This is a genomic window from Pantoea endophytica, assembly GCF_002858935.1.
Taxonomy (GTDB): Bacteria; Pseudomonadota; Gammaproteobacteria; order Enterobacterales; family Enterobacteriaceae; genus Pantoea; species Pantoea leporis.
On sequence record NZ_PJRT01000028.1, the window covers coordinates 1 to 115,343 of the forward strand.

A 115,343-nucleotide genomic window follows, 5' to 3' on the forward strand; every position below is an offset into this window, starting at 1 on the left:
TGTGTAAGCGCAGCGATGCGTTGAGCTAACCGGTACTAATGACCCGTGAGGCTTAACCTTACAACGCCAGAGGCGTTTTGGTCTGAGAGACCGGATATTTTCAGCTTGTTTACGGATTAAAGAATCAGCGGAAGCGAATGTCATTCGTTTTTGCACAAAGAATTTGCCTGGCGGCTTTAGCGCGGTGGTCCCACCTGACCCCATGCCGAACTCAGAAGTGAAACGCCGTAGCGCCGATGGTAGTGTGGGGCCTCCCCATGCGAGAGTAGGGAACTGCCAGGCATCAAATAGTGAAGAAGCCCCGGACGAAAGTCCGGGGCTTTTTTACATCTGCATATAGCGAATTAAAGTCGGCAGATGGCTGAATTTGCATGAAAATCAGTAATAAATTGCACTAAAAACTTCGCGGCAATCACATTTTGCAATCCAGGAACAGAGACAATTCCCGCAACCAGTTAATAGATGCTTTACTCAATCCTTTGGCGCTAATTATTCGCAAGGAAAAGAGGTAAGCATGACTGATTCACAACAACAAAAAGTGGCTCTAACTGCAACGGCAGCTGACAGTAAAAAGCGCATCTGGTCGATTGTCGGCGCATCGTCTGGCAATTTAGTCGAATGGTTCGATTTCTACGTCTACTCCTTCTTCTCACTCTATTTTGCCCATGTATTCTTTCCAAGCGGTGATACCACCACCCAGTTGCTGCAAACAGCAGGCGTCTTCGCAGCTGGTTTTCTGATGCGCCCGATCGGCGGATGGTTATTTGGCTATATTGCCGATCGTCACGGTCGCAAAGCCTCAATGCTGATCTCAGTGTGCATGATGTGTCTGGGATCATTAGTGATCGCCTGTCTACCGGGCTACGGAGAAATTGGCCTGGCCGCGCCTGTCATTCTTCTGCTGGCACGTATGTTTCAGGGATTATCGGTTGGTGGGGAATACGGTACCAGCGCCACTTATATGAGCGAAGTAGCACTGGAAGGACGAAAAGGATTTTATGCCTCTTTCCAATATGTGACGCTCATCGGCGGCCAACTGTTAGCGGTGCTTACCGTTGTAGTCTTACAGCAAATTCTCAGCGATGAAGAACTTCGCAGCTGGGGCTGGCGTATTCCGTTCTTCCTCGGGGCGGCGCTCGCTGTGGTGGCATTGTGGTTGCGTCGTTCTCTCAACGAAACTTCAGAGAAAAAACACCGAGAACATCGTGACGCCGGCAGCATTACGGGATTACTGCGCAATCACACCCGTGCATTTCTGATGGTGCTGGGCTTTACCGCAGGCGGTTCGCTAAGCTTCTATACCTTCACCACCTACATGCAAAAATATCTGGTAAATACTGCCGGGATGGATGCGCGCAGTGCCAGTGGATTAATGACCGGTTGCTTATTGGTATTCATGTTGATTCAGCCGATAGTTGGCGCGCTGTCAGACAAGATTGGTCGTCGTGCCTCAATGATGATTTTTGGTGCCGGGGCAGCTATCTGTACGGTTCCGATTCTGCTGCTGCTGCAAAATGTGCAAAGCAGTTGGCTGGCATTTGCCTTGATCATGCTGGCGCTAATCATCACCAGTTTCTACACCGCTATCAGTGGCATTTTGAAAGCAGAGATGTTCCCGCCGGAAGTCCGCGCGCTGGGCGTTGGGCTTTCCTATGCGGTGGCGAATGCTATTTTTGGTGGTTCGGCAGAGTACGTAGCCTTACTGCTGAAAAGAGAAGGTATTGAAACCAGCTTCTTCTGGTATGTTTCGGCAATGGGCGCTTTAGCATTCCTGGTATCGCTGATGCTGCATCGCAAAGGGAAGGGGATTGCGCTGTAGTTACTGACTGAGATTCCACAGTGCGATACCGCTGGCGGCGCCGGCGACATCCCAGCTAAGATCTTTCCAACTCCAGCCGCTCCCCGCTGAGCGGCTGTCATATAACTCTTTCCCCACACCGAAACTCAACGAAAACAGAAAGCCGAAACGCAAATTCTGCCCGCGGCTGTGATTTTGATGCTGAGAAATCTCACTACCTGCGGCTGCCAGCACAGCAGAAGAGAAGTAGTGTTGCGCTTTGTCTTTGCCGGTCCAGTTATCCTGGGCGACATGCGCACATCCACTACACAGCAAAACCACGCAGAGGATAGGCGCACGCATCGGCTAAAGCAGACGGCTAATCAAGCGATCGATGCGAATACGGCGCAGGCGACGAATCAGCTTGCGCACCTTTGCCGGATAATCGGAGATACTTTCCAGCTCGCGATAATGCTGCACCACGGAAGTATGCTCACGAATCAGCGCCAGCTCTTTTTCACGCTGCTCGGCCAATTGATTGAGAGGATCGTGAATCAGCACCGCATTTTCCAGATCCAGTCGCCACGCGCGTGGATTGAGGTTATTACCGGTGATCATCATCCATTCGTCATCCACCCAAATGCCTTTCAGGTGATAACTGTTTTCGCCATCTTTCCACAAGCGTACCGTCAGCTGACCATTATTGACGTAATACTGCAAACGGCTCAGGAAGCGACGCAGGTTAATCTCATATAGATAAGGCAGCGCCCCGATAATCTTGAACGGCTGTTCTGGCGGGATGTAGAAGTCATTGGCCGTTTTGTCGCCAATGATGATTTCAACTTCTTTACCCTGACGCAGTAAATGAATCAGGTTACGCACCAGAATGGCCGGCAGGTTAAAATAGGGCGTACACAGCGTCAGCTTGCGCTCAGCGCAGGGCATCAAATGGAAAATGGTTTTGTTCAGCAGGCTACGTTTGCCCAAGCCAACCAACGGCGTGACGGCAAGGCAATCATTATCTGCATTGCCGGTAAACTGATAGTTAAAGCTGCGCAGCTCCTGACGGAACTGACGTGTTTCATTTTTGATTTCCGGGCTGGAAGGGCGCTCAGTTTTATCGAGGCGGTTAACCGCATCGGAATCCTTGAGATTTTCGCAGATCCACGCATACATGGTATCGGTAAGCTGTGGATTGCGGATCAGCTGATAACGGTCATAACGGTATTTATCATGCTGATGCAAATAGACATCGTTCAGGCTCGCGCCGCTGTAGAGCAGCGTATCATCAATGATAAACCCTTTCAGATGCAGCACACCGAGCGCTTCGCGGGTGTTAACCGGAATGCCGTAAACTGGAATAGCGATATCCGGGTGCTGAGTCGCCATTTCGCAATACCAGTCAGCGTTGGTCACGCCGCGAGCAGCGCCAATACGACCACGCTGCGCACGATGCCAGTCAACCAGAATACAGACATCCAGCTCCGGACGTGCCTGACGCGCTGCGTACAGCGCCTGCATTATTCCGCGACCGCCGTCATCATTCTCCAGATACAGCGCGGTGATACAGATACGCTTTTCTGCTGCGGCAATTTTCGTCAGCAGGGTTTCGCGAAACTCGGCAGGCGAGTAAAGCGTCGTCAGATCCGAAACGGATTGTGACAGTTTAGGCAGCTGTGCGAGGTGTTGTTGGTGTTTATTACGTTTAAATTTAGACAACATCACAGTGCACTTCTTCTCTGTTCATTGCATGGCCTTTTGCCATCAAATCATGATCCTAACGGTAAATAATACCATCAACCGGCCTGTAGAGGAGGAATTTTACCTTTCTGTACAGGTTAGCTGATGACATCACCGAGCGGCAAATTCAGGCTGACAATGCCATCATCCAGTTGAATATTCACGCGAAAATTGAGCTTTCGCGCCAGCGTGATCATGCCGCTATTGTTTGGCATGGTGATACCGTTCAATTGTTGCAGGCCATGATCGCGCGTATAGCGAATCATCTTCTCCAGTAAGCGCCTGCCCATGCCCAAGCCTTTCAGGTCAGACCGCACCAGCACGGAGAATTCAGCATCGATATTATCGGCATCGGAGATCGCACGTGTTACGCCAATGATCTCGTCGACGCCGTTGTGCTGCCGTATAGCGACAATCGCCATTTCGCGGTCGTAATCAATTTGCGTCATATTCGCCAAATCTTCATGGGTGAATTCATTGATTTCACTGAAGTAACGATAGTAGAGATCTTCTTTCGTTACCTGGGCGATAAAGGCGCGCAGCTGCGGTTCATCTTCCGGCAGGATCGGGCGGAACAGGCAATATTGCCCATTTTTCAGCTGCACCTGCTCTTCAAGATGATGCGGGTAAGGACGAATCGCCAGCCGTGTTTCGTTATCACCATTGAAAGGCGCCAGCTGCAGCGTGACATCCAGCAGCGTGAATTCGTCAGCTGATGCCAGCAGCGGATGAATATCCAGGCGCTGAATCTCCGGACAATCGACCACCAGGTTTGAAACCTGCACTAACAGCTGGCTAAGCCCGGTGATATCCAGTGGTCGCAACGCACTACGGCTGCGAACTTTGCCGCTTTTCATCGCCTGAATCACCAGATAGCGCGCCAGCGTCATATTCAGCGGCGGCAAAGCCACGGCGGCTTGCTTGTCGGGCTGCCACTCCACGCCGCCTTCGCCCAGCAGGATGATAGGACCAAACAGCGGATCCTGTTCGACCACCACACGCAACTCCTGCGCTCCGGCGCGATTCGCCATACTCTGCACCAGCAAACCATCAATATGCGCCTGTGGATGGGTTTCACGCACGCGATCAAAAATGGCTTCAGCCGCTTGTTCCACCTCTGCGGCGCTGCGCAGATACAGCATTACGCCTTGTACCTCCGACTTATGCGGAATATCCGGCGAACGCAGCTTGAGCGCGACCGGATAGCCAATCTGATCGGCGATGCTGGCAGCCGCGGCGCTGTCGCTGGCAATCCAGGTGGGCAGCGTCGCCAGGCCATAAGCTTGCAACACCGGCTGCACTTCGTGGGTGTCCAGCGTAGTGATGCCTTTATCCAGCGCTTGCTGAATCAGCTGATGCGCCTGCGCGCTGTTCTGCGTCAAACCAATCGGCAGCGCGGGCGTCTCACGCAGTTGCTTCTGGTTGCGGCGATATTCCACCTGATGCATGAAAGCGGTAACGGTACCTTCCGGTGTGCGCCAGGTGGGAATGCCAGCCTGAGTAAACGCGCGTCGTGCACTCTGCGAAGAGTATTCGCCGCACCAGTTCGTCAGCAAAGTAACCTGCTTGCCACGCGGATGTTTGGCAACCGCAGCGATAATCTGCTCGGCGGTCTCGCTCGAAGGTGAAACGGCGCTTGGCGCATGAATGATCATCAGTGCATCAAGTTCATGGCTATCCAGCAGCCGTTCAATGCAGGCGACATAGCGCGCTGGTGTCGCGTCATCTTTCAAATCCAGCGGATTGCCGCGGCCAACGCCTTCTGGCAGCAGTGTGGCCAGCGCCTGCAAGGTTTCGTCACTTAGCGTCGCCAGCTTACCGTTGCGCGCATACAGTTCATCCAGGGCCAGCGCCGCCGGGGCCGCGCCGTTGCTGATGATCATCAGTCGATCGCCGCGTAATGGACGCATATGGCTCAGCGACTCAACCGCCGTAAACAGTTCATGCGTATCCTGTACGCGCAGTAAACCGGCGCGCTGAATCGCCGCATCCCAGGCAGCGTCCAGTCCGCTGTGAGTACCGATCATCGCCTGCGCCTGATGGCTGCGACCACTTTTTATCACCAGAATCGGTTTATTACGCGAGGCGCTGCGCGAAGCGGAAACAAAGCGACGCGCATCGCTGAGGTGTTCGAGGTAGAGCAGAATGGCGCTGGTTTTACCGTCGCGCGCGAGGAAATCCAGCAGATCATCAACGTCGATATCCAGGCTATCACCCAAGGCGATAAACCATGAGAAACCGAGGTTACGCTGCTGCGCCCAATCGAGAATGGTGTTAGAGACCGCAGCAGATTGCGAAATAAAAGCAATGCGACCTTTAGCAATCGGCACTGGCGAAAAGCTGGCATTCAACCCTTGCCACGGCGCCAGCAAACCTAAGCTGTTCGGCCCAAGCAGGCGAATTTGCCATTGACTGGCGCAGGCTTTCAGCTCTTCCAACTGGCTGGATGGCGCCGAGAGAATAATACAGGCCTTACAACCTTTTTCGCCCAGTTGTTGCAGCAGTTCGAGATTACGTTTGGCGTGGGTACAGATGATGGCGAGATCGGGCGCGAAGGGCAGGCTGGCGATATCCGGCCAGGCCAGCACGCCGCTCACCGCTTTATACTTCGGCGTCACCGGCAATACCGGGCCGCTAAATCCACCGGCCAGCAGGTTACGCATCATAAAGTAGCCGGCGCGCCCCGGTGTAATTGACGCACCGATTACCGCGATTGATTTAGGTCGTAACAGCGCTTCCAGTCCGCGTTGGCTCATCATCCGCTCCTGCTATCAAGATTGGCATGATTGTAAACGCTTTTTAGCGCGCGTGCCGATTCACCGATCGCATGCTGAGAGCCAGCTTCAGATTCCGCTACTCAATGCTTCTTCCACAGCATGAATCGGATGATGCGGTTTCCCCGCCAGATAAGCATGACGGAAACGGGTGAAATAGTGCTGCAATTCTGCGGCGGCGGCGAGATCCCCGGCCTGTTCCAGCAGCGCGGCAGCGACTTCGGCGGTGCAGTGCTGGCCTTCGCCGTGGGCCTCGCGCAGCGTGTAGCGCGAGGGCGCAGACACGTTGAGCGACATCACCGGCAACGCATCCAGCCACGGACTTTTGCGGAACATCTTGCGCGCTTCCGTCCAGGTGCCGTCGAGCATAATAAACAGCGGCGGTTTGCCGGTGAGCGGCGGGCTGGTGAGCACTTCGCGATCGGCATCTGCGTAAGACGCCGGGAAAACCACCAGCGGCTGATAATGCGCGTTCTTCACCACCGCCAGCAGCGCGGCATCCGGCTCGGTGCGTGACCAGCCAAACGCCTCGGTGTCCGGCAGCACATCGGCAATTAACCTTCCGGTATTGCTCGGCTTCATCGGCTCGGTATCGAACATCACCAGACAGAAGCGACTGCGCGCTTGCTGAGGCTGGATGGTGGCGCACAGACAGTTTTTCTGCGGCAGCAGGCAGCGTTGGCAACGAATGACACGATTACCGCGCGCAAGAAACGGGCGCGTGGCGCGCGCTAAACGTTGCGCACGTAAGCGCAGAACGGCATTTTCAAACATAAATTCGCAGGCAGGAGAAAAAACGCCAGTGTAATGGAATTAGCCGGGAAAGGTAATAAGGAAGGCCAGCACGCGGCTGGCCATCAGCGGTTTACAGCGATTCGTCGAGCCACTCGTTGAAGGGCGCTTTCGGCATTGCGCCGTTCAGCATGTCGACCATCTCGCCGTTCTTGAACAGCATAATCGTAGGAATGCTGCGAATGCGGAAACGCGCGCTAAGCGCGGGTTCGGCTTCGGTATTCACTTTCACGAAGCGCACCTTGCCGCGCCGCTCGTCGGCGACATCTTTAAACACCGGTGCGAAGTTAACGCACGGGCCACACCACGGCGCCCAGAAGTCGATCACCACCGGCAGATCGTCTTGCAGATACTTATCCAGCGTGGCCGCGGTCGCGTTGGCGACTTCACCGTTGAATAGCTCGCCGCCGCAACGACCACATTTTGCTCCATCAGCCATGCGCGACTCGGGCACGCGGTTGGTTGCCTGACAGGAGGCACAAACTGTATTCATATTTACCTCAACCCGGACCTGTAAATCTGATGATTGCCGGACATTATGAAAAGGTTGAGTGCTATGCTCAATCTGGATTGCCCAATAGGTTCAATAGTTGATAGCTAAGCACCGACACATCAGGTAATCTTCGCGCTCTCAATGCTGGAGGAACAGATGAACGACGAATTTAAAGGCAAAAGCGGCAAGGTAAAAGTGATGTACGTACGTGATGAGGAGAGTGGTCAAAAGCCGAATCCCCGTACCGGCAAAGGCGGCCGTCCTGCTGCGCGCCAGGAAGATAATCGTCGTTCTGGTCCTCGCAGCGGTGCACGTAATAATGAAGAAGGTGGCCGTGGCGGCGCACGCAGCCCGGCACCGCGCGGTGCGAGTAATACCGAACGCGGTCGCAGCTTTGGTCGTGGTGACGATAACCGCAGCTTCGGTGATTCGCCGTGGCGCACCGTTTCTCGTCCGCCGGTCGCGGATGATAGTCAACTGGATGATGCCGCGAACAAGCCGGTCATCGATCCCGAGCAGATTCGCCGTCAGCGTCAGGAAGAGACGCGCGTCTACGGTGAAAATGCCTGTCAGGCGCTGTTCCTGAGCCGTCCGGAAAGCATCGTGCGCGCCTGGTTTATTCAGAGCGTAACACCGCGTTTCCGTGAAACCCTGCGCTGGCTGGCGGCCAACCGCAAAGCCTATCATGTGGTTGAAGATGCTGAGCTGACCAAAGCTTCAGGTACTGAACACCACGGTGGCGTGTGCTTCATCATCAAAAAACGTATGGGCATGCCGGTTACCGAGTGGCTGACCAAGGCCCCCACCAAAGATTGCGTGCTGGCGCTGGAAGATGTCAGCAACCCGCACAACCTTGGCGGCATTATGCGTAGCTGCGCGCACTTCGGTGTGAAAGGTTTGCTGGTGAATGATGCTTCGCTGCTGGAGTCAGGTGCGGCAGTACGTACCGCCGAAGGTGGCGCTGAACACGTACAGGCAATCAGCGGCGAAAGCTTTGCCGATGGCCTGGAAGCGTTCCGTAAAGCGGGTTACACCATCGTTACCACCTCAAGCCACGAAGGCACACCGCTGGCGAAAGCTGAGCTGCCTGCCAAAATGGTGCTGGTGTTGGGTCAGGAGAGCGAAGGTCTGTCAGACAGCGCTTTCCAGCAGGGCGATCTCAGCCTGTCGATTGGTGGCACCGGCAACGTTGAAAGCCTCAACGTGTCAGTGGCGACCGGTATTCTGCTCGCCGAATGGTGGCGTCAGAACGCATAAAAAAACGGGCCGCAAGGCCCGTTTTTGTTTGTCTCGCTTAGTGAGCACCACCGCCGCCACTGCCCGCACCAAATGGTGGACGCGCAAACCACACCAGCACCAGCAAGATCAAGAACACGCCCGCCGATGCCCAGAAGATCTCATTCGCCGAAATAATCAGACCCTGATTGGTAATTTGCTGCGCGATATATGCCGAGGCCTGCTGCTGGGTCATGCCCATGCTTTGCAACTGGTCATACATCTGCTGTGAATTGACGTTGTACGGATTCACCGACTCCGACAGATAGCTATGATGCATCGATTCACGGTTACTCCACATGGTGGTAGTAATTGAGGTACCGATGGAACCCGCCAGCGTACGCACGAAGTTCGACAGGCTTGATGCCGCCGCCATACGTTCTGGCGGTAAGCCTGACAGCGTAATGGTGGTGAGCGGCATAAAGAAGCACGCCACCGCAAAGCCCTGAATAAACTGCGGCCACGCTGATGCACCAAAATCCATCCCCGGCTCAAATGTGTAGGCGCGCCAGTAAAAACAGACGGCATACATGATGAAGCTGAAGGTCACCAGCTTACGCATATCCAGCTTGTGGGCGAAGCGGCCAATGATCGGCGACAGGATCACCGGCAGAATCCCCACCGGTGCCGACGCCAATCCGGCCCAGGTGGCGGTGTAGCCATATACCTCCTGTAACAGCTGCGGCAGCAACACTATCGAGCCGAAGTAAAGCATATAGGCCAGGCTAATCGACAAACAGCCGATGGTGAAGTTGCGCATCTTGAACAACGACAAATCGACTATCGGATGGTCGTCGGTGAGCTCCCACACCAGCAACACCAGCAGCGCCACCACGGCGACCACCATCAGCACAATGATCTCGGTTGAGCTAAACCAGTCGAGCTCTTTTCCGCGATCCAGCATCACCTGCAGCGAGCCAATGCCCACCACCAGCAGTACCAACCCCACCATATCGATCCGGCGGATTTCGGTTTTGGTTTCACGTCCACGCAGCGTTTGCAGCGTCAGTAACACCACCACCAAACCAATCGGTACGTTGATGAAGAAGATCCAGCCCCAGTGATAGTTATCGCTGATCCAGCCGCCGAGAATTGGACCGCAGATCGGTGCCACAATCACCGTCATCGCCCACAGCGAAAGCGCCACGCTGCGTTTCGCTGGCGGATAGTTGTTCAGCAGCAAACTCTGCGACAGCGGAATCAGCGGACCGGCAACCACGCCCTGAATGACGCGGAAGAAGATCAGCATCTCCAGGCTTTCGGACATGCCGCAAGCCCAGGACGCCAGCACAAACAGGATGGTCGACCAGGTAAACAGCTTCACTTCACCGATGCGCTTGGCCAGCCAACCGGTAATCGGAATTGAGATGGCGTTCGCCACCCCGAAAGAGGTAATCACCCAGGTGCCCTGCGAGTTCGAGGCACCGAGGTTACCGGCGATGGTCGGAATCGCCACGTTAGCGATGGTGGAGTCGAGTACCTGCATGAACGTCGCCAGCGACAGGGCGATGGTCATCAGGACTAACGGCGCACCTTCAAGCGGTTTTTGTGCCATAACAGCCTCCCGCGGCGTTAGTCAGCGTTGGCACGAACGATGTCAGTAATCAGCTGGTTAACCGGCGCGAGGTCGATTGCCAACGCATTACTTTCATACGCGGCTTGCGAACGCACGGTGCTGGCCAGCGTGGCACCCTCTTTGTTTTGGGTATCCACTTTCACCAGCGTGGAGAGGCCGATACGCAGCGGATGTTCCGCCACTTGTTTCGGATCCAGCTCGATACGCACCGGCAGACGCTGGACCACTTTGATCCAGTTACCGGTGGCGTTCTGCGCAGGCAGCAGCGAGAAGGCGCTGCCGGTACCCATATCCAGACCCACCACTTTGCCGTGATACTCGACGTCATCGCCGTAGATATCACTGATCACCGTGGCTGATTGGCCGATACGTACACCTGCAAGCTGGGTCTCTTTGAAGTTTGCATCGATCCACAGATTAGTGGACGGCACCACCGCCAACAGCGGGGTGGTGGTGGAGATTTGCGAGCCAACCTGTACGCTGCGACGTGAAATGAAGCCATCAATCGGGCTACGTATTTCAGTACGCTGCAGCGCCAGCCAGGCATCGCGCAGCTCAGCCGCACTCTGCTGCACCGCAGGCTGTTTTTCCAGCGAGGTATTCAGAATCATCGCCTGGTTAGCGTTGTATTGCTGCACTGCCACATCCAGCTGCGCTTTGGCTGTCGCCACGGCATCACGCGAGTGTTGCAGCTCTTCGCGGCCAATCAGATTAGACGCGCCCAGCGGCTCGCGGCGTTTCAGGTCAGCTTCGGCCTGTTCCAGCGCAGTTTGCTGCAGTTTGATGGTAGCTTGATACTGCTTGCCATTGATCATCAGCTGGTGGGTTTGACGCACGCTGGTGGCCAACGCGGTCTGCGCTTTTTCAAACGCCTGCTCGGCATCGGTTTTATCCAGCGACACCAGGACGTCGCCTTTCTTCACCACGTCGGTGTTATCAAACCACACTTTGTTTACGCTGCCAGAAACCTGCGCCATCACCTGCACCTGGTTGCCCGCCACGTACGCATCATCGGTTTCCTGGAAGTGACGCAGCACCAAATACCAGTAAGCCAGATACGAAACACCAATAATTACAAACACGATAGCCAGCAGGATCAGCACACCTTTGCGCTTCTTCTTTTTATTCGCTGGCTGTTGCGGGCTTTGAGCTTCCGCTGTCGCACTCATGTCGTTCTCCACGTTTTCCATTTAGTCGGGATGTGCCGATCCTTCAACACGGTTGCCCGAGTCAAAAAAGCCAGCACTTAAGCGCTGGCCGGACAAAAGGGGATTAAAATAGCGATTTCGGAAGGTGATTGTGTCGCACTTCTTGCTATTAGCGCGACAGGGAAGCGATAACCTGATCTTCGTCCATTTTATCGAGACGGTTAAGTAACTTACGGGTAATCGATTCCAGCTGATCCTGCTCGTTAGTAGAGAGCGAAGACCACAGGTATTGCAGGCTCTGATGCTGCGGTGGCAGCAGCTGGCGCAGGAATTCATTGCCTTTTTCGGTCAAATGCAGATGCAGGCAGCGACGGTCGTTCTCGCTTTCACGACGTTCGATCCAGCCGCGCTTCTCCAGCTCATCAGCGATACGCGTGGCATTGGTGCGTGAAGAGCCGAGGGCAGAACTCAGTTCTGAAGGCTGAATGCTCTGATTTTCCTGTGCATCAAGGGTAATCAGCGCCATGAATAAGGTCTCGTTAATTCCCTGCGCCTTCAACATTTTGTTGCGATTATCCAGCAGTTTACCCTGCATGTGCATGCACAAGCGGGTCAGAATGATCTCCTGCAGCGGAAAATCTTTATGGCGGTTAGCACGGATGTTAAGCATCTGTTCAATGGGAGTAAACGAACTTTCCATTTTAAAAAAACCTCTTAGTTGCAACTGGTATAGTAATGATGGTGACAGATTAAGCGTAGTCACAATTTCCGCAGGTGATTGTTAGCACGATCACATAGTCAACATCTGACATTCCAGGTTGTTCCTTAACCCTGGGCATTTTGCCCTGACATCCCACCTGAACATACAGGCAGCCGATGCCATCAATTCATCTCGGGAAACCTTTTTACAGATAAATAATTTCGCGAGAAAAAATAACTCTGGTGAATAACTGCGCTGCTAACCATAACAAACCCAATCATTAATGAATAGTATTGCTCAGCGGTTTAGAACCATCTTTACGATTTCTAAACACTTTTCGCGCGCCGCTTGTCTACGTAAATCAAGGTGTTGATTAACATGCTCTTAACAACGCCCGCGCGAATGCGACACCAGCCAAAGTGATGGAATTTGATCGCTAAACGGGAAGCAGTCATTGCGTGCGGATAAGAGAGATAATCATTTGTAGGTAATAGTAACCGAAAAAATTATTTCAATGGTGTGTTAATTAACAGGACGTACCAGTGCGCTATAGCGCACGCTTCGCTTATCTGGGGAAAGGAAAAGGGGAGAGGCAGCCATTTACCGTAGCGGCGCAATTTATTGCGCTGAGTTCCTGAAGTGGAATTATTCCATGAAAAACGGCGCGATAAATCGCGCCGCTACAATACTAACGCTAATGTAAATGCGTTACTTCGCTGCCGCCAGTGCGTCCTGAATCCACTTATCGAATTCCGCCTGGTGACCTTTGATCCAGCCATCAACGTGGCCATTGATATCGGCTTCAGAAGCATGGCCCGCATGCATCGCCGCATTCTCGGCGTTGATGTCGCCAATCGGCAGCTTCATCTCAGCAAAAAGCTTTGCCGCGGCCGGATTTTTCTCGGTCCAGGCTTTGTTGGCGACGATATGCATGGTGTTCACCGGGAAACCGTAGTTAGCCCCGTTCGCCAGCTTGGTATCGACTTTGCTCTGCTCGCCCGGCAGTGAAGAGAACGGCACCTGCAGCCATACCACATCTTTACCCGGCTTCAGCACGTCGCTGACCCAATACGGCGTCCAGGTGTAATAGAACACCGGTTTGCCCTGTTTAAAGCGCGTGATGGTATCGGCGATCATCGCCGAGTAGTTGCCCTGATTGTGCTCCACGGTGTTGCTCAGCTTGTAGGCATCAATCTGGTGATTAATCACCGCTTCACAGCCCCAGCCTGGCGTACAGCCGGTCAAATCCGCTTTGCCATCACCATTGGTATCAAACAGTTTGGCGATCTTGGGATCTTTCAGCTGTTCAATATTGGTGATGTGATACTGCTCGGCGGTTTTCTTATCGATCAGGTAACCCTGAGCCGCGCCACCGACGTAAGTGCCCTGGCGATAAAACTTCGCATCGCCGCCCGCGGCTTTATACATATCGTCGTGCAGCGGTTGCCAGTTGGTGGCAATAAAGGTGGCATCACCGGCTGCGATGGTGGTGTACGCCACGTTGTAATCAATCTCGCTTGGCTTCTCAACGGTATAGCCGAGTTTCTCCAGCGCGCGGCTTACCAGCAGCGTCTGGAAGGTCTCTTCAGAGATGGTACTCTGCGTCGGTTTAACGGTGATGCCTTTACCGGGCAGGTCGGCGGCGGACACGTGCGTCGCGGCGAACGTCGTCAGGACGGCGGCGATGAGAGCTGTCTTGCGCATAGTCATTCCTTATTTTACGTGTTACGTCGAAGACGGGCGGCCGCAGCGGACCGCCCATTGAAATCAGGCTTTTTTACTGAAAGGGCGCATCAGCAGACCGAGCGGGCCAGTGCTGTACCAGTGACGGCTGCCACGGCTGCGGCTGTCGCGGCCCATCGACTGCGTCAAGCGATCGAGGATAATGGCGAGGATCACGATGCCCACGCCGCCGACGGTGGCGAGGCCCATATCCAGGCGACCAATGCCGCGCAGCACCATCTGACCGAGACCGCCAACCGCGATCATCGAGGCGATCACCACCATCGACAGCGCCAGCATCAGCGTCTGGTTTACGCCAGCCATGATGGTCGGCATCGCCAGCGGCAGCTGCACTTTGAACAGCATCTGACGCGGGCTGGCACCGAAGGATTCACTCGCTTCAATCAGGTCGGCTGGTACCTGCTTAATCCCAAGAATGGTGAGGCGCACAATCGGCGGCAGCGCAAAGATAATGGTCACCACTACGCCCGGCACGTTGCCGATACCAAACAGCATGACGATCGGCACCAGATAGACGAAGGCCGGCGTGGTCTGCATTGCATCCAGCAGCGGACGAATAATGCGCGCGGCACGTTCACTGCGCGCCAGCCAGATGCCGAGCGGCAAGCCGATGATGATGCAGAACAGCAGGGCGGTTAGCACCAGCGCCAGCGTCACCATCGCCTGCGACCAGGCACCAATCGCGCCAATGGCAATCAGCGAGACCAGCGTAGCAATCCCCATCGCCGGGCTGGCGATCTGCCAGGCGATCAGTGCGAACACCACAATCGCTACCGGCGCGGGCATGCCGAGCAGTAACTGCTGGAACGCGCTGAGGATGTAATCCACCGGCACGCGAATGCCCTGAAACACCGGACGGAAATGGCTGACCACCCAATCGATGCCTTCAGTCACCCAGCTATCAAGCGGAATCCAGGTTTTATGGAACGGGTCCATGAGGTTGAAATGTTCCGGCGCGGGAGCGGGTGCGCTGCTCAGCCAGTCGCTGCTGCTGGCAGCATTGCTGGCGGCATCGTGGCCACCGCTGCTGGCGGCGGAGGGATCGCCCCATGCATCGGCGCTGCCGGAGCTGCTATCTGCAGGCGCGGCACCGCCGCTCGCCCAGGGATCGCTGCTGCTGGCGGCGGGGCTGGTATCAGTGGTGGCAGGTTGCTGGGTGGTTTGGCTGGCGCTTTCCCACGGATTCGCTGTTTGTTCGCTCATGATTAGGCTCCTTCACGGTCTAAAGCACGCAACAGCATGCTTTTCGAAATGATACCGACGTACTGATTCTCTTCGCTGACTACCGGCACGGCGCAGGGCGCTTGTGCCACATGCGACAGCAGATCGTTCAGGGAGGTATCGGCAGGAACCGCTAAGGGCGTGTCGAGCAGCGCGCTATCCAGCCCTTCACCGGCCGCCAGCGCGGCTTTCAATGAATCGGTGGACACCACGCCAACAAACTTCTGTTTCTCCAGCACGTAGCCATATTCGCGATCTTCATCCTGCAGCAGCTTGATGGCGGATCGCGGACCAAAACCGGCGGCTTTGCGGATCAGTGAACCCGCACTGCGACGCGCAATATCTTTGGCGCTAAACACGTGACTAATATCGACGCCGCGGAAGAAGGTGCGCACATAATCATTGGCAGGATTATTGAGGATTTCATCCGGCGTGCCGACCTGTACCACTTCGCCGCCCTGCATAATGGCAATGCGGTCGCCAATACGCATCGCTTCATCGAGGTCGTGAGAAATAAATACAATGGTACGCTGATGTTTGGCCTGCAGTTTTACCAGTTCATCCTGCATTTCGGTACGAATCAACGGATCAAGTGCTGAGAAAGCTTCATCCATTAATAAAATATCAGGATTAATCGCCAATGCGCGGGCTAATCCAACGCGTTGACGCATACCGCCAGAAAGTTCATCGGGATAAGAGTGGGCGTAATTATCCAGGCCAACCTGACGCAATGCTTCCAGCGCTTTTTCCTGACGTTCGGCTAAAGGAATGCCGGCTAATTCCATGCCAAAGGCGGCATTATTTAGCACAGTCATGTGTGGCATCAGCGCGAAGGATTGAAATACCATACTGATCTTATTTCTGCGGACTTCACGCAGTTCTGATTCCGATATTTTGGCAATATCGACACCGTCTATGATTACCTGGCCGCGAGTGGGCTCGATCAGACGATTGAGAAGGCGAACCATGGTGGACTTACCTGAACCTGAAAGCCCCATGATGACGAAGATCTCGCCTTCTTCAATGGCCAGACTGGCATTTTTGACGCCAACAGAGAGGCCGGTTTTTGCCAGAATACTCTCTTTGCTTTCGCCTTTATCGATCAGCTTAAATGCCTTTTCGGGATTATCCCCAAATACCTTATATAAATTCTTTACTTCGAGTTTAATTGCCATGCAGTAATTAATTTCCCGGTTAAATGTTTAACTATTTCTTGTTGTGGTCCTGATTAAAATTAAGCGCCCTATACCCTAACATAGTGAAATTATCTGACAACCCTGAATGGCGATATTCGGCGGTGCGCGTAGCGGTCAATCGCTAAAATCGCCAGTGCTCACAAGGGATGCGCGTGGATTAATTTTTTGCATTTGAGAAGTGAATTTATGTGCGTTTCAGTCCGTTTCTGGTGCAGAGTGGCCGAAAATCAATCCAAAAAGAAGAAATATAATTGAAATAAATGGGTGAGAAGAGCGGAAATAAGATTGGTTTAAAAAATAATTATCACTGAATTAATACGCTAAATAATTCGCGTCACAGCAAGGCGACAAGCCCGCTCGACCCAGCAGCATAGTGAACTATGTGACTGGGAAGAGTGGGCGCAGTCAACGCTGCTGTGCCAAAAGTAGGTGCCTCCAGGCAACGCGAAGTATGACGCGTATTAAAAATTCCAATCTTCGTCTTCGGTTTCTACGGCTTTCCCCATTACATAAGAGGAGCCTGAACCTGAGAAGAAGTCGTGGTTTTCATCGGCGTTGGGCGACAGCGCGGACAAAATCGCCGGGTTCACGGTGGTCAGTTCGGCCGGGAACAGCGCTTCGTAGCCGAGGTTCATTAGCGCTTTATTGGCGTTGTAGTGCAGGAAGGTTTTCACCTCTTCCGCCCAACCGACTTCACCGTACAAGGCTTCGGTATACACCACTTCGTTTTCGTACAGCGCCAGCAGCAAATCAATCGCGAACTGCTGCAGCTCTTCGCGGCGGCCAGCATCGACGTTTTCCAGCGCCTTTTGGTACTTATAGCCGATGTAGTAACCGTGTACCGCTTCGTCGCGAATGATCAGGCGAATCAGATCTGCGGTGTTGGTCAGCTTGCCACGGCTCGACCAATACATCGGCAGCCAGAAACCGGAGTAGAACAGGAACGATTCAAGGAACACGCTGGCGATTTTCTTCTTGAGCGGATCCTCGGCGCGATAGTGCTCCAGCACAATCTTCGCCTTGTTCTGCAACGCTTCATTCTCTTCACTCCAGCGGTACGCCGCATCGACATCTGCGGTGTTACACAGCGTGGAGAAAATCGAACTGTACGAACGCGCATGCACTGCTTCCATAAAGGAGACGTTCGACAGCACAGCTTCCTCGTGTGGCGTAATCGCATCTTCCATCAGGCCAGGCGCACCAATCACGTTCTGGATGGTGTCGAGCAGCGTCAATCCGGTAAACACCCGAATAGTCAGCTGCTGTTGCTGGTGGTCCAGCGACTGCCACGCTGGCAAATCGTTGGAGAGCGGCACTTTTTCCGGCAGCCAGAAATTACTGGTCAGTCGGTTCCACACTTCGAGGTCTTTTTCGTCCTGGATGCGGTTCCAGTTAATGGCTTGAATTTGTTTTAGTTGCATAGTTTTCATCACAGTGAGCAGGAGACGCAGCCCTGCACCTCGGTGCCTTGAAGCGCCATCTGGCGCAGACGGATGTAATAGAGCGTTTTGATGCCTTTTTTCCACGCGTAGATCTGCGCTTTGTTAATATCGCGCGTGGTGACGTCGTCGCGGAAGAACAGCGTCAGCGACAGGCCTTGATCGACGTGCTGCGTGGCTTCGGCGTAGGTATCAATAATCGCTTCCGGCCCAATGGAGTACGCATCCTGATAGAGGTCGAGATTGTCGTTGGTCATAAACGGCGCCGGATAGTAAACGCGGCCGGTTTTGCCCTCTTTACGGATCTCAATGCGCGACACAATCGGGTGAATGCTGGAGGTCGCATGGTTGATGTACGAGATCGAACCGGTGGGCGGAATCGCCTGCAGGTTCTGGTTGTACAGCCCATGTTGCATCACTGCTGCACGCAGCGCTTGCCAGTCGGCCTGCGTTGGCAGAGTCAGTCCGGCATCGGCGAACAGTTTTGCCACGCGCGCGGTGCGCGGCAGCCAGCGCTGTTCGACATATTTATCGAAGTAACTGCCGCTGGCGTATTTCGACTCGGCGAAACCGTCGAAACTCTTCTGATGCTCCTGCGCCAGCAGATTCGAGGTGCGCACGGCGTGATAGGTGACGCAATAGAAGTAAAGATTGGTGAAATCCAGCGCCTCTTCTGAACCGTACGCCATGCCTTCGCGCGCCAGATAACCATGCAGGTTCATCTGACCGAGGCCAATCGCGTGCGAGCGGCGATTGCCTTCCGCCACCGAAGGCACCGAATTGATCTCACTCATCTCGGAAACGGCGGTCAGTGCACGCACGGCGGTTTCCACGGTTTGCGCCAGATTGCGCGAATCCATGGCATGCGCAATGTTGAGAGAGCCGAGGTTGCAGGAGATATCTTTGCCGACGCGACGATAGCTAAGATCGTCATTGAATTCGCTGGCGCTGTTAACCTGCAAAATCTCGGAACAGAGATTACTCATGTTGATGCGCCCGGCAATCGGGTTGCTGCGGTTCACGCTGTCTTCAAACATGATGTACGGGTAGCCCGATTCAAACTGAATCTCCGCCAGCGTCTGGAAGAAATCGCGCGGCTTGATGTAGGTTTTGGTGATGCGATCGTCCGCCAGCATCTCGTCGTAATGCTCGCTGATGCTGATATCACCAAAGGCTTTGCCGTAGATGCGCTCGACATCGTACGGCGAGAACAGCGCCATATCGCGATTCTCTTTCGCCAGCTGGAAGGTGATATCCGGGATCACCACGCCGAGCGACAGCGTTTTGATGCGGATCTTCTCGTCGGCGTTTTCACGTTTGGTATCGAGAAAGCGGAAAATATCCGGGTGATGCGCATTCAGCCACACCGCACCTGCGCCCTGACGTGCACCCAGCTGGTTAGCGTAGGAGAACGCATCTTCCAGCATCTTCATCACCGGAATTACGCCGGACGACTGGTTCTCAATACGCTTAATCGGCGCGCCCGATTCACGCAGGTTAGAGAGCAGGAACGCTACGCCGCCGCCGCGTTTCGACAGTTGCAGCGCCGAGTTCACCGCGCGACCAATCGATTCCATGTTGTCTTCGATGCGCAGCAGGAAGCAGGAGACCAGCTCGCCGCGCTGCTGCTTACCGCAGTTAAGGAAGGTTGGTGTAGCGGGTTGGAAGCGACCGCTCAACATTTCCGCCAACAGCTCGCGCGCTAAGGTTTCATTGCCGCGTGCCAGCGTCAGCGCCACCATGCAGGCGCGCTGTTCGAAGGTTTCCAGATAGCGTTTGCCGTCGAAGGTTTTCAACGTGTAGCTGGTGTAAAACTTCCACGCCCCGAGGAAGGTGTGAAAGGCGAAACCTGCCGCATCAGCTTCATCGTGCAGCTGACACAGGAAATCGAAAGCGTACTGATTCAGCACCTCGGCTTCGTAGTAGCCTTCGGCCACCAGATAGCGCAGGCGCTCGCCTGCCGAGGCAAACTGCACGGTATTGGGTTGTACATGCTGCAGGAAGAACTGGCGCGTCGCTTCGTGATCTTTACTGAACTGGATGCGGCCATCGGCGTCATACAGGTTCAGCATCGCGTTAAGCGCGTGGTAATCAGTCAGCGAGCTGTTTAGGGTGTCTGTCGTTGCCAAAATTGGGTCACTCCCGCTTTTACATTAGCGATATCGTCGGGGGTTCCCATCAGCTCAAAGCGGTAGAGATAGGGAACCTGACATTTCTGCGCAATGATGTCGCCCGCCAGGCAATAGCCTTCACCGAAGTTGCGGTTACCGGCAGCGATCACCCCGCGAATCCCGCGTCGGTTGGCATCATCATTGAGGAATTGAATCACTTGTCTCGGCACCGCACCGCGCGAACTGCCGCCGCCGTAGCTCGGCACCACTAAAATGTAGGGCTGTTCGATATGCAGGCGCTGCTTGCCGTCAACCGGAATGCGGCGGGCAGGCAGCCCAAGACGCGTGATGAATCGGTGCGTGTTTTCCGACTGGCTAGAGAAATAGACCAGTGGAAACATGGCTTATCCCCCGACGGCCGCGAGCTGGCTCAGGCTGGCAATTTTGTCGGGACGGAAGCCACTCCAGTGATCGTCTTGCGTCATCACCACTGGCACCTGGCGATAGCCGAGAGATTTGAGGTTGTCGATGGCTTCAGGTTGGGTATCAAGGTTGATCAGCTGATAGTCGATACCTTTGCGGTCCATGGCATTTTTTGTCGCATTGCACTGGACACAGTTGTCTTTGGTGTAAATAATAATGCGCATGATTCGTATTTCCCTTTGATTGCGGTCAGATTGCGAGATACGAAGCAAATTCCTGTTTGCATCGAACTTCGTCCTTGACGACATTTGGTAGTTAGTTGATGGGTTGAATACTAGATGTAGTGGGTAAAAGGGTCAAGCCCACCAGATATAGGGCTTTGTGATTATGATCTTCGGATATTCGCTAAGGCCAGAGATCATGCGCCTTCCAGGCCGGAAAAATTTTTTGTAAAGGGAATGGAGTGGGAAGGTTGGTTGGATTTTGTGCGATTTGACCCTCATCCCAGCCTTCTCCCGCAAGCGGGAGAAGGAGCCGATCCAGCATAGGTGTTACAGTTGAACGCCACCTAAACATTCCCTCTCCCGCCTGCGGGAGAGGGTTAGGGAGAGGGAAAGCGCGCACTATCTCGCGCCCACAAAAAAGCCCCGCATCAGCGAGGCTCATTGCATCAACGAACACATGCTTATCGGCGTGAAGACACCAGCAACGCGCCAAGCACTAAGCCTATCGCCGCACCGACGCCCACGCCGTGCCACGGCTTGTCGTGGACATAGGCGTCAACCTGCGTACCCGCATCACGTGCCGCTTGCGATACGCGACTCTGTCCGCCGCTCAGTTTGGCACGCGTCTGCTTTAACAGCGCCTGCGCCTGGCTACGGGCATTATCGACTTCGTCTTTAGCTTCACTGCCATAAGATTTAAGTAACGCCTCTAGCGAATCGGCTAGTTCGTTTACATCCTGATTGATATCAATGTCATCGTTTTTTGCGCTTCGATTAAACATTTTTTAGCTCCCTTTGATTTAAAACGTAATACTTAGTGTAGACGAAGCGTGATTAAACGCAGGGATGTGCCAGGCTTTAGGGAAAATTCCGAATGCCCATGCCATCCTGCTGCTGTAAGGTTGCGGGGCTGTGAGAAGAGAGGAGCAAGCATGTATTTACGACCAGATGAGGTAGCGCGCGTACTTGAGAAAGTGGGCTTCGAAATGGATACCCAAACGCCAAAAATTTACGGTTATCGTCGCGGCGAAAACTATGTGTACGTCAATCGCGAAGCGCGTATGGGACGGACCGCCTTAATCATTCACCCGACGCTGAAAGAGAAAAGCCAGAGCTTTGCTGAACCGGCTTCAGAGATGAAAACCTGCGATCACTACACGCAATTCCCACTCTATTTAATGGGCGATTCGCAGGAGCATTACGGCATTCCGCACGGCTTCAGCTCGCGCGTTGCGCTTGAGCGTTATCTGCAAGGCGTATTTGGCGCCTGAACTTGCGCCCCGTTTCACGCGGGGCCGCAAACCCTGACTCAATCCTCTCCTTCTGCCCCGTTGCAAATCCGCACGCTGACGCGTATAACCTTGTGTCCATATAGATGTTCAGACGTCCATACGGATAAATATCATGCAAACTCAGGATACGCCTCCTCAGGAAAACTTTAAGCGCACCATGAAAGTGCGGCATCTGGTGATGCTGTCGCTGGGCGGTGTGATCGGAACCGGGCTGTTCTTCAATACCGGCTACATCATCTCAACCACCGGTGCAGCCGGCACTTTGCTGGCCTATCTGATTGGTGCGCTGGTGGTGTGGCTGGTGATGGTCTGTCTTGGCGAACTGGCCGTGGCGATGCCGGAAACCGGCGCGTTCCACGTCTATGCCGCGCGCTATCTCAGTCCGGCCACCGGTTATACCGTCGCCTGGCTTTACTGGCTCACCTGGACGGTGGCGCTGGGTTCCAGCCTGACCGCCGCCGGGTTCTGTATGCAGTATTGGTTCCCAAGCGTGCCGGTGTGGACGTGGTGTCTGGTGTTCTGCATCGCTATTTATCTGCTGAATATCGTCTCAACGCGCTTCTTTGCCGAAGGTGAATTCTGGTTCTCCATCATTAAAGTGATCACCATCATCGCCTTTATCATTCTCGGTGCGGGCGCGATCTTTGGTTTTATCCCGATGAAAGACGGCAGTGCTGCGCCGGGATTACACAATCTCACCGCTTCCGGCTGGCTGCCGCACGGCACGCTGCCGATTCTGATGACCATGGTAGCGGTCAACTTCGCTTTCTCGGGCACGGAATTGATCGGCATCGCCGCCGGTGAAACCGAGCAGCCACAAAAAGCGCTGCCGCTGGCGATCCGCACCACCGTCGCACGGTTGATCATCTTCTTTATCGGCACGGTATTTGTGCTGGCGGCGCTGATCCCGATGGATCAGGCCGGGATCGTCAAAAGCCCGTTTGTGCTGGTGTTTGAAAAGATCGGCATCCCGTACGCGGCGGATATTTTCAACTTCGTGATCCTCACCGCCATTCTCTCCGCCGCCAACTCCGGCCTGTATGCTTCTGGCCGCATGTTGTGGTCGCTGGCTAATGAGAAGACGCTGCCGCGCTGTTTTGCGCGCGTCAACCGTCGTGGCATTCCGGTGCTGGCGCTGACCGTGAGCATGATTGGCGGCTTGCTGGCGCTGTTCTCCAGTGTGATTGCGCCGGACACAGTGTTTGTGGCGCTGTCGGCGATTTCCGGTTTTGCCGTGGTGGCGGTGTGGCTCAGCATCTGCGCCTCGCACTATGTGTTCCGTCGTCGCCATCTGCAGGCGGGCGGCAGCTTACAACAGCTGGCGTATCGCGCGCCGCTCTATCCGCTGACGCCGATTCTGGGCTTCCTGTTATGCCTGCTGGCGTGCGTCGGACTGGCATTCGATCCATCGCAGCGTATTGCGCTGTGGTGCGGCATTCCGTTTGTGCTGTTCTGCTATGCCGCATACCATGTCACGCAACGACGCAAGTCATCCCTTAAGGCTGAGGAGGCCAACGATGTCGCGTAATCCTATCGCGCAGGCTCTAACCCAAACTGACACGTTGATTCTGGATGGCGCGCTGGCGACCGAGCTGGAGGCGCGCGGCTGCAATCTGGCCGATGCGCTGTGGTCGGCCAAAGTGCTGATGGAAAATCCTGAGCTGATTTATCAGGTGCATCACGACTACTTTGCTGCCGGCGCGCATGTGGCGATCACCGCCAGCTACCAAGCCACGCCGCAGGGTTTTGCCGCGCGCGGCTTAGATGAAGCGCAGGCGCTGGCACTGATCACCCAGAGCGTACAGCTGGCGCAGCGCGCGCGTGATGACTATCGCGCATCTTCCGCCAGCACCGCGCCCTTGCTGGTGGCCGGTTCGGTCGGGCCGTATGGCGCTTTTCTGGCCAATGGTGCGGAGTATCGCGGTGATTACGCGCTGCCGGAAGAGGAGATGAAAGCGTTCCACCGTCCGCGCGTGAAGGCGTTGCTGGAAGCGGGTGTCGATCTGCTGGCCTGTGAAACGTTGCCGTCCTTTACCGAAGCGCAGGCGCTGGTGAGTTTACTGGCTGAATTCCCTGCCAGCAACGCGTGGTTCTCCTTTACCTTGCGCGATGCCGAACACATCAGCGACGGCACGCCGTTGAGTAAAGTGGCTGAGCTGGTGCATGCGGCACCGCAGGTGGTGGCGGTTGGCATCAACTGCGTGGCGCTGGAGAGCGTAACGCCCGCTCTGCGCCGCTTCCAGGCGCTGTGTGATAAGCCGCTGCTGGTCTATCCGAACTCCGGCGAGCAGTACGATGCCAGCAGCAAAACCTGGCACTCCGCGCCGTCGGGCTGCACGCTGCATGACAAATTCGCTGAATGGCAGCAGGCGGGCGCACGTCTGATTGGCGGCTGCTGCCGTACCACGCCGCAGGATATCGCGGCGATTGCTGCTTGTTGTCAACCGCAATAAAGCGCAGAAAATCATCAGTGATAGCGCGATTAAGCACAGAAGGGCAGTTTACACTGTCCTATCTGATGCTGAAGCGGACCTGCTATGAACCTGCGACCTCTTTTTCCTGCCTGTGCGCTGCTGCTGAGCGGCTGCGCCACCATTGTCGGCACTGAAACGCAACCGGTGAAAATCGACTCCCTGCCGCAAGGCGCGCGTTTCACCGTGCAGGATGAGACCGGACGCGCGGTGGCGCAGGGCTATACCCCGCAAACCGTCGAGCTGGCGAAATCGACCGGGAATTATTTTGGTAAGAAGCACTATCAGGTGATGCTGGAGAGTCCGGGCTATGTGCCGCTAACCTTGCCGATCGAGGCCAATGCCAATCTGTGGTATTTGCTCGGCAATATTCCGCTGTTGGGCTTCCCCGGCTGGCTGCTGGTCGATCCCTTCTACGGCGGCATGTACGATCTCAAACCAGAACATCCGCAGCCGAAGCTGAACGTCGTCGGCGCGCGGGGTTGAGAAGTGTTGGTCGCCGGCAATGGCGACCATACGTTTACTGCGCGGTAGGCTTCACCATCGCATTGGCGCTTTTATGCTGCGCCAGATGTTGCTGCTGGAAAATGCACATGCGGATGGTGTTGCGGTATTCGCCGTTAATGAAAAATTCGTGCTTCAGTACGCCTTCCACCTCAAAACCCAGCTTGGTGTAGATATGCACTGCCTTTTTATTCTCTTCATCGACAATCAGATAGAGTTTGTAGAGATTTAGCACCGAAAAGCCGTAATCCATCGCCAGCTTTGCCGCTTTGGTGGCTAAGCCTTTGCCCTGATGGGAAGGATCGATAATGATCTGAAACTCAGCGCGGCGATGCACGTGATTAATCTCGACCAACTCCACCAACCCGGCTTTGTGTCCATCATGCTCCACCACAAAGCGGCGCTCGGTCTGGTCATGGATATGTTTGTCATACAGATCCGAAAGCTCGACAAACGCTTCGTACGGTTCTTCAAACCAGTAACGCATCACGCTGGCGTTGTTATCTAATTGGTGCACAAAGCGTAAATCTTCCCGCTCCAGCGGACGTAACTTAACCGTCATACGGTGTTCCTTGTTGTTGAATGTTGCTCCACGATGCGGCCCTGCGCCATACGCGCCGCGCGATCGCACATGTGATCGATCACATCCGGATCGTGGCTGACCAGCACCATGGTTAAACCATCTTTTTGCTTTAGATCGTTGAGCAGGTTGAGGATCTCAGCCTGCACCGACATGTCCAGCGCCGAGGTCGGCTCATCCAGCAGCAGGATCTTGGGTTCCAGCAGCAGGGCGCGCACAATCGCTACGCGCTGACGCTGACCGCCTGAAAGCTGATGCGGATAGCGATCCGCCAGCGCCGGATCGAGCCCGACACGGCGGAACCCGGCATTAATGCGGTCGTCGATGTTATCACGTTTGAGCATTTTCAGCGGTTCCGCCAGCGTGCGACGCAGGCGATGGCGCGGATGCAGCGAAGCGTAGGGATCCTGAAACACCATCTGCACATCGCGGCGCAGCTGGCCGGTAAACGCTTTGCCGGGCTGCACGGCGGTGCCCGCCAGCGACATGCTGCCGCTCCAGTGCGGATTCAATCCCGCCAGCACCCACAGCAGCGACGACTTGCCGCAGCCGGACGGACCAACCAGACCAAAACACTCACCGGCCGCGACCTGCAGCGACACATCGTGCACCACGGTGCGCAGCTCGTAACCTTGCTTGTGCGAAACGCTGAGGTTCGCTAACTCAATCATAATTCTTCTCCAGCGCGGCACGATCCAGCACCGGCAAACGCTCGCCGTGCGTGGCTTTACTCGGGCGACAGGCCCACAAGGTGCTGGTGTAAGGATGGCTGGCGTTGGAGAGTTCGGACGCCGGCAAGGTATCCAGCACGCGGCCCTGATACATCACCATCACACGTTCGCAGTGCTCGGAAACCTGTTGCAGATCGTGGCTGATCAGCAGCAAACCCATGTTGCGCTGCTCAACCAGACGACGAATTAGCGCCAGCACCTGATCGCGCATCGCGTGATCGAGTGCCGACGTAGGTTCATCGGCGATCAGCAGTTCAGGATCGGTGATCAGGGCGATCGCCAGCATCACGCGTTGCCCCATGCCGCCAGAAAGTTGATGCGGATAGCGTTTCATCAGCTGACGCGGATCGGGCAAGCCCACCGCATCCAGCATCTCGCACACTTTCTCTTTGCGTTCGGCGCGGCTCAATTTGTGGTGCAGCACCAGCGGTTCTTCCACCTGCCAGCCAATGGTGCGCGTGGGATTGAGCGCATATTTCGGATCCTGCATCACCATCGCCACTTTGCTGCCGCGCAGTTGAATCCAGTCACGCTCGCGCAGGCTCAGCGCATCGGTGCCGACAATCTGCAAACGGTCGGCCTGCAAGTGCAGCGAAGGTGACAGTAAGCCCATCAGCGTGCGCGCGGTGAGTGATTTACCGGAACCGGATTCACCCACCAGCGCCACGCGCTCGCGGCCAATTTGAAAGCCGATGTTATCGACCAGCAGCGCATCATCGCTGCGAATCGTCAGGCCTTGTACATCAATTAACAGATCATTTGGCATGACGAGTATCCAGTCGGTCACGCAGGCCATCGCCTGTCAGGTTAAACGCCAGGCTGGCGAACAGAATCGCGCCGCCGGGTGCGGCGGCAACCCACCATTGGTCGAAGATCACTTTACTGCCTTCTGCCACCATCGAACCCCATTCGGCGGTAGGCGGTTGCACGCCCATGCCAAGGAAGCCGAGGCCCGCCGCTGAAAGAATGATTCCGCCGAGGCTCAGCGCGGCACGCACCACCGCCGTTGGCATACACAGCGGCAGAATGTGGCCAAACATCAGGCGTAAACCGGTGATGCCCTGCATGCGCGCGGCGGCGAGATAATCACTGCGGCGCAGCGCCAGCGTTTCCGCGCGCGCCTGACGGGCAAATGGCGGCCAGCTGGTGAGCGCCAGCGCCAGTGCGCCATTCATCAAGCCGGGGCCGAGCATGGCGACCAGCGCCAGCGCGATCACCAGATTCGGCAGCGACAGGAAGATATCGGTTATGCGCATCAACACGCGCTCGGTCCAGCCGCCCACGTAACCGGCGGTGATGCCGACCAGCAGGCCAACCGGAATGGTCAGCACCAGAATCAGTGACACCAACAGCAGCGTTGGGCGCGCGCCATAAATTACGCGTGACAGCAGATCGCGGCCAAAGCCATCGGTGCCAAACCAGTGCAGCGCCGACGGCGCCTGCAAACGCTGGGAGATGATCTGCGCATTGGGATCGAAAGGCGCCAGCAATGGCGCGAACAACGCCATCGCCACCACAATCAGCACCAACGTCAGGCCGATGGAAAGCGAGGTCACGCGCGCGCGGCGGCGGCGCGGACGCAGCGTTTCCAGTTCAGAGAGTTGTTGAGTCATCGGGTTCTCGGATCGGTTAACCAGGTCAGGGCATCGGCCAGCGCGTTGAGCAGAATAAAGCAGCTGCCAATTAGCAAGGTCGAGCCGAGAATCGCCGGTACATCGGAGGAAAACAGCGCGTTAGTCATGTAGCGACCAACGCCCGGCCAGGCAAATACCGTTTCGGTCAGTACCGAACCTTCCAGCAGCGTGGCGTAGGAGAGGGCGATAACGGTAATCAGCGTGCCCAGCACGTTGGGGAAAATATGACGCAGTAAAATGCGGCCACGGCTGGCACCTTTCGCACGCGCCAGCACCACATACTCTTTACTGCTCTCTTCCAGCAGCGCCGCGCGCAGCAGGCGCGTAATGCCCGCCATCGCCAGCAGGCCGAGAATCACCACCGGCAGCCACAAGTGGGCAATCGCATTGTGGAACATCTCGGGATCGCCGGACATCCAGCTATCAATCAGCACAAAGCCGGTTTTTGGCTCCAGCGTGTAGATCCAGATGTCATCAAGCTGGCCCGGTCCGGCGGACCAGTGCAGCACGGCATAAAACAGCAGCAAACCCAGCAAGCCGAGCCAGAACACCGGCACCGAGTAGCCGAGCAGCGAAACAAAACGCGCCACGTTATCGATGATGCTGCCCGGCTTCCACGCCGCCAGCAGCGCTAAGGTAATGCCGAACACCGCGGCAAAAATCATCGCGCAGGTGGCCAGCTCAATGGTGGCCGGGAAGGTGCGCATCAGATCGGCGCTGACCGGTTGATTGGTCAGATGCGATAAGCCGAGATCGCCGCGCGCCAAATGGCTGATATAGCGCCAGAACTGCACCAGCACCGGCTGATCAAGACCGAGATCGTGTCGCACCTGCGCGTAGGTGGCTTCGCTGGCGTGATCGCCTGCGATCTGTTGCACCGGATCGACTGGCGAAAGGTGCGACAGCATAAAAGTGAACGCTAACAAACCGACCAACGTCACCAGCAGCGAGAGCAGGCTGGTGACGATGTGGCTAACGCGTTGCCAAAGTGGCCGGGCGAACCCGGCCTGTGAAGCTGACACTGCCATTACTTAGAAACCTGCGAGTAATACACCATGTCCGGGTTGATGCCCTGCACATAGCCTTGCAGATTGTCGCGCAGCGCAATCAGGTTTTTCGCCTGCAAGCCAATCACGTACGGCGAGTTCTTCAGCACTTCACGCTGCATCGCCTGATAGAGTTCGACGCGCTTGTTGTTATCGCTCTCGGCGGTGGCGGCCAACGTTTGCTTGTTCAGCTCCGGGATGTGCCAGTCAGAACGGTAAGCCACGGTTTTGCTGCCATCTTCCGGGTTGTAAGCGAAGGACGCGGCGTTGGTGTTGGGATCGAAATAGTCTGCGCCCCAGGCGTTCAGGGTGGCTTCATATTTGTGCGCCTTCACGCGGGTCGAGACTTCAGAGCTCAGGCCAGGTTGCACTTCCACCTTCACGCCGCCTTTGGCAAAGCTACCCTGCAGCGCCTGCGCGATATCGAGGTAAGGCGGCTGGTTGCTGGTGGAAAGCGTGAAGCTGACGTTGGTCAGACCGGCTTTCTTCAGAATCGCTTTGGCTTTTTCAGGATCGTAAGTGTATGGCGTGTCGTTGATTGCGCCGAGGAAGCCTTTCGGCAGGAAGGTTTGATGCACGTCGAACTGGCCTTTCAGCAGGTCGTTAGCGATACCTTTATAGTCGAATAGGTATCGAGCTGCTTCCCACAGCGCCGGGTTCTTCAGCACCGGGTTTTCACCGATGTTGAACTGAATGTAGTAGAGCGACGCCATCGGAATCGCTTCAGTCTTCACGCCCGCTTTGCCTTTCAACGAGGCGATTTGATCCGCACCGAGGTTACGCGCGATATCCACATCGCCCTGTTCCAGCAGCAGACGACGCGCAGCCGGTTCCGGAACGTTTTTGATCAGGATATTTTTCAGCTTCGGAGCACCCGCTGGCGAAGTTGGATTCGCGCTCAGCAGAATCGCTTCGTGCAGCACCACTTTACGAATCTGATACGGGCCGCTACCGGCAGAGTGAGTACCGAGCCACGCGTGGCCGAAGTCACCGTTCTTCGCGTTGGCCTGCGCGGTTTTCTCATCAACAATCGAAGAGACTGGCGCGGAGAGCAGGCTGAGCACATACGCCGGGCTGACGTTGGCGCTCCAGCTGATCTGTACGTGGTTGTCATCAACCTTTTTCAGGAAGGTATCGACGTTGTCTTTATTCCAGCCAAGTTGGGTAAGAATAAAGGAGGGATCGAGGTTGAGTTTCACCACGCGACCCAGCGAGAAGATCACATCCTCCGGACGCAGCGGATTGCCGCTGGCGAACTGAGCGCCTTTGCGCAGTTCAAACGTCAGGCTGCGATTATCGCTGCCCGCTTGCCAGGACGTGGCCAGCGTTGGCTGCAAATCGGTTGGATTGGTGGGATCGGACTGAACCAGGCGCTGATAAATGTTAGTGAACGCTTGCACCGTGGTGAGTTCGAAGCCCTGCGCAGGGTCGAAGCTGTCGGCATCATCGGTAGACTGGGCAATCACCAGCGTATCTTTCGGCGTCGCTGCCTGAACCGAGAAGGCGGCTACCAGCGATAACGCCAGCAGTGATGGAATAATTTTTTTCATGTTGTTTCCTTGCCTAAAAAAAGTAACGCGAGTTTACGAGAGCGCAGCAGTGAAGAATAGTCAATTTCAGGCTATGCATATGCATTAATGATCTAAGACGCATGGTTCAGTTATAAGGGAAAACCGCACAATCCGTAGCGGCGCAATTCATTGCGCAATATGTGGACGGGCTTTGGGTGCAGGATCGTTAACGCAAAATCGCGCGATTAATCGTGCCGCTACGGAATGTGCATGTGAGGTAATATCAACTCAACTGCAACGGAATATAAATGATGGGTGACTAACCGATAATTAACTTTACTTCGTTACTTGCCAGAATATAATGGCCGCAATTTCAAAGCAGGAGAGTTCAGTTGGACAGTCACCCTTTTAGTTGGCATCACAAGGCAAGCTGACGCGCGAACTTTTTTGTCGCTGCTTGCCAACACGGCGGGCAGCAATCCTCTCTTTTCTGATGATTGTTCCCTTTAAACGACATTGTAACGGGCCAAAGCCCGTAGGGATATCATCATGCACATGATTTTTAACACACTTTTCCCTCCGCCTCGATACGCGCGCTGAACTTCAGCGTGCTGATTTGCGCTGCACTTTAGACGGCTTTTCGCTGTTCGATTGCGTGGTGTTTACCTTCTTCTTTATTTATTACTCGTTATTTTGCGAGCGACTCTTTTCGTCTTTAATTTCCGGGAGGTGATATGGAAATTCCCGACAGGTTATTTTTAATTTAACAAACTCATTGCCGTTAATTTAATTTGTGTGCCTCGCACGCAGGGATTTTTATTGCCGTAATAAAGAGGAATGTCACTATGACTGACATGAAACTCAACCAGGACAAAAAAGCCTGGAACACCACGCGCCAGCCGCGTCAAAAAACACCGCGTTACCTGATTGAAGATGAAGCCGGTTTTACTGCCGACGAAACGCTGGTGCGTCTGCGCAGCGATGCGCTTGGCCTGAGTGAACGTGAAGCCGAGGCGCGCCTGAATGTATATGGCCGCAATCAGGTCGAACACGACAAAGCGCCACCGGCGTTGTTGCAGTTGCTGCAGGCATTCAACAATCCGTTTATCTATGTCCTGATGGCGCTGGCGCTGGTGAGCTTTTTCACTGATTTCTGGCTGCCGCTGCGCAACGGCGAGGAGACCGATCTGACCGGTGTCATCATCATTGTGACGATGGTAACGCTCAGCGGTTTGCTGCGCTTCTGGCAGGAGTTCCGTACCAATAAAGCGGCGCAGGCGCTGAAATCGATGGTGCGCACCACCGCCACGGTGCTGCGTCGTGAGTCAGCGCAGCAAGCGCCGCTCAAACAGGAAGTCGATATCGCCACGCTGGTGCCGGGTGACATCATCTATCTGTCGGCGGGGGATTTGGTGCCAGCCGATGTGCGGCTGCTGGATTCACGCGATCTGTTTATCAGCCAGGCGATTTTGACCGGCGAATCGTTACCGGTTGAGAAGTATGACGTCACCGGCCACGTCACCAGCAAAAGCAGCGGTGCCAGCGAACAGGGCACATCGCTGCTGGAACTGGGCAGCGTCTGCCTGATGGGCACCAACGTGTCCAGCGGCAGCGCCAAAGCGGTGGTAGTGGCAACCGGCAGCGAAACTTACTTCGGTAGCCTGGCGAAATCGATTGTGGGTAATCGCTCACAAACCGCCTTTGACCGCGGCGTCAACAGCGTGAGCTGGCTGCTGATCCGCTTCATGTTGGTGATGGTACCGGTGGTGTTGCTGATTAATGGCCTAACCAAAGGCGACTGGCTGGATGCTTCACTGTTTGCGCTGGCGGTAGCGGTAGGTTTAACGCCGGAAATGTTGCCGATGATCGTCAGCTCCAACCTGGCGAAAGGCGCCATCGCCATGTCGCGGCGTAAAGTGATCGTCAAACGTCTGAATGCGATTCAAAACCTCGGCGCGATGGATATTCTCTGCACCGACAAAACCGGCACGCTGACGCAGGACAACATCATTCTGGAGCATCATCTGGATTGTGCTGGCGTGGAGAACTCACGCGTGCTGATGCTGAGCTGGCTCAACAGCCACTATCAAAGCGGCACGCTGAATCTGATGGATCGCGCCATTTTGCAGTACGGCAAAAACCGCGTCAGCGAAGCGGTAAGCGATACCTATATCAAAGTGGATGAGCTGCCGTTCGATTTCATTCGCCGTCGTGTCTCGGTGGTGGTGCGCGATCGTCGTCTCAATCAACAGATGCTGATCTGCAAAGGCGCGGTGGAAGAGATGCTGAGCATCGCGACTGCCGAGCGTGAAGGCAAACTGGTGCAGCCGCTGAACGAAACGCGTCGTGCAGAACTGCTGGCGCTGGCACATCAATACAATGAGCAGGGTTTTCGCGTGCTGCTGGTGGCGAGCCGCGTGCTGGCGGATCCAGGTTTACAGCAGCCGCTGAGCGTGGCGGATGAGCAAGGCTTAACGGTAGAAGGACTGCTCACCTTCCTCGATCCACCGAAAGAGAGCGCCGCCAAAGCCATCGGCGCGCTGCGCGACAATGGCGTTAGCGTCAAAGTGCTGACCGGTGATAATCCGGTAGTGACCGCGCGCATTTGCCAGCAGGTTGGCATCGACAGCGGCGCGATCGTCACCGGCGACCAAATTGCCCTAATGAGCGACGAGCAGTTGGCAGACGCCGCCGCACAGAGCGCGGTATTCGCTAAACTCACGCCGTTGCAGAAATCACGCATCCTGCGCGCGCTACAGCAACAGGGCCACACCGTTGGCTTCCTCGGCGACGGGATTAATGATGCGCCGGCGCTGCGTGATGCTGATGTCGGGATTTCCGTCGATAGCGCGGCGGACATCGCTAAAGAGTCTTCCGATATCATCCTGCTGGAAAAAGATTTGATGGTGCTGGAAGAGGGCGTAATGAAGGGACGCGAAACCTTCGGCAACATCATTAAGTACCTGAACATGACCGCCAGCTCGAACTTCGGCAACGTGTTCTCGGTGTTGGTGGCGAGCGCCTTTATTCCGTTCCTGCCGATGCTGGCGATTCATCTGCTGATTCAGAACCTGATGTACGATCTGTCTCAGCTGGCACTGCCGTGGGACAAAATGGACCGCGAGTTCCTGCGTAAGCCGCGTAAATGGGACGCGCGTAATATCAAACGCTTTATGCTGTGGATTGGGCCAACGTCGTCGATTTTCGATATCACCACCTTTGCGCTGATGTGGTACGTGTTCGCGGCGAATACGCCAGAAATGCAGTCGCTGTTCCAGTCCGGCTGGTTTATTGAAGGCTTGCTGTCGCAAACGCTGGTGGTGCACATGCTGCGCACGCAAAAGATTCCGTTTATCCAGAGCCGTGCGGCGCTGCCGGTGCTGCTGACCACTGCGTGTGTGATGATCGCCGGCATTCTGCTGCCGTTCTCACCGCTGGGCGCGATGGTGGGATTGGTGCCGTTGCCATGGGCTTACTTCCCATGGCTGGTGGCAACGCTGCTCGGGTATTGCGTGGTCGCGCAGGGCATGAAAATGCTCTACATCAAGCGCTTTGGTCAGTGGTTTTAAACACATGGAGGTGAAATGCGTAACCGCAACCTCAATAAGGTGGTGTTTCACCTGATAATGATGATGGTTGTCATGGTGGTGTTAACGCTGGTGTTTCGTTAATGAAAAAAGGGCAGGATTTCCTGCCCTTTTCTTTACTCTTCATCGGGCTGGTAATACTGCACGCCGATCTCAATGCGCTCGCGGCCGCTAGCTACGCGATGGCGATTGCTGTCGCGCAGCGAATAGATGCAGCCGCAATACTCCTGCTGATAGAAACGTTCGCGCTTGCTGATCTCAATCATGCGTGACGAGCCGCCACCTTTCCGCCAGTTGAACTCCCAATAAAGCATATCGGGATAGTGCGCCGCCGCGCGCACGCCGCAATCGTTAATCTGCTGCATATTCTTCCAGCGCGAAATACCGAGTGAACTGGTGATCACCGGGAAACCGTTTTCATGTGCATACAGCGCGGTGCGTTCAAAGCGCATGTCGAAACACATGGTGCAGCGCACGCCACGTTCCGGTTCCCACTCCATGCCACGTGCCCGCTCAAACCAATTGTCTTTATCGTAATCGGCATCAACAAAGGGCACGCCAAACTGCTCGGCAAAGCGAATATTCTCCTCTTTACGCAGCTCGTACTCTTTCAGCGGATGAATGTTTGGGTTGTAGAAGAAGATGGTGTAATCGATGCCGGAAGCCAGCATCGCTTCCATCACTTCGCCCGAGCAGGGCGCACAGCAGGAGTGCAACAGGACTTTGTTATGACCGTTGGGTAAGGGCAGCGGCTGGCGGGTAAAGGTGTCAGACATGAGCATTATTGGTTAATGGAGTGTTGGGTAAAGTCTAAGGGGATAGCGTTAAAGATGCAAAGTTGATGAAAACAGGCAATAAAAAAGGCCGCAAACGCGGCCTCTGGAGTGAGCGACGAACGTTATTCAGTCACTTTCTTTTTCAGATCGCTGGCACCTTCTTTGGTTTTATTCCAGCCTTTCTGCGTGCCTTCTTTGGTGGCATCCCAACCTTTCTCAGAACCTTCTTTGGTTTTATTCCAGGCTTTCTGCGTACCTTCGCTGGCTTTGCTGGTCAGGTTATCGCTTTTACCTTCTGCCGCATGCTTCGCTTTCAGCTGCTGCTCTTTACCTTCGTTCTGCGCCTGATGCAGTTTTTCTTTAGCGGTGTTCGCACCGGCCTGCGCGTTAGCGACAGTTTCATCAGTTGCATGTGTGGTCGCGGCAAAAGCCGAAGATGCCATCAGAACGGCTGACAGTGCAATAATGGTCTTTTTCATAATTCCCTCTTTCATGAAATATGTCGTCTCAGGTAATCATCCTGGCACAGGCCGGGATGGAAAGATTTAAGAATAAACCAGGAATGAAAAAGGTCTAGTTTCGCTGGCAAAATCACCAGTAGATAGCATTTTAGGTTGTTGCAGGAAGGGATAAGAGCCACCTGAGCTGTGGCTCTGCAATATTAATCTGCTATCTGCCTGGCGCAGCATAGCAGTGGCGCAACGTGCAACGGTTGCGTACCGAGGTTGGCAATCAGGGATTGAACGTTACGCTGGTAACGTTGTGGAATCCGGGTGGCAATAAACACGCGATAGCCGAGGCGTTTATCGCCAGCCTGCCTGAGCTGTGGAGCCGCCTCTACTCTTCGTCGCGCTCTTTAGCGGCGCGCTGACGATCATAGAACTCATCTTCGGCGGCGATAATCTCATCCATCAATGAGTTCATATCCACTTCATGCACCTCTTCTACGAAGAGACCGGTGAGCGGCGTTTCTGGCGTCAGCTTTCCATCTTCATATAATTGCCAGATCTCTTTCGCATAGCGCGTTTGCAAAATCTGCGGAGCATATTGCCCGTAATAGGCGGTGATGTTGTTCACATCGCGCTCAAACATCGATTCAGCGTGGTTGTTTGCCGCGGCATCAACCGCTTGTGGCAAGTCGATAATCACCGGTCCGTTGGCATCCTGCAGCACGTTGAATTCCGACAGATCACCATGAACAATGCCGGCGCACAGCATGCGCACGATATTGCGGATCATGGTATCGAAATCCTTCAGGGCGTTCTCTTCGGTCAGGAACACATCGCTCAGGCGTGGCGCAACCAGACCTTCTGCGTCTGTGACCAGCTCCATCAACAAAACGCCGTCGATGCAAATGTAGGGCTGCGGGACGCGTACGCCAGCATTCGCCAGGCGGAATAACGCATCAACTTCCGCGCTTTGCCAGGTCTCTTCTTGCTGCTTGCGCCCGAATTTCGACCCTTTTTGCATCGCACGTGAATTACGGCTGTTGCGCACTTTGCGCCCTTCCTGATAATGCACGGCCTGCTTGAAACTTCGTTGTGTGGCGTCCTTGTACACTTTCGCACACTGGATTTTGCCGCCCGTTAACACGGTATAAACGTCAGCTTCTTTGCCGCTTCTTAGTCTTTGTAGTACTTCATCTACCAGGCCATCATCGACGAGAGGCTGGAGTCGGTTTGGGATTTTCATGCGAGTCGCCTTGAAAGAGTCCAGATACAAAAAAGCCCGTAAGGCTTGCGCCATACGGGCTCTTAGGACTTCATCGAATGACTCTGGTGATCATCGATGGAGAATTTTGGTGGAGCTGGCGGGAGTTGAACCCGCGTCCGAAATTACTACACCGTCGGCACTACATGCTTAGTCAGTCTTTACATTCGCCGGCCAGCTGCGGACAGACACGCCACTGACAAACTAGCCTGATTAGATTTAGTGCTTCAACCCCAGGCAAGGCATCCACACGATCTCTTTTGGGTTTGACCTCTCTTGATCCCCGTCTTAAGAGCGGAAGCTAGGGAGAGAGGGCTTCAAAGCAGGTTATTAAGCTGCTAAAGCGTAGTTTTCGTCGTTTGCGACTATTTTTTTGCGGCTTTTTACGAGGCAAACCGCCCCTCGGCATGCTCCTAAGGCTTCACAATCCCGTCGAGTCCAGAATCAGCCCCAAGAAATTTCAATACTACAGACAAGCGACGCCAAAATCCAGCGCTTAACGCTTTGAATTCTTCATAATGCGCGCTTTGTCCATCTTCCATTCGCGCTCTTTCACGTCGTCACGCTTGTCGTGCTCTTTCTTACCGCGCGCCACACCGATTTTCAGTTTGGCCCAGGCATTTTTCCAGTACATCGACAGCGCAACCACGGTAAAACCTTCGCGGTTGACGCGACCGTACAGCGAATCGAGTTCACGTTGTTTCAGCAGCAGCTTGCGGCTTCGCGTGGGATCACACACCACATGCGTTGAAGCAACCGCTAGCGGCTGGAAAGTAGAGCCGAACAGGTAAGCTTCACCATCGCGCAAAAGAATGTAGCTATCGCTGATGTTAGCCTTACCGGCACGGAGTGATTTGACTTCCCATCCTTGCAACGACATACCCGCCTCGAACTCTTCTTCAATGAAGTATTCATGACGTGCGCGTTTATTGAGGGCAATAGTGGCTGAACCGGGTTTGTTAACTTTTTTCTTTGTCATAGTGCGGCGTAGTCTACATCACTCAGTCTATGGGCGCATCCCCTGTCCTGCAGGGCGGTAAAAAACACTCCATTTTAGCACAGCAAGCAAAGCCGTGAATTTTTGTTTGGTGACTGAAAATGGTATTATTCAATGGTTTTGTGATGAACAGGAACCATTATGGCCCAGATTAGTCGTTCAGCGCTGGTCCCTTATAGCGCTGAACAGATGTACCGTCTTGTGAATGACGTGGATGCTTATCCTCAGTTTCTGCCGGGCTGCACCGGCAGTCGGGTGCTGGATAACAGCGGAGATCAAATGACCGCGGCCGTTGATGTCTCGAAAGCGGGCATCAGTAAAACTTTCACTACGCGCAACACGCTGATCAGCAACCAAAGCATATTGATGCAGTTGGTTGATGGCCCGTTTCGTAAATTGACCGGCGGCTGGCATTTCACTTCATTAGGTGATGATGCCTGCAAGGTTGAGTTGAACCTCGATTTTGAGTTCACCAATATGCTGGTAGAAATGGCGTTCGGCCGCATCTTTAAAGAGCTGGCAAATAGCATGGTGCAGGCGTTCAGTCAGCGCGCAAAAGAGGTTTATCGTGCCTGATATCAGCGTTGAAGTGGTTTACGCACTGCCAGACAAGCAGTATATGCGTGCCGTAACGCTTGAAAAAGGCGCAACCGTTGAGCAAGCGATCAAGGCTTCGGGGTTGCTGTCACTGCGTAAAGATATTGACCTGAACTCGAATAAGGTTGGGATTTATAGCCGCCCGGTAAAATTGGGTGATGCCGTCCAGGATGGTGATCGCATTGAGATCTATCGTCCGCTGATTGCCGACCCGAAAGAGTTACGGCGTCAACGCGCAGAGCGGTCAGCTGAGAAGAAATAGTCGGAATGTAAAAACGAAAAAAGGCGCTTAAGCGCCTTTTTTATTGCCGTTCACTTAGCCTTCTTTGCCTGAGAGCTTCGGCTTATTGTCGATGTTAGTCAGCGTTCCGTTGCTGTCAAAGGTCAGCGTCAGCGTTTGCTGTTTCACACCTTCATGGCCTGGTTCCTGGCGGAACACGTAATACCAAACGTTGCTGCCAAACGGATCGCGCATCATCGGCGTACCGAGCGTGTAGGCAACCTGCTGCTGCGTCATGCCATTGTGGATCTTCGACACATCGTTGGCGACCAGGTAATTCCCCTGATTGATATCCGGACGATACACAACGCGCTCAAGGGTGGAACATCCAGCGGTCATCATCAACATTACTACTGCCGCGGCAGTCAGCGTTTTACAGCGCATCTATACATTCCTTTTCTGGGGCCAAACGCCTTTCAGCAGGCTATTTTTTTGCCATCAAATTCTGAACTCTGCCTGCGGCAGGCTTTATTACTCAGACGACATAACTGCCGATGATAATAAACCTTTTCGCTATTTGAAACCTCTACAGAGCAAGCATATGACCACCAGCCGGGAAAAAAGTGCGGTATCAGGCGGCTAAAAGTTCTTTAGCGTTGGCCAGCGTGTTGCGCGTCACCTCGCTGCCGCCCAGCAAACGCGCTAACTCTTGCAGACGCGCGCGTTTATCCAGCGGCTGCATATGCGTTTCTGTCATCGCACCATCGGTCTCTTTGCTGACGTAAAAGTGCTGATGACCGCAGCCGGCAACCTGCGGCAGGTGCGTGACACACATAACCTGTGTTGACTCGCCCAACTGACGCAGCATTTGGCCGACAACAGCGGCGGTTGGGCCGCTGATGCCAACATCTACTTCATCGAAGATCATTGCCGGTGTTTCCATTTTCTGTGCGGTAATCACCTGAATCGCCAGAGCGATACGCGACAGCTCACCGCCGGAAGCCACTTTGCCCAGCGGCTGGAGCGGCTGGCCTGGGTTCGTCGTAACGCGGAAATCAATGCGCGTTGCGCCATCTGCGGTGAGTTGATCGGCATTGAACTCCAGCACAATGGCAAACTGGCCGTGCGGCATTGCCAGCGTGCGCATGCTTTGCGTAATCAGCTGGCTCAATTCTTGAGCGGAATGCTCACGCAGTTGATGCAGATTTTCAGCGCTGACTAACGCGGCTTTGTGGTGAGCGACAACTTCAGACTGCAAAGTTTCCTGATCGCTCTCTTGCTGCGAAAGCAGTTCCGCTTCATCCAGCAACTGCTGATAAAGCACCGGCAAGGTTTCAGGTGCGACATGGTGCTTACGTGCCAATGCAATCTGCCGTGACAGACGTTGCTCCAGCTCATGCAGGCGATTGGGATCGAGATCCAGACGTTCGCAGTAGTGACGCAGTTCATCGCTGGCTTCACTGAGTTGAATCGCGGCTTCCTCCAGCAGATTGAACACGCCGCTGACTTTATTATCCAGCGTCACCAGTTCGCCCAGCATGTGACGAGCGCTATAAAGAAGGCTCTGCAGGTTGGTGTCATCCCCATCGGCGAGAATTTGCAGCGCTTGCTGGCTAGTGGACAGCAACTGGCCGCTGTTCGCCAGGCGTTTATACTCTTCATCAATCTGTTCAAATTCGCCCAGCTGCGGGGCAAATTCATTGAGTTCTTTCAACTGATACTGCAGTAGCTCGCGACGGGATTCACGCTCTTGCGAAAGCTGCTGATGCTGTGCCAGCGCGCGGCAACTCTGATGCCAGCGCTGATAGTGATGGCGCATTTCAGACAGCAAATCATCGTGGGCTGCATACGCATCCAGCAGATGTTTTTGGTGATCGGATTTGAGCAGCAACTGGTGAGCATGCTGGCCGTGAATCTGAATCAGCAACTGGCCCAGTTCACGCAACTGCGACAGCGGCACCGATGTGCCGTTGATAAAGCCACGCGAACGACCATCCGCGCTAATCACACGCCGCAGCAGACACTCATTGCCTTCATCCAGCTGATTCTCCACCAGCCAGCGTTGTGCGGAAGGCGAAGCTTTGAGCTGGAAGCGGGCGCAGATATCAGCGCGGCTGGCACCCTGACGCACCATATCTGCTTCAGCGCGACCGCCCAGACACAGGCCCAGCGCATCGATGGCGATAGATTTACCTGCGCCGGTTTCACCCGTGATTGCCGTCATACCACGATGAAAGTCGATCTCCAGTTCACGAACGATAGCAAAGTTACTGATGGTCAGTTGTGCCAGCATAGAATCACCTGTATGTAAAAACAGATATGGTTTTACATACAGTATATCCTGGTTTTTTATACAGTAAAGTAGTCAGCGCTGATTTTCAGAACAATTTTTTTGACCAGCCCAACTTTGAACTTAAAGTATTAAAATAGTTGTAATTTTTAGGATGGATAAGATTGAGATGATTGGCGCTACGGCGGATCAGGACATCTTCACCTTCCTGAATTGGCAAGGCAATCTGGCTGTCGCAACTGATCTCGAGATCGCTGCGCAGGGAAGAAAAACGCAGGCGGATGGTGCTGCTGCTGTTGATTACCAGCGGACGCGCAGAAAGCGTGTGCGGGAACATGGGCACCAGCGTAATCGCATCCAGCGACGGCGTCAGAATAGGGCCGCCCGCCGAAAGCGAATAGGCGGTGGAGCCGGTCGGTGTGGAGATAATCAAACCATCGGAACGCTGTGAAAAGGCAAACACCTCATCAATATAGACTTCGAATTCAATCATATGCGCAACTTTACCGGGATGCAGCACCACTTCATTAATGGCGCTACCAATGCGCGGCGAGCACGCTTCTTTGCACACCTGCGCCTCCAGCAAGAAGCGGCTCTCGACGAAGTAATCGCCCTGCAGCACATCGTCCAGCTGCTGTTGCGCATTGTCCGGATCGAGATCGGTGAGAAAACCGAGGTTGCCACGGTTGATGCCAATCACTTTGATGTCATAGCGCGCCAGCACACGGGCAGCACCAAGCATGTTGCCATCGCCACCAACCACCACAGCTAAATCAGCGCGTTGACCAATATCCGCAAGGCTGCCGGTTTGGGCATTTTTCAAATCCAGTTCGCGCGCAATCTGCTGCTCGACAATCACCTCATAACCCTTTGCCGTTAGCCAGCGCCAGAGCATTTCATGGGTGGTTAACGCAGTAGGATGGCGCGGATGGCCGACAATCCCGATGCAGTTAAAGTGTTTGTTCATTTAGCGCGAGTTCCTTATAAGCCAAAACGGCCAGGCAATGTGATGGGTTTACTTGAAACCGTCAAACTGATCCCCATAATAAGCCAACCAGCGAGATGAATGTGCAAAACGCGGAGAAATTCATGAGTAGTAAAGAACAGAACACCCCAAACGAGCAAGTCTCAGACGAAATTCAACAGGATCAGCAGCACGTGGACGCAGAGACAACCGCTGAGGTGGATCCGCGTGATGAGCGTATCGCGCAACTGGAAGCCGAGTTAGCCGTGTCGCAAACCGGCGTGCGTGATGCACAGCTGCGTGCGCAGGCGGAGATCGAAAATATTCGTCGCCGTACTGAAATGGACGTGGAAAAGGCGCATAAATTTGCGCTGGAGAAATTTGCCAACGAACTGCTGCCCGTGATTGATAGCCTGGAGCGCGCGCTGGAAGTGGCAGACAAAGAGAACGCTGAACTGGCTTCGATGATCGAAGGTATCGAGCTGACGCTGAAGTCGCTGCTGGGTGCGGTGCGTAAGTTTGGCGTGGAAGTGGTGGGCGAAACCAATGTGCCATTCAATCCAGAGATCCATCAGGCGATGTCGATGATGGAATCAGAAGATATGGCGCCAAATCACGTGCTGATGGTGATGCAGCGCGGTTACACCCTCAATGGTCGCCTGCTGCGTCCGGCGATGGTGGCAGTGACCAAAGCCAAAGGCTAATCTGTCGCTGTAATAACAACGGCCGCTTAATGCGGCCGTTTGTTTATTAAGGCAACACCGGCATCCAGTCAATCGGTGACTGGCCCGATTGACTGAGCAGCGCGTTTGCCTGCGAGAAGTGTTTACTGCCAAAAAAGCCACGATGCGCGGAGAGCGGAGAAGGGTGCGGCGCTTTCAATACATGATGACGCTGCGTATCAATGATGCTGCCTTTCTTCTGCGCATGCGAACCCCACAGCAAGAAAATTACCCCTTCGCGATGCTGATTGATGGCGCTGATGACGTTATCGGTAAAGGTTTCCCAGCCAAAGCGCGCGTGCGAATGCGCCTTACTGGCTTCCACCGTTAACACGGTGTTCAACAGCAACACGCCTTGTGTTGCCCAGCTTTCAAGAAAACCGTGCGTAGGACGCACAAAGCCGGGCATATCCTCCTCAAGCTCTTTATACATATTCAGTAATGACGGCGGGATCGCCACGCCGGGCAGCACAGAGAATGCCAGACCATGCGCCTGATTCGGGCCGTGGTAGGGATCCTGCCCCAAAATCACCACTTTGATATCGCCCAGTTCGGTCAGCCGAAAGGCATTAAACACATCCTTCTGCGGCGGATACACCGTTACGCCGGCAGCGCGTTCATTGGCCACCGCTTTCAGCGTTTCCACGAAGTAAGGTTTCTCTTTCTCTTCAGCCAGCACGTCGTGCCAGGTCAGCTTCTCAGCCATCGTTGACTCCCTGCAAAATAGTGCGCCTAGCTTAACGTGTCGGACTCAACAGCAGAAGGGTAAAAATAATTTGAATATTTACGTAAAATTTTAATTAGCGAAGTTGTTATGAATCAATTTGTTAGGTTTTCAGCGTGTAATCGTGACTGGACGAAATTGATACAGGTCAAAACGGCGCTTTTCCTGCAGTGATATACCACAGCATTCCAAAACCTTATGAACCTCGCTGCCCAGTTGCGACAGCGTAAAGCCCTGGAGACCTACTATGATCACCGGTATTCAAATTACTCAGGCAAATAATCCACAGCTGTTGAACTCATTCTGGCTGCTGGACGATGATAAAGCCGAAGCGCGCTGCCTGTGCGCCAAAGGGGATTTCGCAGAAGATCAGGTTGTTGCTATCAGCGATCTCGGCGAAATCGCTTACCGTGAAATTCCACTTGAGCAGAAACCGCAGGTGCGCATCGAAGGTGGTCAGCACCTGAACGTTAACGTGCTGCGCCGCGAAACGCTGGAAGATGCCGTCAATCATCCGGAAAAATATCCGCAGTTGACCATTCGCGTATCTGGCTATGCCGTGCGCTTTAACGCGCTGACGCCAGAGCAGCAGCGTGACGTGATTACACGTACATTCACCGAAAGCCTGTAATTGCAGCACTGACGAAAAGACACACAGCAATACAAGCCGCGCCAATGTTGATTGGCGCGGCTTTTTTTATCTGGCGAGTTTAAAAGAACGGTTCTTCAGGGCGGATGATAGCGAAAGCGCGTTTTCGCTACGCTTAAAACAAAAAAATCGCCTCAAAAGAGGCGATTAATTACAGCGAGTGCTGTTTTATTCCGCACCAGACTTTGGTGCATCGCTACCGCTTGGTTTGCGGCGTTTACCCACATTTTTGGTATCGCGATGACGTTGCTTGACGCGCGGTTTCTCTTGTTCTTTCTCTTTACGCTCTTGACGCTTCGCAAGTGCTTTTTTCGACGGTTTTCCCGTCACTTTAGCACTTGGCGCACGGCTTTCTGGACGCAGCTCATCAATCACACGCGCTTTTAACGGCTCGTTGATGTAACGGGTGATTTTGCCCAGCAGCACGTGATCGTGCGCTTCAACCAGCGAGATCGCGGTACCTTTACGGCCCGCACGCGCGGTGCGGCCGATGCGGTGCAGATAGGTATCTGCGGTGCGCGGCAAATCGTAGTTAATCACGTGCGAGATATCGTCGATGTCGATACCGCGCGCAGCAACGTCGGTGGCAATCATCACCTTCACGCGGCCATCATTCATACGCTTGATGGCTTCGTTACGGTTGACCTGCACCATTTCGCCTTCGAGATAGCTGGTGCGGATGCCGGCTTCATGAAGCCAGGTAACCAGCTCATGCAGGCGCTCACGTTTGCGCACAAATACAATGACGCGCGTGGCATCTGGCTGTTTCAACAGGTGAATCAGCAGCTTATTCTTATGCTCTAAATTATCGGCGCGGTAATACCATTGCTGGATTTTTTTGCGTTCGCTTTTGCTTGGGTCGGCCTCAATAAACACAGGCTCGTTGAGCAAACGCTCGGCGAAGTCTTTGATGTGATCACCTTCCAGCGTCGCCGAGAACAGCAGCGTCTGTTTGCGCCAGCGGGTTTCTGCGGCGATGGTCTCGATGTCCTGCGCAAAGCCCATATCGAGCATGCGGTCAGCTTCATCGAGAATCAGCGTTTCTACGGCGCGGCAGTCAAAGTTCTCTTCTTTGATGTACTGCAGCAAACGGCCGGTGGTCGCGACGACAATGTCCTGGTTTTCACTGAACACTTCGGCATGGTTCATATACGCCACGCCCCCGGTGATGGTGGCGATATCCAGATGCGTGTGTTTAGCCAGCTCGCGCGCGTGATCGGCAACCTGCATCGCCAGTTCGCGCGTTGGGGTGATGATCAGAATGCGTGGTGGGCCTGATTTCTTGCGCGGGAAATCGAGCAAATGCTGTAAAGCGGGCAGCAAAAACGCTGCAGTTTTCCCCGTCCCGGTTGGAGCCGAACCCAGAACGTCACGGCCTTCCAGCGCGGCAGGAATGGTCTCGGCCTGAATAACAGTAGGGCGAGTGAAGCCTTTTTCCTGCAAAGCTTGTAGCAGGCTTTCGTCGAGTTCGAGTTCGGAGAATGTGGTTACGGTCATGGTCTACCTCAGTTTGGGGCGCTGATTATAGACAGAACGAATATAATCTTCATCTGTTTGTGTAGGTATTACCGGCGCAGGTGAATTCCCATCGCCACCACGTTACACTTCCGGCAGTAAAAAATTCAATGGTAGTGAAGTATGTCTCAGGACCAGCCGCACGCGCGGCCGACGTTAAGAAAAGACGGTTTTACCTTTAAGCAATTTTTCGTGGCGCACGATCGCTGTGCGATGAAAGTCGGCACCGATGGCGTGTTAATCGGGGCCTGGGCGCCAGTAGCCGGCGCGCGTCGCATCCTCGATATTGGCTGCGGCAGTGGCTTGATTGCGCTGATGCTGGCGCAACGTACGCCCAATTCGGTAGAGATTGATGCCGTCGAACTGGAAGCCAGCGCAGCGCAGCAGGCGCAGGAAAATATGCAGGCTTCGCCGTGGGCGGATCGCATCCACGTCCACCATCAGGATATTGTCACCTGGAGCGAACAGTGTGAAAAACGCTTTTCGCTCATCGTCAGTAATCCGCCTTTTTTTGCGCCCGGTATGGCAACCGGCAGTGTCGCGCGCGATACCGCACGCAGCACCGCCACGCTCGACCATCTGACGCTGCTGCGTTGTGCCGCCCAGTTGATTGAAGAAGAAGGGCTATTTTGCGTGGTGCTGCCGGCTGAAGCTGGCGAAGCATTGATTTCACTGGCGCTGGCGGATGGCTGGCATTTGCGTTATCGCTACGATGTCGCCGCCTATGCGCAGCGCCCGCCGAATCGCGTGGTGTTAGGTTTTTCTCCCTCCGCCGGCGAAACCTTGCTGGAACGTCTCGCCATTCGTGATGAAGATAAAAGCTATTCAGCCGACTGGCTCAGCCTGGTGAAAGACTTTTACCTGTTCCGCTAGCTTCGGGCTGCAGGATGGTCGGTAACGCTTCATCCAGCAGATCGGGATTGTCGAGGGTAAAGTGTAACCCTCGGCTCTCCTTGCGCTCCAGCGCACAGCGCACCATCAGTTCGGCGACCTGCACCAGATTGCGCAGCTCAAGAAGATTGTTAGAGAGGCGGAAGTGCGCGTAGTACTCGTCAATCTCCTGTTGCAGCAAATTAATGCGCCGCAGTGCGCGCTCCAGACGCTTGGTAGTACGCACAATTCCCATGTAATCCCACATGAATAATCGCAGTTCATGCCAGTTATGCTGGATTACTACGCGCTCATCGGCATCATCAACGCGGCTTTCATCCCACGCGGGCAGATGTTCTACCGCCGCGATGTCCGGCAAGCGGGCGATCATATCTTCAGCAGCAGACCAACCGTAAACCAGGCACTCGAGCAGGGAGTTGGACGCCATGCGGTTTGCGCCATGTAAGCCGGTGTAACTCACTTCGCCAATCGCATACAGTCCGTCAACATCTGTACGGCCTTGCTGATCGACCATCACGCCGCCGCAAGTGTAATGCGCGGCTGGCACAATCGGAATCGGCTGTTTAGTAAGATCGAGGCCAAAGGTCAGCAATTTTTCGTAAATCATCGGGAAGTGCGCGCGCACAAAGCTTTCCGGCTGGTGGCTAATGTCGAGATACATGCAATCGACGCCCAGCCGTTTCATCTCATGGTCAATGGCGCGCGCCACAATATCGCGCGGTGCCAGCTCGGCACGCTCATCAAAGTCAGGCATAAAGCGAGTGCCGTCAGGACGCAACAGCCAGGCACCTTCACCGCGCAGCGCTTCAGTCAGCAGGAAGTTTTGCGCTTGTGGGTGGAATAAACAGGTGGGATGGAATTGATTAAATTCGAGGTTCGCTACGCGGCAACCGGCGCGCCACGCCATGGCAATGCCATCGCCAGAGGCCACGTCCGGATTGGTGGTGTACTGATAGACTTTTGCTGCGCCGCCGGTGGCTAACACCACGGCGCGCGCGCGGCAGGTTTCCACCTGTTCACGTTTACGGTTCCAGATCCACGCGCCAACTACGCGGCGCTTGCCGGGCAGGCCAAGCTTATCGGAAAGGATCAAATCCACCGCATTGGTGCGTTCAATAATTCGGATGTTAGGATGGCTCAGCGCCTGGCTTACCAGCGTGGTTTCCACCGCGCGGCCAGTGGCATCGGCGCTATGCAGAATGCGGCGATGGCTGTGCCCACCTTCGCGCGTGAGGTGGTAACGCGCTTCACCCTCAGCCTGCGGCTCTTTATCGAAGGCAACGCCGTTATCAATCAGCCACTGCACGCAGTGACGCGCGTTGCTGGCGATAAAGCTCACCGTATCGCGGTCGCACAAGCCGGCACCCGCAACCAGCGTGTCTTCAACGTGTGATTCGATGCTGTCCGTTTCATCAAACACCGCCGCAATCCCGCCCTGCGCATACAGCGTTGAGCCCTCATTCACCTGCGCTTTACTCAGCACGGTAACCTGATAATGCGGCGCTAAGCGCAGCGCTAACGATAAACCTGCCGCACCGCTGCCGACGATGAGGACATCACACTGATATTCCGGGAGAGAAGTCATGATGTTTAATTTACTAAACAAAAGGTGGCTTGAGCATAAGCCGTGATGGGGGTGCTGTGAAGTATTTTGAACCAACTGCGCGGAAAAATTATTCAGCGGGTAGAGATAGTAGCGTGAATTCAGTGAGTTAACTCTGAAATTGAGCACAATGTGTTTTTTATATCAAACACTCTGAAAATTCAGGGAATAAAGGTGAAAATGACGGCGTCATAAGGTACTCTGCCAGCGATTATCGGTGCCGCAAAAGACACCACCAGCGTGGCAAGTCGCTACACTGAAAGACAATCAACAACAATGATGTCGTGGTTCCGATACGGAAAATTCTGGTCGTAGTGAACTTCGGGCCAAAGGGCCACTCTAAGCGCATGCTTGCTCAGAACAATGAGATGTGCTGGCAGTTCACTTACGCATAAAAAAGTTTTGGGGAGATATTACCTCGGATGAGCGAGCAGTTAACGGATCAGGTTCTCGTTGAGCGGGTTCAGAAGGGAGATCAAAAGTCCTTTAATTTACTGGTGATTCGATACCAGCATAAAGTGGCGAGCCTGGTTTCACGCTATGTTCCGTCAGGCGATGTGCCTGATGTGGTTCAGGAATCTTTTATTAAAGCGTATCGCGCACTGGAATCGTTCCGTGGCGACAGCGCCTTTTATACATGGCTGTACCGCATCGCGGTAAACACAGCGAAAAATTATCTGGTTGCTCAGGGGCGACGTCCGCCATCCAGTGATGTGGATGCTATCGATGCGGAAAATTTCGAAAGTGCGGGTGCACTGAAAGAAATTTCGAACCCTGAGAACTTAATGTTGTCTGAAGAACTGAAACAAATCGTCTTTCGTACCATTGAGGCGCTTCCCGAAGATCTTCGTATGGCCATTACCCTCAGGGAATTGGATGGTCTGAGTTACGAAGAAATTGCCGTCATCATGGATTGCCCGGTCGGTACCGTACGTTCGCGTATCTTCCGTGCACGAGAGGCTATTGATAATAAAGTTCAACCGCTTATCCAACGTCAGTGATAACGGCTACTGGAAGGGTACCAAGGCATGCAGAAAGAAAAACTTTCCGCTTTAATGGATGGTGAAACTTTAGATAACGAGCTGTTGGCATCGTTGTCGAAGGATGCGGATCTTCAGCACAGCTGGGAAAGCTACCATCTCATTCGCGACACCTTACGCGGTGATATCGGAGAAGTGCTGCATTTTGATATCTCCGCACGTGTGGCGGCGGCCATCGAAAACGAGCCGGCACGCAAAGTCACTTCGCTGATCCCTGAAGCGCAGCCTGAACCGTCACGCTACGAGAAGATGCCGTTTTGGCGTCGTGGTGGCAGCTGGGCGGCACAGCTGACGCAAGTTGGTGTGGCTGCGTGCGTCTCACTGGCGGTGATTGTCGGTGTTCAGCACTACAACAGCTCTCCAACCGGCAGCGCGACTGAAGCGTCTGATTCACCGGCATTCAATACCTTGCCGATGATGGGTAAAGCGTCGCCGGTCAGCTTAGGCGTGCCTTCTGAAGCCTTCGACACCAACAGCTCTAATCAGCAGGTGCAGGAACAGCGTCGTCGCGTGAATGCCATGCTGCAGGATTATGAACTGCAACGTCGTCTGCATGCCGATCAGGTTCAGTTTGAGAAAAACGATCCGCAACAGGCTCAGGCTAATGTTCCTGGAAATCAGTCGTTAGGAACTCAGCAGCAGTAATGAAGCAGCTTTGGTGTGCCGTTAGCCTGCTGGCAGGCAGCCTGTTTTGCTCATCTATCGCCTCGGCGCAGACCTCTGCGTCCGGGGCGTTGTTGGAACAGATGGAGCAGGCAAGCCAGAACCTCAACTACGAATTTGCCTACATCAATGTCTCGCGTCTCGGCATTGAATCTCTGCGTTATCGTCACGCGGTTATCGACAATCGTATCTTCGCCCAACTGTTGCAGATGGACGGACCGCGCCGTGAAGTGATTCAGCGCGGAAACGACATCAGCTATTTCGAGCCGGGATTAGATCCCTTCTCGCTGCCGGGCAATCACATCATCGATGCGTTACCTGGTTTGATGTTCGCCGACTTCTCCCGTTTGGGTGAGGCCTACGATTTCATTCCGGTGGGCCGTTCGCGCATGGCCGATCAGATGTGCGAAGTGGTGCGCATCGTGTCACGCGATGGCACACGCTACAGCTATGTCGTGTGGCTGGATGTGGACACTAAATTGCCGCTGCGTATCGATCTGCTTGATCGGGACGGTGAAACGCTGGAACAGTTCCGCGTCATCAGCTTTGCCGTCGATGAAGGCGTACGCAATCTGATGCAAGGGCTGGAGAAGGCCAACTTGCCGCCATCGCTGTCGTTACCGGCCGGTGACAAAGTGGAACTCAGCTGGCAGCCAAGCTGGCTTCCGGCGGGCATGAAACTGATCTCACAAAGTCGCCGCGATATCCCGTCGATGAACAAAACTGTCGAATCGCGCCTGTACAGCGATGGCCTGTTTAGCTTTGCCATTAATGTTACGCCAGCAGATAAAAGCAGCAGCGTGCAGGCATTGCGCACTGGACGTCGCACGGTGCAGACAGAAGTGCGCAATAATAACGAAATCACGGTGGTGGGCGAGTTACCGCCAGCCACTGCCAAACGTATTGCGGACAGCATAGATTCGGGTTCACCAAAATGATGAAAGAATGGGCCACCGTGGTGGCGTGGAAAGAAGGCATTGCCACTCTGCACACGGAAGCGAAAACGTCTTGTAACAGCTGCTCGGCGCGTAAAGGCTGCGGCAGCCATGCGCTTAATCAGCTGGGGCCGAAAAATGCCCACGTGATGACTATCGCCAGCGCGGAGCCGTTGCAACCCGGCCAGCGCATTGAGTTAGGCATCCGCGAAAGCAGCCTGCTGGGCTCTGCCTTGCTGGTTTACATGACGCCGCTGTTTGGCCTGTTTTTAGTGGCTGGCATCTTCCAGATGCTGTTCGCCAGCGATCTGGCTGCGGCCTGTGGCGCGCTGTTGGGCGGCATTGGCGGCTTTATCGTGGCGAAAGGGGTATCCAAACTCTTCGGCGATCGCGAGGCTTTCCAGCCGGTGATTCTCAGCGTTGCGTTACCGCCTGATGCGTTGCGCGTGGAAAGCGAAGCTTGATCCCCGTCCAGGCCGCGTTTGATGCGGCCTTTCCCAATCAGCTTAACCGCTGAAATCTGTTGCGATTCCCCACAGTTCCATTCTTTAACGCGCGGCGTTAACAGTGTAATATGCGTCGTCATTAATGAGGCCGACAGGGTTCCGGGTTAAGCTCACTTTCCTGAATGTGTTCGTGCTCAAGTTTCCCACTGATTTTCTACGTGAAGATATTCATATAAATGAAGCACATACGAAATTTCTCCATCATCGCTCACATTGACCACGGCAAATCAACGCTCTCTGACCGTTTGATTCAAATTTGTGGTGGCCTGAGCGATCGTGAGATGGCGGCGCAGGTTCTGGATTCCATGGATCTGGAACGCGAGCGCGGCATTACCATTAAAGCGCAGAGCGTGACGCTCGATTACAAAGCGCAGGACGGTGAAACTTACCAGCTCAATTTTATCGATACTCCCGGTCACGTTGACTTCTCCTATGAAGTTTCCCGCTCGCTGGCGGCGTGTGAAGGAGCATTGCTGGTGGTCGATGCAGGGCAGGGCGTTGAAGCTCAGACGCTGGCAAACTGCTACACCGCAATGGAAATGGATCTGGAAGTGGTACCGGTGCTGAACAAAATCGACCTGCCTGCCGCCGATCCAGAACGTGTAGCGGAAGAGATTGAAGATATCGTCGGCATTGACGCCACCGATGCGGTGCGTTGCTCGGCGAAAACCGGCGTGGGCGTACCCGACGTGCTGGAACGGCTGGTGCGTGACATCCCGCCGCCAGAAGGCGATCCGGAAGGCCCGCTGCAGGCGCTGATCATCGATTCCTGGTTCGATAACTACCTTGGCGTGGTATCGCTGATTCGTATTAAGAACGGCACGCTGCGTAAAGGTGACAAAGTTAAAGTCATGAGCTCCGGTCAAAGCTACAACGCTGACCGTCTCGGCATCTTCACGCCGAAGCGTGTTGATCGCAACGAGCTGAACTGCGGTGAAGTAGGCTGGCTGGTGTGTGCGATTAAAGACATCCTCGGCGCACCGGTGGGCGATACGCTAACCCTGCAGCGCAATCCGGCGGAGAAAGTGTTGCCTGGCTTCAAGAAAGTGAAGCCACAGGTTTACGCCGGTCTGTTCCCAATCAGTTCTGACGACTATGAAGCGTTCCGTGATGCGCTGGGCAAATTGAGCCTGAACGATGCGTCACTGTTCTACGAGCCAGAGAGCTCAACGGCGCTGGGCTTCGGTTTCCGCATAGGCTTCCTTGGTCTGCTGCACATGGAGATCATTCAGGAACGTCTGGAGCGTGAATACGATCTGGATCTGATCACCACTGCACCAACCGTAGTGTATGAAGTGGAAACCACCGACGGTGAAACTATCTATGTTGATAGCCCGTCGAAGCTGCCACCGCTGAATAATATTGCCGAGCTGCGCGAGCCTATTGCTGAGTGTCACATGCTGCTGCCGCAGGAGTTCCTCGGCAACGTCATTACGCTGTGTATCGAAAAACGTGGCGTGCAAACCAACATGGTTTACCACGGCAAGCAGGTTGCGCTGACGTATGAGATTCCGATGGCGGAAGTGGTTCTTGACTTCTTCGACCGTCTGAAATCAACCTCGCGCGGTTATGCTTCGCTGGATTACAACTTCAAACGTTTCCAGACCTCTGACATGGTGCGTGTCGACGTGATGATTAACTCAGAACGTGTTGATGCGCTGGCGCTGATTACTCACCGTGATAACTCACAATATCGTGGCCGCGACCTGGTGGAGAAGATGAAAGATCTGATCCCACGTCAGCAGTTCGATATTGCGATTCAGGCGGCAATCGGCAACCACATTATCGCTCGCTCAACGGTAAAACAGCTGCGTAAAAACGTCCTGGCGAAATGCTATGGCGGTGACGTGAGCCGTAAGAAGAAACTGTTGCAGAAGCAGAAAGACGGTAAGAAGCGAATGAAGCAGGTCGGCAACGTTGAGCTGCCGCAGGAAGCATTCCTTGCCATTCTGCATGTCGGTAAAGACAGCAAATAAGGATTTTTAATGGCTAACATGTTCGCCCTGGTTTTAGTGATCGCAACGCTGATCACTGGCGTTATCTGGTGTATCGATCGCTTTAAATGGGCACCGGCGCGTCGTGCGAAGCAGGCTGCCGCGCAAGCGCAGGCCGGCAACGCACTCGACAGTAAAACGCTGGCGAAAGTAGCCGCGCAGCCGGGTTGGGTTGAAACCACCGCATCGGTGTTCCCGGTGCTGGCGGTGGTGTTGATCGTGCGTTCGTTTATTTTCGAGCCGTTCCAGATTCCCTCGGGCTCAATGATGCCAACGCTGCTGATTGGCGACTTCATCCTCGTGGAGAAGTTTGCTTACGGTATTAAAGATCCGATTACCCAAACCACACTGATACCAACTGGCCATCCGCAGCGCGGTGATGTCGCGGTATTCAAATACCCGAAAGATCCCAGCGTGGACTACATCAAGCGCGTGATTGGCTTGCCGGGCGATAAAGTGGTGTTTGATCCTTACAGCAAAACCCTGACCATCAATCCGGGTTGCAGCAGCGGCAGTTGCGACACGGCGCTGCCAGTGACTTACACTAACGTTGAGCCAAGTAACTTCATTCAAACCTTCAGCGGCTTTGATGGCAATGAAACCGGCAACGGCTTCTTCCAGGCGCCGCAGGGCGAAACCATGAAGGGCGGCCTGCGTCTCGGCACCCGCAAAGAGACATTGGGCAACGTAACGCACGATATCTTGCTGGTAAACGAAGCGCAAAGTCAGGCAAGCATGTATTATCAGCAGCCGGGCCAACCGCAATCGACCTGGATTGTGCCGCAAGGGCAATATTTCATGATGGGTGATAACCGCGATAACAGCGCCGACAGCCGCTACTGGGGCTTCGTGCCCGAGAAGAATCTGGTCGGCAAAGCGGTGGCCATCTGGATGAGCTTCGAGAAACAAGAAGGACAGTGGCCGACCGGCGTGCGCTTTAGCCGCATTGGTGGGATTCACTAATTAGCTTCAAAAAAGGTTGGCCTCTCTTTCGGGAGGCCAGTGCACACGAAACAGACCAGGTTGGAACCTCAGCCCTGTTTCGTATGCAGTGATAGGCGCACAGAACAACTGGAATAGCATGAACCCCATCGTCATTAACAAGCTGCAGCGAAAACTGGGCTACACTTTTACTCATCCGGATTTATTGCAGCAGGCACTGACGCATCGTAGCGCCAGTAGCAAACACAATGAACGTCTTGAATTTCTTGGCGATTCTATTCTCAGCTACGTGATTGCCAATGCGCTCTATCACCGCTTCCCGCGTGTGGATGAAGGCGACATGAGCCGTATGCGTGCCACGCTGGTGCGCGGCAATACGCTGGCAGAGATGGCGCGAGAGTTCGACCTTGGCGAATGTTTACGCCTCGGTCCGGGCGAGCTGAAAAGCGGCGGTTTCCGTCGTGAATCGATCCTCGCGGATACCGTTGAAGCCTTAATTGGCGGCATCTTCCTCGATAGCAGCATTCAAACCGTCGAAAAGTTAATTCTCGACTGGTATCACTCACGACTGGAACAGATCAGTCCGGGCGATAAGCAAAAAGATCCGAAAACGCGCCTGCAGGAGTATTTGCAGGGACGTCATCTGCCGCTGCCGTCGTATTTGGTGGTGCAGGTGCGTGGCGAAGCCCACGATCAGGAATTCACCATTCACTGTCAGGTGAGTGGCATGGCAGAACCGGTGGTGGGCATTGGCTCCAGCCGCCGTAAAGCCGAGCAAGCAGCCGCCGAACAGGCGTTAATTAAGCTTGGCCTCGAATAAATAGTCACATTGCAGCGTCGAAAGCGGCGCTGCCCAAGTCAGGACTCGAATGAGCGAACTCGAAACATACAGCGGCTTTGTCGCGATTGTAGGCCGACCAAACGTCGGTAAATCCACTTTGCTGAACCAGTTGCTGGGGCAGAAAGTGTCGATCACGTCACGCAAGCCGCAAACCACGCGTCACCGTATTATGGGCATCCACACCGAAGGCGCTTATCAGGCGATCTACGTGGATACGCCAGGGCTGCACATGGAAGAGAAACGGGCGATCAACCGCCTGATGAACCGTGCCGCCAGCAGCTCCATTGGTGACGTTGAGCTGGTGATCTTTGTGGTTGAAGGCACGCGCTGGACACCAGACGACGAGATGGTGCTCAACAAGCTGCGTGATAACAAAGTTCCGGTGGTATTGGCGATCAATAAAGTCGACAACATCCAGGATAAGAGCATTCTGTTACCGCATCTGCAGTTCCTTAGCCAGCAGATGAACTTCCTTGAAATCGTCCCTATCTCAGCGGAAAGCGGCAAAAATGTCGACGCGATTGCGGCGATTGCGCGCAAATGCCTGCCAAAATCTGAGCATCATTTCCCGGAAGATTATGTCACCGACCGCTCGCAGCGCTTTATGGCGTCTGAGATCATCCGTGAAAAGTTAATGCGCTTCCTGGGTGCTGAACTGCCTTACTCCGTTACCGTCGAAATTGAGCAGTTTGTTTCGAACGATCGCGGCGGCTACGACATCAATGGCCTGATCCTTGTTGAGCGCGAAGGCCAGAAGAAAATGGTCATCGGTAATAAAGGCGCCAAGATCAAAACCATCGGCATTGAATCGCGTAAAGACATGGAAGAGATGTTTGAAGCGAAAGTGCATCTCGAACTGTGGGTTAAAGTGAAATCGGGCTGGGCGGACGATGAACGTGCGCTGCGCAGCTTAGGTTACTCTGACGAAGGTTAAGTAATGGAAGGCTGGCAACGCGCCTTTGTGCTGCATAGTCGCCCTTACAGCGAAACCAGCCTACTCCTCGATCTGTTCAGCGAAAGCGAAGGGCGCGTCCGCGTCCTTGCCAAAGGCGCCCGCTCGCGCCGCTCCCAACTAAAAGGTGCACTGCAACCCTTTACGCCACTGCTGGTGCGCTGGGGTGGACGCGGTGATGTCAAAACGCTGCGCAATGCCGAAGCCGTTTCGCTGGCATTGCCGCTCAGCGGCATTACGCTCTATTGCGGGCTCTACGTCAACGAGCTGCTGTCGCGCGTGCTGGAGCAGCAAATTCCCTTCTCTGATATGTTCTTTGATTACCTGAATTGCATCCAAACGCTGGCGGCAGGCAACGGCTCGCCTGAACCGGCGCTGCGCCGCTTTGAGCTGGCGCTGCTCGGGCATCTCGGTTACGGCGTGGATTTTCTGCACTGTGCCGGCAGCGGCGAAGAGGTGGCTGATGGCATGACCTACAGCTACCGGGAAGAGAAGGGTTTTATCGCCAGTTTGGTGGTCAATCAACGCAGCTTTACCGGCCGCCAGCTGCGTGCGTTGTGGGAGCGCGAATTCCCCGATGCCGATACTCTGCGCGCCGCCAAACGCTTTACGCGTATGGCGCTCAAACCCTATCTTGGCGGCAAGCCGCTGAAGAGTCAGGAACTTTTTCGCCAGTTTGTGCCAAAAAAGAAACCCGATGTGGCAAACGACTAGCGCTGGTCGTACCGCCTGATATATTCAGCGCGGTACACTGCAAACACACTGAACACATTTAAGGATTGTCATGGCTGAGTTGCTGTTAGGCGTCAACATTGACCACATTGCCACCGTACGTAACGCACGTGGTACAAACTATCCCGATCCGGTGCAGGCCGCGTTTGTTGCTGAGCAGGCCGGCGCTGACGGCATTACCGTGCATCTGCGTGAGGATCGCCGTCACATCACCGATCGTGATGTACGCATTTTGCGTGACACCATCCAGACGCGCATGAATCTGGAGATGGCGGTAACGGACGAGATGATCGACATTGCCTGTGAAATCAAGCCGCACTTCGTTTGTCTGGTGCCGGAAAAGCGTCAGGAAGTGACCACCGAAGGCGGGCTGGATGTGGCGGGTCAGCAGGACAAAATTAATGCTGCGGTGCGCCTGTTAAGCGACGCCGGCATTCTGGTGTCACTGTTTATCGATGCCGATCACCGCCAGATTGAAGCGGCGGTTGCCAGCGGCGCGCCTTATATCGAAATTCACACCGGTGCCTATGCCGAAGCGCCCGAAGGTCTCGCGCGCCAGGCTGAGCTGTCGCGCATCCGCAAAGCCGCGACTTTCGCCGCCAGCCTCGGCCTGAAAGTCAATGCCGGCCACGGTTTGACTTACCACAATGTGCAGCCGATTGCTGAATTGCCGGAAATGCACGAGCTGAATATTGGCCATGCGATTATTGGTCGCGCGCTGTTCAGCGGTTTGGCCGATGCGGTCAGCGAAATGAAGCAGCTGATGCGGGAAGCGCGTCGCTAATGGCGATTCTCGGGCTCGGCAGCGATATCGTAGAGATCGAGCGCATTGCTGGCGTCATTGAGCGCTCCGGCGACCGTCTGGCGCGTCGCGTATTAAGCGAAGCCGAGTGGCAGCAATATCAGGCACACCAGCAACCGGTGCGCTTTCTGGCTAAGCGTTTTGCGGTGAAAGAGGCGGCAGCGAAAGCGTTTGGCACCGGCATTCGCGGTGGCCTGGCCTTCAATCAGTTCGAAGTGTACAACGATGCGCTGGGCAAACCGGGATTACGTTTCTTTGAGCAGGCCAGGGTGATCGCCAGCCAGCTCGGCGTGAAGCATGTGCATGTGACGTTAGCGGATGAACGCCATTACGCCTGCGCAACGGTGATTATCGAGAACTAAGGATGCAACACCACGAACTTCTCCCACAGCGCCTCGCGGCTTTCCGGGTGCTGTGGATCGGTAATGATGGTGTTATCAATCGGACAGACGCTTTGGCAGGTCGGCACATCATAATGGCCCACGCACTCGGTGCAGCGGTCGACATCAATTTCATAGATCGCGTCGCCTAAGCTGATTGCCTGGTTTGGGCATTCAGGTTCGCACATATCGCAATTGATGCATTTAGTGGTGATGAGCAAGGCCATAGCAGAAGTCCAATAACAGCAGGAAAGGCGCGGGTATTATACGCGCCTGATCTCATCAGACCAGCTTTTTCACCAACGCTTCGCTGTGGCGAATGTGGCTGGAGGCGCGTTCAGGATCGTTTTGTACCAGCGCCATAAACAGCAGATCGGTCAACGCCAGCTGCGCGCTGGTCGACGAGATCGCCGCACTGCGCGTGCTCTGCTCTTCCGCCACGGTGTAGAGGCAAACCGTGGCGCACTGCTGCAGAGCATTCGGCGTAAAGCCGGTAAAGGCCAGCACATCGGCACCGACCTGCGCCGCTTCCTGCGCCGCCAGATTGATTTCGCGACGTTCGCCAGTATAGGAAATCGCCAGCAGCACATCGCCCGGCGCCATCGCTTGCACGCTGGCGAGCAAAGCGTGCATATCCTGCTCCGCCACCGCATTGATGCCGATCTTCATCAGCTTCCACGAAAAATCTTTCGCCACTAAACCGGACGCGCCGATGCCAACCAGCAAAATCCGATTGGCATTTTTCAGCAGCTGCAAGGTTTGCAGCAGCTTCTCTTCGCTGTTGATGTCCAGCGTGGCGCGGATCGCCGAGATCTTTTCGGTCAGCAGCTTTTCGCCGACCACTTTCAGCGGATCGTCGCTGAGAATATGGTTATGCACGGTAATCGCATCGCGATCGGCCATCGATTCGCTCAGCGCCAGCTTCAGCGCTGGAAACCCTTTGTAGCCCAGCTTCTGGGCAAACTTCACCACGCTGGACTGGCTAACGCCCGATTCCTCAGCGAGTTTTTGTGAACTGAGATGCCGTGCACGATCCGGCTGCGACAGCAAAAAATCCGCCAGCCGGCGCTCATTTAGCGCCAGTCGAGGGTAGAGCTGACGAATGCGCAGCAATGAACTCATGGTTCGATCCTTAATTCCTTTATCCGCAAACAGCGCGTAAACGCGAAGAATAAACTATTCAAATGGCATTGTAGTCACTGGAATTAAAAATAGCAGCTTTCGCCCTGAACGCCGAAGCTGGCTACACTGTAGTGCAGAAACCACGAAGGATAGAGAAGGAGTGCTGTTTGACAAAGGGTACACAACGACGCGTGGTATTTTTCGATCTCGATGGCACGCTGCATCAGCAAGACATGTTTGGCACCTTTATGCGCTATCTGCTGCGACGTCAGCCGATCAATCTGCTGCTGGTGGTACCGCTGTTACCGGTGATTGGTCTTGGCATGCTGATCAAAGGGCGCGCCGCACGCTGGCCAATGAGTTTGTTACTGTGGGCGATTACCTTTGGCCACAGCGAAAAACGTCTGCGCCAGCGTGAGGCGGAATTCGCTGAGTGGTTCCGCCAGCGTGTTACTGCGTTTCCGGTGGTGCAGCAGCGACTCACCGACTATCTCAGTAGCAGCGATGCCGATGTCTGGCTGATTACCGGTTCGCCGCAGTCGCTGGTGGAGCAAGTCTATTTCGACTCGGCCTTCCTGCCGCGCGTACAGCTGATTGCCAGCCAGATGAAACCGGGCTGCGGCGGACGTTTGCTGTCGATGCGCTGCCTCGGCCATGAAAAGGTGGCGCAGCTGGAGGAGAAAATCGGCACGCCGCTGCAACTGTATAGCGGCTACAGCGACAGCAAACAGGACAACCCGCTGTTGTTCTTCTGTCAGCACCGCTGGCGCGTCACGCCGCGCGGTGAGCTGCAACAACTGGAATAACGCTTCGATTCCGGCAGCAGCATCGCTATAATGCGCCGCCTTTTACTGCCCGCAGGAGTTGCCCGGTGAACCCACAAACTGATGAATATTGGATGCGTTATGCGCTGGAACTGGCGAAGCGCGCGTGGGAGCAGGGCGAAGTGCCGGTTGGTGCGGTGCTGGTGCAGGGCGAAAAGGTGATTGGCGAGGGCTGGAACCGGCCGATTGGCCAGCACGATCCTACCGCACATGCCGAGATCATGGCGCTGCGTCAGGGCGGCAAAGTACTGGAAAACTATCGTCTGCTGGATACCACGCTGTATGTCACGCTGGAACCCTGCGTGATGTGCGCCGGTGCGATGGTGCACGGCCGCATCACGCGGCTGGTGTACGGCGCTAAAGATGAGAAAACCGGCGCGGCCGGTTCACTGCTGGATGTGATTGGTCATCCCGGCATGAATCATCAAATTCAGATTGATTGCGGTGTGCTGGCGGAAGAGTGTGCCGGGATGCTGAGTGACTTTTTCCGCATGCGTCGCGAACAGAAGAAGGCGCTGCGTCAGGCGCAGCGCACCGGTTAATTCATGGCAATTTTCGGTTCGACCGCCGGGTAACCGGCGCCTAACTCCGCTTCCAGTGCCGACTGCTGAGCTAAACGCTTCTCCTGTTCCTGCAAATATCCCACCAAACTGATCTGATATTTACGGATATTCTCCACGTAGTTATAAGCTTCGTGGCCGCGCGCGTAGCCGTAGGTGGTTTGCGTGTAATAGCGCTTCTGGCTCAACATCGGCAAACGCAGCTTCACATCGGCCCAGCTGTCGGGATTGCCGCCCTGTTTCGCCGTCAGCTTGCGTACGTCCAGCATGTGCGCGTAACCCATGTTATATGCCGCCAGCGCGAACCAGATACGTTCATCTTCAGGAATCGTTTCCGGGACTTTCTCCATCATGCGCTTGAGATATTCGCTGCCGCCGCGAATGCTCTGTTCGGGATCGAGGCGATCGTTAACGTCAAGGCTGTCGGCGGTATTACGCGTCAACATCATCATGCCGCGCACGCCGGTTGGCGATGTGGCCTGCGGATTCCAGTGCGACTCCTGATAAGATATTGCCGCCAGTAAACGCCAATCCATGCTGGCGGAATATTTCTCAAACAGCGGTTTGATATCCGGCAAAGTGTTATCAATGGCGCGCAGGAAGGTGCGGGTATCAACATAATCGAAGGTGCCAACGTGGCCGAGATACTTCTCTTCCAGCCGCGCCATCGTGCCTTCCTCGCCCATCTGGCTGTAGAAGTCGAGCATCGCCGCACTCAGGCTGTCGTCTTCATTGCGCGGTAAATACCAGGTGACCGGCTCTTCGTCGGTCACATCAAACGCCACCGCCAGCTGCGGATGAATGCGCTGCAGCAGGCCGATGGTAACCGAATCGCCCACCGTGTAATCGAGTTTGCCGTCAGCAACTGCTTCAAGCAGCGCTTTCTGGCCCTGATCGGTGGAGATCGCCCAGTCGAGATCGGGATAGCTGTCAGCTTTGGCGGAACGTAAAGTTGACAGGTATGCCGAACCGGACTGCACAATCAGGCGGCCTTTGAGATCGCCGAGATTCTTCGGGCGAGGCTTATCAATGCGGTACACCAGCTGCTGCGACACCGAATAGTAGCTCGGGCCACTTTGGTAGTGCGCGAGGCGCTCGCTGTTGTAGATCAAGCCGGCCGCCAGCAAATCCGCTTTACCGTCATCGAGGTCGTCAAACAGATCGCCGAGGTTAGGACGCACCTCAACTTCCAGTTTCACGCCAAGGTAATCGGCGAAGCGCTTCGCCAGCTCGTAATCCATACCGGCTGGTGCATTGTTAATGGTGTAGTAAGTCAGCGGAGAGTTAACGGTACTGATGCGCAGCACTCCGCGTGATTTGATCTGTGATAGCGCGTCTGTTCCGCCCGCGTACCACGGGATTGAAGGCCACAATGCTAGCGCAAGTAGCACGGTGATCAGACCGATAAACAGATAGTTTATTTTTAGGCGTTTCAAATAGTTGTCTCGTAATGGCTCACAGGCCTCTGTCTTTTAAAGGCAGTATTTATGTTGTTTTAACTCCCAGAGCGAGGGGCATTTTGCGCAACAAAAAGGGGCAGGGCAACTTTTATAGCAAGAATTGTGCAAAATTCAGCCAAACGCCAGGTGCCAGAATTTATGCGCAAACGGTTTCGTAACCCGAGCTGTTTCTCTATAATACCGCCCGTTTTCCCCTGTTGCGCCCAATGAAGCGTCGCCCGGCACTTCAAAGACGAGAGATCTTTAATGATGGAAATTCTGCGTGGTTCGCCCGCTCTGTCGGCATTTCGTGTAAACAAACTGCTGACCCGCTTTCAGGACGCTCACCTTCCGGTGAGTGATATTTACGCCGAGTACGTCCATTTTGCCGATGTTAGTGCACCGCTCAGCGCGGACGAGCAAGCCCGCCTGCAACGCCTGCTGAAATACGGTCCTTCTCTCGCCGAACATGCGCCACAAGGGCGTCTGTTGCTGGTAACGCCGCGTCCCGGCACCATCTCACCGTGGTCATCGAAAGCCACCGACATCGCCCATAATTGCGATCTGCCACAGGTCTTGCGTCTTGAGCGCGGTATGGCCTTCTATGTGCAGGCACCTGAGCTCACGGAAGCACAGTGGCAGCAGCTGGCGAGCCTGTTGCATGACCGCATGATGGAAACGGTGTTCGCTGATCTCAACGATGCGCAGCAGCTGTTTGCTCACCATCAGCCGCAGCCGCTGAAAAGCGTTGACGTGCTGGGCGCAGGCCGCAGCGCGCTGGAGCAGGCCAACACCACGCTGGGCCTGGCGCTGGCTGATGATGAGATCGATTACCTGCTTGATGCCTTTACTAAGCTGGGCCGCAATCCAAACGACATCGAGCTCTACATGTTTGCGCAGGCAAACTCCGAGCACTGTCGTCACAAGATCTTCAATGCCGACTGGATTATCGACGGCGAAAAGCAGCCGAAGTCGCTGTTTAAAATGATCAAGAACACCTTTGAACACAATCCTGAGCACGTGCTGTCTGCCTATAAAGACAACGCTGCGGTAATGGAAGGTTCTGAGGTTGGCCGCTTCTACGCCGATGCGCAGAAGGGCGAATATGAGTTCCATCAGGAAGCCGCACATATCCTGATGAAAGTCGAAACCCATAACCACCCAACCGCCATTTCACCATGGCCGGGTGCCGCGACCGGTTCTGGTGGCGAAATCCGTGATGAAGGCGCAACCGGACGTGGCGCGAAGCCCAAAGCTGGTCTGGTCGGTTTCTCGGTATCGAACCTGCGTATTCCAGGCTTTGAACAGCCGTGGGAAGAGGATTTCGGTAAGCCGGATCGCATCGTCACCGCGCTGGATATCATGACCGAAGGTCCACTGGGCGGCGCGGCGTTCAACAACGAATTTGGTCGTCCAGCCCTCAACGGCTACTTCCGTACCTACGAAGAGCGCGTTAACAGCCACAATGGCGTGGAGCTGCGCGGCTATCACAAGCCCATCATGCTGGCGGGCGGCATCGGTAACATCCGTGCCGATCACGTGCAGAAAGGCGAGATCGTGGTCGGCGCCAAGCTGATCGTGCTGGGGGGCCCGGCTATGAACATCGGTCTGGGCGGCGGCGCGGCATCGTCAATGGCATCAGGCCAATCGGATGCCGATCTCGACTTTGCGTCAGTACAGCGCGACAACCCAGAGATGGAACGTCGTTGCCAGGAAGTGATTGACCGCTGCTGGCAGCTGGGCGAAGCCAACCCGATTCTGTTCATCCACGACGTCGGCGCGGGCGGCCTTTCGAACGCCATGCCAGAGCTGGTGAGCGACGGTAATCGTGGCGGTAACTTCAACCTGCGCGACATCCTCAGCGATGAGCCAGGCATGAGTCCGCTGGAAGTATGGTGTAACGAGTCGCAGGAACGTTATGTGCTGGCGGTCGCGCCGGAGAAACTGGCGCTGTTTGACGAGCTGTGTCAGCGTGAACGCGCGCCATATGCGGTCATCGGTGAAGCCACCGAAGAGCTGCATCTGAACCTCGCCGACAGCCATTTCGGCAATAAGCCAATCGACATGCCGCTCGACGTGCTGCTGGGCAAAACGCCGAAGATGACGCGTGATGTTGCCAGCCAGCAGGCCAACGGCGAAGCGCTGCAGCGTGACGGGATTAGCGTAGCGGATGCGGTGAATCGCGTGCTGCACCTGCCGACCGTGGCGGAAAAAACCTTCCTGATCACCATTGGTGACCGCAGCGTAACCGGCATGGTGGCGCGCGATCAGATGGTAGGACCGTGGCAGATTCCGGTCGCGAACTGCGCCGTCACCACCGCCAGCCTCGATAGCTATCACGGTGAAGCCTTCTCGCTTGGTGAACGTGCACCCGTCGCATTGCTCGACTTCGCGGCTTCAGGTCGCCTCGCCGTCGGTGAAGCGCTGACCAACATCGCCGCAACCTCCATTGGTTCGCTACAGCGCGTTAAGCTCTCTGCGAACTGGATGGCCGCCGCCGGTCATCCAGGCGAAGACGCGGGCTTGTACGCGGCGGTTAAAGCGGTCGGCGAAGAGTTGTGTCCCGCGCTGGGTATCACCATTCCGGTAGGCAAAGACTCAATGTCGATGAAAACCCGCTGGCAGCAAGGTACTGAGCAGCGCGAAATGACCTCGCCGCTGTCGCTGGTGATCACCGCCTTTGCGCGCGTGGAAGATGTGCGTCGCACCGTGACGCCGCAGTTGCAGGCGGATCAAGACAACCTGCTGCTGCTGGTGGATCTCGGCAACGGCGCGAACACCCTTGGCGCGACTGCGCTGTCGCAGGTTTATCGTCAGCTGGGCGATAAGCCTGCCGACGTGCGTGATGCTACGCAGCTGGCGGGCTTCTTCAACGCCATTCAGGCGCTGGTGGCCGAGCAGAAACTGCTGGCTTACCACGACCGTTCTGACGGCGGCCTGCTGGTCACGCTGGCGGAGATGGCCTTCACCGGTCACTGCGGTATCGAAGCCGATATTGCCGCGTTGGGCAGCGATGCGTTAGCCGCATTGTTCACCGAAGAGCTGGGCGCGGTGCTGCAGATTAACGCAGCGGATCGTGCAGCCGTCGAGAAGGTGTTCGCTGACCACGATCTGAGCGCTAACCTGCACGTGATTGGTAAAGCCCTGCCAGGCGATCGCTTCGTGATCCGCTCTGGCGACAGCGCGGTGTACAGCGAAAGCCGTAGCACGCTGCGTACCTGGTGGGCAGAAACCACCTGGCAGATGCAGCGTCTGCGTGATAACCCAGCCTGTGCCGATCAGGAGCATGAAGCGAAGAAAGACGATAACGACCCAGGTCTGAACGTCCATCTGACCTTCAAGCCAGAAGAAGATGTTGCGGCACCGATGATTGCGACGGGCGCACGTCCGCGTGTGGCAGTGCTGCGTGAGCAGGGCGTTAACTCACACGTAGAGATGGCCGCCGCCTTCCATCGTGCGGGCTTTACTGCAGTTGACGTGCATATGAGCGATCTGCTGGCGGGCCGTCGCGGTCTGGAAGAGTTCCAGGCGCTGGTCGCCTGCGGTGGCTTCTCGTACGGTGACGTGCTGGGCGCGGGTGAAGGCTGGGCGAAATCCATCCTGTTCAACGGTCGCGTGCGTGATGAGTTCGAAAACTTCTTCCATCGTCCACAAACGCTGGCACTTGGCGTGTGTAACGGTTGTCAGATGATGTCGAACCTGCGCGAGCTGATTCCGGGAAGCGAGCTGTGGCCACGCTTTGTGCGCAACCAGTCCGAGCGTTTCGAAGCGCGTTTCAGCCTGGTTGAAGTAGCGGCGAGCCCATCGCTGCTGCTGGATGGCATGGTCGGATCGCATATGCCAATCGCGGTATCGCACGGTGAAGGTTTTGTCGAAGTGCGTGACGGCGCGCATCTGGCACAGCTGGAGAGCAAAGGTTTGGTGGCGCTGCGCTTCGTCGATAACTTCGGCAAAGTGACAGAAAGCTATCCGGCTAACCCGAACGGATCGCCTAACGGCATCACTGCGGTAACCAACGAGAGCGGACGCGTCACCATTATGATGCCGCACCCAGAGCGTGTGTTCCGTACCGTGAGCAACTCCTGGCATCCGGCAGAGTGGGGCGAAGACAGCCCGTGGATGCGTATCTTCCGCAACGCGCGTAAGCAGTTGGGATAAGCAAAACAAAGGCCGCTAAATAGCGGCCTTTTTTATTCTGCGCGTTTTGCAGGTCCACCATTCATGGCGACCTTACTGAAATCCGCATAATCTCTAAACTGTCGGAAAATAACGACAATCCCGCCAATACGTTGTCGTCAAAAGGTGACATTTAACTCATTGATTTATATAGCCAGTAAATTACCACGACAAACACGTTGCTAATCAGCGACACTTTTCACAGACCGTCCGGTCCGCTTTTCTCTGGGAGAGTGCTTCGTCTCTGGCATTCCTCTGATAATAAACGCTATTTATTTATTGGCACGATACTTGCTATACTCCTTGCGTGGCTCATTCACCTGTTTATGATTGCCCCGCTTCAGCGGCTGAGCTCATAAAAACCGAATGACGCACCAAACGGAGCCTGTCGTCCACCTCACCGATAATCGTTTGCTTTGCAACGTTATCAAACATCGGGCGCAACGTTGAGTTAGGCTCCACCTATTTTGCAAGCGATGCTGCGGCGTCGCTCTCACGGCAGGCCAAAAGGCCTGCCGTTTTCATATCTGGCCTTTCTTCCGTTTTGATACTTCGCTAGCATGCCTGCAGCTCACATTTAAGGAAGCGCGGTTGTGATGAAATGGCGTCTGTTTCCCCGATCCCTGCGGCAGTTAGTGTTAATGGCTTTCCTGCTGGTACTGCTACCGTTACTGGTGCTGGCGTGGCAAGCGTGGGAAAGTCTTTCGGCGTTAAGCAACCAGGCGGCGGATACCAACCGCAATACCTTTACCGATGTGCGTCGCAGCGAAGCGATGGCGCGTACCGCGCTGGAGCTGGAGCGCAGCTACCGCCAATATTGCGTGCTCGGCGATGCGTCGCTGGCGAAGCTGTATCAAACGCAGTGGACGCGCTACGGCCAAATGCTCAGCAGTCACGCTGCCAGTTTGCCCGATCTGCCTTCCTTCAAAGTGCTGCAAACCACCTTGCCTTCGCTGCAGCAACTGCAGTGCGATAACGGCAATCCTGAGGCGCAAGCCGCCAGCGCGCTGGAGCGTTTTTCCGATACCAACACGCAAATGGTGCAGGCAACGCGTGAAGTGGTATTTTCGCGCGGCTTACAGCTGCAGCGTGAAATCGCCGATCGCGGTCAGTTTTTTGGCTGGCAGGCGCTGATTCTGTTCCTGATTAGCCTGGTGCTGGTTTTGCTGTTCACGGGGATGATCATCGGTCCGGTGAAGCGGGTTGAACGCATGATCAATCGATTGGGCGAAGGTAAGGCGCTGGGCGATAGCGGCAGTTTCCGTGGTCCGCGTGAGATCCGTTCGTTGGGGCAGCGCATCGTCTGGCTGAGTGAGCGGTTAAGCTGGCTGGAAGAGCAGCGCCACGAATTTTTGCGCCACCTGTCGCATGAGCTGAAAACGCCGCTTGCCAGTCTGCGTGAAGGCACAGAACTGCTGGCCGATCAGGTCGCTGGACCACTGAATGCCGAGCAGCAGGAAGTGGTGGCGATTCTCGATACCAGCAGCCGTCATTTACAGCGGCTGATTGAGCAGTTGCTCGATTACAACCGCAAGCTGGCCGATGGACCGATGGCGCTGAAGCCCGTGGCGCTAAATGAGATCATTGATTCGGTGGTAAAAGTGCACTCGTTGCCAGCCAATGCACGTGAAATGACCACCCACGTTGATCTGCAAGTGCATCATTGTCTGGCTGAAGCGACGCTGCTGCAGCGGGTGATCGATAACCTCTATTCGAACGCCGTGAACTACGGCAGCGAATCCGGTAACATCTGGCTGCAGAGCCAGCAGAAGGGCAACCAGGTATGGATTGAGGTGGCAAACACCGGCACACCGATTCCGGCTGAAGAGCAGGCGATGATTTTTGAGCCCTTTTATCAGGGCAGCCAACAGCGCAAAGGGCCGGTTAAAGGCAGCGGGCTGGGCTTAAGCATCGCCAAAGATTGTCTGCGCAGGATGCACGGCGATCTGCAGTTGGTAACGCGCAAGGATGCGGATGTCTGTTTTCGTATCATTCTAACGACCAGCGCCGGGAATGCCTGATTAATGAAACTAACCCTATTCAAACTTGTGGCCAGTGCAGTGCTGGTTTTCGGCCTCAGCGCCTGCCAGGCACCGTCACAAGATCGTACGCAGCATAATGGCGTTAGCGTGCCTGAACCGGAGGTACGCCTGCCGGATTATCTGGCGACCGATTGCCAAAACGTGTGGCAAATCGAAACGCCAGCCGCCGCAGGCAATCCGCTCTATTGGCAGCGCGCCATGGATTGCGCCGAGCGCTTATCGCCGGCCGAAGCGCGTGCAGAAGCGCGTCGCTGGCCGGTGCAAGGCTGGGCCCGCGCCTTCAAGCAGGGCATCTTGCTCGCGAACGGTAACGTCACGCCAGTTGAGCGTCGTGATTTCGTCACTACCTTAGACGGTTACAGCGCGGCTTATCCTGCATCGGTGCGTCCGCTGCTCCAGCTGTGGCGCAGCAATCAGGCGGCCCAACTGGAGCTGAGCGAAGCGCGTGGACGCTACGCCGCTTTGCAGCAGAGCAATGACGCGGAGATGGATAACCTGCGCCAGCAGCAAACCAAAATGCGTCAGTCGCTGGCCGATACCCAACGCAAGTTAGAGCGTTTAACCGACATTGAACGCCAGCTGTCGTCGCGTAAAGCGCCTGATAGCAGCGACACATCGCACGGCGGCAGCGATGTGCAAAGTGAGGATCAATAACCATGAAACAAGCCGCACGTTTATTGCTGGTGGATGATGATCCGGGCTTATTGAAACTGCTCGGCATGCGTCTGAGCAGCGAAGGCTATCAGGTGGCGACGGCCGCCAGCGGGCCGGAAGCCCTGCGCCATCTGCAGAAAGAGAAGGTCGACTTGGTGATCAGCGACCTGCGCATGGACGAAATGGATGGTCTGGCGCTGTTCGGCGAAGTGCAGAAACGTCATGCGGGCTTGCCGGTGATCATTCTCACCGCGCACGGTTCGATCCCGGAAGCGGTATCCGCCACGCAACAAGGCGTGTTCAGTTTTCTGACCAAACCGGTCGATCGTGACGCTTTGTATAAAGCAATAGATGAAGCGCTGGCCCAGCGCGCACCGATCAGCGATGACGGTTGGCGCGAAGCGATTGTGACGCGCAATCCGCAGATGCTGCGGTTGCTGGAGCAGTCGCACATGGTGGCGCAATCTGACGTCAGCGTATTGATTAACGGCCAAAGTGGCACCGGTAAAGAGGTGCTGGCGCAGGCGATTCACGCCGCCAGCCCGCGCGCCACCAAGCCGTTCATCGCCATCAACTGTGGTGCGCTGCCGGAACAACTTTTAGAGTCCGAACTGTTTGGCCACGCTAAAGGCGCCTTTACCGGCGCGGTCAGCGCACGTGAAGGTCTGTTCCAGGCGGCGGAAGGCGGCACGCTGTTTCTTGATGAGATTGGCGACATGCCACAGGCGCTGCAGGTGAAACTGCTGCGTGTGCTGCAGGAGCGCAAAGTGCGGCCGTTAGGCAGCAACCGCGATCTGGATATCAACGTGCGGATTATTTCCGCGACGCACCGCGATTTGCCCAAAGCGATGGAGAAGAAGAGTTTCCGCGAAGATCTCTACTATCGTCTTAACGTGGTGAATCTGAAAATTCCCGCGCTGCACGAGCGCGCTGAAGATATCCCGCTGCTGGCGAATCATCTGCTGCGCCAATCCGCCGATCGCCATAAACCTTTCGTGCGTAGCTTTTCGGTTGATGCGATGAAGCGGCTGGTCAGCGCCGCCTGGCCGGGCAATGTACGTCAGCTGGTCAACGTGATTGAACAGTGCGTCGCCTTGAGTACCGCGCCGGTCATCGGTGATGCCCTGGTTGAACAGGCGCTGGCGGGGGAAAATACCGCGCTGCCGACTTTCGTCGAAGCACGAAATCAGTTTGAGCTGAACTATCTGCGTAAACTGCTGCAGATGACCAAAGGAAATGTCACCAACGCTGCGCGTCTGGCTGGACGTAACCGCACTGAATTCTATAAGCTGCTGTCGCGCCATGAATTGGACGCCAGCGAATTTAAAGAGTAGCTTGCTGCGGCAGCGTCAGGAACAATTATACTAACGGTATCCGTCCATCATGGAGGGAGTAAAAAAGGATCTGTCATGAAAAAGATCGATGCAATTATCAAACCATTCAAACTCGATGATGTACGTGAAGCCTTAGCGGAAGTGGGCATCACCGGGATGACCGTCAGTGAAGTGAAAGGCTTTGGTCGTCAGAAAGGTCACACTGAGCTGTATCGCGGCGCTGAGTACATGGTCGATTTTCTGCCAAAAGTGAAAATCGAAATGGTGGTAGGTGACGATATCGTCGATACCTGCGTAGAAACCATTATGAAAACCGCGCAGACCGGCAAAATCGGCGACGGCAAAATCTTTGTCTTTGACGTGGCGCGCGTAGTGCGTATCCGTACCGGTGAAGAGGACGAAGAGGCGATTTAAGCCCCTTCGCGCATTGCCTGTAAAAGCCTGCTTTGCGCAGGCTTTTTTGTTTTACAGCACCTTGTGCGGGCCAAATACTTCGTAGTGGATGCGATCGGCATTGATGCCGGCATCGACCAGTTGACGTGCGACAAACTGCATAAACGGTAGCGGGCCACAGATCCAGAATTGACGATCGGCCTGGTTCAGCGCGGAGGACACGCTCGCCAAATCCATCAAGCCCTGAGCGTCGTAACGTCCGACATCGGCACTTTCTGGTTGCCGATACCAAACGTGGCTGGTGAAGTTTGGCAGGCGTGCGCCGAGGGATTTCACCTCTTCAGCAAACGCATGCTGCGAACCAGCTTCCGCGGCGTGCAGCCAGTTAACCGCCGCCGGATGTTGCTGCTGCGCCAGAGTAGCCAGCATCGCCAGCATTGGAGTTTGGCCGACGCCAGCAGAGATCAGCGTAATCGGCGTAGCGGCTTCAGCCTGCAGGATGAAATCACCGGCTGGTGCCGCGCATTGCACGATATCGCCCACCTGCGCACGATCATGCAGCCAGCCCGACACGCTGCCCAGCGCTTCGCGTTTAACCGCGATGCGATAAAATTGCCCATTTGGCTGGTGCGTCAGCGAATACTGGCGATGCTGAATATTTTCACAGCCTGCCGGTTGTAGGCTGATGGCCAGATACTGCCCTGGCAGAAAGGTTGCCACCGGCTTACCGTCGTTTGGCACCAGTTCAAAACTCGTGATCACCGAACTCTCCTGATTGATAGCGCGAATACGAAAATCACGCGCACCGCGCCAGCCGCCGGTTTTCTCTTCGGAGGCCGAATAGATGGCTTCTTCACGCTGGATAAACACATCAGCCAGCACGCCGTACGCTTTGCCCCATGCGGTCAGCACTTCTTCACCCGGATGCAGCAGCTCATCAATTGTCGCCAGCAGGTTTTCACCCACAATCGCATACTGCTCGGGCTGAATGTTCAGGCTGGCATGCTTCTGCGCGATTTTCTCCACCGCCGGCAACAGTACGGCCAAATTTTCCAGGTTGCTGCCATAAGCCACAATGGCGTTAAACAACGCTTCCCGCTGATTGCCGCTGCGCTGATTGTTCATGTTGAATACGTTTTTCAGTTCAGGATGTTGCGTCAGTAAACGTTGGTAGAAATGGCCGGTCAGCTGCGGTCCAACCTGGGCAATGGCGGGCAAGGTCGATTTGATGGTAGCGATGGTTTGCGCGTCGAGCATGGTGAAATCCTCAGAGTGAATTTAAACATGTATTTTAAATGCATCTTATGGATAATCGAAGCGCCTGTAAATCCCTTGTTGTGATTAAGGATTAAGCAAGAAAGGTGCGGGCTGGCGCGCAAAGCTGAAATTCTTTCGCCATGAAAGTGAGCAAATTTCGTGATTTTCTGGCTTGCAAAAAAGCGTAAAAAACCCGTTCCAGCGCCATGCCAATCGTTTGCGCAAAAAGAGGGGATTGACGCTACCGTCACCTGTCAAAACCGTTTACACTGTTCGCCTTCGCCCCCTAGCCGGGGCCTAAACTGCCGTTAAAAAGTTAGCTGAGTCAGGAGAGTCCGGATGTTAAAGCGTGATATGAACATTGCCGATTATGATGCCGCGTTGTGGCAGGCTATGGAGCAAGAGAAAGTGCGTCAGGAAGAGCACATTGAACTGATTGCTTCTGAAAACTACACCAGCCCACGCGTAATGCAGGCCCAAGGTTCACAGCTCACCAACAAATATGCCGAAGGCTATCCGGGCAAACGCTATTACGGCGGATGTGAATACGTCGATATCGTTGAGCAACTGGCGATCGATCGCGCTAAAGAGCTGTTCGGCGCAGATTTCGCTAACGTACAGCCGCACTCCGGTTCTCAGGCCAACTTCGCGGTTTACACCGCGCTGCTGCAGCCAGGCGACACCATTCTGGGTATGAACCTGGCGCACGGTGGTCACCTGACGCACGGTTCCCCGGTAAACCTGTCGGGTAAGCTGTACAACGTTATCCCTTACGGCATCGATGAAACCGGCAAAATCAACTACGAAGAACTGGCTGAGCTGGCACAAACCCACAAGCCAAAAATGATCGTCGGCGGCTTCTCTGCTTACTCTGGCGTGTGCGACTGGGCCAAAATGCGTGAAATCGCAGACAGCGTTGGCGCCTACCTGTTCGTCGATATGGCACACGTTGCGGGCCTGATCGCCGCAGACGTCTATCCGAACCCGGTTCCTCATGCCCACATCGTGACTTCAACCACCCATAAAACCCTGGCGGGTCCGCGCGGCGGCCTGATCCTGGCGAAAAACGGTGACGAAGAGCTGTATAAAAAACTGAACTCCGCGGTGTTCCCGGGTGGTCAGGGCGGTCCTCTGATGCACGTGATCGCCGGTAAAGCGGTGGCGTTCAAAGAAGCGATGGAGCCAGAGTTCAAGACTTATCAGCAGCAGGTGGCTAAGAACGCGAAAGCGATGGTGGAAGTTCTGCTGGAGCGCGGTTACAACATCGTTTCCGGTGGCACACACAACCACTTGTTCCTGATCGATCTGGTCAGCAAAAACCTGACCGGTAAAGAAGCCGATGCCGCTCTGGGCCGCGCCAACATTACCGTGAACAAAAACAGCGTACCTAACGATCCGAAGAGCCCGTTCGTGACCTCTGGCGTGCGTATCGGTACCCCAGCGGTGACGCGTCGTGGCTTCAAAGAAGCTGATGTTCGCGAGCTGGCTGGCTGGATCGCTGACGTGCTGGACAACATCAACGACGAAGCGACCATCGAACGTACCAAACAGAAAGTGCTGGAAATCTGCAGCCGTCTGCCGGTGTACGCGTAAGCTTTACGCTTCTCGATGCAGTGCAAAAAAGGATGGTGCAAGCCATCCTTTTTTATTGCCGTCGCAGCAGTGCTCTGACAAAGTAGCGCCCACTCGTGCTGCTCAGCAGCATTTTTGCTGGAGGGAATATGGCAATCGGCTCCGCCAAATGGCTCGGTTTGGGCTACTTCACTTACTTCTTCTGTTACGGCATTTACCTTCCTTTCTGGAGCGTGTGGCTCAAAGGCACCGGACTTGATGCAGAAAAAATCGGTCTGCTGCTGGGGTGCGGCATGGTGGCGCGCTTTGTCGGCAGTTTGCTGATTGCCCCGCAGGTAAAAAACCCCTCACAGCTGATCACCGCGCTGCGCCTGCTGGCGCTGATGACGTGCCTGTTCGCTATCGGTTATTGGCTGGGACAACAGTGGATGTGGCTGCTGTTCGTGATGATCGGCTTCAACCTGTTTTTCTCACCGCTGGTGCCGCTGAGTGATGCGCTGGCCGCCACCTGGACGCAGCAAATTGGTCTGACATATGGCCCGGTTCGTTTGTGGGGCTCGCTGGCGTTTGTCATCAGCTCTGCCTTAACCGGCATGCTTGTCACGGCGTTCTCATCGCAGGCGATTCTGGTGCTGCTGTCACTGGGCGCGATCGGCATGTTAGGTGGGATGATGTTAACGCCAGCGACGAAGCCGCAGGGCAGTGAACGTCAGACGTCAACCGATGGTGGCTGGCAGGCATGGCGTGATTTGCTGCGCGAAAATGCGGTGTGGCGTTTCATGTTATGCGTGACATTGTTGCAGGGCGCGCATGCGGCTTACTACAGCTTCAGCGCGATCTGGTGGCAGGAGAGCGGTTATTCCGCGTCGATTATTGGCTACTTGTGGTCGCTGGGCGTGGTGGCTGAAATCATCATTTTTGCTCTCAGCAGCCGACTGTTCCGCCGCTGGAGTGCGCGCGATCTGCTGCTGTTATCAGGCGTGTGCGCCATTATCCGCTGGACAATGCTGGGATCCAGCACCGCGTTGCCGTTGCTGATCGTGGCGCAAATTCTGCACTGCGGCAGCTTTACCGTCTGCCATTTAGCGGCGATGCGGTTTATTGCCGCGCGCAAAGGCGCGGAAGTGATTCGTCTGCAATCGCTCTATTCGGCGCTGGCCATGGGCGGCGGTATTGCGGTGATGACTATGATTTGCGGCGTGCTGTTTACGCATCTGCAAGGACATCTGTTCTGGGTGATGGCGTTAGTGGCGTTGCCGGCGCTGTTCCTGCGTCCGCGCGCCGCTTAACTCTCCAGCAACTGGAGAATACGCTGCTGCTGATGACGACTCAGCGGCAGCTCCGCCTGGATTAGCGGCGGTGAGAACAGCGGCAATGAAATGGCATACGGCGTGATCACCAGCGCGATGTCGCGCGGCGCGCCTTCACGCTGAAAATGCACGACGTCCTGATAGCTGATGTTAATCGGTAGCAGCGTCATTTCCCGCAGCTGCTGCTCCAGCAACTGCTCAAGCGCCGCATCCGCGCCCGTCAGCAGCAGCACCTGCTTTTCCTGCAATGCACTCTCCTGCATCAACCAGGCACCAAATAACACCGCCACCAGACTTATCTCTTCAGCACTAAAGCGCGTGGCAAAGTTACGGCTGAAATGCTCAAGTGCGCGTTCAGTGGTGCGCAGCAGGCGCGGATAGAGTCGTGCGACATCCAGCGCCACGCTGTTATCGATGCCGATGGCAAAATGGCTGCGATCCAGCGCCTGCGCCAGATGCGTAAAGAGTTGCTGAGTGAGTTCGGCGCGATTTCTGAAGGTGGTTTGTGCCAACTGCTCAAAGCGCGCAATCAGCGCTTCCACTGACTGCATCAGCTTTACTGCCTGCGGATGCTCCAGCTGCGTAGCGGTTGGCGCGTGAATCAGGCTAAATAGCAGCGTCCAGAAGTCGGTCTCGCTTACATCCGGCGCTAAGTGGCAGCGCTTCTGCCAGTGATGGATGACGTCGTCGGCGGCAGCACGTTCGACTTTTTCCGCCAGCCACGCGCGCTGTCCGTCATTGAACAAAGCGTTTTGGCGCTGGCACAGCGCATACTTCATGAAGATTTGCAGAAACAGGCGGTCGCGCGCGCTGAAGTCGCGCGCCAGACGCAGGCTGCAGTGCTGAATTAGCGCCTGCAGGTTAGTTTCATCCCACAACGCTTTCTCGATTTTCAGGACTTTCAGGCGCTGACGCAGCACCGGGGCAAAATGCTCGCAGACAAAATCCTGCGACAAACGCAGCGCGCGTCGCAGCCAATGGATCAGGCACAGCCGCCTGTCCAGTTCCGTCCCGTGTATGCGGAAGCTGCCATCGACCATCTGGTGTAGCTCCAGTTGATGGTAACGCTGTATCTCCTCTCCCACATCCGCGATATCCTGTCGGGCGACAACAGGCGCCACGCCATTTAACTGGCAGAGCTTTTCAAGCGTCAACGCGGGAGCGGGCAGAAATAGCAGCAGTAACAGATGACAACGACGCTGGGAACGGCTGAAGAGTGGTGCAGAGGAGGGTGCAGAACTCATCAATGGTTTATCCGCAGGTCACTTTTGAGCTAAGAATAGCTAACTCCACGCGGTAACCTTGCACTTTGTCGTGACTTTTGTTCAGAGCTTTAGGGCGGGTCACAATTTTTCTGGGCCACTCTACACTTCACTTTAAAATTGTTACTTTATAACACATGAAAATTGCACTCATTACGTTTACGCTGTTGTTCAGCACCGCAGCCTGGTCACATCCGCATAGCTTTATTGACATGAAAACCGAGTTCATCAGTGACAACCAACATCTTAGCGGCATGAAAATGGTGTGGACCATGGATGAGATAACCTCCGCCGATCTGTTGTACGACGCAGGTAAAGCCAAGCCCGGTGATGTGGTGTGGAAAAAGCTGGCGGCGCAGGTGATGGCAAATGTGCTCGGTCAGCACTATTTCACCGAAGTGTGGCAGGACAAAAATCGGGTTAAGTTTCTCAATCTGCCGAAAGAGTACAACTTATCGCGCAACGGCAACAAAGCGGTGCTGGAGTTTATCGTGCCGTTTGGCGAACCTCAGCTATTGAGTGCGAAGCAGTATCGCATTCAGACTTTCGATCCCAGCTACTTTGTTGATATGTATTACGATAATCCACAGGCATTAACCATGGACGACACCGTTAAATCGCATTGCCAGATCGATCTGCATACGCCGAAACCGGATGACTCGCTGAAGCAATATGCGCTGTCGCTGGATAAAGCCGATGCGCCGCCAGAGGATATGGATCTTGGCCAGCAATTCGCCCAAACGGTGACACTGACATGTCACTGATTTCGCTTCCCTCCCGTTCACGTCGTTTATGGCCGCTGTGGCTGATGGCGGCGTTATTGCTGCTGGCGGGCGTGCTGCTGTGGCAGCACTGGTCGCAGATTTTGCTGCAAAGCGTGCTGTGGCAAAAAATCCTCAATCGCGAAATGACGCAGCTTTTGCAGCAGGTGGCTGAACAACCGCAGCAGGCGGGCGTGACGCTGATGCTGTTCAGCCTCGCTTACGGCGTGCTGCATGCGCTGGGGCCGGGACACGGCAAAGTGGTGATCACTACCTTTCTTGCCACCCATCCGGCAAAGTTGAAAACCAGCATGAAGCTAACGTTGCTGGCTGCTTTGCTGCAGGGCGGCGTGGCGATTGGTTTGGTAACGCTGATGCTGGTAGTACTGCAAACCTCGTCGCGTCAGATGCATCTCGGCAGTTACTGGCTGGAAAAGGGCAGTTATCTGTTAGTCGTCGCGCTGGGTATTTGGGTCGGTTGGCGTGCATTGCGGTCGCTGCGCCAGCAATGGCGTCCTCAGCCAAAGTTGCAGATCCACGCTATTCGCCCAGCGCATCAGCACGATGAACACTGCGGCTGCGGACATGCGCATCTGCCCAGCGCTGCGCAGATGGATCAGGCAGTTAGCGCTAAAACGCAGGCGCTGGTGGTGTTTTCCATGGGGCTGCGGCCCTGTTCCGGCGCCATCATGATGCTGCTGTTTGCCAAAGTGATTGGTGTGTATGCGTGGGGCGTCGCCTCTGCCGTGGCGATGGCGTTGGGCACTGCTGTGACGGTTTCGGCGCTCGGCTTGTTAGTGCAGCGCTCCCGTCTGCTGGCTCAGCGCTTAGGGCAGGCCGGCGGTACTCATCCTGCGACCAGGCTGCTGGTGCCGCTGCTCGCCATGTTAGGTAGCGTGCTGTTAATCGTTGCGGGCGTTGCATTATGGCAAAGTGCCTCGCCGGGCATCGGCGGTGGAATTCGTCCTTTCTGACATTAAGGATATTTGGGTAGTGTAAATATTCCACTGTTGCAAGTATTCTCCCCCTCAACAGTTAATTAAATATCTCCGCTTAGCGCGCTGGTGAAAATAGATTTCTCTGTCTAAGCTCAATTACACCAGTCAATATCCTGGTGGATTAGCAATTATAAAATTTCAGCGAAATATTCTGCGAGGAGAAAACGATGCCTGAAACTCGGATTAATAATGGCAGCGTAGATACGGTGCACGACGTGCATGGCGGCCTACCATTAAAACGTATTTCATGGAGCGCAGTATTTGCCGGCGTTATCGCTGCGCTAATCATTCATATTTTATTGGGGATATTGGGTACAGCGATTGGTGCAACAACCATCGATCCACAACAGGAACAAAATCCGCTGCAGCATCTGGGAACCGGCGCGTTAATCTGGACCGGCGTGAGTATGCTGATTGCCATGGGCGTAGGTAGCTACGTTGCGGGGCGTCTGGCGCAGCGCGAAGGGGCGATGCATGGTTTGTTGATGTTTGGTGTTAGCACCATTTTGACATTGTGGCTCGCGATTACCCTGGCGACTGGCGTTATTGGCGGTGCGTTTAATATTTTAGGCGCCGGCGTAAATGCCGTGGGTAATGGAATTTCCGCAGCGGCGCCATCACTAACCAATATGGCAAAAGAGAAGCTGCAGGAAAGTAATATCAATTTAGATGATTTAAAAAACGAATTACAAACTACGCTGCGTCAAACCGGCAAGACAGAATTACAACCTGAGAATCTGCAAAAGGATGTAAATAACGAAGCCAATAACGCGCAAAATCAAGCAGAGCAAACGGCACAAAATCCACAGAATGCTGATAATGATCTGGCTAATTGGTTGAAAGGCGTTATGAATCGTCACTCAGATACATTGCAAGCTGCCGATCGTGATGCGCTGAAAAATATTATCAAAGCGCGCACCGGTAAAAGCGATCAAGAGGTTGAGCAGATTGTGACTCAAACCGAGGAGAGCTATAAAAAAGCCGTGCAACAGTATCAGGAGTTGAAACAGCAGGCGGAGCAAAAAGCCCGTGAAGTGGCTGAGCAAGCGGCGGCCGCAACGGCGAAAGCGAGCTGGTTCACCTTCTTTATGCTGGTGATTGAAGCGGTACTGGCAGCATTGCTGGGGCGCGTGGGTCGCAGGACGCAACCGCGTCAGGTATTAAGCCACGAACGTCGGTAACAAAAAAAGGCGGCTGATTCAGCCGCCTTCTCGCTTCTAGCGCTTCAGCGCTTCACTCAACTCTTCACGCATCGATGCCAGCATTGCTTTCACTACGCGTGGGTTACCCGCAACGATGTTACCTGACATCACGTAGCCGTGGTTGCCGGTAAAGTCAGTCACCAGGCCGCCCGCTTCACGCACCAGCAGCTCGCCCGCCGCAAAATCCCACGGCTTCAGGCCAATCTCAAAGAAACCATCAACGCGACCTGCAGCGGTGTACGCCAGATCCAGCGCCGCCGAACCGGTGCGACGGAAATCAGCGCACTGGGTGAACAGTTTGCCAACGATGTTGATGTAAGGCGTTGCGTGCTGCTTCAACTTGAACGGGAAGCCGGTCGCCAGGATGGTGCCATCCAGATCGCGCGCCGTGCTGCCGCGCAGGCGATAGCCATTCAGCTGAGCGCCCTGACCGCGTACGGTGGTAAAGAGTTCGTTGCGCATTGGATCGTAAACCACAGCCACTTCGGTGCGGCCTTTGATGCGCACAGCGATAGAAACGGAGAAGTGTGGTAAACGTTTGATGAAGTTGGTGGTGCCATCCAGCGGATCGATTACCCATTGAAAGTCTTGATCTTCGCCCGCCAGCTCACCGCTTTCTTCGGTGATGATGGTGTGTTTCGGGTACGATTTACGAATTACTTCGATAATCAGACGTTCTGCGTCACGGTCAACATTGGTAACGAAGTCGTTGCTGCCTTTCTGGCTGGCTTCGACAGCGTCCGGGGTTTCATAATTCTTGGCAATTAAATTTCCGGCCTTGCGCGCGGCGCGCACGGCTATGTTGAGCATCGGATGCATCGGTATCTCTCGCTGGATGTTAAAGAACGGGGAAAACGGCGCGGAGTATATCAGCGTGTTCAGCAAATGTCCTCTTTTTATGTTAGGATGCGCGCCATCATTTCCCTGACCGCCTCTAATTATGCTGCAGAATATCCGAATCGTACTGCTAGAAACGTCGCACACCGGCAACATGGGCTCCGTCGCACGCGCGATGAAAACCATGGGCTTAACCAACCTTTATCTGGTCAATCCGCTGGTGAAACCCGATTCACAGGCCATTTCCCTCGCCGCCGGTGCCAGCGATGTCATTGGTAATGCGCGCATTGTCGATACCATGGATGAAGCCATTGCCGGTTGTAGTTTGGTGGTTGGCACCAGCGCACGTTCACGTTCACTGCCGTGGCCCATGTTGGATTCACGCGAGTGCGGCATTAAAAGCGTGGAAGAGGGGCAGCAGGCGCCGGTGGCGTTGGTGTTTGGCCGCGAGCGCGTGGGCCTGACTAACGAAGAGTTGCAGAAATGCCACTATCACGTCGCGATTCAGGCGAACCCGGAATACAGCTCACTGAATCTGGCGATGGCGGTGCAGATTATCGCTTACGAAGTGCGCATGGCCTGGCTGGGCGCGCAGGAAAAAGCCGCGCCGACGGAAGAGCCGGTCGAATCACCGTATCCGCTGGTTGACGATTTGGAGCGCTTCTATCAGCACATCGAACAGATGATGCTGAACAGCGGCTTTATCCGTGAAGGCACGCCAAGCCAGGTGATGAGCAAGCTGCGTCGTTTATATACACGTGCGCGCCCCGAACGCGACGAACTGAACATCCTGCGCGGCATGATGGCATCGTTCGAAAAGCGCAAAGGTAATGTGGATAATAGTTGAGTAAAACAGTTGGTTAAATAGTTGAGCAATTTACTTGGTTAAATAGTTGACCGTTTTACTCAGGAATGTCAGACTGGCGTCAATTCTTCAGATAACCCGCCGATAACCGGACGGACGCTTACGAGGTTGTATGCTATGAGACTGACATCCAAAGGACGTTATGCCGTAACCGCTATGCTGGACGTTGCACTGCACTCCAATGAGGGCCCGGTGCCGCTAGCTGACATTTCTGAGCGTCAGGGCATCTCATTGTCCTATCTGGAGCAGTTATTCTCACGTCTGCGTAAGCACGGCTTAGTGGCAAGCGTTCGTGGTCCAGGTGGCGGTTATCTGTTAGGCAAAGATTCAAGCGCGATTGCTGTGGGCGCGGTTATTACCGCCGTTGACGAATCTGTCGATGCCACTAAATGCCAGGGCAAAGAGGGCTGCCAGGGCGGCGAGCGTTGCCTGACCCACGTTTTGTGGCGTGATCTGAGTGAGCGCATCAGCGACTTCCTCAACAACATCACGCTGGCGGAACTGGTGAATAATCAGGAAATCCTTGAAGTGGCCGATCGTCAGAACACTGTCGATAATCGCCGCTTCCAGCAGCATCGTGTGCAAGAAACCATCAACGTTAATCTGCGCGCTTAATCAGTTCTCCTTCGGCCTTTCCTGTTCATACGGGCGAGGCCGAATGTGCTATAAAGACGTATGATTTTTTATACGGAGTTTTAGCGCAATGAAATTACCGATTTACCTGGATTACGCAGCCACTACGCCTGCGGATCCGCGTGTTGCCACCAAAATGATGCAGTTCCTCACAATGGATGGCACTTTCGGTAACCCCGCGTCCCGTTCCCACCGTTTTGGCTGGCAGGCTGAAGAAGCTGTTGATGTGGCTCGCAATCAAATTGCTGAGCTGGTCAATGCCGACCCCCGTGAAATCGTTTTTACCTCCGGCGCGACCGAAGCGGACAACCTTGCGATCAAAGGTGCCGCGCAATTCCATCAGGCGCGCGGCAAACACATTATTACCAGCCAAACCGAACACAAAGCGGTGCTAGACAGTTGCCAGCAACTGGCGCACGAAGGCTTTGATGTCACCTTCTTAAAGCCGGGCAGCGACGGTATCGTTACGCCGCAGATGCTCGAATCTGCACTGCGTGACGACACGGTGCTGGTATCGCTGATGCACGTCAATAATGAAACCGGTGTGATTCAGGACATCGCCGCACTCGGCGCGCTGTGCCGTGCGCGTGACATCCTGTTTCACGTTGATGCCACGCAAAGCGTCGGCAAATTGCCGATTGACGTCACTGAACTGCCGGTGGATTTGATGTCGTTCTCAGCGCACAAGCTGTATGGACCGAAAGGCATCGGCGCGCTGTGGGTGCGTCGTAAACCGCGTCTGCAAATTGATGCACAGATGCACGGTGGCGGTCACGAGCGCGGCATGCGTTCGGGCACGTTGCCGGTGCATCAGATTGTCGGCATGGGCGAAGCCTACCGTATTGCGCGTGAAGAGATGGGCAGCGAAATGGCGCGTCTGGCCGAGCTGCGCCAGCGTCTGTGGCGCGGTATTAGTCAATTGGGTAACGTGAACCTCAACGGTTCGCTGGAGCAGGGCGCTCCGAACATCCTCAATATTAGTTTTGCCCACGTCGATGGCGAATCGCTGATTATGGCGCTGAAAGATTTGGCGCTGTCATCCGGTTCCGCCTGTACCTCGGCCAGTCTCGAACCTTCCTATGTGCTGCGCGCGATGGGCGTTGAGCAGGAGCTGGCACACAGCTCGCTGCGTTTTTCGCTCGGACGCTTCACCAGCGCAGAGGAAATTGAGTACGCTATCGAGCTGGTCAACAAAGCGGTAACACGTCTGCGGGCACTTTCGCCTGCGGCAAACGCCCGCTAATTCATGCACCCCTTGCGCCGGTTCTGGCGCAAGGTGACACCTAACGCAAACGGAGCCACGCGATGACAACACAACCGATGATAATTACGCTCAGCTCCCAGGCCGCCGATGCGCGCTGGGGTGACAAAGCGCTGCTGAGCAGCAACGAAAGTGGCATGACCGTTCACCTGACTGGCGCAGACGCGCTGATGAGCATCCAGCGCGCGGGGCGCAAGCTGGACGGCCAGGGCATTCGTCACGTCTCGCTGCAGGGCGAAGGCTGGGATGTGGAAAAGTGCTGGGCGTTCTGGCAAGGCTACCGCAGCCCGAAAGGCAAACGTCAGGTCGAGTGGCCGGAATTCAATGAAGACGATCAGGCTGAATTTGCACGTCGTCTGAAGATTGTTGACTGGGTGCGCGACACCATCAACCTGCCGGCGGAAGATCTTAGCCCGGAACAGCTGGCGCACAACGCGGTTGATCTGATCAACGAAGTGGGCGGCAAAGCAGTCAGCTATCGCATCACCAAAGGTGACGATTTGCGTGTTCAGGGTTACGCCGGTATCCACACCGTGGGCCGCGGCTCCACGCGCGCACCGGTGTTGCTGGCGCTGGATTTCAATCCAACTGGCGATGAAGATGCGCCGGTTTACGCCTGTCTGGTCGGTAAAGGCATCACCTTTGATACCGGCGGTTACAGCCTGAAGCAGAGCGCTTTCATGGACTCAATGAAGTCCGACATGGGCGGCGCGGCAACGCTGACTGGCGCGCTGGCGCTGGCGATTTCGCGCGGTCTGAATAAGCGCGTGAAACTGTATCTATGCTGCGCAGACAACATGGTCAGCGGCAACGCCTTCCGTCTGGGCGACATCATTCGCTATCGCAACGGTAAAACCGTGGAAGTGATGAACACCGATGCGGAAGGTCGTCTGGTATTGGCCGATGGCCTGATCGATGCCAGCGAGCAAAATCCTGAACTGCTGATCGATGCGGCAACGCTGACCGGCGCGGCGAAAACCGCGCTGGGTAACGATTATCACGCGCTGTTTACCTTTGACGATGTGCTGGCGGAATCGCTGCTTGGCAGCGCAACCGGCGAAAACGAAGCTTTCTGGCGTCTGCCGCTGGCCGAGTTCCATCGCAGCCATCTGCCTTCAAACTTTGCCGATCTGAATAACATCGCCAGCCCGTCACATGCGGCGGGTGCCAGCAGTGCGGCGGCGTTCCTATCGCATTTCGTCAGCAAATATCAGCAAGGCTGGCTGCACATTGACTGCTCCGCGACGTACCGCAAAAGCGCGGTGGATCAGTGGTCCGCGGGTGCGACCGGTTTGGGTGTGCGCACCGTCGCCAATCTGTTACTGAAATAATCCTCATCACGGCAGGCGCAAGCTTGCCGTCTTTTTTGGAATACGATAAATGAGTAACCGTCTTGAAGAGGTGCTGAAGCTGGCGGCTACTGAGCCTGCGCACCGTCCGGAATTTTTCCAGCTGCTGCTGGAAGCCGATGTATGGGTGCCAGGCGAAAGTCCCGCCGAACAGTTTGATGCGACTTCGCCGGTCGAATTACAGCATTGGGAAAAAGAGGGTGGCGGCAGCGTGATCCCGTTCTTCACCTCGGAAGAGGCGATGGGCGAGGCCATCAAAGATGAACAGCCTTACCTGCGCATGCCGGTGCGCACGCTGTTTGAGATCACGCAAGGCGAAACGCTGTTCCTCAATCCGAAACTGCCTGCGGGTAAAGAGTTTTCGCCGGGTGAAATCGCCCATTTGATTGGCGAAGAGGGCAGTGCGCTGAGCCAGCAAACCGTGCTGGAAGGTGGTCATGCGTTGCTGTTGTCCGAAGTGGCCGAGCCGCCAGCGCAGATGATTGATTCGTTAACGCAACTGTTTGCCAAGTACAAACAGGTACGCCGTGCTTACATCGCCAGCATTCGTGAAAGCGCTAGCGAAGCACCGAACCTGCTGATTGGTATCGAAGCTGATAGCGATATCGATGAGATTATTCAGGCGGCGGGCGGTGTAGCGACGGATACGCTTGCGGATGATGCGCCCATTGATATCTGTGAAGTGGTTAATGAAGATCGTGGCGTGAGCCACTTCTTTACTGCCCACATCACGCCGTTCTATGAACGTCGCTGGGGCAGTTTCCTGCGCGATTTTAAGGGCAGTCAGCGGATTATATAATGCGCGGTCGCCATTGATGGCGACCTGCTATCACTTCTCGATCGGTAAATCGTCGCGGCTGCCCCATTCGCCCCACGAACCGTCGTACAGCGTCACATCCCGCACACCCAGCGAGGTGAGCGCCAGAATCACCACCACCGCCGTGACACCCGAACCGCAGCTGGCAATCACCGGCTGATCCAGTTTTACCCCTGCCTGAGCAAACAGATCGCGCAGTTCCGCTGCCGGTTTCAATTCACCATTTACCACTAAACTGTTCCACGGCACGTTCAGGCTGTTGGGAATATGCCCGCGCAACAAGCCCGGACGCGGTTCATCCACTTCGGCGTTAAAACGGTTCGCCGCACGGGCATCGACAATCTGCGCACCGCCTTCGTGGCTGATCAGCAGCACATCGGTCAGACGTTTCACCTGTGCGCCATCATAAGTCGCTTCGAATTCACCTTCCGGCAAACTAACCGGGCCGGTTGCGACATCGAAACCGGCTGCCTTCCAGCCCTGTAATCCTCCGGCCAGAATCGACACGTTTTCGCAGCCAAAGGCGCGCAGCATCCACCACGCACGCGGAGCCGAAAACAGGTTGCCTTCGTCATACACCACCAGATGTTTGTCCTGGCTGACGCCCAATTCGCGCATTGCCACCGCAAAGGATTCGGCGCGGGGCATCATGTGTGGATAAGCACTGGTGTGATCGGACAAGGCTTCAATATTGAAGAACGGCGCATTCGGCAGATGACCAGCCAGATATTCAGCCTGCACATCACGTACGGCTTCCTGGCCAGGCGGTAACATGCGGGCATCAAGCACCTGCAATGTTTCCTCGGTGTAATGTTCTTTCAACCAATCAGCGGACACAAACATGGCTGTCATAGCAACCTCTTCTCAGCAAACGGGAAACGACCAGTCTCCGGGAATGTGAACGCTATCTCAAGGGTGTGATTGCTAAAGTTGGCGGGTTGATGTGAAATTGCGCGGAATGACGTTTTCTTAACTTCTGGGACTGGTGAGGGAATTACCATGGCAAAACGTTTTAACCGGCTGCTGCTCAGCGCGCTGTTCGGTGCTGGATTACTGGGCGGCGGGACCTTGACGATACACGCGGAGGAAGCGGCAACCGCAACAGCAACGCAGAAATCGCTGTCGGTTATCGATCTCTCCGAGCTGCAACTCGACGGCGCCGCCGCGCTGGTGTTGACCTTCAACACGCCGCTTGAAGCGAAGCAGGATTTCGCTGCGCGCGTGCAGATTATCGATGAGAAAAGCGGCAAGGTTGATGGCGGCTGGGAGCTGGCGCCAAACGGTAAAGCGTTGCGTTTTCGTCATCCTGAACCGTCGCGCAAGTTGACGGTTAATGTCGATGCCGGTCTCAAAGCAGCAGATGGCAGCACCTTATCGAAATCTTTTAGCCAATCGCTCACCACGCGCGATATCCAGCCGATGGTGGGTTTTGCCAGTCGCGGATCGCTACTGCCGCTGCGTTTGACGCAGGGATTGCCGGTGCTGGCGCTGAATGTGAATAACGTCGACGTCGATTTCTTCCGCGTGAAAAACGCCTCGCTGGCCGATTTTCTGGCGCAGTGGAATTACGGCAACAATATGTCGTACTGGGAATCACGCGAGCTGCTGAAAAATGCCGATCTGGTTTACGGCGCCCGCTTCGATCTTAATCCGGCACGCAACACGCGCGAGAAAATGCAGCTGCCGCTGGGCGATGTCGATGCGCTGAAGCAGCCGGGCGTTTATCTGGCGGTGATGAAACAGGCCGGAACCTACAACTACACGCAACCGGCGACGCTGTTTACGTTGAGCGACATCGGTTTGTCGCTGCACCAATTCCCTGAACAGCTGGAACTGTTTGCCCAAAGCCTGACCAATGGCGCGCCACTTGATGACGTTAGCGTGCAGCTGCTGGATGAGAAAGGCAAACAACTCGCCAGTGGCACCAGCGACAGCTACGGTCATTTGCGTTTACCGGCGAATGCTAAAGGCAAGCTGCTGCTGGCGACACAAAAGGACCAAACTTCGCTGATCGATCTTAATCGTCCGGCGCTGGATCTGGCGGAGTTCCCGATTGATGGACCGCAAGGCTACGACAAACAGTTGTTCGTATTTGGTCCGCGCGATCTCTATCGTCCGGGTGAAACGGTGATCGTCAACGCGCTGCTGCGTGATGCTGATGGCAAACCGTTGCCGCCGCAGCCGGTGAAAGCCGACGTGGTGCAGCCGAATGGCGAAGTGTCGCAGACCTTTGTCTGGCAGCCGGAGAACGGCATCTATCAACATCGCTTCGCGATACCGGCTTCCGCAATGACCGGCGAATGGACGCTGCGTATCAACAGTGGCGACAACCAGCCGCGCAGTTGGACGTTCCACGTCGAAGATTTCCTGCCGGAGCGCATGGCGCTGGATTTGACCAACAGCGCGCAGCCGGTGGCGCCGGATGAGGACGTCACCTTTGTTGTTGAAGGCCGCTATCTGTACGGCGCGCCGGCTGCGGGTAACGAGCTGCAAGGGCAGCTGTTGCTGCGTCCCGCGCGTGAAGCGGTGGCCGCGCTGCCCGGCTATCAATTTGGCGACATCACTGAAGAGCTGAAACGTTCGCTCGATGATGTGGATGAGAAGCTGGATGAGAGCGGCAAGCTGCAGCTTAACGTTGAGAGCAGCTGGAAAGAGATCCATTCACCGCTCAATCTGATTCTGCAAGCCAGCCTGCTGGAAACCGGCGGCCGTCCGGTGACGCGCCGCGCGACTCAGGCGATTTGGCCGGCAGCGGCGCTGCCCGGCATCCGTCCGCTGTTTAGCAGTGAATCGGTATATGACTATCGCAGCGATCGTTATCACGATGAGCCGACCGTGGCAGAAAACAGCCTCGCGGAATTCGACGTGGTCTACGCCAATCCGCAGGGCGAAAAACTGGCGGCGTCAGATCTTGATGTGCGCCTGATCCACGAACGCCGCGACTATTACTGGAGCTTCTCTGACAGCGAAGGCTGGCAATCGCGCTTCGATCAAAAGGATCTGCAGGAGGATCAGCAGCGCATCTCTATTGCGGCGGGCGGCAGCCAGAAAGTGAGTTTCCCGGTGGAGTGGGGCACCTATCGCCTGGAAGTGCATGCCGGCGACAACATCATTAGCAGCGTACGCTTCCAGGCCGGATATGGGTGGCAGGACAATACCAACGGCACCGGCGCGCTGCGTCCGGATCAGGTCAAACTGAAAATTGATAAAACCGCCTATCAGGCGGGCGACATCGCACACGTACAGGTGGAGTCGCCTGCTGCCGGCAAAGGCTATCTGATGGTGGAATCCAGCAGCGGCACGCTGTGGTGGCAACCGCTGGAGGTTCCGGCGGGCGGCGCAACCATTGATGTACCGATTAGGGACAGCTGGAAGCGACACGATCTTTATCTCAGCGCCATCGTGGTGCGCGACGGCGACAAGGCCAGCGGCGTCACGCCGAAGCGCGCGGTGGGGTTACTGCATCTGCCGATGGCGACCGAAGCGCGCCGCCTCAGCTTAGCGCTCGACGCGCCGGATAAGATCCGTCCTGAGCAGACGCTAAAAGTGCAGATCAAAGCCAGTCGTGAAGGTGGCGCATTGCCGAAGCAGGTTCAGGTATTACTCTCGGCGGTGGACAGCGGCGTGCTTAACATCACTGACTACAAAACCCCGAATCCGTGGGAAGCGTTCTTTGGCCGCAAGCGTTATAACGCCGATCAATACGATGTGTTTGGTCAACTGATTGAAGGCGGTGGCAAACTGGCCGCGCTGCGCTTTGGTGGTGACGGCGACGATGCGGATGCGCTGTCGCGCGGCGGCAAAAAACCGGTCACTGACGTGCATATTGTGGCGCAGCAGTTGCAGCCCGTAACGCTGGATGCCAATGGCGAAGGTACGCTGGAACTGCCGATTCCGGCGTTTAATGGCGAACTGCGTTTGATGGCGCAGGTGTGGAGCGACGACAGCTTCGGGTCGGCCGATCGTAAGCTGGTGGTTGCCGCGCCATTGAGCAGTGAACTGGCGACGCCGCGCTTCCTGGCCAGCGGCGATCAATCTACGCTGGCGCTGGATCTCACTAACCTCACCGATCAACCGCAAACGCTGAAAATCAACATCAGCGCCAGCGGCCAGATCGCCCTGAACGGCAACATCCCTGCCAGCGTGCAGCTGGCGCAAGGCGCGCGCACCACCTTGCAAATTCCGGTCAGAGCGCTGGGCGGCTTCGGTGAAGGCGAGGTACAGGTCAGGGTTTCCGGCATGAGTTTGCCGGGCGAAACGCTGGCAGCGAGCGAGCGTAAATGGAAAATTGGCGTGCGTCCGGCCTATCCGGCACAAACGCTGAGTTTCGATAACGTGATGCAAACCGGTCAGAACTGGCAGGTGATGGCCAGCGCCTTCAATGGCTTGCAGCAGGATACCTTGAGCGGACAGCTGTCGCTCAGTAACCGTCCACCGCTGAATATCGCCAGCTATATCCGTTCGCTGTACGCCTATCCTTATGGCTGCCTTGAACAGACCGCCAGCGGCATTTGGCCGTCGGTGTTCACCAATCATGCGCAGCTGACGGCGATGGGCATCAAAACCAGTAACGATGAAGCGCGTCGCGCCTCAATTGATACCGGCATCGCGCGTCTTGCCGGCATGCAGCGCGGCAACGGCAGCTTTGGTTTGTGGAGCAAAGAGAGTCAGGAAGAGTTCTGGCTGACGGCTTACGTCACCGATTTCCTGCTGCGCGCCAGCGAAGCCGGTTACAGCGTGCCGGATGGCGTAATTACGCGCGCCGACGAACGTCTGCTGCGCTACCTGCAGGATCCCGCGCAGATCGAAACCAGCTGGAGCAGCGATGCCGATGGCTTGCGTTTCAGCGTGCAGGCTTATGCCGGATTGGTGCTGGCGCGTCAGCAGCAGGCGCCGCTCGGTGCGTTGCGTGCGCTGTATGAAAAGCGCGATCGTGCTAAATCGGGCCTGGCGATGGTGCAACTTGGCGTGGCGTTGAAGCTGATGGGCGATCAACAGCGCGCGCAACTGGCGCTGGCGCAGGGCATTGGCCTGGAACGTAAACCCAACAGCTGGCTCGGCGATTACGGCAGCCCGGTGCGCGATCGCGCGCTGATTCTGTCGCTGCTGACAGAAAACCAGCTGCTGCCGGAGATGCAAGGTCCGTTGTTGATCGAGCTGGCAAAAGCCGTGCACGGACAGCGCTGGTTCTCGACCCAGGAAAACAACGCGTTGTTCCTCGCCGCTCGCACCTTGCAGCAGCACAAAGGTGAAAGCTGGCAGGCGACCCTGCAGGGTAAAGCGGAACCGCTCAGCAGTGATCAGCCGCTCAATATTGGCATGACGGAAGATCAGCTGCGTCAGGGCGTGTCGGTGAAAAGCGACAACGCATCGCCGCTTTACGGCACGCTGAATGTGGTGGGGTATCCGCGCACCGCACCGTCGCCGATGAGCAACGTGCTGCAGATCAGTCGTGAGTACTTCACGCTGGAGGGTAAGCCGGCGGATCTCACCAACCTGAAAAGTGGCGAGCTGCTGGTGGTGCGGCTTAACGTCGCGGCCAGCGAGCGCGTCAGTGATGCGCTGGTGGTGGATCTGCTGCCTGCCGGACTGGAGCTGGAAAACCAGAACCTGAGCGACAGCAGCGCCAGTTTAGGCGACAGTGCCGATGCGCTGAAAGAGAGCATGATGGATATGCAACAAGCCAACATCAAGCACATCGAATTCCGTGACGACCGCTTTGTCGCCGCGCTGGCGCTCGATGGCTACACGCCGGGCACGCTGCTTTATCTGGCGCGAGCGGTGACGCCGGGCAGCTATCGCCTGCCGCCGCCGCAGGTGGAATCGATGTATGTGCCGGAATGGCGCGCGATTGGCAGCACGCCGGAAAAACTCAATGTGCGCTAAGCATTGATGTCTGGAAGTAAGCGACTAAAGCGGTGGCGGTGGCTGCCGCTTTTTTTACTGCTGCTGCTGGCCGCGCTGTGGCTGCTGGATCGCCTTACACCGCTACCGCTGCATGAGTTGCAGCCGGCGCGCGTGGTGGTGGCTGAGGACGGTACGCCGCTATGGCGCTTTGCTGACCCGCAAGGCATTTGGCGCTATCCGGTGACGCTGGAGGATGTCTCGCCTGCTTATATCGAGGCGCTGCTGACCTATGAAGATCGCTGGTTCTGGCATCATCCCGGCATCAATCCGATGGCGATTGTGCGTGCAGTCGGGCAGAACGTGCTGCATCACGGCGTGGTCTCCGGCGGTAGCACGCTCACCATGCAGGTGGCGCGACTTATCGATCCGCAACCGCGCACTCTGCGCGGCAAAGTGGTGCAGGTGTGGCGCGCGCTGCAGCTCGAATATCATCTCTCAAAACGCGACATCCTCACGCTGTATCTCAATCGCGCCCCTTTTGGCGGCACGGTGGAGGGCGTTGGCGCGGCGAGCTGGATGTGGCTGGGGAAACCGCCTTCGCAACTTACCCAAGGTGAAGCGGCGCTGCTGGCGGTGTTGCCACAGGCACCAAGCCGCCTGCGTCCGGACCGCTGGCCTCAGCGCGCCGAAGCAGCACGCAATAAAGTGCTGGATCGCCTCGCGCAATATCACGTCTGGTCAGCGCAGGTTGTCGCCGATATCAAACAAGAAGCGGTGTGGCTGCCGCCGCGCCAAATGCCGCAACGTGCGCCGCTGCTGGCCCGACGCCTATTGTCGCTGTCACCCGATACCAAAATCACCTCAACCATTGATGTGTCGCTGCAGCGCGAACTGGAGAATCTGGCGACGTCGCTGAAAAACAACTTACCGCCGCGCACCTCGCTGGCGCTGCTGGTGGTGGATCACCAAAACATGAAAGTGCGCGGCTATGTCGGATCGGTGGATTTCAATGACGACAGCCGTTTTGGTCATGTCGATATGATCTCGAGCGTGCGATCGCCAGGATCGGTGCTGAAGCCTTTTGTCTATGGTATGGCGCTGGATGATGGGCTGATTCATGGCGAATCACTGCTGCAGGATGTGCCGCGCCGCTTCGGTGACTATCGTCCCGGCAACTTTGACTCGGGCTTTCACGGGCCGGTGAGCGCCAGCGCTGCGCTGGAGCGGTCGCTCAATCTCCCGGCGGTGCAGTTGCTGGATGCGCTGGGGCCAAAAAGTGTCGCCGCGCGCTTGCGTAACGTGGGATTGAATCTGCGCTTTCCCGCTGGCGCAGAGCCCAATCTGTCGCTGGTGCTGGGCGGCACCGGCGCACGCATGGATGAGATTGTGGCGGCCTACAGCGCCTTTGCCCGTCACGGCAATGCGGCGCAGTTGCGCTGGCTGACGACACAGCCGCTGCATGAGAGGCCGCTGTTGTCGCCGGGCGCAGCATGGATTGTGCGGCGCATTCTGGCTGGCGCGGCGCAACCTCCGGCCAGCGGCGCGGTGCCGGAGATCGCGCCTTTGGCGTGGAAAACCGGGACCAGCTACGGCTATCGCGATGCATGGACGATTGGCATCACGTCGCGCTATCTGATTGGCGTGTGGGTCGGGCGGCCGGATGCCACGCCGGTCGCCGGGCAATTTGGTTTTGCCTCGGCGGTGCCGGTGATGAATCAGGTCAATAATGTGCTGACGGGACACATGCCGGTGAGCGGTGCGCCGCGCGATCCGCGTCCGCTTGCGGTCAGCGCCATGAGCATTTGCTGGCCTGGCGGTCAGCCGTTGCCTCCCGGCGACGAGAACTGTCGCCAGCGTCGTCAGAGTTGGGTGTTGAATCAAACTGTGCCACCGACGCTGCTGGCGCCGGGGCAGGAAGGCGTCAATGGCTTGCGTCAGCGCTACTGGCAGAACAGCCGGGGATGGCGTGTGGCGGCCGATTGCCCGGATGCGCAAAGTCGGGAGCGCCTGATGTGGCCGCTGCCGCTTGAACCCTGGCTGCCGGTTGCTGAACGCCGTGCGCAGCGCTTGCCGCCGATCGATCCCGCTTGTCCGCCGCGCAATCAGGGCAATGCGCCGCCGATGGTGATTACTGGTGTGATCAACGGCCAGCGCGTACAGCCTCTGCCGGGTAAAGTGGTGCTGGTGATGCCGGTTGCGGTGCAGGGCGGGCAAGGTGAGCAGCGCTGGTGGTTCTTAAACGGAGAGCCGCTTGAGCGGGACGCGAGTAATAAGAGTGCGGCGCTGGTGCTGGATGAGCCGGGCAGTTATCAATTGGTGGTGATGGATGAAGCGGGGCAACTCTCATCGGTGTCATTTATCCGCGGTTAAGTGCATGGATATGGCATACTTTTTGCCTGCGCGCCCCGACAAAAATCAATTATTTTCAATAATTCCGCAAATCGCTAATAGGCAACGCGCTGCGATATCCCTATAATCGGCGCGTTTTCTTACCGGGAGGAGCTCCCGGATTCTTCAGGATGCTAACTAGAGGTCAACATGGCAATCGAACGTACTTTCTCAATCGTGAAACCAAACGCCGTCGCTAAGAACGTGATTGGTGCAATTTATAACCGTTTTGAAAGCGCGGGCTTCAAAATCGTTGGCGCAAAAATGCTGCACCTGACCAAAGAGCAGGCTGAAGGCTTCTACGCTGAGCACAAAGGCCGTCCATTCTTTGATGGTCTGGTTGAATTCATGACTTCTGGTCCGGTTGTGGTTTCTGTACTGGAAGGCGAAAACGCCGTTCAGCGTCACCGCGATCTGATGGGTGCAACTAACCCAGACAACGCGCTGGCAGGGACCCTGCGTGCGGATTACGCGGACAGCTTCACCGAGAACGCGACCCACGGTTCTGACTCTGCTGAATCTGCAGCACGCGAAATCGCGTACTTCTTCGCAGAAAACGAAGTCTGCCCACGCACTCGCTAAGTGCGTTGATGGCCTGAGCGGACACCCGTCTTTACAGCTGTTCAACCTCTGTAAAACGGTTCCCCTGGCATCATGCAGCAGATGTAGTACAATTATGCGCCCTTGTTGAGCCAGCCTCAGCGAGGGCGCTGTTTTTTTCCTACTATTAACCAGAGCCGTAACGTGTAACAACGAGGCCAGAGAACATTATGTCCGAACAGATTGTGACGCCGTCGTCCGCTTCCCCCGTGGTTGTTTCCCCAAAAAACGAAAAAATTAACCTGCTGGATCTTAATCGTCAGCAGATGCGCGAATTCTTTCTTGAGATGGGCGAAAAGCCGTTCCGTGCCGATCAGGTCATGAAGTGGATGTACCACTACTGCTGCGATGATTTCGAGCAGATGACCGACATCAACAAAGTGCTGCGCGGTAAGCTGATGCAGCGCGCTGAAATCCGTGCGCCGGAAGTGGCGGAAGAGATGCGTTCCACCGATGGCACCATTAAATGGGCGATTCGCGTGGGCGACCAGCTGGTTGAAACCGTCTACATCCCGGAAGCGGATCGCGCAACCTTGTGCGTCTCCTCGCAGGTAGGCTGTGCGCTGGAGTGCAAATTCTGTTCGACGGCGCAGCAGGGCTTTAACCGCAACCTGCGCGTATCAGAAATTATCGGCCAGGTATGGCGCGCCGCGAAAATCATCGGTGCCGCGAAAATTACCGGTCAGCGTCCGATCACCAACGTGGTGATGATGGGCATGGGCGAACCGCTGCTGAATCTGAACAACGTGGTGCCGGCGATGGATATCATGCTGGACGACTTCGGTTTCGGCCTGTCAAAACGTCGCGTTACGCTGTCAACCTCAGGCGTGGTGCCGGCGCTGGATAAGCTGGGCGACATGATCGACGTAGCGCTGGCGATTTCACTGCACGCGCCGAACGATGCGATTCGTGATGAGATCGTGCCGATCAACAAAAAGTACAACATCGAGACTTTCCTTGCGGCGGTCAAACGCTACATCGGCAAGTCCAACGCCAATCAGGGCCGTGTGACCATTGAGTATGTGATGTTGGATCACGTCAATGACAGCACCGACAACGCGCATGAACTGGCGGCACTGCTGAAAGAGACGCCGTGCAAAATCAACCTGATTCCGTGGAACCCCTTCCCGGGCGCGCCGTATGGTCGTAGCTCCAATAGCCGTATCGATCGCTTCTCCAAAGTGCTGATGGATTACGGTTTCACCACCATCGTGCGTAAGACCCGTGGTGATGATATCGACGCCGCTTGTGGTCAGCTGGCGGGCGATGTGATTGACCGTACCAAGCGTACGCTGCGTAAGAAAATGGCGGGCGAAGCCATCTCTGTGAAGGCGCTCTGAAAGCCAGCGCCTGCTGATATTCAGCGGGCGTAACTCATGTCAGTCTCTCCGCATATTTTTCATGGAGAGACTGACATGCGTAAAGGATTATCCGCCGCGATTCTGGCTGGCTTTGTTGTAACCGGTTGTGTCAATCACCCTGCAAAGCAGAGTGCAGCGGATATCCGTCTGCAGCTCGGATTGCATTATCTGGCGGTGAAGGATTATGCCGCTGCACAGCGCAATTTATTGCGTGCTCAGCAGGCAGCGCCGAAAGATTATCGCGTGCCGTTGGCCCTGGCCCGTGTGGCGCAGGCGCAGCAGAACAGCGCACAAACCCGCTGGCACTATCAGCGGGCGCAGCAGTTAGCGCCGCTGAATGGTTATGTGGCTAACAATTACGGTGCGTTTCTCTGCGGTTTAAGGCAGTATGACGAAGCGCATCAACAGTTTAAGCTGGCAATTGAGGCGCAGGAAATCGATGCTCGTCAGGATGCATTCCTGTTTTCGGGCTATTGTTACCTGCAGGCTGATGAGAGTGCCGCAGCGCGCGAGCAGTTAGGTTACGCGCTGGATGCCGCACCGGAGCAGGGCAGTCAACTGCTGAGGGAAGTGGAAAGGCGGCTTGAACAGCAGGAACAGCAGTCGGTTCCGCTGCTTTTAGAAGTGTACCACCAGCGTTTGCCCGCAACGGCAGAGAGCCTGTGGTTACAGATACGTTTCGCCGCGCAACAGGGAAACGCTGCTGACGTTACACGTTATGGCGACCGGTTGGCGCGAAGTTTTCCACAATCGATACAGTACCAGCGTTATTTAGCTAATGAATACTGAAGCCACTCAAGAGAATTCTGCAGTACATTCCACAGGTGAACGCCTGCGTCTGGCCCGTGAGCAGATGGGGCTGACCCAGCAAAACGTCGCTGAACGCCTGTGCCTGAAACTTACTACCGTGCGTGATATTGAAGAGGATAAGTCACCTGCTGATTTGGCTTCGACATTCCTGCGCGGTTACATTCGCTCCTATGCCCGTCTGGTGCATGTGCCGGAAGATGACCTGCTGCCGATGATGGCAAAACAGGCTCCGGTGCGCGCTGCCAGGATCGAGCCGATGCAGAGCTTCTCATTGGGTAAGCGTCGTAAAAAGCGCGATGGCTGGCTGATGATCTTCACCTGGTTGGTGGTTTTCGTCGTAGTCGGTTTGACCGGTGCGTGGTGGTGGCAGAACCATAAAGCGTCACAGGCTGATTTGGTGTCGATGGCCGATCAAAACGGCAGCGGCGACAATAGCCAGTCCATTCCATTGGGCGACAACAGCACCGACAGCAATACCGATGCGGACACTAACGCTGCCGGTACGCCAGTCGATAACGGTGCTGGCGCAGCGGCCACGCCTGAAAGCAACGCCGGCGCACCTGCGTCGAGCATGAGCAACAATGCGCAAACCACCGGCAGCGACAACGCCGTGGTTTCGCCAAGCCAGGCTCCGATTGATACAACGCCGCCAGCGGCGACCTCTCCGGCGCCAGCAAACAGTGTTCCTGCTGGTCAAATGCCTACCGCGAATGCGGCAGTCAGCCAACCGGCAGGCGATCCGAATGCCATCGTAATGAACTTCAAAGCCGACTGCTGGCTGGAAGTCAGCGATGCGACCGGCAAGAAGTTGTTCAGCGGTTTGCAACGTAGCGGCGGTAAGCTGAGTTTGTCCGGAACGGCTCCGTATCGTCTGAAAATTGGCGCACCGGGTGCGGTTGACGTGCAATATCAGAATCAGCCCGTTGATTTAAGTCGTTTTATCCGTAATAACCAGGTTGCCCGTCTGACGCTGGGTGCGCAATAACGCGCAGCGCGCTTTCCGGGTAATTGTGGAGAGAGAATATGCATAACGAAGCACCCATCATCCGTCGCAAATCAACACGGATTTACGTCGGCAAGGTGCCAGTTGGCGATGGTGCGCCCATCGCCGTTCAGTCAATGACCAACACCCGCACCACTGACGTGGACGCCACAGTTAACCAGATTCGCCAGCTTGAGCGCGTCGGGGTTGATATCGTGCGCGTCTCCGTTCCCACTATGGATGCGGCTGAAGCCTTCAAACTGATTAAGCAACAAGTCAACGTGCCGCTGGTCGCGGACATTCACTTTGACTATCGCATCGCACTGAAAGTCGCTGAATATGGCGTGGATTGTTTACGTATCAATCCAGGCAACATCGGTAACAATGAGCGTATTCGCCAGGTGGTGGATTGTGCGCGTCATTACAATATTCCGATCCGTATCGGCGTTAATGCCGGTTCGCTGGAAAAAGATCTGCAGGAAAAATATGGCGAGCCAACGCCGCAGGCGCTGCTCGAATCCGCGATGCGCCATGTGGATCACCTCGATCGCCTCAATTTTGATCAGTTCAAAGTGAGCGTCAAAGCCTCTGACGTCTTCCTTGCCGTTGAATCTTATCGTTTGCTGGCGAAAGCCATCGATCAGCCGCTGCACCTCGGTATCACCGAAGCGGGCGGCGCGCGTGCGGGTTCCGTGAAATCGGCGATCGGTTTAGGTTTACTGCTGGCCGAAGGCATCGGCGATACGCTGCGTATTTCGCTGGCGGCCGATCCGGTTGAAGAAGTGAAAGTCGGCTACGATATCCTCAAATCTCTGCGCATCCGCTCCCGCGGCATCAACTTTATTGCCTGCCCGACCTGTTCGCGTCAGGAGTTTGATGTCATCGGTACGGTCAATGCGCTGGAAGAGCGGCTGGAAGACATCATCACACCGATGGATATTTCCATTATCGGTTGCGTGGTGAACGGTCCGGGTGAAGCGACAGTTTCTACCCTCGGCGTGACCGGCGGAGCCAAGAAAAGCGGCTTCTACGAAGATGGTGTGCGCCAGCGCGATCGTCTTGATAACAACGACATGATCGACCAGCTGGAAGCGCGTATTCGCGCTAAAGCCAGCATGCTGGATGAAAGCCGCCGTATCAACGTGCAGCAGCTGGAAAAATAATCGTGGTGCGCGCCTGTCGCGTGCCAGTTTGTGATTGAACCTGTGCGGTTTCATCCTCATAAGGTATGATGCCGCTCAGGTTTTTTTGTCTTAAGAGATTCTAACGTGGCGAAGAATATTCAAGCGATTCGCGGGATGAACGATTACCTGCCGGCGGATACCGCGATTTGGCAGCGTATTGAAGGCACCCTTAAGCAGGTGCTGGCCAGTTATGGTTACAGTGAAATCCGTCTGCCAATCGTTGAGCACACCCCGTTGTTCAGCCGCGCGATCGGTGAAGTCACCGACGTGGTTGAGAAAGAGATGTACACCTTTGAAGACCGCAACGGCGAAAGCCTGACGCTGCGTCCGGAAGGCACTGCAGGTTGCGTGCGCGCCGGTATCGAGCACGGTCTGCTGTACAATCAGGAACAGCGTCTGTGGTACACCGGCCCGATGTTCCGCTACGAGCGCCCGCAGAAAGGTCGTTATCGCCAGTTCCATCAGATGGGTGTCGAAGTCTTCGGCCTGCAAGGCCCGGACGTAGATGCTGAGCTGATCATGATGACCGCACGCTGGTGGAAAGCGTTAGGTATTGCCGAGCACGTTGATCTGGAGCTGAACTCTATCGGTTCGCTGGACGCGCGTGCCAACTATCGCAGCGCGCTGGTGGCATTCCTTGAGCAACATCAGGACGTACTCGACGAAGATTGTAAACGCCGCATGTACACCAATCCACTGCGCGTGCTCGACAGCAAAAATCCTGACATCCAGAAACTGTTAAACGATGCGCCAACGCTAGGCGAATTCCTTGATGAGGAGTCACGCGAGCACTTCAGCGGCCTGTGCGCCTTGCTGGACGACGCGGGCATTAACTATCGCATTAACCAGCGCCTGGTGCGCGGCCTCGATTACTATAACCGTACCGTGTTTGAATGGGTGACCAGCAGCCTCGGTTCGCAGGGCACCGTGTGCGGCGGCGGACGTTACGATGGTTTAGTTGAACAGCTGGGTGGACGTGCCACGCCAGCGGTTGGTTTTGCCATGGGTATGGAGCGTCTGGTGTTGCTGGTGCAAGCAGTTAATCCAGAATTTGAACCGACGCGCATTGTTGATGTCTATGTTATCGCTTCGGGGCAGGGCGTTCAGTCCGCCGCGATGCAACTGGCGGAAAAACTGCGTGATGCTGATCCGGCACTGAAGATGATGACCAACTTTGGTGGCGGTAACTTCAAGAAGCAGTTTGCCCGTGCAGACAAGTGGGGCGCACGCATTGCGCTGGTGCTGGGCGAAGATGAAGTGAAAGCGGGCCAGGTTGTGGTGAAAGACCTGCGTACCGGCGATCAACAGACGCTGGCTCAGAGCGACGCCGCTGCGACGTTGCGCACGCTGCTGCAGTAAGCGCAGCACTGCAACAGCCATTTTAAAGAGAGGGATTGCGTGGAAGTTTACAGCAACGAAAACGAACAAGTTGACGCGCTGCGTCAGTTCTTTGCCAACAATGGCAAATTCCTGGCCGTTGGCGTAATCATCGGTATCGCTGCGCTGGGTGGCTGGCGTTTCTGGTCCAGTCATCAGGAAGGCACCGATAAAGCGGCATCAGCAGAATATCAACAACTGACCAGCGCGATGCAGGCGGACAAGCCTGATTCGCTGGAAGCGGTCGCCACTTTCGCCAGCGAAAACAACAATACCTATGGTGCGTTGGCTTCGTTGGATCTGGCTAAGCAGTATGTTGAAACCAATCAGCTCGATAAAGCTATCACTCTATTACAGAGTGGGCTGAAAGATACCAAAGATGCCAACCTGCAGGCGGTGATTAACCTGCGTCTGGCTCGCATTCAGTTGCAGCAAAGTCAGGCCGATGCCGCACTTTCTACCCTTAACAATGTTAAAGGTGATGGCTGGACAGCCATTGTGGCGGACATTCGTGGCGAAGCACTGCTGAGCAAAGGCGATAAGCAGGGCGCGCGTGATGCCTGGAGCAAAGGTGCTGAATCGCAGGCCTCTCCTGCGCTGAAGCAAATGCTGCAGATGAAGATGAATAACTTAAGTTAAGCCAGTCAAGAGAGCGCACATGGAATTACGTAAATACCTGCTGCCAGGGCTGATTTCAGTCACTCTGCTCAGCGGTTGCTCGCTGTTCAGCGGCGAAGAAGATGTAGTGAAAAGGGCCCCGCTGCCTAAAGTGGAAAACCAGTTTACGCCGCAGACCGCGTGGAGCACCTCGGTTGGCGATGGCGTTGGTGATTTCTATTCCAATCTGCATCCAGCCTGGCTGGACGGTACCGTGTATGCTGCGGATCGTTTTGGTGTGGTTAAAGCGCTTGATGCCAGCAATGGTAAAGAGAAATGGAAAGTCGATCTCTCTGAGAAAACCGGCTTCTTCTCGAAAAACATCTCGGCACTGCTCTCTGGCGGCGTCACCGCCAGCGGCGACCGCATCTACATCGGTAGCGAACGTGGACAGGTATTTGCGTTGAATACCAGCGATGGTGGCATTGCCTGGCAGACCAAGGTCGCCGGTGAAGCGCTGTCGCGTCCGGTGGTGAGCGACGGTTTAGTGCTGGTTCACACCAGCAACGGTATGTTGCAAGGCCTTGATCAGAGCACTGGCGTGATCAAATGGACCGTTAACCTTGATATGCCTGCGCTGTCACTGCGCGGTGAATCAGCCCCGACCGTGGCCTTTGGTGGCGCAATTGTGGGTGGCGATAATGGCCGCGTGAGCGCAGTCATCGTCAATCAAGGTCAGCTGATTTGGCAGCAGCGTATTTCGCAGCCAAGCGGCGCCACGGAAATCGATCGCCTGAGCGACGTCGATACTACGCCAGTCGTGGTAAACGGTGTGGTTTATGCGCTGGCGTATAACGGTAACCTCACCGCGCTGGAACTGCGTTCTGGTCAGGTGCTGTGGAAACGTGAGATTGGCGGCGTGAAAGACATGGTGGTGGATGCGGGTCGTATCTATCTGGTCGATCAGGATGACCGCGTGATTGCCCTGAATGCTGATGGTGGCGTAGCCATCTGGCGTCAAAGCGATCTGCTGCATCGTAATCTGACCTCGCCGGTGCTGTTCAACGGTTATCTGGTTGTCGGTGATAGCGAAGGTTATCTGCACTGGATTAACACCCTTGACGGCCGCTTCGTGGCGCAGCAGAAACTGGACAGCGATGGCTTCCAGACTGAACCGGTGGTTGCCGGTGACAAGCTGCTGATCCAGGCGAAAGGCGGAGAAGTTTACGCCATCACCCGTTAAGGATATGGCTCTGCGGGAACGCGTTTCCCGCTCGCTTACACGGCTCCTGATTCGTCAGGGGCCGTTTCGTTTTTAGTCAGGCATGGTATTCTTTGCGCCTTCAGCCTGACGCCTGGCGTCAAATGTCGTTATAATCACGCCATTCGGGCGAATTATTTTAAAAACTGAGGCAAGTGTTATGGTACCTGTGGTCGCGCTGGTTGGGCGTCCCAATGTGGGAAAATCTACGCTATTTAACCGTTTAACACGCACACGTGATGCGCTGGTGGCGGATTTTCCTGGACTGACTCGCGATCGCAAATATGGTCGCGCCGAAGTGGAAGGGCGCGAATTCATTGTTATTGATACCGGCGGTATTGATGGCACCGAAGAGGGCGTAGAAAACCGCATGGCGGAGCAGTCGCTGCTGGCGATTGAAGAAGCCGATGTGGTGCTGTTTATGGTGGATGCGCGCGCGGGCGTAATGCCGGCGGATCAGCAAATCGCTAATCATCTGCGTGCCCGTGAGAAAGCCACCTTTGTTGTCGCCAACAAAACTGACGGTATCGACCCGGAAGCGGCGGTGCTGGATTTCTATGCGCTGGGCTTAGGCGAGATTCACGCCATTGCAGCTTCGCATGGCCGCGGCGTTAACAGCCTGCTGGAAACCGCACTGTTGCCGTGGATGGAAGAAATCGTTCCAGAAGTCGAGCTCACTGAAGAAGAAGAGAACGCTGCTTATTGGGCCGATTTAGAAGAAGAGAGTGAGAAGGCGCTGGAGGAAGAGGAAGAAGAAGATTTCGACCCAACCACACTGCCAATCAAACTCGCTATCGTTGGCCGCCCGAACGTGGGTAAGTCAACGCTAACTAACCGCATTCTTGGCGAAGACCGTGTCGTGGTCTTCGACATGCCGGGCACCACGCGCGACAGCATCTATATTCCGATGGAACGTGACGGACGTGAGTATGTCCTGATTGATACCGCTGGCGTACGTAAGCGCGGTAAAATCACCGAAACCGTCGAAAAATTCTCAGTTATCAAAACGTTGCAAGCGATCGAAGATGCTAACGTGGTAATGCTGGTGATTGATGCCCGTGCCGGAATCTCCGATCAGGATCTCTCGCTGCTCGGCTTTATCCTGAACAGTGGGCGCTCACTGGTGATCGTGGTCAACAAGTGGGATGGCATGACGCAGGAAGCCAGAGATGAAGTCAAAGAGATGTTGGACTTCCGCCTGGGCTTTATCGATTTTGCGCGCATCCACTTTATTTCCGCCCTGCACGGCAGCGGCGTCGGCAACCTGTTCGAATCGGTGACCGAAGCGTACGACTGCTCTACCAAACGTGTGGGCACCGCAATGCTGACGCGCATTATGACCATGGCCGCCGACGATCACCAACCGCCGTTGGTGCGGGGTCGCCGCGTGAAGCTGAAGTATGCGCACGCCGGTGGTTATAACCCGCCAATTGTGGTGATTCACGGCAACCAGGTGAAAGATCTGGCTGATTCCTATAAGCGTTACCTGATGAACTACTTCCGTCGTTCACTCAACGTTATGGGGACGCCGATTCGCATTCAGTTCAAAGAAGGCGATAACCCGTACGCGGGCAAACGCAACCTGTTGACGCCAACGCAGCAGCGTAAACGTCAGCGTCTGATGTCGCATCTGAAGAAGAACAAGCGTTAAGATGAGAAGGGCCCAGCAGGGCCCTTTTTTTTCACCTGTAACTTGTAGTGGCGCCATTTATGGCGGCCGCCATCCAAAGCGCAGAGGATAATGGATGAACTTTTCCTGCCCAACCTGTCAGCAACCACTCACTCTCAGTGAAACCGGTTTTGACTGCCCCAATTGTGAACGTCATTTCGATCGTATCGCCTTATGCCCGGATTGCCATCAGCCGTTACAAGTGCTGAAAGCCTGTGGCGCTGTCGACTACTTTTGTCAGCACGGCGACGGTCTAATCTCGAAAAAGCGCGTCGAATTTACGCCTGCCTTCATCGCAGATTAAAAACTCCGGATTCCACGCCTAGAGTTATTAACCAGTTACGCCTGGATTTGTAGCAAAAATGCTATTAACCAGTGACTGCCGCGTTATGGATATTCACTTTTTATTGTACCAAGTGGTACAATCCTGCCGCCTTGTCGCGAGAATCACTCTCACCTACGTTGTGTCCTCGCTCACAAGCGCCGAATCACGGGCATTGCACCCGTATCAATAGATATAAAATAAAGCGTAACGGAATAGTTCCTGTCTCCCGCTGCGGCTGGGGCCTTGTCATCGGCTGCCACAGATTTATCGGCGCCAGCGCTTTATTTTTTCAGGAGAGTTTTTGTTATGGCAGAAAATTCCGCTCGTCCCGGCAAAGGGCTGAGCATCTGGTCCGTACTGTTTGGCCTGGTCTTGCTGGCAATCGGCTTGTTCTTCGCAATCGGCGGCGGCAAGCTGGTCGCGCTGGGCGGCAGCTGGTACTTCCTCATCGCCGGTATCGTTATGTTGCTGGCGGCCATTCAGTTCTTCCGTCGCAAATCATCCGCCGTCACCCTGTTTATTCTGGTGTTTGCTGGCACGCTGATTTGGTCACTGTATGATGCAGGCCTGCATTTCTGGCCGCTGGTCTCGCGCTTGATGGTGCCGGCCGGCTTGATGCTGTTTGCATTCCTCACCTGGCCAGCCCTGCGTAAAAGCGAAGGCAAAAGCTCCCTGGCAAAAGTCTCTTATGTGCTGTCTGCGGTGATCGTGGTGGGCATGGTGGCGACTTTCGTGCAGATGTTCCAGCCGCATCCTACCGTGGCATTTGACGGTAAACAGCTGCCGCTGATTCCGGTCGATAAATCAAAACCTCAGCAAGACTGGAGCAGCTACGGCCGTACGCCGGGTGGCGACCGCTTCGCTGCCATCGATCAGATTACCCGCGATAACGTGAAAGATCTGCAGGTTGCCTGGACTTTCCACACTGGCGATACGCCAATCAGCCCAACCGGTAACGGTGCGGAAGATCAGCAAACCCCGCTGCAGGTGGGCAACACGCTGTTCCTGTGCACCCCGCATAACAATGTGATTGCGGTTGCCGCAGACAGTGGTAAGGAAATCTGGAAACGCGAAATCAACGCGCAGGCAGAAGTGTGGAACCGCTGCCGTGGCTTAGCCTATTTCGATGCGACTAAACCCCTGCAGCAGCCAACCGAGCCGGGTTCAACGCCGGTTACTGCCGCTGTGCTGCCTGCTGGCGACACCTGTCAGCGTCGTATTCTGATGAACACCATTGATGCGCGTCTGATTGCTATCAACGCCGACAACGGTGAGCTGTGCGACACCTTCGGTACGCACGGTGTGGTTGACCTGAAAACCGGTCTGGGCAGTGCGCCAGATCCGCAATATCAGTTGACGTCACCGCCAGCGATGGCCGGTACCACTGTTGTTGTGGGTGGTCGTGTCGCCGATAACGTACAGACCGACATGCCTGGCGGCGTGCTGCGTGGTTTTGACGTCATCACCGGTCAGATGCGTTGGGCGTTTGACCCAGGCAACGACGACCCCAATGCGGTGCTGATGCCGGGTAAAAATTACACCCGCAGTACGCCAAACTCGTGGGCGCCAATGTCTTACGATCCGGCAATGAACACCGTGTTCCTGCCGATGGGTAGCTCGTCAGTGGATCTGTGGGGTGCGAACCGTACCAAACTGGATCACACTTACGGCGCATCAATCCTGGCGTTGGATGCCACCACCGGTAAGCAGAAGTGGGTTTATCAGACCGTGCATAACGATCTGTGGGACTTCGACCTGCCAATGCAGCCGAGCCTGGTCGACTTCCCGATGAAGGACGGCACTAACAAGCCAGCTGTAGTTATCGGCGCGAAAACCGGCATGATCTGGGTGCTGGACCGCCTGACCGGCAAGCCTTTGACCAAAGTTGAAGAGCTGCCGATGCCGCAGGGTCACATCCCGAACGAGCAGTACACCAAAACTCAGCCGCACTCCGTGGAAATGCCAAATATCGGCAACCAGAAAATGACGGAATCGGATATGTGGGGGGCAACACCGTTTGATCAGCTGGCGTGCCGTATTGCCTTTAAAGGTATGCGTTACGATGGTCTGTTCACCGTGCCGGATACCGATAAATCCCTCAGCTTCCCAGGTTCACTGGGCGGTATGAACTGGGGCGGTATCTCGTTTGACCCGAACAACCAGTACATGTTCGTTAACGACATGCGTCTGGGCCTGTGGGTACAGATGATTCCACAAGACACCAGCAAAACGGCGGCCAGCAACGGCGGTGAAGCCATCAACACCGGTATGGGTGCGGTTCCGCTGAAAGGCACACCGTACGCGGTGAACAAAAACCGCTTCATGTCGCCGCTGGGCATTCCGTGCCAGGCTCCGCCGTTCGGTACGCTGTCAGCGATTGACATGAAAACACGTCAGATCGTGTGGCAGGTGCCGGTGGGTACGGTAGAAGATACCGGTCCGTTTGGTATCAAAATGCGCGCGAAAATGCCAATTGGTATGCCGACCTTAGGCGGCACGCTGGCAACGCAGGGTGGCCTGGTGTTCATCGCGGGTACGCAGGATTACTATCTGCGCGCTTTCGATAGCTCAACCGGTAAAGAAGTGTGGAAAGCACGTCTGCCAGTCGGCAGCCAGGGCGGTCCAATCAGCTATGTTTCGCCGAAAACCGGCAAACAGTACATCCTGATCTCTGCAGGCGGTGCACGTCAGTCGCCAGACCGTGGTGATTACGTGATTGCTTACGCGCTGCCAGACAGCAAGTAAGTTAAAAAAGGAGAAAGGCCGACATCATGATGTCGGCCTTTTTTTTATCACCCTCCGTGGCACATCTCTTCCTTTAAGGCACCTTAATTACTGCTGCTTAGAAGGGCGACGGCTTTTTTGACCTCCTTTTCTTCCAGCTTCCCTGGCTCTTTCAGGATCGTTTCTGAAATTACCCCCACTGACTTTGCCGCCAGCGCTACCGGCTTCCCTGGCGCGCTCCGGGTCCTCTGCAAAGTTCCCGGCACCACCTCGTTGCTTTTTTTGTGTCATAGCAGAGACCTCATCTAAGGGTGTTTTCTTCGACGTGGACTAGCTAGCCACATAATGAGTATAGTCAATCAGTTACGCTCTGCCTTGAGAGATCTCCGATAACCTATTCACCGTCTCGCCACAGCGATTGCAGCTCGGGGGGCGCCAGTTGTTCGGGAATTAAAATCACGAAACTTCCCGCTTCGCGATGGGTAGCATAGGTGATTTGAATGCGGTAGTAGCGCTGATCGCCACGACCGACATTTGCCGCCTGATCTTCCGTTTCCCCCAAGGGCATTGCCTGTTCCAGCACCTCGCAGACGCGCTGCTTTTGCGGTTCCGGTAGTTCCGCCAGCGTAAAGCGCCGCTCTCCGCGCAGTTTAGGGATAAAAGCGATTCCGCCTTCCCGCGCCAGTTCGATGATTGCGTCATCGGTCAGTTGGATGTCCATGTTACGCCTACCTGCTGCCAGGCGGATTGGATCTTTTCCGCCACTGAGCTGTTGAATCGTTGATTGGCGTGCTGCACGGTAAAGCGCGCAAAGGTGCTGAAATCGGCATCCTGCGGCAGCGTTTTGTCGCACAGCGTGTTGTACCACGCTTGACCGGCCTGTTCCCACGCAAAGCCGCCCAGCGCTTTAGCGGCGAGGTAAAAGGCGCGATTGGGAATGCCGGAATTGAGGTGCACGCCGCCGTTGTCGTCACGCGTTTCGATGTAGTGCGCCATATCGGCCGGTTGCGGATCTTTACCCAGCACCGGATCATCGTAAGCCGTTCCCGGTGACGACATCGAGCGCAATCCGCGCCCGTTGATGCCCTGCGCCAGTAAACCTTCGCCGATAATCCAGTCGGCCTGATCGGCGCTCTGCTTGAGGTGAAATTGCTTCACCAGCGAACCAAACACGTCAGACATCGATTCATTCAGCGCGCCTGCCTGTTGGAAATAGATTAATCCCGCTTCGGTTTCTGTCACGCCGTGCGTCAGCTCGTGCGCCACCACATCCAGCGCGATAGTGAAGCGATTGAAAATCTCGCCGTCACCGTCACCAAACACCATCTGCTGCCCGTTCCAGAAGGCGTTCTGATACTCCTTGCCGTAATGCACGGTGCCATCGAGCTTGAGGCCTTTATTGTCCAGCGAGTTGCGTTGGTAGATTTGCCAGAAGAAATCGTAGGTAATGCCGAGATAGTTCCAGGCTTCTTCGGCTGCAACATCACCATTTCCCGGCTGGCCTTCTTCGCGCACCAACGTGCCGGGCAGATTTTGCGTCCCTTCGGCGTCATAGATAGCACGCAGCACTGTGCCTGGCTGAGCGGTGGTGGTGCTTGCTGGTTTAGCGTTATGTTCGCCCATCAAGTGCTGGACGTGGGTGAGGGTGCGGCGCGCGTAGTCTTGTTGCGCGCCGGAGCAGTTATCAATGATATTGCGCAGAATGTAGGGAGGAATAACGCTGTAAGACATAAAAAAACTCCTGGCCGTTTAGGTACATGCCAGAAGTATAGTTTTCCCGCTATGAACGCGCTTTGCGGCTCCGGGATTTCTGCGGTTCGAGTGCGGTAACCTGGCTTTCCACCCAACCATCGTCCAGCCGGGTGCGCAGCAAGTCGCCTTTGCTCAACTGTTGAGTTTTCTTCACCACCTGACCTTGGGTGTCGGTGGTTACGCTGAAGCCACGCGCCAGCGTTGCCAGCGGGCTCACGCCTTCCAGCTGTGCCGCCAGCGTGCCAAAGCGCTGACGATTGTGATTGAGCTGCTTCTCCATGCCCTGCTGTAAGCGATAGTGCCATTGCTGGAGCTGCTGCTGAGCGCGCAGAATACGTCCCTGCGGCTGCTGGGCGTTAAGGCGTTGCAGCAGGCGATCCTGCTGACGATTGGCCACACGCATGCGCTGGTCCATTGCTTCACCGAGACGGCGCTGCAGCTGTAAGAGCGCGGTTTGCTGGCGTGCCAGACGCAGCTGTGGATGCTGCTGCTGCAAGCGGTGCTGAATGCGCGTGAAGCGACGCTGCTGCTGAGCCAGATAGAAATCCATCGCCATCTCCATGCGCTGCTGCTGCGACTGCAAACGACGCAACAGTTCAAGCTGATTACGGCTCACCAGTTCTGCCGCAGCAGACGGCGTCGGCGCACGTAAATCCGCTACGAAGTCAGCGATAGTGACATCGGTTTCATGCCCAACGGCGCTGACAATCGGCAGGCGGCTGGCAAAAATCGCCCGCGCCACGCGCTCGTCATTGAAGCTCCACAAATCTTCCAGCGAACCGCCGCCACGACCGACAATCAGCACGTCACACTCATCGCGCTGGTTAGCCAGCTCAATGGCACGCACAATGCCAGCCGGCGCATCCACGCCTTGCACCGCGGTGGGATAGATAATCACCGGCAGTGAAGGATCGCGTCGATGCAGCACGCGCAGCACGTCGTGCAGCGCCGCGCCGGTGGCGGAGGTAATCACGCCCACCTGACGCGCCGGATCCGGCAGCGGCTGTTTGAACTGTTGATCGAATAAGCCTTCCGCGGCTAAACGCGCTTTCAGCTGCTCGAATTGCTGCTGCAGCAAGCCTTCACCGGCCGGATGCATGCTTTCGATAATCAGCTGATAATCGCCGCGCGGCTCATACAGCGTGATGCTGGCGCGCACTAACACCTGCTGGCCATGTTGAGGACGGAAGGTGACGCGACGGTTGCTGTTGCGGAACATCGCGCAGCGCACTTGTGCGCCATCATCCTTCAACGTGAAGTACCAATGACCGGAAGAGGGCTGAGTGAAATTTGAAATTTCAGCGCTGAGCCACACCAGGCCCATCTCATTTTCCAGCAGTTGGCGCACCGTGGTGTTCAGGCGGCTGACGGTAAAAATATTGGCGGTTGGCGGTAGCGACATGTGATGTAGATCAAATTTTAAATCAGAGGGTTAATCAACTGATACTACATTGCTTGCCCCGAGGATCAAGACATTTTCTGAAAAAACACTGGAGGCAATCGGTTTCGGCCTGTATAATGCCGCGGCAATATTTTATCTGTTTTAATCGCCCCCAGGTGGAGATATTGCAATGTTAAGAATCGCTAAAGAAGCCCTCACATTTGACGACGTTCTGCTCGTTCCCGCTCACTCCACTGTCTTACCGAACACCGCTGATCTCAGCACTCAACTGACGAAAAACATCCGTCTGAACATCCCCATGCTCTCCGCTGCAATGGACACCGTGACCGAAGCCGGTCTGGCAATTGCGCTGGCGCAGGAAGGTGGTTTGGGCTTTATTCACAAAAACATGTCAATTGAGCGCCAGGCGGATGAAGTTCGTAAGGTGAAAAAACACGAAAGCGGCGTCGTTACCGATCCACAAACCGTGCTGCCAACCACCGCGCTGGCGGCGGTGAAAGAGCTGACCGAACGTAACGGCTTCGCCGGCTACCCAGTCGTGAACACCGACAACGAGCTGGTGGGCATCATCACGGGCCGTGACGTGCGTTTTGTTACCGACCTGACCTTACCAGTTTCCGCGGTGATGACCCCTAAAGAGCGCCTGGTAACGGTGAAAGAGGGTGAAGCACGCGAAGTTGTGCTGCACAAAATGCATGAAAAACGTGTTGAGAAAGCGCTGGTTGTTGATGACAGCTTCCACCTGCTGGGCATGATCACCGTTAAAGACTTCCAAAAAGCCGAACGTAAACCTAACGCGTGTAAAGATGCGGAAGGCCGTCTGCGCGTAGGCGCTGCTGTTGGTGCCGGTGCGGGCAATGAAGAGCGCGTTGATGCGCTGGTTGCTGCCGGTGTTGACGTGCTGCTGATTGACTCATCACACGGTCACTCTGAAGGCGTGCTGCAGCGTATTCGTGAAACCCGTGCAAAATACCCGAACCTGGAAATCATCGGCGGCAACGTTGCCACCGGCGCAGGCGCATTGGCGTTGGCGCAGGCCGGCGTGAGCGCGGTGAAAGTGGGGATCGGTCCTGGCTCAATCTGTACCACGCGTATCGTCACTGGTGTTGGCGTGCCACAGATCACCGCGGTTTCTGATGCGGTTGCCGCGCTGGAAGGCACCGGCATTCCGGTTATCGCTGATGGCGGCATCCGCTTCTCTGGCGACATCGCTAAAGCGATTGCAGCAGGCGCAGCGGCCGTCATGGTCGGTTCTATGCTGGCTGGTACCGAAGAGTCTCCGGGCGAAATCGAGCTGTATCAGGGCCGTTCGTTCAAGTCTTATCGCGGTATGGGTTCACTGGGCGCGATGTCTAAAGGCTCTTCAGATCGTTACTTCCAGAGCGATAACGCCGCTGACAAACTGGTACCGGAAGGTATCGAAGGCCGCGTGGCCTATAAAGGCCGCCTGAAAGAGATCGTGCACCAGCAAATGGGCGGCTTGCGCTCTTGCATGGGCCTGACGGGTTGCCAGACCATTGACGATCTGCGCACCAAAGCGGAGTTCGTGCGTATCAGCGGCGCGGGCATCAATGAAAGCCACGTGCATGACGTGACCATCACCAAAGAGTCACCAAACTACCGCATGGGTTCATAATCCCGTAAAATTTAGCGCCCGGCACCCGCCGGGCGCTTTTATTATTAAGTCCATCCCAATGGAAACGCCTCAATGACGACTGAAAATATTCATAAACATCGCATTTTGATCCTCGATTTTGGTTCTCAGTATACGCAGCTGGTTGCGCGCCGCGTGCGCGAGCTGGGTGTTTACTGCGAACTCTGGGCGTGGGATGTCACCGAAGAGCAAATTCGCCAGTTTAACCCGAACGGCATCATTCTCTCTGGCGGTCCGGAGAGCACCACCGAGCTGAACAGCCCGCGTGCGCCGGAATACGTGTTTAACGCGGGTGTGCCAGTGTTGGGCGTCTGCTACGGCATGCAGACCATGGCGATGCAGTTGGGCGGCAAGGTTGAAGGCTCTAACGAGCGCGAATTTGGTTATGCGCAGGTTGAAGTGCTGACTCAGAGCGCGCTGGTGCGTGACATCGAAGATGCGATTAGCGCAGCAGGTAAACCGCTGCTGGACGTTTGGATGAGCCACGGCGACAAAGTCACCGCCATCCCAGCCGGTTTCGAAACCGTTGCCAGCACCGAAACCTGTCCGTTTGCCATCATGGCTAACGAAGAGAAGAAATTCTACGGCGTGCAGTTCCACCCGGAAGTGACGCACACGCGTCAGGGCCTGCGCATGCTTGAGCGTTTCATTCGTGACATCTGCGGCTGTGAAGCGCTGTGGACGCCAGCCAAAATCATCGAAGATGCGGTTGAGCGTATTCGTCAGCAGGTTGGCGATGACAAAGTGATTCTCGGTCTGTCTGGCGGCGTGGACTCTTCTGTGACCGCGATGCTGCTGCATCGCGCCATCGGCGAGCGTCTGACCTGCGTGTTCGTGGATAACGGCCTGCTGCGTCTGAATGAAGCTGAGCAGGTGCTGGAAATGTTCGGTGACCACTTCGGTCTGAACATCGTGCACGTTGCGGCAGAAGCGCGCTTCCTTGATGCGCTGGCGGGCGAGAACGATCCCGAAGCCAAACGTAAAATCATCGGCCGCGTATTCGTAGAGGTGTTTGACGAGCAGGCGCTGCGTCTGGAAGACGTGAAGTGGCTGGCACAAGGCACCATCTATCCTGACGTGATCGAATCGGCGGCTTCTGCCACCGGTAAAGCGCACGTGATCAAATCGCACCACAACGTGGGCGGTTTGCCGAAAGAGATGAAGATGGGCCTGGTTGAGCCGCTGAAAGAGCTGTTCAAAGACGAAGTGCGTAAAATCGGTCTGGAACTCGGCCTGCCGTACGACATGCTGTATCGTCATCCGTTCCCAGGTCCAGGTTTGGGCGTGCGCGTGCTGGGCGAAGTGAAGAAAGAGTACTGCGACCTGCTGCGCCGTGCAGACGCTATCTTCATCGAAGAGCTGCATAAAGCTGACTTGTACAACAAAGTCAGCCAGGCGTTCACCGTGTTCCTGCCAGTACGTTCTGTTGGCGTGATGGGCGATGGTCGTAAATATGATTGGGTTGTTTCACTGCGTGCGGTGGAAACCATCGACTTCATGACAGCGCACTGGGCGCACCTGCCGTACGATTTCCTCGGCCGCGTCTCTAACCGCATCATCAACGAAGTTAACGGCATTTCCCGCGTGGTTTATGATATTTCAGGTAAACCACCTGCGACGATTGAGTGGGAATAAATCCTGCTTTGATTACTGCGTAAAAACGAAGCCCGCTTAATTGCGGGCTTTTTTTTCAAACCTTCTGATGGCAAATCATGCGGCTAAATGTATCGCATAGTTCGTGAATACAAACGCCCCCGTTTCGATGCAAGATAGCGAGTAATTTTTACTCATCAGGATGCCGTCGATGTTGCCTTTCAAAGCCGTACTGATCTCTTTTCTTTGCATCATCTTGCTTTCATTAGGCGCGAGCTTGGCGCAGGCAACGCGAAGCGGTGAGCTCACCTCTGAACGCGGTGGCTGGGCATCAGCAAGGCGCGATTCGGCCGGTATCGCACCGGATCCGCAGCGTTATGCGGCAGAAGCTATCGTGCAGGTTTATGCTGCGCCGACTTATGGCTGGAAGGGCGCGGTGGCGGTGCATCCGTGGATTATCTTCAAGCGCGCCGGTGAAACCCGCTATAACCGTTACGAAGTGATTAGCTGGGGCAGCGGCGATAAAGTGCGTCGTAACAGCAATCTTCCCGATGGTTATTGGTACGGTGCGAAGCCGCGTCTGCTGGTTGACCATCGCGGCAGTAGCGCAGAAGCGATGATTCCGCAGATCGAAGCGGCCATTAAATCCTATCCCTGGCCGACCACGTATCACGCCTGGCCGGGACCCAACAGCAATACTTTTATGGCGCATATCGGCCGCGAGGTTCCGGCATTGAAGCTCGACCTGCCGGCTAACGCGCTCGGCAAAGATTATCGCTCGCTGCTTAATCCGGTAGGTTTACCACCTTCAGGTCGCGGCGTGCAGCTTTCCCTGCTGGGCGTGTTGGGTGTGACGGTTGGCGCGGAAGAGGGGCTGGAAGTGAACTTGCTGGGATTAAACATGGGGCTGGATTTCACACCATTTAGGCTGCGTCTGCCGTTTATCGGCGGCATCGGTCAGAATAATGTGCAGCGAGACAATCCCTAAAAATGGCCCCGATTTGGGGCCATTTTTTTAACAGACGCCGAAATCGCCGTCTTCGTGATACAGATTCACGCTATCGGCTCTGACTTCAATTTCACGCTTGATGTGATCGTCAACGCGAGCGCACCACAGCATATCGCCTTCCACGCGCAGCACCTGCATCTTTGGGCCACCGGTCTTAGACTGCACAAAATCATCCACGTTAAACATGCTTCTTCTCCGTCAGGTCAGTGATAACAACAGAGTCTATATGCACTTCAGGCGCTGTGCGCTTGATTTTGTGCGCTGTCTTCCAGCACAAAACTGAATCAAAGCGCGTTGAGACCGTTCTGGTTATTTTCTGCAGCATTCGCCGCTGAAATAGTACCGAAACACTTCGCAGTTGTCAGTTGACAACTTATTGCGGTGAGCATAAGGTAGCCAGCGATGTCATACAGGAAGCGGCATCCGCATAAAGCGGTCGAAGGAGCTTTGCGATATGCAGAAGCGAGAGGTTGGAAGATTGCAGTTGGCGGTCACCATGCGTGGGGCAAGATGTACTGCCCAGATAATTCGACAGAGTGTCGATGTGGGGATTACTGCATTACCTGCATCTGGAGTACGCCAAAAAATCCCGAAACGCATGCCAAACTGTTACGGCGCGTGGTGGATAACTGCAGTGAAAGCCCTCAGCGGGTTAAGTGACGAGGAGTGAAACATGGAATTTGAGTTTACGCTGCGTTTTCAGCTCAATGATGAGAGCGACATCAATGAAGTGATCGAACGGCTCGGTTCGCAAGGCTGCACTGATGCGTTAATTGGCGCGGGTGTGGCGGGAAAATTAAGCATGACGTTCTGCCGCGAAGCCAGCACTGCACAGGACGCGGTGCGCAGCGCGTTGGAGGATGTTTTTGAGGCATTGCCAGATGCGGAACTGATTGAAGCCGCGCCAGATTTAGTCGGGCTGACGGATATCGCAGAGTTAATTGGTGTTTCGCGGCAGAACATGCGCAAGCTGATGCTCAGCCATAGCCCGCAGTTTCCGCGCCCGATTCATGATGGAAAAACAGCCATATGGCATTTAATCGATGTGCTGGAGTGGTTAAATCAGCGTGGTTCAACGCGGGTCAATCCAGCAATGAGTGAACTGGCGCGCGCAACGTTGCAACTCAATTTACAGCAGATGCTGCAACGTTACGCACACTGTTTAAAGCCTTAATGATGCAGCAAAAATATCGTCGCCAGACCAAGGAAGATAAAGAATCCGCCGGTATCGGTGATCGCGGTGATCAGCACGCTAGAGCCAACGGCGGGATCGCGTTTCATTTTGGTCATGATTAACGGAATCAGCACGCCCATCAGCGCGGCCAGCAGCAGGTTCAGCACCATCGCCAGCATCATCACGCCGCCGAGTTGCAGGTTGTCGTACATCAGCCAGGTGACGCCGCCCATAATGCCGCCCCAGAACAGGCCGTTAATCAATGCCACGCCGAGTTCACGCATGATCAGGAACGAGAAATTACCCGGTTCAACCTGATGCAGCGCCAGCGCACGCACAATCATGGTAATGGTTTGATTGCCGGTGTTGCCGCCGATGCCGGCGACGATTGGCATCAGCGCTGCCAGCGCAACCAGCTGCGATATGGTGGCTTCAAACAGGCCAATCACGCGCGAAGCGACAAATGCGGTACACAGGTTAACCGCCAGCCAGGCCCAGCGTTTGCCCACCGCTTTGCGCACCGGCGCAAACACGTCTTCGCCCTGGCTGATACCCCCCATTTTACGGATGTTGCTTTCGTTCTCTTCGTTCACCAAATCGACCACGTCTTCAATGGTGATACGGCCAATCAGTTTGCCTTGAGCATCGGTGACCGCAGCGGAGATCAGGTTATAACGTTCAAACGCGCTAGCAGCGTCTTCCGCTTTATCGTTGAGCTGAAACGTGGTGGGATGCGAATTCATCACTTCTGCGACCAGCATCTTCGGTTTGTTGAGCAGAATATCAGTGAGCGTTAACTCACCTACCAGTTGATTCTGTTCGTCGGTGATAAAGATCTTATCGGTGCCGTCAGGCATTTTTTTGCCTTTACGCAGATAGCGCTGCACCGTGGCTAAGGTCACGTCAGAGCGCACCGTCAGGATATTGAAATCCATGATCTGCCCGACGCGATCGCGATCCAGCTCGATCACGCTCATCAGTCGCGCGCGCAGGCTAGGTTCAAGGGTGGTGAGCAGACGTCCGGTTAAATCGCGCGGCAGGTAGCGCGCCAGATATACCTGATCGTCGATATCCAGCGGCTCGATGGCGTGCAGAATATCGCGATCAGACATTTCTTCCGTCAGGCTGGCCCAAACGGTTTCTGAAGCCTCAACCAGGACGTGACCGCGCTGTGCCGTCGGCACTAAACGCCACAGCGCCTGACGCTCTTCTTCCGGCAAGGCTTCGAGGATGTCGGCTAAATCCGCGGCGTGCAATTGCTGCAGCTCAAGCTCTAATTCATAACGCCAGTCGGTGATATCACGCAGTTCGGCGGCATTCAGATCGACGGATTTATCCAGCAGAACATCAACCAGATCGTGCTCGTTGAGCAGCAGGTTGAGAATGTGATGACGGGTTTCAGCTAATTTTTGTGAATGCGAAGCAGACATAACGCGTTCCTTGTGTCTGTAAAGTCAGCTCACAGTGTAGCGCGTTGCGGGTAACAGGACGTAAAAAGCAGCATTGTCTCAAAGGACAATGTTTAGCAGCGAC

The 115,343-nt window shown here is 55.4% G+C and carries 103 protein-coding genes, 1 rRNA gene and 1 other RNA gene; 59 read left to right on the forward strand and 46 right to left on the reverse strand.

What is annotated here, in order from left to right; genetic code table 11:
• Positions 1–166 precede the first annotated feature (166 nt).
• Positions 167–282, forward strand: a 5S ribosomal RNA gene (gene rrf / locus PZBJ_RS16780).
• A 232-nt stretch (positions 283–514) separates the two neighbouring features.
• On the forward strand, positions 515–1,819 hold the full coding sequence (locus tag PZBJ_RS16785; protein ID WP_101763427.1) for an MFS family transporter: 1,305 nt from the start codon (positions 515–517) through the stop codon (positions 1,817–1,819).
• Here PZBJ_RS16785 and PZBJ_RS16790 read toward each other — a convergent pair whose 3' ends face one another.
• From PZBJ_RS16790 to trxC, 5 genes are all read right to left on the reverse strand, one after another.
• Entirely contained in the window at positions 1,820–2,140 is a 321-nt protein-coding gene (locus PZBJ_RS16790; protein ID WP_101763428.1) for a YfiM family lipoprotein, read from the reverse strand.
• A 3-nt stretch (positions 2,141–2,143) separates the two neighbouring features.
• A complete protein-coding gene (pssA, locus tag PZBJ_RS16795) occupies positions 2,144–3,499 on the reverse strand; it encodes a CDP-diacylglycerol--serine O-phosphatidyltransferase (protein WP_101763429.1) in 1,356 nt (451 codons plus the stop codon).
• 116 nt (positions 3,500–3,615) lie between these two features.
• Positions 3,616–6,273, reverse strand: a complete 2,658-nt coding sequence (locus PZBJ_RS16800; protein WP_101763430.1) for a bifunctional acetate--CoA ligase family protein/GNAT family N-acetyltransferase — start codon at positions 6,271–6,273, stop codon at positions 3,616–3,618.
• Between the two features lie 87 nt (positions 6,274–6,360).
• The gene (locus PZBJ_RS16805) at positions 6,361–7,065 is read right to left on the reverse strand and encodes a tRNA-uridine aminocarboxypropyltransferase (protein WP_101763431.1); all 705 of its coding nucleotides are present in this window, start codon (positions 7,063–7,065) and stop codon (positions 6,361–6,363) included.
• A gap of 91 nt (positions 7,066–7,156) precedes the next feature.
• Positions 7,157–7,576: a thioredoxin TrxC gene (trxC, locus tag PZBJ_RS16810; protein WP_101763432.1), complete on the reverse strand. Its 420-nt coding sequence runs from the start codon at positions 7,574–7,576 to the stop codon at positions 7,157–7,159.
• A gap of 156 nt (positions 7,577–7,732) precedes the next feature.
• Here trxC and PZBJ_RS16815 point away from each other — a divergent pair, with 156 nt between their 5' ends.
• Positions 7,733–8,833, forward strand: coding sequence for a tRNA/rRNA methyltransferase (locus PZBJ_RS16815; RefSeq protein WP_101763433.1), 1,101 nt, complete (start codon positions 7,733–7,735; stop codon positions 8,831–8,833).
• Between the two features lie 37 nt (positions 8,834–8,870).
• Here PZBJ_RS16815 and emrB read toward each other — a convergent pair whose 3' ends face one another.
• The 11 genes from emrB to PZBJ_RS16870 form a co-directional block, all read right to left on the reverse strand.
• Positions 8,871–10,406 carry a multidrug efflux MFS transporter permease subunit EmrB gene (emrB, locus tag PZBJ_RS16820; protein WP_101763434.1) on the reverse strand — a complete coding sequence of 512 codons (1,536 nt, stop codon included), beginning with the start codon at positions 10,404–10,406 and terminating at the stop codon, positions 8,871–8,873.
• Between the two features lie 17 nt (positions 10,407–10,423).
• Positions 10,424–11,596 carry a multidrug efflux MFS transporter periplasmic adaptor subunit EmrA gene (gene emrA, locus PZBJ_RS16825; protein WP_101763554.1) on the reverse strand — a complete coding sequence of 391 codons (1,173 nt, stop codon included), beginning with the start codon at positions 11,594–11,596 and terminating at the stop codon, positions 10,424–10,426.
• Positions 11,597–11,744: 148 nt separating this feature from the next.
• On the reverse strand, positions 11,745–12,275 hold the full coding sequence (mprA, locus tag PZBJ_RS16830) for a transcriptional repressor MprA (RefSeq protein WP_008101638.1): 531 nt from the start codon (positions 12,273–12,275) through the stop codon (positions 11,745–11,747).
• A 708-nt stretch (positions 12,276–12,983) separates the two neighbouring features.
• A complete protein-coding gene (gene proX / locus PZBJ_RS16835) occupies positions 12,984–13,979 on the reverse strand; it encodes a glycine betaine/L-proline ABC transporter substrate-binding protein ProX (protein ID WP_101763435.1) in 996 nt (331 codons plus the stop codon).
• 63 nt (positions 13,980–14,042) lie between these two features.
• Positions 14,043–15,221 (reverse strand): glycine betaine/L-proline ABC transporter permease ProW, encoded by a 1,179-nt coding sequence (gene proW, locus PZBJ_RS16840; protein WP_101763436.1) that lies wholly within the window; start codon positions 15,219–15,221, stop codon positions 14,043–14,045.
• A 2-nt stretch (positions 15,222–15,223) separates the two neighbouring features.
• Positions 15,224–16,414, reverse strand: a complete 1,191-nt coding sequence (proV, locus tag PZBJ_RS16845; RefSeq protein WP_101763437.1) for a glycine betaine/L-proline ABC transporter ATP-binding protein ProV — start codon at positions 16,412–16,414, stop codon at positions 15,224–15,226.
• Between the two features lie 482 nt (positions 16,415–16,896).
• Positions 16,897–17,856: a class 1b ribonucleoside-diphosphate reductase subunit beta gene (gene nrdF / locus PZBJ_RS16850; RefSeq protein WP_101763555.1), complete on the reverse strand. Its 960-nt coding sequence runs from the start codon at positions 17,854–17,856 to the stop codon at positions 16,897–16,899.
• A gap of 8 nt (positions 17,857–17,864) precedes the next feature.
• On the reverse strand, positions 17,865–20,003 hold the full coding sequence (gene nrdE / locus PZBJ_RS16855) for a class 1b ribonucleoside-diphosphate reductase subunit alpha (protein ID WP_101763438.1): 2,139 nt from the start codon (positions 20,001–20,003) through the stop codon (positions 17,865–17,867).
• Positions 19,982–20,386, reverse strand: a complete 405-nt coding sequence (gene nrdI, locus PZBJ_RS16860) for a class Ib ribonucleoside-diphosphate reductase assembly flavoprotein NrdI (protein WP_061718050.1) — start codon at positions 20,384–20,386, stop codon at positions 19,982–19,984. The genes nrdE and nrdI overlap by 22 nt, the downstream gene beginning before the upstream one ends.
• 3 nt (positions 20,387–20,389) lie before the next feature.
• Positions 20,390–20,632, reverse strand: coding sequence for a glutaredoxin-like protein NrdH (gene nrdH, locus PZBJ_RS16865; protein WP_101763439.1), 243 nt, complete (start codon positions 20,630–20,632; stop codon positions 20,390–20,392).
• 461 nt (positions 20,633–21,093) lie between these two features.
• The gene (locus tag PZBJ_RS16870) at positions 21,094–21,414 is read right to left on the reverse strand and encodes a DUF883 family protein (protein ID WP_008101623.1); all 321 of its coding nucleotides are present in this window, start codon (positions 21,412–21,414) and stop codon (positions 21,094–21,096) included.
• Between the two features lie 150 nt (positions 21,415–21,564).
• Between PZBJ_RS16870 and PZBJ_RS16875 the strand changes: the two genes are divergently transcribed.
• The 4 genes from PZBJ_RS16875 (at position 21,565) to PZBJ_RS16890 (ending at position 24,881) form a co-directional block, all read left to right on the forward strand.
• The gene (locus PZBJ_RS16875) at positions 21,565–21,903 is read left to right on the forward strand and encodes a DUF2002 family protein (protein WP_008101622.1); all 339 of its coding nucleotides are present in this window, start codon (positions 21,565–21,567) and stop codon (positions 21,901–21,903) included.
• A 133-nt stretch (positions 21,904–22,036) separates the two neighbouring features.
• On the forward strand, positions 22,037–23,452 hold the full coding sequence (gene mmuP, locus PZBJ_RS16880) for an S-methylmethionine permease (RefSeq protein ID WP_101763440.1): 1,416 nt from the start codon (positions 22,037–22,039) through the stop codon (positions 23,450–23,452).
• A complete protein-coding gene (mmuM, locus tag PZBJ_RS16885) occupies positions 23,442–24,377 on the forward strand; it encodes a homocysteine S-methyltransferase (protein ID WP_101763441.1) in 936 nt (311 codons plus the stop codon). The genes mmuP and mmuM overlap by 11 nt, the downstream gene beginning before the upstream one ends.
• Before the next feature lie 84 nt (positions 24,378–24,461).
• Positions 24,462–24,881, forward strand: coding sequence for a hypothetical protein (locus PZBJ_RS16890; protein ID WP_008101619.1), 420 nt, complete (start codon positions 24,462–24,464; stop codon positions 24,879–24,881).
• Positions 24,882–24,915: 34 nt separating this feature from the next.
• On the opposite strand, the gene speG is transcribed toward PZBJ_RS16890, so the two are convergent.
• From speG to PZBJ_RS16920, 6 genes are read right to left on the reverse strand one after another with little or no spacing between them, the layout of a single operon-like run.
• The gene (gene speG, locus PZBJ_RS16895; protein ID WP_008101618.1) at positions 24,916–25,461 is read right to left on the reverse strand and encodes a spermidine N1-acetyltransferase; all 546 of its coding nucleotides are present in this window, start codon (positions 25,459–25,461) and stop codon (positions 24,916–24,918) included.
• Positions 25,458–26,150: an ABC transporter ATP-binding protein gene (locus PZBJ_RS16900; RefSeq protein WP_101763442.1), complete on the reverse strand. Its 693-nt coding sequence runs from the start codon at positions 26,148–26,150 to the stop codon at positions 25,458–25,460. The genes speG and PZBJ_RS16900 overlap by 4 nt, the downstream gene beginning before the upstream one ends.
• On the reverse strand, positions 26,143–26,976 hold the full coding sequence (locus tag PZBJ_RS16905; RefSeq protein WP_061718038.1) for an ABC transporter ATP-binding protein: 834 nt from the start codon (positions 26,974–26,976) through the stop codon (positions 26,143–26,145). The genes PZBJ_RS16900 and PZBJ_RS16905 overlap by 8 nt, the downstream gene beginning before the upstream one ends.
• Positions 26,966–27,823, reverse strand: coding sequence for an ABC transporter permease (locus PZBJ_RS16910; protein WP_101763443.1), 858 nt, complete (start codon positions 27,821–27,823; stop codon positions 26,966–26,968). The genes PZBJ_RS16905 and PZBJ_RS16910 overlap by 11 nt, the downstream gene beginning before the upstream one ends.
• Entirely contained in the window at positions 27,820–28,872 is a 1,053-nt protein-coding gene (locus PZBJ_RS16915) for an ABC transporter permease (protein ID WP_101763444.1), read from the reverse strand. Before PZBJ_RS16915 ends, PZBJ_RS16910 begins: the two co-directional genes overlap by 4 nt.
• Positions 28,872–30,440, reverse strand: coding sequence for an ABC transporter substrate-binding protein (locus tag PZBJ_RS16920; RefSeq protein WP_101763445.1), 1,569 nt, complete (start codon positions 30,438–30,440; stop codon positions 28,872–28,874). The genes PZBJ_RS16915 and PZBJ_RS16920 overlap by 1 nt, the downstream gene beginning before the upstream one ends.
• Before the next feature lie 806 nt (positions 30,441–31,246).
• Here PZBJ_RS16920 and mgtA point away from each other — a divergent pair.
• Entirely contained in the window at positions 31,247–33,970 is a 2,724-nt protein-coding gene (gene mgtA / locus PZBJ_RS16925) for a magnesium-translocating P-type ATPase (protein ID WP_101763446.1), read from the forward strand.
• Between the two features lie 134 nt (positions 33,971–34,104).
• Here the strand turns inward: mgtA and PZBJ_RS16930 are convergent, their stop codons facing one another.
• Positions 34,105–34,764: an epoxyqueuosine reductase QueH gene (locus tag PZBJ_RS16930; protein WP_008101584.1), complete on the reverse strand. Its 660-nt coding sequence runs from the start codon at positions 34,762–34,764 to the stop codon at positions 34,105–34,107.
• 122 nt (positions 34,765–34,886) lie between these two features.
• Positions 34,887–35,243 carry a KPN_00521 family repetitive protein gene (locus PZBJ_RS16935; protein WP_101763556.1) on the reverse strand — a complete coding sequence of 119 codons (357 nt, stop codon included), beginning with the start codon at positions 35,241–35,243 and terminating at the stop codon, positions 34,887–34,889.
• A 224-nt stretch (positions 35,244–35,467) separates the two neighbouring features.
• Here PZBJ_RS16935 and PZBJ_RS16940 point away from each other — a divergent pair, with 224 nt between their 5' ends.
• Positions 35,468–35,635 carry a hypothetical protein gene (locus PZBJ_RS16940; RefSeq protein WP_206098222.1) on the forward strand — a complete coding sequence of 56 codons (168 nt, stop codon included), beginning with the start codon at positions 35,468–35,470 and terminating at the stop codon, positions 35,633–35,635.
• Here PZBJ_RS16940 and PZBJ_RS16945 read toward each other — a convergent pair.
• The 3 genes from PZBJ_RS16945 to smpB all read right to left on the reverse strand — a co-directional run bounded on the left by PZBJ_RS16945 (position 35,602) and on the right by smpB (position 37,453).
• Positions 35,602–36,456, reverse strand: a complete 855-nt coding sequence (locus tag PZBJ_RS16945; protein WP_101763447.1) for a PA4780 family RIO1-like protein kinase — start codon at positions 36,454–36,456, stop codon at positions 35,602–35,604. The genes PZBJ_RS16940 and PZBJ_RS16945 overlap by 34 nt on opposite strands.
• Before the next feature lie 107 nt (positions 36,457–36,563).
• Positions 36,564–36,926: a transfer-messenger RNA gene (ssrA, locus tag PZBJ_RS16950) on the reverse strand.
• 44 nt (positions 36,927–36,970) lie between these two features.
• Positions 36,971–37,453, reverse strand: coding sequence for an SsrA-binding protein SmpB (gene smpB, locus PZBJ_RS16955; RefSeq protein WP_007886141.1), 483 nt, complete (start codon positions 37,451–37,453; stop codon positions 36,971–36,973).
• Between the two features lie 159 nt (positions 37,454–37,612).
• On the opposite strand from smpB, the gene PZBJ_RS16960 reads away from it, so the two are divergent.
• Positions 37,613–38,047: a type II toxin-antitoxin system RatA family toxin gene (locus PZBJ_RS16960; protein WP_008101549.1), complete on the forward strand. Its 435-nt coding sequence runs from the start codon at positions 37,613–37,615 to the stop codon at positions 38,045–38,047.
• The gene (locus PZBJ_RS16965; protein WP_101763448.1) at positions 38,040–38,330 is read left to right on the forward strand and encodes an RnfH family protein; all 291 of its coding nucleotides are present in this window, start codon (positions 38,040–38,042) and stop codon (positions 38,328–38,330) included. The genes PZBJ_RS16960 and PZBJ_RS16965 overlap by 8 nt, the downstream gene beginning before the upstream one ends.
• A 54-nt stretch (positions 38,331–38,384) precedes the next feature.
• On the opposite strand, the gene bamE is transcribed toward PZBJ_RS16965, so the two are convergent.
• From bamE to nadK, 3 genes are all read right to left on the reverse strand, one after another.
• Positions 38,385–38,732, reverse strand: coding sequence for an outer membrane protein assembly factor BamE (bamE, locus tag PZBJ_RS16970; RefSeq protein WP_101763449.1), 348 nt, complete (start codon positions 38,730–38,732; stop codon positions 38,385–38,387).
• Between the two features lie 187 nt (positions 38,733–38,919).
• The gene (gene recN / locus PZBJ_RS16975; protein ID WP_101763450.1) at positions 38,920–40,581 is read right to left on the reverse strand and encodes a DNA repair protein RecN; all 1,662 of its coding nucleotides are present in this window, start codon (positions 40,579–40,581) and stop codon (positions 38,920–38,922) included.
• Between the two features lie 85 nt (positions 40,582–40,666).
• A complete protein-coding gene (nadK, locus tag PZBJ_RS16980) occupies positions 40,667–41,545 on the reverse strand; it encodes an NAD(+) kinase (protein ID WP_061718023.1) in 879 nt (292 codons plus the stop codon).
• A gap of 122 nt (positions 41,546–41,667) precedes the next feature.
• On the opposite strand from nadK, the gene grpE reads away from it, so the two are divergent.
• On the forward strand, positions 41,668–42,246 hold the full coding sequence (gene grpE / locus PZBJ_RS16990) for a nucleotide exchange factor GrpE (RefSeq protein WP_101763451.1): 579 nt from the start codon (positions 41,668–41,670) through the stop codon (positions 42,244–42,246).
• A 46-nt stretch (positions 42,247–42,292) separates the two neighbouring features.
• On the opposite strand, the gene ung is transcribed toward grpE, so the two are convergent.
• Entirely contained in the window at positions 42,293–42,970 is a 678-nt protein-coding gene (gene ung / locus PZBJ_RS16995; protein ID WP_101763452.1) for a uracil-DNA glycosylase, read from the reverse strand.
• A gap of 265 nt (positions 42,971–43,235) precedes the next feature.
• Between ung and grcA the strand changes: the two genes are divergently transcribed.
• The gene (gene grcA / locus PZBJ_RS17000) at positions 43,236–43,619 is read left to right on the forward strand and encodes an autonomous glycyl radical cofactor GrcA (protein WP_008101535.1); all 384 of its coding nucleotides are present in this window, start codon (positions 43,236–43,238) and stop codon (positions 43,617–43,619) included.
• Positions 43,620–43,805: 186 nt separating this feature from the next.
• On the opposite strand, the gene srmB is transcribed toward grcA, so the two are convergent.
• Entirely contained in the window at positions 43,806–45,134 is a 1,329-nt protein-coding gene (gene srmB / locus PZBJ_RS17005; protein WP_101763453.1) for an ATP-dependent RNA helicase SrmB, read from the reverse strand.
• A 141-nt stretch (positions 45,135–45,275) separates the two neighbouring features.
• Here srmB and trmN point away from each other — a divergent pair, with 141 nt between their 5' ends.
• Positions 45,276–46,025 (forward strand): tRNA(1)(Val) (adenine(37)-N(6))-methyltransferase TrmN, encoded by a 750-nt coding sequence (gene trmN, locus PZBJ_RS17010; RefSeq protein WP_101763454.1) that lies wholly within the window; start codon positions 45,276–45,278, stop codon positions 46,023–46,025.
• Here the strand turns inward: trmN and nadB are convergent.
• Entirely contained in the window at positions 45,991–47,628 is a 1,638-nt protein-coding gene (nadB, locus tag PZBJ_RS17015; protein ID WP_101763455.1) for an L-aspartate oxidase, read from the reverse strand. The genes trmN and nadB overlap by 35 nt on opposite strands.
• A gap of 440 nt (positions 47,629–48,068) precedes the next feature.
• Between nadB and rpoE the strand changes: the two genes are divergently transcribed.
• The 11 genes from rpoE to acpS all read left to right on the forward strand — a co-directional run bounded on the left by rpoE (position 48,069) and on the right by acpS (position 57,415).
• Positions 48,069–48,647: an RNA polymerase sigma factor RpoE gene (rpoE, locus tag PZBJ_RS17020; RefSeq protein ID WP_007886161.1), complete on the forward strand. Its 579-nt coding sequence runs from the start codon at positions 48,069–48,071 to the stop codon at positions 48,645–48,647.
• Positions 48,648–48,674: 27 nt separating this feature from the next.
• A complete protein-coding gene (gene rseA, locus PZBJ_RS17025) occupies positions 48,675–49,331 on the forward strand; it encodes an anti-sigma-E factor RseA (RefSeq protein WP_101763456.1) in 657 nt (218 codons plus the stop codon).
• Complete coding sequence (rseB, locus tag PZBJ_RS17030) at positions 49,331–50,287, forward strand: sigma-E factor regulatory protein RseB (RefSeq protein ID WP_101763457.1); 957 nt, start codon at positions 49,331–49,333, stop codon at positions 50,285–50,287. The genes rseA and rseB overlap by 1 nt, the downstream gene beginning before the upstream one ends.
• A complete protein-coding gene (gene rseC, locus PZBJ_RS17035) occupies positions 50,284–50,748 on the forward strand; it encodes a SoxR-reducing system protein RseC (protein ID WP_061718009.1) in 465 nt (154 codons plus the stop codon). Before rseB ends, rseC begins: the two co-directional genes overlap by 4 nt.
• A gap of 218 nt (positions 50,749–50,966) precedes the next feature.
• Complete coding sequence (lepA, locus tag PZBJ_RS17040) at positions 50,967–52,766, forward strand: translation elongation factor 4 (protein WP_101763458.1); 1,800 nt, start codon at positions 50,967–50,969, stop codon at positions 52,764–52,766.
• Between the two features lie 9 nt (positions 52,767–52,775).
• Complete coding sequence (gene lepB / locus PZBJ_RS17045) at positions 52,776–53,747, forward strand: signal peptidase I (RefSeq protein WP_101763459.1); 972 nt, start codon at positions 52,776–52,778, stop codon at positions 53,745–53,747.
• 118 nt (positions 53,748–53,865) lie between these two features.
• The gene (rnc, locus tag PZBJ_RS17050) at positions 53,866–54,546 is read left to right on the forward strand and encodes a ribonuclease III (RefSeq protein ID WP_036620136.1); all 681 of its coding nucleotides are present in this window, start codon (positions 53,866–53,868) and stop codon (positions 54,544–54,546) included.
• 49 nt (positions 54,547–54,595) lie between these two features.
• The gene (gene era, locus PZBJ_RS17055; protein WP_008101512.1) at positions 54,596–55,501 is read left to right on the forward strand and encodes a GTPase Era; all 906 of its coding nucleotides are present in this window, start codon (positions 54,596–54,598) and stop codon (positions 55,499–55,501) included.
• A gap of 3 nt (positions 55,502–55,504) precedes the next feature.
• Positions 55,505–56,233 carry a DNA repair protein RecO gene (gene recO / locus PZBJ_RS17060; RefSeq protein ID WP_008101510.1) on the forward strand — a complete coding sequence of 243 codons (729 nt, stop codon included), beginning with the start codon at positions 55,505–55,507 and terminating at the stop codon, positions 56,231–56,233.
• Positions 56,234–56,303: 70 nt separating this feature from the next.
• A complete protein-coding gene (pdxJ, locus tag PZBJ_RS17065) occupies positions 56,304–57,035 on the forward strand; it encodes a pyridoxine 5'-phosphate synthase (RefSeq protein ID WP_007886179.1) in 732 nt (243 codons plus the stop codon).
• Positions 57,035–57,415 carry a holo-ACP synthase gene (acpS, locus tag PZBJ_RS17070; protein WP_101763460.1) on the forward strand — a complete coding sequence of 127 codons (381 nt, stop codon included), beginning with the start codon at positions 57,035–57,037 and terminating at the stop codon, positions 57,413–57,415. The genes pdxJ and acpS overlap by 1 nt, the downstream gene beginning before the upstream one ends.
• Here the strand turns inward: acpS and PZBJ_RS17075 are convergent.
• Both PZBJ_RS17075 and PZBJ_RS17080 read right to left on the reverse strand, forming a co-directional pair.
• Positions 57,412–57,660: a YfhL family 4Fe-4S dicluster ferredoxin gene (locus PZBJ_RS17075; protein WP_101763461.1), complete on the reverse strand. Its 249-nt coding sequence runs from the start codon at positions 57,658–57,660 to the stop codon at positions 57,412–57,414. The two genes, acpS and PZBJ_RS17075, sit on opposite strands and share 4 nt — an antisense overlap.
• A gap of 55 nt (positions 57,661–57,715) precedes the next feature.
• Positions 57,716–58,555 carry a MurR/RpiR family transcriptional regulator gene (locus tag PZBJ_RS17080; RefSeq protein ID WP_101763462.1) on the reverse strand — a complete coding sequence of 280 codons (840 nt, stop codon included), beginning with the start codon at positions 58,553–58,555 and terminating at the stop codon, positions 57,716–57,718.
• Between the two features lie 167 nt (positions 58,556–58,722).
• On the opposite strand from PZBJ_RS17080, the gene yfhb reads away from it, so the two are divergent.
• Entirely contained in the window at positions 58,723–59,361 is a 639-nt protein-coding gene (gene yfhb / locus PZBJ_RS17085) for a phosphatidylglycerophosphatase C (RefSeq protein ID WP_101763463.1), read from the forward strand.
• Positions 59,362–59,426: 65 nt separating this feature from the next.
• Positions 59,427–59,921: a tRNA adenosine(34) deaminase TadA gene (gene tadA, locus PZBJ_RS17090; protein WP_101763464.1), complete on the forward strand. Its 495-nt coding sequence runs from the start codon at positions 59,427–59,429 to the stop codon at positions 59,919–59,921.
• Here tadA and mltF read toward each other — a convergent pair.
• Complete coding sequence (gene mltF, locus PZBJ_RS17095; protein ID WP_101763465.1) at positions 59,918–61,375, reverse strand: membrane-bound lytic murein transglycosylase MltF; 1,458 nt, start codon at positions 61,373–61,375, stop codon at positions 59,918–59,920. The two genes, tadA and mltF, sit on opposite strands and share 4 nt — an antisense overlap.
• Positions 61,376–61,645: 270 nt before the next feature.
• Between mltF and purL the strand changes: the two genes are divergently transcribed.
• The 5 genes from purL (at position 61,646) to glnB (ending at position 69,998) form a co-directional block, all read left to right on the forward strand.
• A complete protein-coding gene (gene purL, locus PZBJ_RS17100; RefSeq protein ID WP_101763466.1) occupies positions 61,646–65,536 on the forward strand; it encodes a phosphoribosylformylglycinamidine synthase in 3,891 nt (1,296 codons plus the stop codon).
• Positions 65,537–66,147: 611 nt separating this feature from the next.
• Positions 66,148–67,575 carry a sensor histidine kinase gene (locus tag PZBJ_RS17105; protein ID WP_101763467.1) on the forward strand — a complete coding sequence of 476 codons (1,428 nt, stop codon included), beginning with the start codon at positions 66,148–66,150 and terminating at the stop codon, positions 67,573–67,575.
• A 3-nt stretch (positions 67,576–67,578) separates the two neighbouring features.
• On the forward strand, positions 67,579–68,250 hold the full coding sequence (qseG, locus tag PZBJ_RS17110; protein ID WP_101763468.1) for a two-component system QseEF-associated lipoprotein QseG: 672 nt from the start codon (positions 67,579–67,581) through the stop codon (positions 68,248–68,250).
• A gap of 2 nt (positions 68,251–68,252) precedes the next feature.
• Complete coding sequence (glrR, locus tag PZBJ_RS17115) at positions 68,253–69,584, forward strand: two-component system response regulator GlrR (protein ID WP_101763469.1); 1,332 nt, start codon at positions 68,253–68,255, stop codon at positions 69,582–69,584.
• Between the two features lie 75 nt (positions 69,585–69,659).
• Positions 69,660–69,998: a nitrogen regulatory protein P-II gene (gene glnB, locus PZBJ_RS17120; protein ID WP_007886217.1), complete on the forward strand. Its 339-nt coding sequence runs from the start codon at positions 69,660–69,662 to the stop codon at positions 69,996–69,998.
• A 51-nt stretch (positions 69,999–70,049) separates the two neighbouring features.
• Here glnB and hmpA read toward each other — a convergent pair whose 3' ends face one another.
• The gene (gene hmpA / locus PZBJ_RS17125) at positions 70,050–71,234 is read right to left on the reverse strand and encodes an NO-inducible flavohemoprotein (RefSeq protein ID WP_101763470.1); all 1,185 of its coding nucleotides are present in this window, start codon (positions 71,232–71,234) and stop codon (positions 70,050–70,052) included.
• A 339-nt stretch (positions 71,235–71,573) separates the two neighbouring features.
• Between hmpA and glyA the strand changes: the two genes are divergently transcribed.
• Entirely contained in the window at positions 71,574–72,827 is a 1,254-nt protein-coding gene (gene glyA, locus PZBJ_RS17130) for a serine hydroxymethyltransferase (RefSeq protein ID WP_101763471.1), read from the forward strand.
• Between the two features lie 128 nt (positions 72,828–72,955).
• Entirely contained in the window at positions 72,956–74,095 is a 1,140-nt protein-coding gene (locus PZBJ_RS17135; protein ID WP_101763472.1) for a 3-phenylpropionate MFS transporter, read from the forward strand.
• Here the strand turns inward: PZBJ_RS17135 and csiE are convergent.
• Positions 74,092–75,360 carry a stationary phase inducible protein CsiE gene (gene csiE, locus PZBJ_RS17140; protein ID WP_101763473.1) on the reverse strand — a complete coding sequence of 423 codons (1,269 nt, stop codon included), beginning with the start codon at positions 75,358–75,360 and terminating at the stop codon, positions 74,092–74,094. The two genes, PZBJ_RS17135 and csiE, sit on opposite strands and share 4 nt — an antisense overlap.
• Before the next feature lie 155 nt (positions 75,361–75,515).
• Here csiE and PZBJ_RS17145 point away from each other — a divergent pair, with 155 nt between their 5' ends.
• The 3 genes from PZBJ_RS17145 to PZBJ_RS17155 all read left to right on the forward strand — a co-directional run bounded on the left by PZBJ_RS17145 (position 75,516) and on the right by PZBJ_RS17155 (position 78,318).
• Positions 75,516–76,142, forward strand: a complete 627-nt coding sequence (locus tag PZBJ_RS17145; RefSeq protein WP_101763474.1) for a DUF1007 family protein — start codon at positions 75,516–75,518, stop codon at positions 76,140–76,142.
• Entirely contained in the window at positions 76,133–77,113 is a 981-nt protein-coding gene (locus PZBJ_RS17150) for a nickel/cobalt transporter (RefSeq protein ID WP_101763475.1), read from the forward strand. Before PZBJ_RS17145 ends, PZBJ_RS17150 begins: the two co-directional genes overlap by 10 nt.
• 191 nt (positions 77,114–77,304) lie before the next feature.
• The gene (locus PZBJ_RS17155; RefSeq protein ID WP_101763476.1) at positions 77,305–78,318 is read left to right on the forward strand and encodes an MFS transporter; all 1,014 of its coding nucleotides are present in this window, start codon (positions 77,305–77,307) and stop codon (positions 78,316–78,318) included.
• A 36-nt stretch (positions 78,319–78,354) separates the two neighbouring features.
• Here the strand turns inward: PZBJ_RS17155 and suhB are convergent, their stop codons facing one another.
• Positions 78,355–79,158, reverse strand: coding sequence for an inositol-1-monophosphatase (gene suhB / locus PZBJ_RS17160; RefSeq protein WP_101763477.1), 804 nt, complete (start codon positions 79,156–79,158; stop codon positions 78,355–78,357).
• A gap of 121 nt (positions 79,159–79,279) precedes the next feature.
• Between suhB and trmJ the strand changes: the two genes are divergently transcribed.
• The 5 genes from trmJ to sseB all read left to right on the forward strand — a co-directional run bounded on the left by trmJ (position 79,280) and on the right by sseB (position 84,083).
• Positions 79,280–80,023 (forward strand): tRNA (cytosine(32)/uridine(32)-2'-O)-methyltransferase TrmJ, encoded by a 744-nt coding sequence (gene trmJ, locus PZBJ_RS17165; protein WP_101763478.1) that lies wholly within the window; start codon positions 79,280–79,282, stop codon positions 80,021–80,023.
• Positions 80,024–80,158: 135 nt separating this feature from the next.
• Complete coding sequence (iscR, locus tag PZBJ_RS17170; protein ID WP_008108287.1) at positions 80,159–80,656, forward strand: Fe-S cluster assembly transcriptional regulator IscR; 498 nt, start codon at positions 80,159–80,161, stop codon at positions 80,654–80,656.
• Between the two features lie 88 nt (positions 80,657–80,744).
• Positions 80,745–81,917: an IscS subfamily cysteine desulfurase gene (locus PZBJ_RS17175; RefSeq protein WP_101763479.1), complete on the forward strand. Its 1,173-nt coding sequence runs from the start codon at positions 80,745–80,747 to the stop codon at positions 81,915–81,917.
• A gap of 62 nt (positions 81,918–81,979) precedes the next feature.
• A complete protein-coding gene (gene pepB / locus PZBJ_RS17180) occupies positions 81,980–83,266 on the forward strand; it encodes an aminopeptidase PepB (protein ID WP_101763480.1) in 1,287 nt (428 codons plus the stop codon).
• A 49-nt stretch (positions 83,267–83,315) separates the two neighbouring features.
• Positions 83,316–84,083 carry an enhanced serine sensitivity protein SseB gene (sseB, locus tag PZBJ_RS17185; RefSeq protein ID WP_101763481.1) on the forward strand — a complete coding sequence of 256 codons (768 nt, stop codon included), beginning with the start codon at positions 83,316–83,318 and terminating at the stop codon, positions 84,081–84,083.
• 30 nt (positions 84,084–84,113) lie between these two features.
• Here sseB and sseA read toward each other — a convergent pair whose 3' ends face one another.
• Positions 84,114–84,953 (reverse strand): 3-mercaptopyruvate sulfurtransferase, encoded by an 840-nt coding sequence (gene sseA / locus PZBJ_RS17190; RefSeq protein WP_101763482.1) that lies wholly within the window; start codon positions 84,951–84,953, stop codon positions 84,114–84,116.
• A gap of 147 nt (positions 84,954–85,100) precedes the next feature.
• On the opposite strand from sseA, the gene PZBJ_RS17195 reads away from it, so the two are divergent.
• The 13 genes from PZBJ_RS17195 to PZBJ_RS17255 all read left to right on the forward strand — a co-directional run bounded on the left by PZBJ_RS17195 (position 85,101) and on the right by PZBJ_RS17255 (position 105,247).
• Complete coding sequence (locus PZBJ_RS17195; protein WP_101763483.1) at positions 85,101–89,987, forward strand: alpha-2-macroglobulin family protein; 4,887 nt, start codon at positions 85,101–85,103, stop codon at positions 89,985–89,987.
• 6 nt (positions 89,988–89,993) lie between these two features.
• Entirely contained in the window at positions 89,994–92,318 is a 2,325-nt protein-coding gene (gene pbpC, locus PZBJ_RS17200; protein ID WP_101763484.1) for a peptidoglycan glycosyltransferase PbpC, read from the forward strand.
• 168 nt (positions 92,319–92,486) lie between these two features.
• The gene (gene ndk / locus PZBJ_RS17205; protein ID WP_007884899.1) at positions 92,487–92,918 is read left to right on the forward strand and encodes a nucleoside-diphosphate kinase; all 432 of its coding nucleotides are present in this window, start codon (positions 92,487–92,489) and stop codon (positions 92,916–92,918) included.
• Positions 92,919–93,106: 188 nt separating this feature from the next.
• Positions 93,107–94,276 carry a dual-specificity RNA methyltransferase RlmN gene (rlmN, locus tag PZBJ_RS17210; RefSeq protein WP_007884898.1) on the forward strand — a complete coding sequence of 390 codons (1,170 nt, stop codon included), beginning with the start codon at positions 93,107–93,109 and terminating at the stop codon, positions 94,274–94,276.
• A gap of 75 nt (positions 94,277–94,351) precedes the next feature.
• The gene (gene pilW / locus PZBJ_RS17215; protein WP_101763485.1) at positions 94,352–95,086 is read left to right on the forward strand and encodes a type IV pilus biogenesis/stability protein PilW; all 735 of its coding nucleotides are present in this window, start codon (positions 94,352–94,354) and stop codon (positions 95,084–95,086) included.
• Complete coding sequence (rodZ, locus tag PZBJ_RS17220) at positions 95,076–96,092, forward strand: cytoskeleton protein RodZ (RefSeq protein ID WP_101763486.1); 1,017 nt, start codon at positions 95,076–95,078, stop codon at positions 96,090–96,092. Before pilW ends, rodZ begins: the two co-directional genes overlap by 11 nt.
• Before the next feature lie 38 nt (positions 96,093–96,130).
• Complete coding sequence (ispG, locus tag PZBJ_RS17225; RefSeq protein ID WP_101763487.1) at positions 96,131–97,252, forward strand: flavodoxin-dependent (E)-4-hydroxy-3-methylbut-2-enyl-diphosphate synthase; 1,122 nt, start codon at positions 96,131–96,133, stop codon at positions 97,250–97,252.
• 105 nt (positions 97,253–97,357) lie between these two features.
• Positions 97,358–98,632 carry a histidine--tRNA ligase gene (gene hisS / locus PZBJ_RS17230; protein ID WP_101763488.1) on the forward strand — a complete coding sequence of 425 codons (1,275 nt, stop codon included), beginning with the start codon at positions 97,358–97,360 and terminating at the stop codon, positions 98,630–98,632.
• A gap of 39 nt (positions 98,633–98,671) precedes the next feature.
• Positions 98,672–99,289 carry a YfgM family protein gene (locus tag PZBJ_RS17235; protein WP_101763489.1) on the forward strand — a complete coding sequence of 206 codons (618 nt, stop codon included), beginning with the start codon at positions 98,672–98,674 and terminating at the stop codon, positions 99,287–99,289.
• 19 nt (positions 99,290–99,308) lie between these two features.
• Entirely contained in the window at positions 99,309–100,490 is a 1,182-nt protein-coding gene (gene bamB / locus PZBJ_RS17240) for an outer membrane protein assembly factor BamB (RefSeq protein ID WP_101763490.1), read from the forward strand.
• A 178-nt stretch (positions 100,491–100,668) separates the two neighbouring features.
• Complete coding sequence (gene der, locus PZBJ_RS17245) at positions 100,669–102,159, forward strand: ribosome biogenesis GTPase Der (RefSeq protein ID WP_101763491.1); 1,491 nt, start codon at positions 100,669–100,671, stop codon at positions 102,157–102,159.
• A gap of 94 nt (positions 102,160–102,253) precedes the next feature.
• Positions 102,254–102,481, forward strand: coding sequence for a zinc ribbon domain-containing protein (locus PZBJ_RS17250; RefSeq protein ID WP_101763492.1), 228 nt, complete (start codon positions 102,254–102,256; stop codon positions 102,479–102,481).
• 327 nt (positions 102,482–102,808) lie between these two features.
• Positions 102,809–105,247 carry a glucose/quinate/shikimate family membrane-bound PQQ-dependent dehydrogenase gene (locus PZBJ_RS17255; RefSeq protein WP_101763493.1) on the forward strand — a complete coding sequence of 813 codons (2,439 nt, stop codon included), beginning with the start codon at positions 102,809–102,811 and terminating at the stop codon, positions 105,245–105,247.
• Between the two features lie 87 nt (positions 105,248–105,334).
• Here the strand turns inward: PZBJ_RS17255 and PZBJ_RS17260 are convergent, their stop codons facing one another.
• The 4 genes from PZBJ_RS17260 to xseA form a co-directional block, all read right to left on the reverse strand.
• Positions 105,335–105,517 carry a con-10 family general stress protein gene (locus tag PZBJ_RS17260; RefSeq protein ID WP_045814915.1) on the reverse strand — a complete coding sequence of 61 codons (183 nt, stop codon included), beginning with the start codon at positions 105,515–105,517 and terminating at the stop codon, positions 105,335–105,337.
• A 103-nt stretch (positions 105,518–105,620) separates the two neighbouring features.
• Positions 105,621–105,947 carry a protealysin inhibitor emfourin gene (locus tag PZBJ_RS17265; RefSeq protein WP_101763494.1) on the reverse strand — a complete coding sequence of 109 codons (327 nt, stop codon included), beginning with the start codon at positions 105,945–105,947 and terminating at the stop codon, positions 105,621–105,623.
• Positions 105,932–106,957, reverse strand: coding sequence for a M4 family metallopeptidase (locus tag PZBJ_RS17270; protein ID WP_101763495.1), 1,026 nt, complete (start codon positions 106,955–106,957; stop codon positions 105,932–105,934). Before PZBJ_RS17270 ends, PZBJ_RS17265 begins: the two co-directional genes overlap by 16 nt.
• Positions 106,958–107,006: 49 nt before the next feature.
• A complete protein-coding gene (gene xseA, locus PZBJ_RS17275; protein WP_101763496.1) occupies positions 107,007–108,380 on the reverse strand; it encodes an exodeoxyribonuclease VII large subunit in 1,374 nt (457 codons plus the stop codon).
• Positions 108,381–108,549: 169 nt separating this feature from the next.
• Here xseA and guaB point away from each other — a divergent pair, with 169 nt between their 5' ends.
• From guaB to PZBJ_RS17290, 3 genes are all read left to right on the forward strand, one after another.
• Positions 108,550–110,016: an IMP dehydrogenase gene (guaB, locus tag PZBJ_RS17280; protein ID WP_101763497.1), complete on the forward strand. Its 1,467-nt coding sequence runs from the start codon at positions 108,550–108,552 to the stop codon at positions 110,014–110,016.
• 72 nt (positions 110,017–110,088) lie between these two features.
• Positions 110,089–111,669 (forward strand): glutamine-hydrolyzing GMP synthase, encoded by a 1,581-nt coding sequence (gene guaA, locus PZBJ_RS17285; RefSeq protein ID WP_101763498.1) that lies wholly within the window; start codon positions 110,089–110,091, stop codon positions 111,667–111,669.
• Between the two features lie 169 nt (positions 111,670–111,838).
• Positions 111,839–112,615, forward strand: coding sequence for a DUF3750 domain-containing protein (locus PZBJ_RS17290; protein WP_008108318.1), 777 nt, complete (start codon positions 111,839–111,841; stop codon positions 112,613–112,615).
• 27 nt (positions 112,616–112,642) lie between these two features.
• Here PZBJ_RS17290 and PZBJ_RS17295 read toward each other — a convergent pair whose 3' ends face one another.
• Complete coding sequence (locus tag PZBJ_RS17295) at positions 112,643–112,822, reverse strand: GDFGVC terminal motif YodC-like protein (RefSeq protein ID WP_101763499.1); 180 nt, start codon at positions 112,820–112,822, stop codon at positions 112,643–112,645.
• A gap of 487 nt (positions 112,823–113,309) precedes the next feature.
• Between PZBJ_RS17295 and PZBJ_RS17305 the strand changes: the two genes are divergently transcribed.
• Positions 113,310–113,810: a helix-turn-helix transcriptional regulator gene (locus PZBJ_RS17305; RefSeq protein ID WP_101763501.1), complete on the forward strand. Its 501-nt coding sequence runs from the start codon at positions 113,310–113,312 to the stop codon at positions 113,808–113,810.
• Here PZBJ_RS17305 and mgtE read toward each other — a convergent pair.
• Positions 113,807–115,240 (reverse strand): magnesium transporter, encoded by a 1,434-nt coding sequence (gene mgtE / locus PZBJ_RS17310; protein WP_101763502.1) that lies wholly within the window; start codon positions 115,238–115,240, stop codon positions 113,807–113,809. The two genes, PZBJ_RS17305 and mgtE, sit on opposite strands and share 4 nt — an antisense overlap.
• Positions 115,241–115,343: the final 103 nt, after the last annotated feature.

Bases quoted from the DNA above. Each gene is read 5' to 3' on its own strand.
- hmpA (WP_101763470.1), bottom strand. From the start codon at position 71,234: ATGCTCGACGCGCAAACCATCGCTACCATCAAATCGACCTTGCCCGCC.
- nadK (WP_061718023.1), bottom strand. From the start codon at position 41,545: ATGAACAAACACTTTAACTGCATCGGGATTGTCGGCCATCCGCGCCAT.
- srmB (WP_101763453.1), bottom strand. From the start codon at position 45,134: ATGACCGTAACCACATTCTCCGAACTCGAACTCGACGAAAGCCTGCTA.
- emrA (WP_101763554.1), bottom strand. From the start codon at position 11,596: ATGAGTGCGACAGCGGAAGCTCAAAGCCCGCAACAGCCAGCGAATAAA.
- PZBJ_RS17260 (WP_045814915.1), bottom strand. From the start codon at position 105,517: ATGACACAAAAAAAGCAACGAGGTGGTGCCGGGAACTTTGCAGAGGAC.
- xseA (WP_101763496.1), bottom strand. From the start codon at position 108,380: ATGTCGCTACCGCCAACCGCCAATATTTTTACCGTCAGCCGCCTGAAC.
- PZBJ_RS17265 (WP_101763494.1), bottom strand. From the start codon at position 105,947: ATGGACATCCAACTGACCGATGACGCAATCATCGAACTGGCGCGGGAA.
- ndk (WP_007884899.1), top strand. From the start codon at position 92,487: ATGGCAATCGAACGTACTTTCTCAATCGTGAAACCAAACGCCGTCGCT.
- qseG (WP_101763468.1), top strand. From the start codon at position 67,579: ATGAAACTAACCCTATTCAAACTTGTGGCCAGTGCAGTGCTGGTTTTC.
- mgtA (WP_101763446.1), top strand. From the start codon at position 31,247: ATGACTGACATGAAACTCAACCAGGACAAAAAAGCCTGGAACACCACG.
- PZBJ_RS17075 (WP_101763461.1), bottom strand. From the start codon at position 57,660: ATGGCCTTGCTCATCACCACTAAATGCATCAATTGCGATATGTGCGAA.
- pbpC (WP_101763484.1), top strand. From the start codon at position 89,994: ATGTCTGGAAGTAAGCGACTAAAGCGGTGGCGGTGGCTGCCGCTTTTT.
- mprA (WP_008101638.1), bottom strand. From the start codon at position 12,275: ATGGAAAGTTCGTTTACTCCCATTGAACAGATGCTTAACATCCGTGCT.
- PZBJ_RS16875 (WP_008101622.1), top strand. From the start codon at position 21,565: ATGTATTTACGACCAGATGAGGTAGCGCGCGTACTTGAGAAAGTGGGC.
- PZBJ_RS16815 (WP_101763433.1), top strand. From the start codon at position 7,733: ATGAACGACGAATTTAAAGGCAAAAGCGGCAAGGTAAAAGTGATGTAC.
- PZBJ_RS17290 (WP_008108318.1), top strand. From the start codon at position 111,839: ATGTTGCCTTTCAAAGCCGTACTGATCTCTTTTCTTTGCATCATCTTG.
- PZBJ_RS17195 (WP_101763483.1), top strand. From the start codon at position 85,101: ATGGCAAAACGTTTTAACCGGCTGCTGCTCAGCGCGCTGTTCGGTGCT.
- PZBJ_RS17255 (WP_101763493.1), top strand. From the start codon at position 102,809: ATGGCAGAAAATTCCGCTCGTCCCGGCAAAGGGCTGAGCATCTGGTCC.
- der (WP_101763491.1), top strand. From the start codon at position 100,669: ATGGTACCTGTGGTCGCGCTGGTTGGGCGTCCCAATGTGGGAAAATCT.
- nrdF (WP_101763555.1), bottom strand. From the start codon at position 17,856: ATGCAACTAAAACAAATTCAAGCCATTAACTGGAACCGCATCCAGGAC.
- PZBJ_RS16785 (WP_101763427.1), top strand. From the start codon at position 515: ATGACTGATTCACAACAACAAAAAGTGGCTCTAACTGCAACGGCAGCT.
- PZBJ_RS16910 (WP_101763443.1), bottom strand. From the start codon at position 27,823: ATGACTCAACAACTCTCTGAACTGGAAACGCTGCGTCCGCGCCGCCGC.
- rpoE (WP_007886161.1), top strand. From the start codon at position 48,069: ATGAGCGAGCAGTTAACGGATCAGGTTCTCGTTGAGCGGGTTCAGAAG.
- purL (WP_101763466.1), top strand. From the start codon at position 61,646: ATGATGGAAATTCTGCGTGGTTCGCCCGCTCTGTCGGCATTTCGTGTA.
- PZBJ_RS16915 (WP_101763444.1), bottom strand. From the start codon at position 28,872: ATGGCAGTGTCAGCTTCACAGGCCGGGTTCGCCCGGCCACTTTGGCAA.
- csiE (WP_101763473.1), bottom strand. From the start codon at position 75,360: ATGAGTTCTGCACCCTCCTCTGCACCACTCTTCAGCCGTTCCCAGCGT.
- PZBJ_RS16945 (WP_101763447.1), bottom strand. From the start codon at position 36,456: ATGAAAATCCCAAACCGACTCCAGCCTCTCGTCGATGATGGCCTGGTA.
- PZBJ_RS17250 (WP_101763492.1), top strand. From the start codon at position 102,254: ATGAACTTTTCCTGCCCAACCTGTCAGCAACCACTCACTCTCAGTGAA.
- sseA (WP_101763482.1), bottom strand. From the start codon at position 84,953: ATGACAGCCATGTTTGTGTCCGCTGATTGGTTGAAAGAACATTACACC.
- smpB (WP_007886141.1), bottom strand. From the start codon at position 37,453: ATGACAAAGAAAAAAGTTAACAAACCCGGTTCAGCCACTATTGCCCTC.
- trmJ (WP_101763478.1), top strand. From the start codon at position 79,280: ATGCTGCAGAATATCCGAATCGTACTGCTAGAAACGTCGCACACCGGC.
- glyA (WP_101763471.1), top strand. From the start codon at position 71,574: ATGTTAAAGCGTGATATGAACATTGCCGATTATGATGCCGCGTTGTGG.
- ispG (WP_101763487.1), top strand. From the start codon at position 96,131: ATGCATAACGAAGCACCCATCATCCGTCGCAAATCAACACGGATTTAC.
- PZBJ_RS16920 (WP_101763445.1), bottom strand. From the start codon at position 30,440: ATGAAAAAAATTATTCCATCACTGCTGGCGTTATCGCTGGTAGCCGCC.
- proX (WP_101763435.1), bottom strand. From the start codon at position 13,979: ATGCGCAAGACAGCTCTCATCGCCGCCGTCCTGACGACGTTCGCCGCG.
- PZBJ_RS16930 (WP_008101584.1), bottom strand. From the start codon at position 34,764: ATGTCTGACACCTTTACCCGCCAGCCGCTGCCCTTACCCAACGGTCAT.
- emrB (WP_101763434.1), bottom strand. From the start codon at position 10,406: ATGGCACAAAAACCGCTTGAAGGTGCGCCGTTAGTCCTGATGACCATC.
- lepB (WP_101763459.1), top strand. From the start codon at position 52,776: ATGGCTAACATGTTCGCCCTGGTTTTAGTGATCGCAACGCTGATCACT.
- proV (WP_101763437.1), bottom strand. From the start codon at position 16,414: ATGGCAATTAAACTCGAAGTAAAGAATTTATATAAGGTATTTGGGGAT.
- ung (WP_101763452.1), bottom strand. From the start codon at position 42,970: ATGGCTGAGAAGCTGACCTGGCACGACGTGCTGGCTGAAGAGAAAGAG.
- mmuM (WP_101763441.1), top strand. From the start codon at position 23,442: ATGTCGCGTAATCCTATCGCGCAGGCTCTAACCCAAACTGACACGTTG.
- PZBJ_RS16890 (WP_008101619.1), top strand. From the start codon at position 24,462: ATGAACCTGCGACCTCTTTTTCCTGCCTGTGCGCTGCTGCTGAGCGGC.
- suhB (WP_101763477.1), bottom strand. From the start codon at position 79,158: ATGCATCCGATGCTCAACATAGCCGTGCGCGCCGCGCGCAAGGCCGGA.
- PZBJ_RS17150 (WP_101763475.1), top strand. From the start codon at position 76,133: ATGTCACTGATTTCGCTTCCCTCCCGTTCACGTCGTTTATGGCCGCTG.
- PZBJ_RS16900 (WP_101763442.1), bottom strand. From the start codon at position 26,150: ATGATTGAGTTAGCGAACCTCAGCGTTTCGCACAAGCAAGGTTACGAG.
- recN (WP_101763450.1), bottom strand. From the start codon at position 40,581: ATGCTGGCACAACTGACCATCAGTAACTTTGCTATCGTTCGTGAACTG.
- PZBJ_RS17295 (WP_101763499.1), bottom strand. From the start codon at position 112,822: ATGTTTAACGTGGATGATTTTGTGCAGTCTAAGACCGGTGGCCCAAAG.
- PZBJ_RS17175 (WP_101763479.1), top strand. From the start codon at position 80,745: ATGAAATTACCGATTTACCTGGATTACGCAGCCACTACGCCTGCGGAT.
- recO (WP_008101510.1), top strand. From the start codon at position 55,505: ATGGAAGGCTGGCAACGCGCCTTTGTGCTGCATAGTCGCCCTTACAGC.
- sseB (WP_101763481.1), top strand. From the start codon at position 83,316: ATGAGTAACCGTCTTGAAGAGGTGCTGAAGCTGGCGGCTACTGAGCCT.
- grpE (WP_101763451.1), top strand. From the start codon at position 41,668: ATGAGTAGTAAAGAACAGAACACCCCAAACGAGCAAGTCTCAGACGAA.
- nrdI (WP_061718050.1), bottom strand. From the start codon at position 20,386: ATGTTTCCACTGGTCTATTTCTCTAGCCAGTCGGAAAACACGCACCGA.
- nadB (WP_101763455.1), bottom strand. From the start codon at position 47,628: ATGACTTCTCTCCCGGAATATCAGTGTGATGTCCTCATCGTCGGCAGC.
- glnB (WP_007886217.1), top strand. From the start codon at position 69,660: ATGAAAAAGATCGATGCAATTATCAAACCATTCAAACTCGATGATGTA.
- PZBJ_RS17135 (WP_101763472.1), top strand. From the start codon at position 72,956: ATGGCAATCGGCTCCGCCAAATGGCTCGGTTTGGGCTACTTCACTTAC.
- lepA (WP_101763458.1), top strand. From the start codon at position 50,967: ATGAAGCACATACGAAATTTCTCCATCATCGCTCACATTGACCACGGC.
- PZBJ_RS16800 (WP_101763430.1), bottom strand. From the start codon at position 6,273: ATGAGCCAACGCGGACTGGAAGCGCTGTTACGACCTAAATCAATCGCG.
- PZBJ_RS17080 (WP_101763462.1), bottom strand. From the start codon at position 58,555: ATGAGTTCATTGCTGCGCATTCGTCAGCTCTACCCTCGACTGGCGCTA.
- PZBJ_RS17145 (WP_101763474.1), top strand. From the start codon at position 75,516: ATGAAAATTGCACTCATTACGTTTACGCTGTTGTTCAGCACCGCAGCC.
- pssA (WP_101763429.1), bottom strand. From the start codon at position 3,499: ATGTTGTCTAAATTTAAACGTAATAAACACCAACAACACCTCGCACAG.
- proW (WP_101763436.1), bottom strand. From the start codon at position 15,221: ATGAGCGAACAAACAGCGAATCCGTGGGAAAGCGCCAGCCAAACCACC.
- pepB (WP_101763480.1), top strand. From the start codon at position 81,980: ATGACAACACAACCGATGATAATTACGCTCAGCTCCCAGGCCGCCGAT.
- rlmN (WP_007884898.1), top strand. From the start codon at position 93,107: ATGTCCGAACAGATTGTGACGCCGTCGTCCGCTTCCCCCGTGGTTGTT.
- PZBJ_RS17155 (WP_101763476.1), top strand. From the start codon at position 77,305: ATGCCTGAAACTCGGATTAATAATGGCAGCGTAGATACGGTGCACGAC.
- PZBJ_RS17305 (WP_101763501.1), top strand. From the start codon at position 113,310: ATGGAATTTGAGTTTACGCTGCGTTTTCAGCTCAATGATGAGAGCGAC.
- PZBJ_RS16805 (WP_101763431.1), bottom strand. From the start codon at position 7,065: ATGTTTGAAAATGCCGTTCTGCGCTTACGTGCGCAACGTTTAGCGCGC.
- bamB (WP_101763490.1), top strand. From the start codon at position 99,309: ATGGAATTACGTAAATACCTGCTGCCAGGGCTGATTTCAGTCACTCTG.
- PZBJ_RS17270 (WP_101763495.1), bottom strand. From the start codon at position 106,957: ATGTCTTACAGCGTTATTCCTCCCTACATTCTGCGCAATATCATTGAT.
- PZBJ_RS16790 (WP_101763428.1), bottom strand. From the start codon at position 2,140: ATGCGTGCGCCTATCCTCTGCGTGGTTTTGCTGTGTAGTGGATGTGCG.
- rodZ (WP_101763486.1), top strand. From the start codon at position 95,076: ATGAATACTGAAGCCACTCAAGAGAATTCTGCAGTACATTCCACAGGT.
- mmuP (WP_101763440.1), top strand. From the start codon at position 22,037: ATGCAAACTCAGGATACGCCTCCTCAGGAAAACTTTAAGCGCACCATG.
- trxC (WP_101763432.1), bottom strand. From the start codon at position 7,576: ATGAATACAGTTTGTGCCTCCTGTCAGGCAACCAACCGCGTGCCCGAG.
- rseC (WP_061718009.1), top strand. From the start codon at position 50,284: ATGATGAAAGAATGGGCCACCGTGGTGGCGTGGAAAGAAGGCATTGCC.
- nrdH (WP_101763439.1), bottom strand. From the start codon at position 20,632: ATGCGCATTATTATTTACACCAAAGACAACTGTGTCCAGTGCAATGCG.
- guaA (WP_101763498.1), top strand. From the start codon at position 110,089: ATGACGACTGAAAATATTCATAAACATCGCATTTTGATCCTCGATTTT.
- rseB (WP_101763457.1), top strand. From the start codon at position 49,331: ATGAAGCAGCTTTGGTGTGCCGTTAGCCTGCTGGCAGGCAGCCTGTTT.
- mgtE (WP_101763502.1), bottom strand. From the start codon at position 115,240: ATGTCTGCTTCGCATTCACAAAAATTAGCTGAAACCCGTCATCACATT.
- grcA (WP_008101535.1), top strand. From the start codon at position 43,236: ATGATCACCGGTATTCAAATTACTCAGGCAAATAATCCACAGCTGTTG.
- era (WP_008101512.1), top strand. From the start codon at position 54,596: ATGAGCGAACTCGAAACATACAGCGGCTTTGTCGCGATTGTAGGCCGA.
- speG (WP_008101618.1), bottom strand. From the start codon at position 25,461: ATGACGGTTAAGTTACGTCCGCTGGAGCGGGAAGATTTACGCTTTGTG.
- bamE (WP_101763449.1), bottom strand. From the start codon at position 38,732: ATGCGCTGTAAAACGCTGACTGCCGCGGCAGTAGTAATGTTGATGATG.
- PZBJ_RS16905 (WP_061718038.1), bottom strand. From the start codon at position 26,976: ATGCCAAATGATCTGTTAATTGATGTACAAGGCCTGACGATTCGCAGC.
- trmN (WP_101763454.1), top strand. From the start codon at position 45,276: ATGTCTCAGGACCAGCCGCACGCGCGGCCGACGTTAAGAAAAGACGGT.
- guaB (WP_101763497.1), top strand. From the start codon at position 108,550: ATGTTAAGAATCGCTAAAGAAGCCCTCACATTTGACGACGTTCTGCTC.
- acpS (WP_101763460.1), top strand. From the start codon at position 57,035: ATGGCGATTCTCGGGCTCGGCAGCGATATCGTAGAGATCGAGCGCATT.
- pilW (WP_101763485.1), top strand. From the start codon at position 94,352: ATGCGTAAAGGATTATCCGCCGCGATTCTGGCTGGCTTTGTTGTAACC.
- iscR (WP_008108287.1), top strand. From the start codon at position 80,159: ATGAGACTGACATCCAAAGGACGTTATGCCGTAACCGCTATGCTGGAC.
- rseA (WP_101763456.1), top strand. From the start codon at position 48,675: ATGCAGAAAGAAAAACTTTCCGCTTTAATGGATGGTGAAACTTTAGAT.
- pdxJ (WP_007886179.1), top strand. From the start codon at position 56,304: ATGGCTGAGTTGCTGTTAGGCGTCAACATTGACCACATTGCCACCGTA.
- PZBJ_RS16960 (WP_008101549.1), top strand. From the start codon at position 37,613: ATGGCCCAGATTAGTCGTTCAGCGCTGGTCCCTTATAGCGCTGAACAG.
- PZBJ_RS16935 (WP_101763556.1), bottom strand. From the start codon at position 35,243: ATGAAAAAGACCATTATTGCACTGTCAGCCGTTCTGATGGCATCTTCG.
- rnc (WP_036620136.1), top strand. From the start codon at position 53,866: ATGAACCCCATCGTCATTAACAAGCTGCAGCGAAAACTGGGCTACACT.
- glrR (WP_101763469.1), top strand. From the start codon at position 68,253: ATGAAACAAGCCGCACGTTTATTGCTGGTGGATGATGATCCGGGCTTA.
- PZBJ_RS16870 (WP_008101623.1), bottom strand. From the start codon at position 21,414: ATGTTTAATCGAAGCGCAAAAAACGATGACATTGATATCAATCAGGAT.